Raw genomic sequence first — 112,257 nt, 5'->3', positions numbered from 1 at the left:
AAGAACATCATCATCGCGACCGGCTCGTCCGTGACCCCGCTCCCCGGTGTGGAGATCGACAACGAGGGCGGCATCATCGTCGACAGCACGGGCGGCCTCGCGCTCGACCGCGTGCCGGAGAACATGGTCGTCATCGGTGGCGGCGTCATCGGCCTGGAGCTGGGCAGCGTATGGCGCAGGCTTGGTGCGAAGGTCACGGTCATCGAATATCTCGATACGCTGTTGCCCGGCATGGACGCGGATATCCGCAAGGAAGCGGGCAAGATCTTCAAGAAGCAGGGCATGGAGCTGAAGCTCAAGACCAAGGTCACCGGCGTCGAGGTAAAGGGCAAGACCGCCACGCTCACCATGGGAGCCGGCCAGCGGCGGCGATGCCGAAACGCTCGAGGCCGATTGCGTGCTCGTCGCGATCGGGCGGCGGCCGAACACGGACGGCCTCAATCTGGGCGCCATCGGCCTTGAGCCGAACGAGCGCGGCCAGATCGTGCCCGACCATGATTTCCGCACCAAGGTCGACAGCGTGTGGGCCATCGGGGACGTGATCCCCGGACCGATGCTCGCGCACAAGGCCGAGGACGAGGGCATCGCCGTGGCCGAAAACATCGCGGGCGAGCAGGGCATCGTCAATCACGCGATCATTCCCAACGTGGTCTACACCATGCCCGAGATCGCAGGCGTCGGCATGACCGAGGCCGAGGCGAAGGCAGACGGCCACGAGGTGAAGGTCGGCAATTTCCCGATGATGGCCAACAGCCGCGCGAAGACCAACCGCGAACCCGATGGTTTTGTGAAGATCATCGCCGATGCGAAAAACGATCGCGTGCTGGGCGCGTGGTGCATCGCGTCGCTTGCCGGCACGATGATCGCACAGATTGCGCAGGCGATGGAGTTCGGCGCGACGAGCGAGGACATCGCCTATACCTGCCACGCGCATCCGACCCATTCGGAGGCGATCAAGGAAGCGGCCATGGCCGTGCGCGGCAAGCCCATCCACATCTGATCCGGCCGGTCCCATGGACGGCCCCGCCCTGCCGCCGTTGCTCGACCTTGCGGGCACGGCGGTCTTTGCGCTGACCGGGGCGCTGCTCGCCGCGCGACTGCGGCAAAGCTTCGTGACGGTGTGTTTCTTTGCGCTGGTCACTGGGGTCGGCGGCGGGACGGTGCGCGATCTCCTCATCGATGTGCCGGCGTTCTGGATCCGGTCGGAGCAGGTGGCGCCGGTGGTGTTCGCCGTCGCGCTGATCGCGTGGTTTACGCCGTCGCGATGGTGGGAGGGCCGCTTGCTGGAATGGGCGGATGCCGCGGGGCTGGCCGCGTTTGCGGTGCTGGGTACGGCGAAGGCGATGGCCTATGACGTGGCGCTGTTGCCGGCGATCGTCCTGGGCGTGGTGTCGGGATGCGTCGGCGGGATTATCCGCGATGTCCTGGCGGGCGTGCCGTCGATCCTGATGCGGCCCGAGCTATATGTGACCGCGGCGGCGCTTGCCGCGTCCGGCTGTGCCATACTGACGATGATGGGTCTGCCGCAGGGGATTGCCTGGAGCGTGTCCGCGCTGGCCGGTTTCGCATTGCGGGGGGCGGCGCTTGTCTGGCGCATCGAGCTTCCGGCCTATTCGCGCGACGATTGAGGCAGGAAACGCGCCCGGGCGAGATCGACCCGCCGGGCGCGCCATGGCTTAACGCAGGCCGCGAATATTGTCGAAATCGAGGTAATTCACGCGGCCACGATCGGTTCGGCATTCGAAGCGTCCCGAATCCCAGCCCCGCATATCGTTGCGATAGCCGCGATAATCGCCGCCCCAGCCATTGCCGTAACGTCCGCCGCGATAGCCGGTGTCGACGGCGATGCGCCCCTTCACCCGGTAACCGTCGCGGCGACGGTCGACATCGCGAATGTCGGTCACGTCCACCCGGCGGAACCCGCGGCGATAGGCTTCGCGCTCAGCCTGGCGAATGCAACGTTCGACGGCATCGCGCGCCGAACCGCCTCGGTAATAGGAATTGCGATTGTCGTAACGGCGATCGTAGCGCCGGTCATAACGGTCGTCGTAACGGTCGCGATAACGATCGTTGCGCCCGCCCGAGGTCGCGATCGCCGCGATCCCGCCCAGGATCAGGGCCCCTGCGATAATGTCGCCAGTATCGATGCCACGGTCGCGCCGGTCGGCATAGGCAGGCGAAATACCGGTCGCCAGCATCGTGCCGGCGGCGGCAGTACCGACGATGGCCTTCATCACGGGCGATTTCATTACAGGGGTCATGGGCGGTTCCTTCCTTTGGCAGGGGTCGGGGCGGGATTGCCCGTCAGGAACCGGTATAGCCGGGGGTCAATGTGCCCCGACTGAACCCCGCGGATATGTTTCGTTCATATTCGCGGGGTTCATCCTTAATTTTACTGATCGTCGCTCGGCGTAAAGCCTGTCCAGTGGGCGAGGAAGCCCATGATGTCCGAAAACTCTTCGATGATCTTCGCAACGGGTTTGCCGCTGCCGTGCCCGGCATTGGTTTCGATGCGAATGATGCGGGGCCGTTCGCCGAGTTCCGCATCCTGAAGCGCGGCGGCATATTTGAAGCTGTGCCCCGGAACCACGCGGTCGTCGGTATCCGCCGTGGTGGTCAGGATGGCGGGATAATCGGTGCCGGACCGGATATTGTGGTACGGCGAATAGCTGCGCAGGATACGCCAGTCGTCCTCGCGATCGGGGTAGCCGTAATCATCGACCCAGTACCGCCCGGCGGTCCAGCGATCGAAGCGCAGCATGTCCATCACACCCACAGCGGCATGCACCGCGTCGAACAAATCGGGCCGTTGATTCGTGACGGCCCCCATCAGGAGCCCGCCATTCGACCGCCCCTCGATCGCGAGCTGATTTTCGCCCGTGACATCGTTCGCCTTCAGCCATTCGCCCGCGGCGATGAAATCGTCGAAGACGTTCTGCTTGTTCGCGCGGCGGCCGGCATCGTGCCACGCATCGCCATATTCGCCGCCGCCGCGCAGGTTCGCCATCGCGTAGACGCCGCCCCCCTGGAGCCAGGCCATGCGCGTCGCGCTATAGGACGGGGTCAGCGAGATGTTGAACCCGCCATAGCCGTAGAGCATCGTCGGCGCGGGGCCGGTCACGTCCTTGCGCTTGACGATGAACATCGGGATCTCGGTCCCGTCCTTCGAGGGGTAGAACACCTGCTCCACGCTGTAATCATCCGGATCGAAGGTCAGGTCGACCGTCGCGAAATCGCGCGTGGCGCCGGTATCGGGGTCGAGCTTCATGATCGTGCCGGGCGTCGTGAAGGACGAGAAACCGAACCAGGCATCGTCGTCGCCGGGCTCTCCGCTGATCCCGCCGACGGAGCCGATGCCGGCCAGGTCCACTGTCCCCGCGCTCTCTCCGCCGAGCGTATAGCGGCGCAGCTGTGATGCCGCGTCGACGAGGTAGCTTGCCACGATGCGGTCGCCGACGATTGCCGCGCCTTCGAGGTTCTGCTCCGCCTCGGCCACCACGTCGGTGAATTGCGGCGTGTCGCCCGACAGGTCGACCATAGTGATCTTCTTGAGCGGTGCGTCCTTGCTCGATACGAACCAGAGCCGGTCACCGATCCCCTCGATCAGGTCCCACTGCGCCTCGGGCTCCGCGATGAGCGTCATCGGCGTCCAGTCGCCGCGCCCCACCGGGATCAGATGCACGCGCGAGGTCGGGTCGGTGCCCTCCGTGCTGTTGATCACGACCCAGCGACCATCACTCGTCGTGCTGGCCACATGGCCCAGCTTTGGCATGTCGGGGGTCGCATAGACCGGGCGGTCTTCGGACTGCGGCGTGCCGATCTTGTGATAATACACCGCCTGGTTGTAATTCAGCGCCTGAAAATCCTGTCCCGCTTCGGGTTCGGGAAAGCGGGAATAGAGGATGGCGTCATCCCCGAGCCAGGTCAGGCCGGTGAATTTCGCCCATTCGATGCTGTCCTCGAGCGGTTCCCCGGTGGCGGTATCGACGAAACGGACGGTGCGCCAGTCGCTTCCCCCCTCCTGCACCAGATAGGCGAGGAGCCGTCCGCTCTTGGACGTCTTCCACCCGGCAAGGGCGGTCGTGCCATCATCCGACCACGCGTTGGGATCGAGCAGGACGCGCGCGCTCCCGTCGATGGTCTCGGCATCGGCGTCGGCGATCATCAGGACGTTCTGATTCTGAAGCCCGGTGTTGTGTTCGTAGAGAAGCGCACCCCCGGCCTTCACCGGCGTGCCGAAGCGCTCGTAGTCGAGCAGCTGCGAAAGCTTCTTTTCGAAGAACGCGCGCTCGGGCAATTGCTTGAGATAATCGTCTGCATAGGTGCTTTGCCGCGCAACCCAGTCGGCCACCTGGGCGTCGTTGCGCACGTCCGCCTCAAGCCAGCGATAGGGGTCGGCGACCTGTTCGCCGAAGAATGTCTCGACGACATCGCCGCGCTTCGTTTCGGGATAGTCGGGGCGGGTCGGTTCGTCGGTCTTCACGGCGGAGGGCGCTCCCTGAGCCGAAACCTGCGCGGGCACAACCGCGATCGCGGCAAGCGATACGGCACCCAGCAGGCCGGCCATGCGTTTGGCTGAAATCATGCAATCATTCCCTCTTCGATCTGTTCTGCGCAACAGATGCGCAATCCGCACCGCGAATACAAGATTTCAGATGAAACGAGGATGAAGCCCATGAAAAAGGCGCCGCGGAACCATTGTCCCGCGACGCCCTTCGTCATTCGTTTCGTGACGCGATCAGGCGTCTTCGAATTCGTCCTCGGTCTGCACCGGACCCGAATCCTGACCCTTGGCATCGACATCGCGGTCGACGAGTTCGATGATCGCGATCGGGGCGGCGTCCGATGCGCGGAAGCCGGCCTTCACGATGCGCGTGTAACCACCTTCACGATCCGCGTAGCGCGACGCCAGCGTATCGAACAGCTTCACCAGCTGCGTATCGTCCATGAGACGCGCCTGCGCGAGGCGGCGATTGGACAGGCCGCCCTTCTTCGCCAGCGTGATCAGCTTTTCGATATAGGGGCGCAGTTCGCGCGCCTTGGGCGTGGTGGTCTTGATCTGCTCGTGCTTGATCAGGGCGGCGGCCATGTTGCGCAGGAGGGCCTTGCGGTGGCCCGTCTTGCGCTGCAGCTTGCGGCCGGACATTTTATGACGCATTTCAATCTTCCTGGTTCGTAAGGGGGCCGTGCGAGGTACCCCGGTACAGGCTGTGATACGGGCAGCCTTCTAACCCGTGTTGCCCCGGACGATGCCGGGGCGCGAGCGCGATCAGCCGAGCAGTTCCTGCTCCAGCTTCTTCGCCATTTCCTCGATATTCTCGGGCGGCCAGCCCGGAATATCCATCCCGAGACGCAAACCCATGCTGGAGAGCACTTCCTTGATCTCGTTCAGCGACTTGCGGCCGAAGTTCGGGGTGCGGAGCATTTCCGCCTCCGTCTTCTGCACCAGATCGCCGATGTAGATGATGTTGTCGTTCTTGAGGCAGTTGGCCGAACGCACCGACAGTTCCAGCTCGTCGACCTTCTTGAGCAGGTAACGGTTGAGCTGATTGGCGTCCGATTCCTCGGGCTGTGCGGCGACGCCGGCGGTCTGCTGCGCACCCTGCGGAATGCCATCCTCGAAGTGCACGAACAGCGTGAGCTGATCCTGCAGAATGCGCGCGGCATAGGCGACGGCATCCTCGGGCGTGACGGTTCCGTCGGTCTCGATCGTCAGGTTGAGCTTGTCGTAGTCGAGTTCCTGCCCGACGCGGGCGTTCTCGACCTTGTAGGACACCTGACGCACCGGCGAATAGAGCGCGTCGATCGGGATGAGGCCGATCGGCGCATCGGCCGGACGGTTCTGCGCCGCGGGAACATAGCCCTTCCCGCTCTCTGCGGTCAGTTCCATGTTCAGCGTCGCACCCTCGTCGAGGTGGCAGATGATGAGATCCTTGTTCATCACCTCGATATCGCCGGTCACGGCAATATCGCCCGCCTTCACTTCGGCAGGGCCGGTGACGGACAGGTTCAGACGCTTTGCGCCCTCGCCTTCCATCTTGAGCGCGACTTGCTTGATGTTGAGCACGATGTCGGTGATGTCCTCGCGCACGCCGGCGAGGGATGAGAATTCGTGAAGGACGTTGTCGATCTTGATCGACGTGATCGCTGCGCCCTGCAGCGACGACAAAAGCACACGGCGCAGCGCATTGCCGAGCGTCAGGCCAAAGCCGCGTTCCAGCGGTTCGGCGACGAAGGTCGCGCGACGCTTGGCATCGCCACCGCTCTTGATCTCGAGGCTGTTGGGCTTTTTCAGTTCCTGCCAGTTCTTGTTATTGACGGACATGGACTTCCCCTAGGGTTTTAACATGAATTGCGGCGCCATCCGGATGACGGCCGCCAGGCAGATGATCCGAAGGACGGACCGGGGATCCTTCCGGCCCGTCCTCGCGCGTTCGAATCAGACGCGGCGGCGCTTGGACGGACGCACGCCATTGTGCGGGATGGGGGTCACGTCGCGGATCGAGGTGATGGTGAAACCCACCGCCTGGAGAGCGCGCAGCGCGCTTTCACGGCCCGAACCGGGGCCCTTGACCTCGACCTCGAGCGTGCGGACACCATGCTCCGCTGCCTTCTTGCCGGCATCGTCGGCGGCAACCTGCGCGGCATAGGGCGTCGACTTGCGGCTGCCCTTGAAGCCCATCATGCCGGCAGACGACCAGCTGATCGCATTGCCCTGCGCATCGGTGATGGTGATCATGGTGTTGTTGAAGCTGGCGTTCACATGCGCGACGCCGCTGGAGATATTCTTGCGCTCGCGCCGCTTAATGCGCTGGGGTTCGCGTGCCATAATGGAAATTCCTGTCGTAGAACTGGGAAGGGAAAGCTGGGCCTAGGCCCGCTTACTTCTTCTTGCCGGCAATCGGCTTTGCCTTGCCCTTGCGGGTGCGCGCATTGGTGTGCGTACGCTGGCCGCGAACGGGAAGGCCCCTACGATGGCGAAGACCGCGATAGCAGGCCAGATCCATCAGGCGCTTGATGTTCATTGCGGTTTCACGGCGAAGGTCGCCCTCGACCGTGTAGTCGCTGTCGATCGTTTCGCGAATCTGCACGACTTCCTGGTCGGTCAGATCCTGCACCCGGCGGGTGTGATCGATGGCGAGCTTGTCGGCGATGTCCTTGGCGGACTGCGGGCCGATACCGTGAATATAGGTCAGCGCGATAATCAGGCGCTTGTTGGTGGGGATATTTACCCCGGCAATACGAGCCACTTTTTTCTCCTGCTCCACAGGGCCGTTGCCGATGCTTCGGTTATGACCGAAGGCAGTCCGGCGACTCCCCATCTCATAGCGTTGATGCCCGCACGAATGGCGGATGGGCCGGAAACCCCGTCGATACGGGAAACCGGACAAAATCCGAATTCATGGCGAGCGAAGGGCGCGCTTACGCAGATTCGCAGTCGCTGTCAACGCCCTGCGGACGGCACCGCGACTGCCCCCGGCGCGGTGCCGGGCGGCGCTCAGGAAAGGATGGCCTCGATCCGATCGGTCACGGCCTCGATATCGGCCATGCCGTCCACGCGCGACACGATGCCCTGCGCATCATAGATGGGAAGGATCGGCGCGGTCTTCGCCCGATATTCCGCCATGCGCGTGCGCACGGTTTCCTCATTGTCGTCGGGGCGGCGCTTGAACTCCGTCGCGCCGCAGACGTCGCAGACACCTTCGACTTTCGGGCGTTCGAAGATATCGTGATACCCCTTGCCGCAATTGGCGCACGAAAACCGTCCGACGATCCGCTCGACGAGCGCATCCTCGTTGACCTCGAGTTCGATGACGTGATCGAGGTTGCGACCGTGTTTGGCCAGGATCTCGTCCAGCGCGGCGGCCTGCACCGCCGTCCGGGGATAGCCGTCGAAGATCGCCCCCGTATCTTCATCCATCGCTTCGAGTTCTACCGAAATCAGCGCCGACACGATCTCGTCCGAGACGAGCTCCCCTGCATCCATCACCGCTTTCGCGCGCTGCCCGATCGGCGTCTGCGCCTTCACCGCGGCACGAAGCATGTCGCCGGTCGAAAGCTGGCGCATGCCGCGCCGGTCGACGAGCCGCTGGGACTGGGTGCCTTTGCCTGCACCGGGCGGGCCGAGAAGGATGATGTTCATGCGAGGTTTCCCCAAACCGTCCGGCTGAGCCGGTTATCGCAGGCGGCCTTTCAGCTTCGCCTTCTTTATGAGATCGCCGTATTGATGCGCAAGCAGATGGCTTTGAATCTGTGCGATCGTATCGACGGTGACGTTGACCACGATCAACAGGCTGGTGCCGCCGAGAAAGAAAGGCAAGCCCGTTAGCGCAATCACATATTCCGGAAGGACGCAGACGAGCGTCAGATAGGCCGCGCCAATGACCGTGATGCGCGTCAGCACGTAGTCCAGATAGTTCGCCGTGTTCCGCCCCGGACGGATGCCAGGAATGAAGCCGCCGTTCTTCTTGAGGTTCTCCGCCGTTTCTTCGGGATTGAAAACCACCGCGGTGTAGAAGAAGGTGAAGAAGATGATCCCCGCCGCATAGAGCAGCATGTAGAGCGGCGCGCCGTGCTGGAGATACTGGTTGAGCGTCACAAGGACCCCGCCCATCGTGCTGTCGGGCGTCACCGAACTGCCGGCGAACTGCGTGATGGTGAGCGGCAGCAGCAGCAGCGAGCTTGCGAAGATCGGCGGAATGACGCCGGCGGTGTTCAGCTTGAGCGGCAGATGGCTGCGATCCGCCTGCATCATGCCGCGCTGACCCGCGCGCTTGGGATATTGAATGAGCAGACGCCGGTTCGCACGCTCCATGAAACAGATGAACAGCACGAGCCCGACGATGACGATGATGAGCGCCACGATCAGGAACGGCGAGATGGAGCCGGAACGCCCGCCCTCGAAAAGCTGGGCAGTGATCGTCGGGAACTGCGCGATGATGCCCGCCATGATGATCAGCGAAACGCCGTTGCCGATACCGCGGGAGGTGATCTGCTCACCCAGCCAGAGCAGGAACATGGTCCCGCCGACGAGGCTGATGACCGCGCCGATGCGGAACATCAGGCCGGGATCGACCACAGCCTGCAACCCGCTCGCCGCGGAATAGCTTTCAAGGCCGACCGCGAGGAAATAGCCCTGCACCGCAGTCAACCCGACCGTGCCGTAGCGCGTATACTGATTGAGCTTCTTCCGCCCGCTCTCGCCCTCTTTCTTGAGGGCGGCGAGCGCGGGGTGAAGCGAGGCGGCAAGCTGCACGACGATGGAGGCGGTGATGTAGGGCATGACGCCGAGCGCGATGAGGCTCATGCGCTCGAGGCTACCGCCCGAAAACGTATTGAAAAGATCGAGCACGCCGCCGCGCGTCTGCGCATAGAGATCCTGAAGGATCAGCGGATTGACGCCGGGAAGCGGAACGAAGCTCAGGAAACGGAACACGATCAGCGCGCCGATCGTGAACCAGATCCGGTTCTTCAGCTCCGTCGCCTTCGAAAAATTGGCGAGGCTCAGATTGCTTGCAAGATTGTCGGCTCGTGATGCCATGATCGCTCAAATGCCTTGTTGGGGCGAAAGAATGCTCCTGCGTCGCGGCGAACGGAGATCGGCCGACAACGACGCATGAACGAACCGGCCCGGGTGCGTGTGCGCCCGGACCGGTTGCAGGACCTTACTTGGCCGCTTCGGGCGTCTCGACCGAGCCGCCCAGCTTCTCGACCGCTTCACGCGCGCCCTTCGACGCGCCTGCGACCTTGAACTGCGCCTTCGCGGTCAGCTCACCCTTGGCAAGGAGGCGGACGCCGTCCTTGCCGCCGCGTGCGAGACCGGCGGCCTTCAGCGCAGCATGATCGATCACGCCACCCGCATCGAGCTTGCCGGCGTCGATGAACTTCTGAATCATGCCCAGGTTCACTTCGGCATAATCCTTGCCGAACGGGTTGTTGAACCCGCGCTTCGGCAGACGCATGTGGAGCGGCATCTGACCGCCTTCGAAGCCCTTGACGGCGACGCCCGAACGGCTCTTCTGGCCCTTCTGGCCACGACCGCTGGTCTTGCCCTTGCCGGAGCCGATACCGCGGCCCACGCGCATGCGGGATTTGCGGGCACCGTCGTTGTCACGAATTTCATTCAATTTCATAATCTGCACTCGCTTTCGCTTTGATTCGCGCTGTCGGCCCCCGAAGGAACCGTCGGAAGTGGGCGCCTTAGCCATAGCGCGGGGAAATGTCACCCCCCGCACCGAAGGATTGTCGCCATTACGAAAAAGGCCGGGCAGCGCGTGCCCGGCCTTTCAATCGTTACGTCTGGCGTCGATCAATCGACGATCTTCACCAGATGCGGGATCTTCGCGATCGCGCCGCGAACCTCGGGCGTGTCCTGACGCTCGACAATGCGATGCATCTTGCCCAGCCCCAGACCGATAAGGATCTTCTGCTGCGATTCGGGACGGCGGATCGGCGAACCGGTCTGCTTGATCTTGATGGTGTTGGCCATGCTCGCTTACTCCACGACTGCCGCGGCTTCGGCTTCCGCCTCGGCCTCGGTCGATCCGCCACGGCCCAGCAGGTCGGCGACCTTCTTGCCGCGACGCTGCGCCACCGATTTCGGCGACGACTGGTTCGTCAGCGCCGAAAATGTCGCGCGGATCATGTTGTAGGGATTGGACGTGCCGACCGACTTGGTCACGACGTCGGCAACGCCCAGGCTTTCGAACACGGCGCGCATCGGACCGCCCGCGATGATGCCCGTACCGGCCGGGGCCGTGCGGACATTGACCTTGCCCGCACCGAAACGGCCCTTGCCGTCATGGTGAAGCGTGCGGCCTTCCTTGAGCGGAACGCGAACCATCGTCTTCTTTGCCGCGGCGGTCGCCTTGTTGATCGCCTCGGGAACTTCGCGGGCCTTGCCCTTGCCGAACCCGACGCGGCCCTTGCCGTCGCCGACCACGACCAGTGCCGCAAAACCGAAGCGCTTGCCGCCCTTCACCGTCTTGGACACGCGGTTGATGTGGACGAGCTTTTCGATCAGCTCCTCCCCATCGTCGTTGTTGCCACGACCGCCACGACGGTCGTCACGTCCGCCGCGACCGCGACCGCGGCCACCGCCACGCTCGTTGCCGCCGCGATCGTTGCGTCCGCCGCGACCACGCTGTTCACGCGGCTGCGAGGGATCGCCGGCTGCGGGCGACTGATTGTCGGCCGCCTCGGTGCTTGCCGTCGTCGGCGTGGGCGTGCTGCCCGCGTTGTCGACCGTGGTCGCTTCGTTGTTGTTTTCGTCAGCCATCATCAGAACTCCAGCCCGCCTTCGCGTGCGGCGTCGGCCAGCGCCTTGACGCGGCCATGGAAAAGGAAACCGCCACGGTCGAACACCACGGACGTCACGCCCGCCTTCTTGGCGGCGGCGGCAATATCCTTGCCCACCTGAGCGGCGGCATCGGCCGTTGCGCCGGTCGACTTGCCGTTGAGCGTCGATGCCGCGGCCAGGGTCCGGCCCTGCGCATCATCGATGACCTGGGCGTAGATGTGGCGCCCGGTGCGGTGCACCGAGAGACGCGGGCGGCCATTGCCACGCTCGCGCAGCGCGGTGCGGACCCGGCGGCGGCGACGTTCGAAAAGGGAAAGCTTTGCCATCTTACTTCTTCTTCCCTTCCTTGCGGAAGACATACTCGCCGCGATATTTGATGCCCTTGCCCTTGTAGGGTTCGGGCTTGCGCCAGCGGCGAATCTCGGCGGCGAACTGGCCGACGGCCTGCTTGTCGATGCCGCTGATCTCGATCGTGGTCTGATCGGGCGTCTTCACCTCGACACCCTCCGGCACATCGAGATCGACGTCGTGGCTGAAACCGAGCTGCAGCTTGAGCTTGCGCCCCGAAGCCTGTGCACGATAGCCAACGCCGTTGATCTCGAGCACCTTGGTGTAACCCTCGGTGACACCTTCGACGAGGTTGGAAACCAGCGTACGCTGCATGCCCCAGAAAGCCCGTGCTTCCTTGGAATCGTTCGCAGGCTGCACGGAGATTTCGCCGTCACGCACTTCGTAGGAAATGTTGTCGGCCAGTCCGAGGGTCAGCGTGCCCTTGGGCCCCTTCACCGTCAGCACGTCATCGGCGATCTTCGCCTCGACATTGCTGGGCATGGGGACGGCGCGTTTACCGATGCGGCTCATCAGAACACCTCCGCAAGCACTTCGCCGCCGACGTTCTCGTTGCGCGCTTCGGCATCCGAAAGCACGCCACGCGGCGTCGAGACGATGGTGATACCAAGACCGCCACGCACGCTGGGAAGCTCCTTGCTGCCCGAGTAGATGCGGCGGCCCGGCTTGGACACGCGGGCGACATGCTTGATCGCAGGTTCGCCTTCGAAATATTTCAGTTCGATCCGCAGCGCCTTGTGCTTGCCGGTCTCGTCTTCGCTATAGCCACGGATGTAGCCTTCGCGTTCCAGAACCGAGAGAACATTCGCGCGCAGCTTGGACGCGGGCGAAAGGACGGAATCCTTCTTCGCCTGCTGGCCGTTGCGGATACGGGTGAGCATATCACCCAGGGGATCGGTCATTGCCATCGTTCAGATCCTCACCAGCTCGACTTGGTTACGCCCGGGATCATGCCCTTGTTGGCAAGATCGCGCAGTTCGATACGGTTGAGACCGAACTTGCGGTAATAACCACGCGGGCGACCGGTGGTCGTGCAGCGGTTGCGGATGCGCGTCGGGTTACCGTTGCGCGGGATTTCGGCCATCTGAAGCCGCGCGATCCAACGCTCCGATTCCTCGAGCGATTCGTCGTCCGCGATAGCTTTCAGCTTCGCGTATTTCGCAGCATATTTCAGAGCGAGCTTCTTGCGACGCTCGTTCTTGTTGATGGAACTCAGTTTCGCCATGGACTTAAGCTCTCTTTCCGGGGCGGCTCACGCCGCCTCCTTCTTGTCCTGCTCTTCTGCAGGGAACGGGAAACCGAACAGGCGCAGCAGCTCGTGCGCTTCCTCGTCGGTCTTGGCAGTGGTGGTGACGATGATGTCCATCCCACGCACCGTTTCGATCTGGTCGTAGCTGATCTCGGGGAAGATGATCTGCTCCTTGATGCCCATCGCGTAATTGCCGCGCCCGTCGAAGCTCTTCGGGTTCAGCCCGCGAAAATCGCGGATGCGCGGCATCGCAATGGTGACCAGACGGTCGAGAAATTCGTACATGCGTTCGCGGCGCAGGGTGACCTTGCAACCGATCGGCATGTCTTCGCGCAGCTTGAACTGTGCGATCGACTTCTTCGCCTTGGTGATGACGGGCTTCTGCCCGGCAATCAGCTCCATCTCGGCAGCGGCGGTCTGGACCTTCTTCTTGTCCTGGCTCGCCTCGCCGACGCCCATGTTGAGCGTGATCTTCTCGACCCGGGGAACTTCGAAGCCGTTCTTGTAGCCGAACTTCTCGGTCATCGCCTTGACGATCTCTTCGTCGTACTTGGCGCGGAAACGGGGGGTATAATCAGCCATCGATCTTCTCTCCGGACTTGACGGCGACGCGCACCTTCTTGCCGTCCTGCTCTTCAAAGCGGACGCGGGTGGGCTTGCCATCCTTCGGGTCGGCTACGGCAACCTTGGAGATCGCCATCGGCGCAGGATTGCGGTCGATGCCGCCCTGCGGGTTCGCCTGCGTCGGCTTGCGGTGGCGGGTGGCGACATTCACGCCATCCACGAGCACCTTGCCGTCCTTCGGCATGACCTGCAGCACGGTGCCGGTCTGGCCCTTGTCCTTGCCGGACAGGACGACGACGCTGTCACCCTTCTTGATCTTTGCAGAAGCCATTACAGCACCTCCGGAGCCAGGCTGACGATCTTCATGAACCCGCGTCCGCGCAGTTCGCGCACGACGGGGCCAAAGATACGCGTGCCGATCGGCTCTTCGTTCTTGTTCACCAGCACGGCGGCGTTGCCGTCGAAACGAATGACGCTGCCGTCGGGACGGCGCACATCCTTGCGGGTGCGGACGATCACGGCACGGTGCACGTCGCCCTTCTTCACCTTGGCCCGCGGCTGCGCTTCCTTCACGGAGACGACGATGACGTCGCCAACGCTCGCGGTGCGCCGCTTCGAGCCGCCCAGCACCTTGATGCACTGGACGCGCTTGGCGCCGCTGTTGTCAGCGACATCCAAGTTGGATTGCATCTGGATCATGGATCCGGTTCCTTCTCAATTGGCTTGCCGGAACAAAATGTCCGGCAGTTCCACAAACTTGTCTAACGCCTCAGGCGCTTTCGGAGAGATCCGCCTCGACGGCCTCACCCTTGCCGGCGACGATGCGGTCGATGACGCGCCATGTCTTCAGCTTGGACATGGGCTTGGTCTCTTCGATCCGCACGACTTCGCCGGGCTTGTAGGCGTTCTCTTCGTCGTGTGCATGATATTTCTTCGAACGACGGATGATCTTCCCGTAAAGGGGATGCTTCACCTTGCGCTCGACATTGACCACGACGGTCTTGTCGGTCTTGTCGGACACCACGGTGCCGGTCAGGATACGTTTGGGCATCGGTGTTTCCTCAAGCCTGCGCTTCGGCCGAACGCGTGCGTTCGGTCTGAAGCGTCTTGATGCGGGCGATATCGCGGCGAACTTCCTTGATCCGCGCCGGACGCTCGATCTGGTTGGTCGCAGCCTGGAAACGGAGGTTGAACGCCTCACGCTTCAGCTCAGCGAGATCGGACGAAAGCTGGTCGTCGGTCTTCCCGCGAAGATCTTCAATCTTTGCCATATTCTCGACTTCCCTACTTATTCGCCGCCAAGGTGCGAGCTGTCGCCGAGGCGGGCAACGACCTTGGTCTTGATCGGCAGCTTCATTGCGGCGCGTTCGAACGCTTCGGCCGCGAGCGGACCGGCAACGCCGTCCAGCTCGAACAGGATGCGGCCCGGCTTCACGCGAGCGGCCCAGTATTCCACCGAACCCTTGCCCTTGCCCTGACGGACTTCGGCAGGCTTCTTCGACACCGGAACGTCCGGGAACACGCGGATCCACAGACGGCCCTGACGCTTGATGTGGCGCGTGATCGCGCGGCGGGCCGCCTCGATCTGGCGTGCGGTAATCCGCTCGGGTTCCATCGCCTTCAGGCCATAGGACCCGAAGTTCAGCGTGGTGCCGCCCTTGGCCGTGCCATGGATCTTGCCCTTGAACGCCTTGCGGAACTTGGTCTTTTTCGGTTGCAGCATGTTATCTACTCAGCTCCCAAGCTCTCAGCGTGCCGGACGGACGCCGGAAGTCTGGGCTTCCATCATCAGGCGGTCCTGCGCCATCGGATCGTGGCCGAGGATCTCGCCTTTGAAGATCCAGCACTTGATACCGATGATGCCATAGGCGGTCAGCGCCTCGGCATCGGCGTAATCGACGTTCGCGCGCAGCGTGTGCAGCGGAACCCGACCTTCGCGATACCATTCGACGCGGGCGATCTCGGCACCGCCAAGACGGCCGCCGCAGGTGATCTTGATGCCCTCGGCGCCGAGACGCAGCGCGGACTGCACCGCGCGCTTCATCGCCCGGCGGAACGCGACGCGGCGAACCAGCTGATCGGCGATGCCCTGCGCGACGAGCTTGGCGTCGATTTCCGGCTTGCGGATCTCGACGATGTTCAGCTTGACCTCGCTCGACGTCATCTTCGACAGCTTCGAGCGCAGCTTCTCGATGTCCGCGCCCTTCTTGCCGATGATGACACCGGGGCGGGCGGCGTAGATCGAGATGCGGCACAGCTTGGCCGGACGCTCGATCACGACCTTCGAAATGGCGGCCTGCGGAAGCGTATCGACGATATACTTGCGGATCTCGATGTCTTCCTTGAGCAGCTGACGGTAATCGCCGCCTTCGGCGTACCACCGGCTGTCCCAGGTGCGGTTGATCTGCAGGCGCAGGCCGATCGGATTGCTTTTCTGGCCCATCTTACGCCTCTTCTTCCTGCTCGCGAACCACGATGCGCAACCGGCTGAACGGCTTCAGGATGCGGGTGCTCTTGCCCCGACCGCGCGTGTGGAAACGCTTCATGGTGATCGACTTGCCGACACTGGCCTCGGCGACGACGAGAGCGTCGACGTCGAGATTGTGGTTGTTCTCGGCATTGGCGATGGCCGATGCGAGAACCTTCTGCGCGTCGCGCGCCATCGCCTTGTTCGAAAAGGAGAGGATGTTCAACGCATCCTCGGCCTTCTTGCCGCGGATCAGGCCGGCAACGAGGTTCAGCTTCTGCGCGGAACCACGAATGGTGGTGCCCACGGCCAGAGCCTCGTTGTCGCCTACGCGGCGGGGAGCGGATTGCTTGCCCATCAGCGCTTGCCCTTCTTGTCAGCGGCGTGGCCCGGGAAGCTGCGCGTGGGCGCGAATTCACCGAGCTTGTGCCCAACCATGTCCTCACTGACGGACACGGGAATAAACTTGTGGCCGTTATAGACGCTGAACGTCAGACCGACGAACTGCGGCAGGATCGTCGAACGACGCGACCAGGTCTTGATCGCACCCCGGGTTGCGCCGTCCTGCGCAGCCTCGGCCTTCTTGAGAAGGTGAAGATCGACGAAGGGGCCTTTCCAGACGGAACGTGCCATGGCTTACCTCTTCTTCTTCGCGTGGCGAGAACGGATAATCATCTTGTCCGTCTGCTTGTTCTTGCGGGTACGAGCACCCTTGGTCGGCTTGCCCCACGGGGTCACCGGATGACGACCGCCGGAGGTCCGGCCTTCACCACCGCCGTGCGGGTGGTCGACCGGGTTCTTGGCCACACCACGCGTCAGCGGGCGACGACCCATCCAGCGCTTCCGACCGGCCTTCGCCAGGGTCTGGTTCGAATTGTCTGGGTTCGAAACGGCCCCGACCGTGCCCATGCAATCGCCGCGCAGGTAACGCTGCTCGCCCGAGTTCAGGCGGACGATGACGAGACCGCGGTCACGACCCACGACCTGTGCGTAGGTGCCTGCCGAACGGGCGATCTGCCCGCCCTTGCCCGGCTTCATCTCCAGGTTGTGGCAGATGGTGCCGACCGGCATGGTGGACAAAAGCATGGCATTGCCGGGCTTCGTGTCCGCCTTCTCCGATGCGACGACCGTGTCGCCAACGGCGAGACGCTGCGGCGCGAGGATATAGGCCTGTTCGCCGTCTTCGTACTTCACCAGCGCGATGAACGCCGTGCGGTTGGGGTCGTATTCGAGGCGTTCGACCGTGGCCGGCATGTCCCACTTGCGACGCTTGAAGTCGATATAGCGGTACTTCTGCTTGTGACCGCCGGCGATACCGCGCGAGGTCACGTGCCCCTTGTTGTTGCGGCCGCCGGTCTTGCGCTTGCCTTCGGTCAGACCCTTGACAGGGCGACCTTTCCAGAGCGCCGACTTGTCGACGAGGACGAGGCCGCGGCGTGCCGGGCTCGTCGGTTTATAGTTCTTGAGTGCCATGTTCCGCGCCTCAGATCCCGCTGGTGACGTCGATGGACTGGCCTTCGGCCAGCGTCACGATCGCCTTCTTCATGTCGGTGCGCTTGTAGGGCTTGCCCTTCCAGCGCTTCGTCTTGCCCTTCTGGACGACGGTGTTCACATTCGTGACCTTCACGTCGAACAGAGCCTCGACGGCCGCCTTGATCTCGGGCTTCGTCGAAGAATCCGCGACCTTGAACACCACGGCGTTATGCTCCGACAACAGCGTCGATTTCTCGGTAATGTGCGGCGCGACGATCACGTCGTAATGCCGCACGTCGATGTCCTGCTGCTTAGCCATTGAACCGCGCCTCCAGCTTTTCGACAGCGGACTTCGTCAGCACCAGCGTGTCGTGGTTCAGAATGTCATAGACATTGGCGCCGATCGCGGGGAGCACGTCCACCCCGATCAGGTTGCCCGATGCCTTGCGGAAGCCTTCATCGACGCTTTCGCCATCGATGACGAGCACCTTGCGGCCAAAGCCCAGCTTCTCGAAATTCGACAGCAGGACCTTCGTCTTGGCGTCCTTCATCTCGAGGCTGTCGAGAACGACGATATTGTCGTTCTGCGCCTTGGACGAAAGCGCCATCTTCAGGCCGAGCGCACGGATCTTCTTCGGAAGCGAGACATCGAAATCCCGCTTCCGAGCGCCGTGCGCCTTGCCGCCGCCGATGAAGATCGGCGCCTTGCGATCGCCGTGACGTGCGGTACCGCCGCCCTTCTGATTGCCGTACTTCTTGCCGGTGCGCGCAACGTCCGAACGCTCACGCGTGGGACGGGCGGTGCCGCGGCGGTTTTCAAGCTGCCAGGTCACGACGCGGTGCAGGATGTCTGCGCGCGGCTCAACACCGAACACGGCATCCGACAGCTCGACGTCGCCATTGGCCTTGCCCTCGAGGGTCTTAACATTGACCTTCACGATCAGGACTCCTTGGCTGCACCGTCGGACGTGCCGGCGGTGGTGTCATTGCTCAGCGTATCGGCGCCGGCTTCCTGCTCGTTCAGCAGCTTTGCCTGCTGCTCGGCATCGACCTCGGGAACGACAGCGTGCTCGGCGGCCGTCTCGACCATGCCGGCATCGGCCTCCTGGTGATCGGGATGCGTGGCCTTCTTCTCCAGCAGCGCGCCGGGGAACGGAACGCCTTCGGGAAGCGGAAGCTTCACCGCGTCCTGCACGATCAGCCAGCCATTCTTCGCGCCCGGGACCGAACCCTTTACGAAAAGCAGCCCGCGGTCGGCGTCGGTACGCACGATTTCGAGATTTTGCTGCGTGCGCTGACGGTCGCCCATGTGGTAGGCCATCTTCTTGTTCTTGAAGACGCGGCCCGGATCCTGGCGGTTACCCGTCGAACCGTGCGAACGGTGCGAGACGGAAACGCCGTGCGTCGCGCGCAGACCTCCGAAGCCCCAGCGCTTCATCGCGCCGGCAAAGCCCTTGCCCTGCGTGTGCCCGGTGATGTCAACCTTCTGCCCGGCAATGAAATGCTCGGCAGAGATCGACGCGCCAACGGGCAGCAGGCCGTCTTCGCCTTCGAGACGGAACTCGGCGAGCTTCATCTTGAGGCCGACCTCGGCCTTCGCGAAATGCTCGCGCTGCGGCTTGGCAACGTTCTTCTGCTTCGCCGGCACCGAGCTGCACCGCGACATAGCCGTCGCGGTCGAGGGTGCGGTGCGAAACAACCTGACAATCTTCCAACGCCAGGACCGTCACCGGAACATGTCGGCCGTCCTCTTGGAAAAGGCGGGTCATCCCCACCTTTTTGGCGATCACGCCAGTGCGCATGATCAAATCTCCTTACAGAGGCCTGCCGGACCATCCAGCAGGCTTGATCGGCCCAATCTGTCATGCGTCGCCCCGTCCGGGCCGATGTGCTTCACGAATGAAGCGAGACGGGGGACGCAGCCCGAGCGATTGCCCGGCGGTATCCCAAAGTCTTCGCCCCCGGTTGAACCGGGGACCGGAAAATCAAGCGAGCTTGATTTCCACATTCACGCCAGCGGCCAGGTCGAGCTTCATCAGAGCATCGACGGTCGAGGCATTCGGCTGCACGATGTCGAGCAGACGCTTGTAGGTGCGAACCTCGAACTGCTCCCGCGACTTCTTGTCGATGTGCGGGCCGCGGTTCACGGTAAACTTCTCAATACGCGTCGGCAGCGGAATGGGGCCACGAATGAGGGCGCCGGTACGACGCGCGGTTTCTGCGATTTCGCCAGTTGCCTGGTCGAGAACGCGGTGATCGAACGCCTTGAGGCGAATACGAATATTCTGAGCTTCCATTTCCAACTACCGATGCGAAAGAGCCGGGAATGACAAATGCCATTCCATAACAAAGAAAGAACCGCCCCACCTCTCCATCGTCATACCCCGAAGGTTTCTGACGTGGGAAGGGGCGGCCCTTCCGAAAATCCCGATCGACCGAATCTGTTAAGACCCGGTCGATGGAGTGCCTATATTACTTCGTGATCGTGCTGACAACCCCCGAACCGACGGTCCGGCCACCTTCGCGGATTGCGAAGCGGAGACCTTCGTCCATGGCGATCGGAGCAATCAGCTTGACCGAGATGGTCACGTTATCGCCCGGCATCACCATTTCGGTGCCCTCGGGAAGGATCACTTCGCCGGTGACGTCGGTGGTGCGGAAGTAGAACTGCGGACGATAGTTCGCGAAGAACGGCGTGTGACGGCCGCCCTCGTCCTTCGACAGGACGTAGACTTCGGCGCTGAACTCGGTGTGCGGCGTGATCGAGCCGGGCTTGCAGAGAACCTGCCCACGCTCCACGTCGTCACGGGCGACGCCGCGAACCAGAGCACCGATGTTGTCGCCGGCTTCACCCTGGTCGAGCAGCTTGCGGAACATTTCGACGCCGGTCACGGTCGTCTTCGCGGTGTCCTTGAGGCCGACGATCTCGACTTCCTCACCGACCTTCACGATGCCGGTCTCGACGCGGCCGGTCACGACCGTACCACGACCCGAGATCGAGAACACGTCCTCGACCGGCATCAGGAATGCCTGGTCGACCGGGCGCGCCGGCTGCGGGATGTAGTCGTCGACAGCCTTCATCAGCTCAAGGATCTTTTCCTTGCCGATGTTGTCGTCGCGGCCTTCGAGCGCGGCGAGAGCCGAACCGGCAACGATCGGAATATCGTCGCCCGGGAAGTCGTAGCTGGACAGCAGCTCACGGATTTCGAGTTCGACGAGCTCGAGCAGCTCTTCGTCGTCGACCTGATCGACCTTGTTCATGAACACGACGAGAGCCGGAACACCGACCTGACGTGCGAGCAGGATGTGCTCGCGGGTCTGCGGCATCGGGCCGTCGGCAGCGTTCACGACGAGGATCGCGCCGTCCATCTGCGCCGCACCGGTGATCATGTTCTTCACATAGTCGGCGTGGCCGGGGCAATCGACGTGCGCGTAGTGGCGCGCTTCGGTTTCATATTCGACGTGTGCGGTCGAAATGGTGATGCCGCGCTCGCGCTCTTCGGGCGCCTTGTCGATGTTCGCGAAATCGACGGCGGTGCCGCCCGACGTTTCAGCGAGCACCTTGGTGATCGCAGCGGTCAGCGTGGTCTTGCCGTGGTCGACGTGACCGATGGTGCCGATGTTGCAGTGCGGCTTGTTCCGCTCAAATTTAGCTTTCGCCATGATGTAAAACCTCTGTTCGTCTGATTTAAATTGACTGCGGGAAAGACGGCACCCGCTGAATCAGGCGCCGCCCCTAGACCGAACCTGCCTCTTAGGCAAGCTTCTCCTTCACCTCGGCCGCGACATTTGCCGGAACTTCGTCGTAGTGCGAGAACTGCATCGAGTACTGCGCACGCCCCTGCGTGAAGGAACGAAGCTCGTTGACGTAGCCGAACATGTTCGCCAGCGGCACGAAGGCGTCGACCGCCTGCGCGATACCGCGGGTGTCGGTGCCCTGGATCTGGCCGCGACGCGAATTGAGATCGCCGATCACGTCACCAAGGTAATCCTCGGGGGTGATGACCTCGACCTTCATGATGGGCTCCAGCAGCTTGATGCCTGCCTTCTGCGCCACATCGCGCATTGCGCCGCGACCCGCGATTTCGAACGCCACGGTGGACGAGTCGACATCGTGATACGCGCCGTCGATCAGCTTGATCGTGAAGTCGATGATCGGGAAGCCGACGAGATAGCCGCTCTCGGCCTGCTCGCGGAAACCCTTTTCAACGGACGGGATATATTCGCGCGGAATATTGCCGCCCTTGATCTCGTCGCTGAAAACGACGCCCTGGCCGCGTTCACCGGGGGTGACGACGACCTTGACGCGGCCGAACTGACCGGAGCCGCCCGACTGCTTCTTGTGGGTGTAGTCGACTTCGACTTCCTTGGCGAGCGACTCGCGATACGCCACCTGCGGTGCGCCGACGTTCGCCTCGACCTTGAACTCGCGCTTCATGCGATCGACGAGGATGTCGAGGTGAAGCTCGCCCATGCCCTTGATGATCGTCTGACCCGATTCGTGATCAGTCGTCACGCGGAACGAGGGATCCTCGGCAGCCAGACGATTGAGCGCGACGCCCATCTTTTCCTGGTCGGCCTTGGTCTTGGGTTCCACCGACAGCTCGATGACGGGTTCGGGAAATTCCATCCGCTCGAGGATGATGGGCGCGGACGATGCGCACAGCGTGTCGCCCGTCGTCGTTTCCTTCAGACCCGCAATCGCGACGATATCGCCCGCAAACGCCTCATCGATGTCTTCGCGGTTGTTGGAATGCATCAGCAGCATGCGGCCGATCTTTTCCTTCTTGTCCTTCACCGAGTTCAGCACCGAACCCTTGGCCAGCTGGCCAGAGTAGATGCGCGTGAAGGTGAGCGTGCCCACGAACGGATCGTTCATGATCTTGAACGCGAGCGCCGAGAACGGTGCATCGTCGCTCGACGGACGGGTTTCTTCCTTGTCGCTGTCGGGGAGCACGCCGCGAATGGCGGGCACGTCGACCGGGGAGGGCATGTAATCGACGACGGCGTCGAGCAGGGGCTGCACGCCCTTGTTCTTGAACGCCGAGCCGCAGATCACGGGCACGAACGCCTGCGCCAGCGTACCCTTGCGGATCAGGCGCTTGAGCGTCGCCGCATCGGGCTCCTGCCCTTCGAGATAGGCTTCCATCACGTCATCGTCCTGCTCCACGGCAGTTTCGATGAGCTTCTCGCGATATTCGGCAGCCTTGTCGGCGAGGTCGGCCGGGATGTCGACATAGTTGAACGTCGCGCCCAGACCGTCATTTTCCCAGACGATGCCGCGATTGTTCACGAGATCGACAACACCCTGCAAGTCAGCCTCTGCACCGATCGGGAGATACAGAACAAGCGGGGTCGCGCCGAGACGTTCGACGATAGAATTGACACAGTAATAGAAGTCGGCGCCGGTGCGGTCCAACTTGTTGATGAAGCACATCCGCGGGACCTTGTACTTGTCCGCCTGGCGCCACACGGTTTCCGACTGCGGCTCAACGCCGGCAACGCCGTCGAATACTGCGACCGCGCCGTCGAGCACGCGGAGCGAACGCTCGACCTCAATCGTGAAGTCGACGTGGCCGGGCGTGTCGATGATGTTGATGCGGTGCTTCGGGCCTTCGCCGTCTTAGGCCGACCAGAAGGTCGTCGTCGCGGCGGAGGTAATCGTGATGCCGCGCTCCTGCTCCTGCTCCATCCAGTCCATGGTCGCGGCGCCGTCGTGGACTTCGCCGATCTTGTAGGACTTGCCGGTGTAGTAGAGGATGCGTTCGGTCGTCGTGGTCTTGCCGGCGTCAATATGCGCCATGATGCCGATATTGCGATAGCGTTCCAGCGGATATTCGCGGGCCATGAGAGTTTCCTCGGGTGCAATGGGTGGGCGGCCTGCGGTGGCCGGACCTGCCCCATATAGTTATGAATGTGACCGGCGGAAGACACGGCGGAGACCATCCGCCATGCCTATCCACCGTTTCGCCTTATCGGCGCGTGTTACCAGCGGTAATGGCTGAACGCGCGGTTGGCGTCGGCCATGCGGTGCGTGTCTTCGCGCTTCTTCACCGCGTTGCCGCGATTGTTCGACGCGTCCATCAGCTCGCCCGAAAGGCGGGCGGCCATGGTCGTTTCGGGGCGGTTGCGCGCCGCGGTGATGAGCCAGCGAATGGCCAGCGCCTGCGCACGCTCGGGACGAACCTCGACCGGGACCTGGTAGGTGGCACCGCCGACGCGGCGGCTGCGGACCTCGATCTGCGGCATGATGTTGTTCAGCGCATCGTGGAACAGCTGCACCGGGTCGGTCTTGGCGCGGGTCTCGACGGTTTCGAGCGCGCCATAGACGATCGATTCGGCGGTCGACTTCTTGCCGTCGTACATGAGGTTGTTCATGAACTTCGACAGGATCTGATCACCGAACTTGGGATCGGGCAGGATGACGCGCTTTTCGGGGCGACGACGACGTGACATGTTTCAATAACTCCTGAAAAGAGCAGCCGGGGGCGCGGACACTGCGGCCCGCACCCGCCAAGGGCTTACTTCGGACGCTTGGCGCCGTATTTCGAACGGGACTGCTTGCGATCCTTCACGCCCTGCGTGTCGAGAACGCCGCGCAGCACGTGGTAGCGCACGCCGGGAAGGTCGCGGACACGGCCGCCGCGGATCAGCACGACGGAGTGTTCCTGAAGGTTGTGGCCTTCGCCCGGGATGTAGGTGATGACTTCGCGGCCATTGGTCAGGCGCACCTTGGCCACCTTGCGAAGCGCGGAGTTCGGCTTCTTCGGGGTCGTGGTGTAGACACGGGTGCAAACGCCGCGCTTCTGCGGGTTGGCTTCCATGGCCGGAACCTTGGACTTCGCCTTTTGCGGCACGCGGCCCTTGCGGACCAGCTGGTTGATCGTCGGCATAATCTCTTCCTCGTTTCCGACGGGAGGTTTCCCGCCGGTTTAAGCCCTCCCCCGCGCGTTTCGGCGGATGGGAAAGGGCAATTTCCTTACCTGTTGCGCGCCGCCCGCCAAGGGGGACGATGCGCCGCAATCCTTTGCCTGCATGGCAAGGCATGCGCGGTATGCGGAGATGTTGGTTTCGGTGGTTCACGTCACGCGCGCAAACGGCGGTGTATGAAATACGCCGCCCGACGCCGTTCGGTGAGCCGAAAAACACTCCACCCCGGCACAAGGCCCGCAGGGTTACTTTGACGGATATTCGCGCAGCTGCGCGCCTCACCGGCAATGTTCAGCTCTATGACTGTTGGACGAATCCAACGTTTCGTGCGCCGCGCCTAGGGGAGAATGCGGGCGGGGTCAAGGGGTTGGGGTGTGCGACGCGGCGGCGTTTTTGTCGCATGGTCGCGCGAATGCCGCTTGCCGAACGGTGTGCGTTGGATCAATGGGCGAATCCGAAACGGGTCGAGGATTTCCATACATGCGTTCAATTGTTGCATTGGTGTCGATTGCATTGAGCGCGGCACCCGCGATGGCCGACGAGCCGATCGTGCTGACCTCATCCACCGCATGGCAACTCGATTATGCCGAGAACAAATGCCGGCTTAGCCGCGTTTTTGGCGAGGATGGTAACAGGTCGGTCTTTATCATCGACAAGGATTCGCCCGGCAAGCTGCTGTCATGGATAGTGGCGAGCCCTTTGCTCGTGCCTTTCCGGCAGGACCGGGAAAGCGCAAGCCGATTCGGCCCCAATTTCGAGCCCGTCGTTCGAAAGGCGACGCCGTTGCTTTTCAAAGGGTATGGCCAAGCCTTCATGAGCGAGGGGTACAGGCCCATGAAGGATCATGCGGCTATGACGTCGTCCGGCCTTGCGAAGACGGAAGCCCCCGAAACGCTTGGCGAGATCGGGAAGCAGATCGAATGGTTCCAGATTTCGCAGGGGAAACGAGCGGTCCGGTTCGATCTCGGCGGCATGGGCGCCCCCTTTGCGGCCCTTGCCACCTGCGCCGACGATTTGATGATCAGCTGGGGGCTTGACCCCAAGGAACTGGAAGCCGTTCATACGCTTACCAAGATGGTGAACATGGAAGAGTTCGCCCAGAAGGTTCAGCGTCGTTATCCGGCGACGGCGGGCGACCGCGGACTGGGCGCGATTTTCAATATGAAAATCGTGGTCGACGAACAAGGCAACATTGTGTGGTGCAAGATGTTCGCACAAACCAAGGCCGAAGGTTTCGACGACGCCGCCTGTGCGATCGCGATGGAAGATCTGATCCTCGAACCGGCACGAGACAAGGATGGCAAGCCGGTGAAATCGCTCTTGAATAGTAAGATAACCTATTTCACGAAGTGAGATCCCGAGACGTCGCCCGCAGCTTTTATTTTCCTACAACCCTGCCCCGCGCCTAACCCCGCTCCCCCTCATCAACGGCGGAGCGTGTCATGGTCGATCTTTCCTTTACCCCGGCGGTGCAGAAAAAGCGGCGCAAGCTCGATGCCGGGACGCAGCGGAAATTCATTGCGGCACTCGCCCGGTGCGGGTTCGTCGGCGATGCCGCGGCCGAGATCGGCGTGAGCGTGGCGGCGCTGCACAAGCTGCGATACCGCGACGGGGCGGAGGAGTTTCGCGCGGCGTGGGACCGGGCGCGGCTGTGCGATACGGCGCGTGACGCACGGCGGGCGCGGCGGCGGGGGATCGTTCGCGTGCGTGATGGCGGGGACGGTGGTTCGGCAGGTTATCGCGTGATCGGCGGCGCGGAGCGGGACGAACCGCTGCATTGCCGGTCGGCGCGGCCTTCGCGGCGGACGAGCCATGTCGCCTTTACCACCGAAGAGCCGGAGCCGGGCGATCCGCTGCTCGATTTCGCGCCGTTCGTGCATCCCCGTCCCCGGCGAAACTCGATCACCCCGGACCGCCAGCGCCGCTTTATCGCCGTGCTTGCCGCCACGGGCAGCATCACGCAGGCCGCGCGCCGCATCGGGGCGAGTGTCGAGGCGCTTTATACGTTACGCGCGCGCAAAGGCGCGGAGGGGTTTGCCGCCGCGTGGGAGCGCGCGGTCGATTGCGGGATTGCGAGGCTGGAAGACACCGCGCTTACTCGCGCGATCGAGGGGGAGGCGCGGCCCATCGTGTCGGGCGGCGCGATCATTGGCGAGTGGCGGCGACATAACGAGGCGCTGGTCATGTTCATGCTGCGTCATCGCCGCGCGCATCGCTATGGCGAGGCCGCGATGCCGCGTCCCGGGGACCCGGTTTACGAAACGCTCAAACAGCAATGGCGCGCGGAGACGTTCGGCGACGAGGACGCGGTGCGCGCGCGGATCAATGCGAAGCTCGACCTCATGCGCGAGAGGATGGAGGCGGGGCGGCATCTGCTCTCCCTCCGCCGGCGCAGGGACGGTGAGGCGCACGGTCTATCCCGCGCGGAGGGCGAGCGCCTTTTCCTCCAGCCGGATGCGGTGGGCGAGCAGCATCGCGTTGAGCACCGACCACACCAGCGCCACCCATGGCGCGCCGAGCAGCAGCGGCAGCAGCGCGATCTCCGCCACCACCACCGCGTAATTGGGATGCGGGAAAAAGCGGTAGGGACCGCGCCGCACCCGGGGGAAATGGGGCGCGGAAATGATGCGGGTCGTCCACCAGCGCCCGATGGAATGCAGGACCCAGTAGCGCGCCGCCTGGCTGAATGCGAAGAGCGCGGCGAGCGCGTAGGACGGTTCGGGCGCGGGCCGCGCGAAGAGCAGGATGGCAAGCAGCCACGAGCCGTGCAGCACGATGAACAGCGGGTAGTGGCCGGGGTAATGCTCGGTCCCGCCCTCGGCCAGCAGGCGGCGCGTATTGCGGCGGGCATAGGCGAGTTCGCCAAGGCGCGAGGCGACGACATAGGCGAGCACGGCCCATGCCCACGCTGGCCAGTCCCATGCCGGCCAGTCCCACGCTGGCCAGTCCCACGCCGGCGAGGCCGCCCATTGCGCCATCACAGATGCACCAGCGCGGCGGTGCCGGTAAAGCCGGGGCCGAGCGCGGTGACAAGCACCGGCTCTCCCCCCCGCGCGCGGCGGGACAGCAGGCGGTCGAGGATGAAGAGCACGGTCGGGCTGCTCATATTGCCATAATCGCGCAGCACGGCGGCAGTGGCGGGCAGGTCGCGCCCGAACATCGCGGCGAGCGCCTCCACCACGCGGCCGCCGCCGGGGTGGCACGCGGGTTCGGCAAGGTCTGCGCGGGAAAGCGATTGCGACGCCAGAAATGCGTCGCAGAACGGGGCGAAATCCTTTTCGACGAAGCGCGGAATATCGCGCGACAGCACGAGGTCGAAGCCGGTGTCGCCGATCTCCCACCCCATCATGGGGATCGTGTCGGGCCAGCAATGTTGCGCGAACGGGCCGAGCCGGTTGGGGCCGTCGCCCGGCGCAATGACGGCGGCGGCGCATCCGTCGGAAAACAGGGCGAGCGCGACGAGATCCTTCTTCTCCATCGAGGAATGGTCGTAGGCGAGGCTGCACAATTCGACGCAGACGAGGAGCAGCGCGCCCTCCCCCCGCCCCGCATCGGCGAGCGTCGCGGCCAGCGACAGGCCCAGCCCGCCGCCCGCGCAGCCCCAGCCGAATACCGGCACCGTGCGCGTGGTCGGCGCAAAACCCATGCGTTGCAGCGCGCGGCTCGGGATGGAGGGGGTGAGCGTGCCGGTCGTGCAGACGGTGACGATGGTGCCGATCTCCGCCGGCGCCAGGCCCGCGCGGTCGAGCGCGTCCTGCGCGGCCTGCTCCCACAATGCGGTGGCGACCCGTTCGAAGGTCGCCGCCCGTTCGCTCGCCCGCCGGGGGCGGAAGTAATAGCCGATGTCCTCTGCGATGTGCCGCTGCGCAATGCCGGTATTGGTGAGGATGGAGGCGAGGCGCGGCGGCGGTGCGTGGCCCAGCGCATCAGTCAGTATGGGTACGACGTCGCTCTGCGGCAGGATGTGCGGCGGCACGGCGGTGCCGATCGAAAGGATATGGGCCATGGTTCTCCCGACCCGGCCGGAGGGGCGGGCATGGTGACAACGCCGCGTGCCCCTCCCGCGTTCCGGGCGCGGGGGCGCCCTACTCCGGCGCGGCGGTGAGGTAGTCGACAAGCGCCTTCATCTTGCGCTGCCGCCATTGCGGGCGCGGCGCGACGAGCCAGTAGGTGGCGCGCGTCTCCTCCGGTTCGCCCACGGCGACGAGGCTGCCATCGCCCAGCGCGCTTTCAACGAGTTGCAGCGGCAGCAGGGCACGGCCCATCCCGCCCAGCGCGGCGGACAGCGCCTGTCCCGTGGCGCCGACCTGCAATCCCGGCTCCACCCCGTCGGGCGCGGGGTGGCCGGGCCATGCGATCCACGCATCGTCGGCGCCCGGCGCGGCAACCGCGATGCGGCGCCCCGGGGAGAGCGGCACCCCTTCGAGTTCGCCCGGCCCTTCGACGAGGCGCACCGCGAAATCGAGGTTGGCCTCGGTAAAATCGGTGTTCTGCCCGCCCGCCATGAGGAAGCGCGTCTCGGGATTTTCGGCGCGATAGGCGGCGAGTCGGCCGGCCAGCCACGCGCCGAAAAAATCGCGCGGCGCGGCAAAGGTGAAGAAATGGCTCGACTGGCCCGATTGCATCGCCTGCACCGATTCCTCGAAACGCAGGAACCCTTCGCGCAGGGGGTCGAGCCCGGCGCGCGCCTCGTCCGTGAGTTCGAGCCCCTTGGGCGTGCGGCGGAACAGGACGACGCCGAGCAGGTCTTCCAACGCGCGGATCTGTTGCCCCACCGCGGCCGGCGTCACGGCAAGCTCGTCCGCCGCGCGGGTAAAGGACAGGTGCCGCGCCGCCGCATCCAGCACGCGCAACCCGTTCAATGGCAGGTGAGTCCGTTTCAATATGCCCTCGTCTCGCGGCGCGTTCGTCTGCGCCGTCCTTAGGCGGCGGCGGGCCCGCGGCGCAAGGGGCGCCTGTATCCGGCCTCCCGCACCATGATCGTCAGCGGATCGCCGTCGGCGCGTCGAGCGGGAAGAACGGGATCGCCGCCTCGAACAGCGTGCCGTCGTCGCGGCGGAAGGTATAATGCCCCTCCATCGTGCCATGCGGCGTTTCGAGCGGGCATCCCGACACGTAATCATGCGTCTGGCCGGGGTCGAGAAACGGCTGTTCCCCGACGACGCCATCGCCATCGACGCGCGAGACCCGCCCGTTCGCATCGGTGATGCGCCAGTGCCGGGTCAGCAATTGCGCCGGTTCGTCGCCGTGGTTTTCGATGCGTACGTGATAGGACCAGAACCAGCGGCCCGCCGTCACCCGCGATTGTTCGGGCAGGAAATTGGCCGCGACCCGCACCGTGATGCCATGCGAATGGGCGACATGATTGAAGAACCGGTCCATCATATGCCTGCATGAATAGCCGAATTGTCGCCGCGACACAACGCCGGGGCACGATGCGGGGACGCCGCGGCGCGGCACGACAAGGCGCGCCGCAATCCGGCCGGTGTCAGTGCGCCGCCACCGCGTCGAGCGGACAGGTCAGGCGCCAGCACAATCCCTCCGGCGTGTAGTCGAGCACCGCTTCGCCGCCGAACGTCGCGGCGGGGACGTCGCGGATCACGGCGGAGCCGAAGCCCTTGAAATCCGGGGTCGTGACCGGCGGACCGCCCGCCTCGTTCCAGCGCATGGTGAAATTGCCGTCCTTCACCTCCCACGCGACGCGCACCTCGCCCGCCTCATCGGTCAGCGCCCCGTGTTTCAGCGCATTCGTGGCCAGCTCGTGCAGCGCAAGGCCAAGCGTTTCGGCACTGCGCGCACTCAGCAGCAGGTCCGGCCCGTCGCAGCGCAGGCGGTCCCCGACCCGGCCGCGAACGAAGCCCAGCTGCGCATCGACCAGCTCGCCGACCGGCACCTCGCCCCAGCGCCGGTCGATCAGCAGATCCTGATTGATGGTCAGCGCCTCGATCCGGCGGACGAAACGCTTGACGAAATCGTCATTCCCGGGGGCGGACCGGCGGGCGAGAACCTGGATCGTGGCCAGCGTGTTCTTGACCCTGTGGTTCACCTCGGTGAGCAGTTTTTCGATCGCGGCGGCCTGATCGCGCTGATTGGTGATGTCGGTATTGGTGCCGAACCAGCTCATCAGCCGGCCTTTCGCGTCATAGACCGGCTTCGCGCGCGACAGGAACCAGCGATATTCCCCGTCCGCGCCGCGCAGGGGGAACGTATCCTCCCAATAGGTGCCGGCCGCGATGGATGCGCGAAAATCCCGCGTGACCCGTTCGACATGGTCGGGATGGTGCACCGCGATCCAGCCCCAGCTAGCCATGTCCTCCTCGCTCGTGCCCGTATATTCGTACCAGCGCCGGTTGTACCAGTGGATGGCGCCATCCGGCTCCGCGATCCAGGCCAGCTGCGCGATATTGTCCGCCAGCATGTGAAAGCGCCGCTCGCTGCGCGCGAGCGCATCCTGCGCCGCATGCCAGGACCCGGAATCGCGGATGATCTTGCTCGCCCCGACGATCGTGCCACTGGCGTCACGGACGGGAGAGGTCGTGAGCGACACGTGCAGGGGCCGCCCGTCCTTCGCCAGCCGGATCGTCTGCAGCGAGGTCAGCGATTCGCCCGCGGTGAGGCGCGCGATGATGCCCGCCTCCTCCTCCATGCGGTCCTCGGGGATGAGCACGTCGATCGACTGCCCGATCATCTCCTCCGCGCGATAGCCGAACAGCCGTTCCGCCGCCCGGTTCCACGACAGCACCCGCCCGTCGAGCCGGCGCGAAATGATCGCATCGTCCGCCCCTTCGACGATGGCGGACAGGAGCGAATCGGCGGGAAGCCCGCCATCCGCATCCCATCGTTCGCCGTCGTGGAGCGATGCGGTCACAGACCGGCCCGGTCGAACGCCCGGTCGAGATCGGCGATGATGTCGTCTGCATCCTCGAGCCCGACATTGAAGCGGATCATGCCCTCGTCCACGCCCATCTCGGCGCGTGTCTCCGCACTCAGCCCCGCATGGGTGGTGGAGGCGGGATGGCACATCAGCGAGCGCGAATCGCCGATATTGTTCGATATGTCGATCAGCTCCAGCCCGTCGAGCACGGCATGCGCCTGCGCCCGCCCGCCGTCGAGCACGAAGGAGAAGATGCAGCCGGTCATGTCCATCTGCTCCATCGCGAGCGCGTGGCGCGGATGGCTGGCAAGACCGGGGTGCAGGATGCGGGGCACGCGGCTCTCGACGAATTCCCCGACGCGCAGCGCATTGGCGCATTGCTGCCGCGCGCGCAGTTCCAGCGTTTCGAGCCCCTTCATCACCACCCAGGCATTGAACGGCGACAGGTTCGGGCCGGTGTTGCGCTGAAACGGGAGGAGCGTTTCGTTGATGAATTCCTCGGTCCCGCAGACCGCGCCTGCGAGGACGCGGCCCTGCCCCTCCATCAGCTTCGTCGCGCTATAGGCGACGACGTCCGCGCCCCATTCGATGGGCCGCTGCATGATGGGCGTGCAGAACGCATTGTCGACGACGGTGGTGATGCCATGCGCCTTCGCAATGGCGCACACCGCGCGCAGGTCCACGATGTCGAGCGTGGGATTGGCCGGGGTTTCGAAGAAGAACACCTTCGTATTGGGGCGGATCGCGCGTTCCCATGCGTCATTGTCGGTGGAATCGATGGTCGTGCTCTCGATCCCGAAACGCGGGCACAGCGAATCGACCAGCCAGCGGCACGAGCCGAACGCCGCGCGGGCCGCGACGATGTGATCGCCCGCCGACAATTGCGAGAGCAGCGCCGCGGTCATCGCCGCCATGCCCGACGCCTGCGTACGGCAGGCCTCGGCCCCCTCCATCACCGCGATGCGTTCCTCCAGCATGGCGACCGTCGGGTTCTGCAACCGCGAATAGGTCATCCCCGCCGCCTCGCCCGCGAAACGGGCCGCAGGGGTCGCCGCATCGTCGTAGCTGTAGCCGGAGGTCAGGTACAACGCCTCCGACGTTTCGCCGTGTTCGGAGCGCGATGTACCCGCGCGCACGGCACGTGTTGCGGGTTTCCAGCTTTGCGTGATCGAGCGATCGGTGCCAGTGTGACGTTTCATAAGTTCGGGCCGGTAGCGGGCAGAAGGAGGCGATGCAACAAGCGCATTGCCGCGCGCCACATGCCCCTCTACCCATTCGGGCCATGAATCGTTCCCGCCCACGGGGTGAAAATCGCGACCCCATCGGCGCGGCCATCGCGATCACCGCCGTGTTCGGCGCGCTGGCCGCGTGGCAGGTCGCGCTTATCGCGGCGCCCATATTCGACGAGATTCATTATCTTCCCGCCGCGCGCGACTGGATCGCGGGCGACACGCTGCGCAATGCGGAACATCCGCTGCTGGGCAAGCAATTGCTCGCGCTTTTCATGGCCGCGTTCGGCGACGATGCGTTCGGCTGGCGGATCGGGTCGGTGCTGTTCGGGATGATCACGCTGTTTTCCGCGATGCGCGCGGTGTGGCACGTGTCGCACCGCGCATTCGCGACGCTGGCGACAGGCGTGCTCATCGCGACCGATTTTACCCTGCTGGTGCAGGCGCGGATCGCGATGCTCGACATCTACATGCTGGGGCTGGGCGCGGCGGGGGTGTGGGCGTGCGCGGCGGCGCTGGATTCCGGGCGCGTGGGGGCGGCGCGCGTGCGGCTTGCGGCAGGCGGGGTGTTGATGGGGCTGGCGGTGGCGGCGAAATGGAATGCGGCGCCGCTGCCCGCCTTTGCCGGGCTGGCCTTTGCGTGGGCGCGGTGGCGGGCCTTGCTGCGGGACAGGCGCGGGGCTTTGCGCGTTCTGACCGCGCGCGATGCAGGGCCGGTGCGCGGCGTGTCGTTGATCGAGGCGGGGTGGTGGCTCGGCGTGGTGCCGGTGGCGGTTTACCTGCTGCATTTCATGACGATTGCGCTGCTGTCCGATCCGCCGCCGCAATGGCACGATCCGGTGTCGTGGCAGGCGCATATGCTATCGCTGCAACAGGGGGTGACGACGCCGCACACCTATATGTCGCGGTGGTGGCAATGGGCGGCGAACACGCGGGCGATCTGGTATTTTTATGAGGTCTATGCAGGGGCGCAGCGCGGGATCCTGCTCGTCGGCAATCCGCTGACCATGCTCGCCGCGCTGCCGGCGCTGGGCTATGGGCTGTATTGCGGGGCGCGGCATGGGCGGCGCGACATGGCGCTGGCGAGCTGGGGGTGGATCGCGGCGATGGCGATGTGGATCGCGGCGCCAAAGCCCGTGCAGTTCTATTACCATTACCTGCTGCCGTCGCTGTTCGTGATGGCGGCGCTTGCGTTCATGCTCGACCGGGCGGTGTGGGAGACGCGGTTTCGCACATGGGCGATCCCGTTCCTCGCCGCGTCGGTGTCGCTGTTCATCTGGTTCCTGCCGGTGCTGACCGGACAGGCGCTCGCCGGGCGGGACAGCTTTCTCGACTATGCCTGGATCGAGGGGTGGCGGTAGCTCATTCGACGGGAATCGCGATGCGCACGACCAGCCCGTCCGCCTCCCAATCCTGTTTCATGGTGGCGTTGATATTGCTCAGCACGCCGAGCATGATGCGCGAGCCCGAACCCGACTGCCCCGGCGGATCGGCGTCGAGCGCCGGACCGCCGGTTTCGCGCCAGATCAGCACCAGCTTGCCATCCTCCTGCGTCCAGTCGACCGAAACCGCCCCGTCCGCCGTCGACAACGCCCCGTATTTCAGCGCATTGGTCGCCAGTTCGTGCAGAACGAGGCCGAGCGGCGTCACCTGTTTCTTGTCCAGTGTGACCGTGTCGCCGATCACCGCGATACGGTCCCGCGCGCCATCTTCGTAGGGCAGCAGGATCGCGTCGATCAGCTCGCGCAGGTCCGCCTCGTGCACATGACCGTCGGTGCGCGAGGATACCGAGTGCGCGCGCGACAGGGCGATCACACGCTCCGACAGCTTGTCCGCGAGATCGTACTTGTCCTCCGCCGATTTGACGGAGAGGCGGATCATCGCATTGATCACGCCGAACAGGTTGCGGCTGCGATGCTCCATCTCCTGATTGAGGCGGGTCGCGATCGCCATGCGGTCGCGCTCCTCCAGCAATTCGGTCACGTCCCATTGCGAGCCGTAGAAATGGGTCAGCTGCCCGTCCCTGTCGAAGATCGGCCCGATATGGAGCGAGTTCCAGAACGGCGTTCCATCCTTGCGGTAATTGCGCAGGATGGTGACGCGCACACGTTCGTCGTCGAGCCCGTCGCGCACGCGGGCGACGGTTTCGGGATCGGTATCCGGCCCCTGAAGAAAGCGGCAGTTCCGGTCGAGGACATCCTCCCGCTCATATCCGGTGAGATGCAGGAACGCCTGATTCGCGAAAACGATGGGCATGTCGGGCGCGCGGGCGTCCGAAATGCAGATCGCCATGCGCGTCTGTTCGGCGGCCTGCTGAAACATGCGGGCGAGATCGTTCGACATGGCATCGAAATCGGCGGCGCTGCTTCGTGCAGTCGAAGGCTCGAATTCCTGTCCGGCCTGACTGCCCCCGTCCTGATGTCGAATGTCCGCCAAATTCCGCCGCCAGCCCCGTTAATCCATGTTGCCAAAGGCTTAATACACGAAGGCGGAATTGTTTCCAGCAAGAACAAATCAAAAACGTCCCCAGACGAAGCGACTCGACAGCGCAAAGTTCCAGACCGAGCCGACGACGATCCCCGCCAGCGCCGCGGTGAGCCAGTGGAACCCCCGCCCGGCCATCGCCTCGGCGACGGCGACATTGGCGCCGGCCCCGATCGCGCATGTCCCGGCAAAACGCGCCCACCCCGCGAGCATCGCCCGAACGCCCGAAAGCCGTTGATCCGCGTAGGTCAGCGCGTTGTTGAGCACGAAATTGAAGGTCAGCGCCCCTGTGACGGCCGCGATCTGTCCGGTGAGGAAATCCGTGCCCGCGCCTTTGTGGAACAACCACAATATCGCCAGATGCACGGCCACCCCCACCGCGCCAATGGTCCCGAACAGGGCGAAGCGCGTCGGCAGCACCCTGCCGATCGTGCGGTCGTACACGCCGATGAGAAAATCGAACGCGATGGCCCGGTCGAGCTTCGATTCGCCGGCGGTCCGTGCCGCGAAGTCCATCGGGAATTCGCGCAGCCGCAACGGCGCAGGCGCGGTGGCGAGGATGTCGAGCAGGATCTTGAACCCGATGCCCGACAGGCGCGGGGCGAGCGTGCGCAGCAGGTCGGCGCGGATCATGAAGAACCCGCTCATCGGGTCGGTCGCCGCGATTCCGGTCATGGCGCGCGCGATGCGGTTGGCGATGTGGGAGCGGGCCTCCCGTTCGGGCGCGGCCCAGCCTTGCGTGCTCGCGCCCGGGGCGAACCGGCTGGCGATGCACAGGTCGAGGTCGCCGCCTTCCATCGCGCGCAGCATGGGGAGTAGCAACGCGGGGTCGTGCTGATGATCGGCGTCCATCACCGCGACATACGGCGCGGCGGTCGCCAGCATCCCCTCGATCGCGGCGCTGGCGAGACCGCGGCGGCCGATCCGCTGTATCACTCGGATGCGCATGTCCTCTCGGGCGAGCATCCGCGCGGCATCGGCGGTGCCGTCGCCGCTGTCGTCGTCGACCACGATCACCTCCCATCCCGCGGGGCCGAGCGCGTCGGCCAGCCGCGCAATGAACGAGGCGATATTCGCCGCCTCGTTCAGCGTGGGAAGAATGATCGCGAGGTCGAGCATGTTACCAGTCGTCGCCCCGCACCGCCGCCCCGCCGCCTGACGGGCGGCACGGGGCGGCGCCACCCCGCGCGCCTATCGGAACCGGTCGAAACGGCTCTTTAACCGGTCGAAAAATGGCAGATTGCCCGATTTGCACCATGGCGCGACGGGTGCGCTCATCAACAAGCCCATCGTTACGGCGGCATAGACGATCACGACGAACGCGCGCAGCAGGACATCCGGCGCGCCGATCGCCATATCGAACTTGAAAGCCAGCGAGCACAGGATTCCGACGCAAATTATCGCATAAATCAGGATCATAACGAGCCGCGCCAGATTCAGCCGCAGCCGGGTGACCGCGAGAATGCCGATGAAATTGGCCAGCAGATATGCGACCATAAAGGAATAGGTCTGCGGCGCGGACACCAGCATGCAAACCAGCGTGAACAGCACCGCCCCGATTTCGAGCGCCGCGAACGCGAACGGCCGACGGCGGTCGTACAGTCGTGGCATGCGGCGGGGCGGGGTCATCCAGGGGTCCTGTCATCGCGGCCTTTCGATTCCGTTCATCATGAATAAGCGGAACCACCCGGTCAGACGCCGCATCCGCGACCAAGCCCCCTTTCAACGCAGGACGCCGTAAAAACGTTGCCATATGTTAAATCCGCATGCGGACCCGTCGCCGCCTGCGCCCGGTTGCCAGGTCAAAGCCGCGCGATCACCGCATCGCCGATTTCCGCCGTGGTGGCCGTCCCGCCGAGATCGCGGCCCAGCACGCCATCGGACAATGTCGCGGCGACGGCGCGCTCGACCCGCTCCGCCTGCGCCGCCTCACCCAGCGAATGGCGCAGCAGATCCGCCGCCGACAAAATCGTGGCCAGCGGATTGGCGATGCCCTGCCCGGCGATGTCGGGCGCGCTGCCGTGGATGGGTTCGTAAAGGCCGAAGGTGCCGTGCTGCGTCCGCCGCTCACCCAGAGAGGCCGAGGCGAGAAGCCCGATGGAGCCGACGCACATCGACGCCTGATCCGACAATATGTCGCCGAACAGATTGCCGGTCACGATCACGTCGAACTGCCCCGGATTGCGCACCAACTGCATCGCGGCATTGTCGACATACATGTGGGTGAGTTCGACATCGGCGTAATCGCGCGCAACCTCGATCACCACGTCGCGCCACAGCTGGCTGGTTTCCAGCACGTTGGCCTTGTCCACGCTGCACAATTTGCCGCGACGCTTGCGCGCGGCCTCGAACCCGGTGACGGCGATGCGGCGCACCTCGCCTTCGTCGTAGGACATGATGTCATACCCCTCGCGAAGGCCCGCGTCGGTCGTGCGCATGCCTTTCTCGCCGAAATACACATCGCCGTTCAATTCGCGCACGATGAGCAGGTCGATGGCCGAGGCGATCTCGGGTTTCAGCCCGCTGGCATCCTCCATGCCGGGAAACATCTTTGCCGGGCGCAGATTGGCGAACAGGCCGAGTTCGCGGCGCAGGCCCAGCACCGCCTGTTCCGGCCGCAGATGCCGGTCCAGCGTGTCGCAGGACGGGTCGCCGACCGCGCCGAACAGCACGGCATCCGCCTCCCGCGCGGCGACCAGCGTTTCGTCCGGCAGGGGATGCCCGTGCAGCCGGTAGGCCGCGCCGCCGACGTCGCCGGTGATGAGCGAGAGCGGCAGCGGCAGTTCCTTGAGCACGCGCACCGCCTGCTCCGTCACCTCCGACCCGATGCCGTCGCCTGCGAAAACCGCTATCTTCATGATTCCCCCGTGATCCGTGTGAGCCGCGCCATCAGCAGCGTGCGCGCCGCCATAACATCGCCGCGCCGCTCCGCAAGCAGGCGCGTGGCAATCGTGCGGCCCTGCGCCTCCAGCGCGGCGAGCGTCGCGTCCCAATCCCGTCCATCGGTGTCCCCTGCCCCGCCATAACCCATTTCGCGCAGGAGCAGCGTTTCGTAGCGCAGCAGCGCCACCGCCCAGCCGCGCGCCGAGGGCGCATGGCAGATCGCGTCGAGCAGCGGGCCGAGCGCATCGTGCACCGCCGGGTAGGGATGGCGTTCGGGCAGGCAGCTCGCGGTGAGCGCCGTCGCCCATTGTATCGCCGCGGCGGGCAGCGGCTCCGTCATCCAGGGCGCCCGGCTTTGCAGCAGTTCCAGCTTCATGAAAGGCAGCTGGCTCGCCGCGCGGGCCGCGATGTCGGCCGCAACGGCATTGCCGGGGATGAGCACGGGACGCAGCACCCGCCCCTCCCCCCGCGACATAGCCGGCGACGAGGCCATGGTCGCGCGTCAGCACGCGGGCGATGGCCGCGGTTTCGCCGTGCGGGCGCGAGGCGCAGAGGATGGCGGCGGCGCGAAGATGCATGGCCGGGGGGATGGAACGGATCGGCGCGCGCGGCAAGTCCGGCGCGGCGGGTCAACACATGTTTATATCGTCAGAAGCGATTGAACACGGGCGGAATTACCGCGCAACCTTTACCCCTGCCGACAGTTGGGTGCGGGTAAGGTTAACGCAAGCGAGAAGGCTGCACCCCATCATGAAAGATTTCGAACTGTCCGAAGGTGGCGCCAACCATCAGAAGCCGAAGGGCAAGGACGACGTCATGACGACGGCGCAGGGCGCCCCCATCGCCGATGATCAGAACTGGCTCACCGCCGGGCCGCGCGGTCCGCAATTGCTGGAGGATCAGATCGCGCGCGAGAAGATCTTTCACTTCGACCATGAACGTATTCCCGAACGCGTGGTCCATGCCCGCGGCTATGGCGTGCATGGCGAGTTCGAACTGACCGATCCGATCCCTGAATTCACCCGCGCCGGCGTGCTGTCGGGTGAAAAGGGGAAGAAGACGCCCGTATTCACCCGCTTCTCGACCGTGGCGGGGAACAAGGGTTCGCCCGATCTCGCCCGCGACGTGCGCGGTTTCGCGGTGAAATTCTACACCGACGAAGGCAACTGGGATCTCGTCGGCAACAATATCCCGGTGTTCTTCATTCAGGACGCGATCAAGTTTCCCGACCTCATCCACTCGGTAAAACCCGCACCCGACCGCGGCTTTCCCCAGGCGCAGAGCGCGCATGATAATTTCTGGGACTTTGCATCGCTGTCGCCCGAATCCATGCACATGGTCATGTGGCAGATGTCGGACCGCACCATTCCGCGCTCGCTCCGCTTCATGGAAGGGTTCGGAGTCCACACCTTCCGCCTCGTCAATGCAGACGGCAAATCGCATTTCGTGAAGTTCCACTGGAAGCCGAAGCAGGGGATGCAGTCGGTCATCTGGAACGAGGCGTTGAAGATCAACGGGGCCGATCCCGATTTCCATCGCCGCGACATGTGGAACGCGATCGACGCGGGCGATTATCCGCAATGGGATCTCGGCGTGCAGATTTTCGACGAGGAATTCGCCGAGAATTTCGAATTCGACGTGCTGGACGCGACGAAGCTCATCCCGGAGGAGCAGGTGCCCGTCCGCATCATCGGCACGATGACGCTGAACAACAATGTCGACAATTTCTTTGCCGAGACCGAGCAGGTCGCGTTCTGCACCTCCAACCTGGTGCCGGGCATCGACCATTCGGACGATCCGCTGCTCCAGGGGCGCAATTTCAGCTATCTCGACACGCAGCTGAAGCGGCTTGGCGGGCCGAATTTCACCCATATCCCGATCAACGCGCCCAAATGCCCCGTCCGCCATTTTCAGCAGGACGGCCACATGGCGATGCACAACCCCAAGGGCCGCGCCAATTACGAGCCCAACAGCTGGGGCGACGGCACGGGCGAGGAACGCGGCCCGCGCGCCGATCCGACCATCGGTTTCACCAGCTACGAAGCGCCGGTGACGGGCCCCAAGGTGCGCGTGCGCAGCGAAACCTTCGCCGACCATTATAGCCAGGCGCGGCAATTCTACATCTCGCAAACGGAGATCGAGCAGGGGCACATTGCCAATGCGCTGACCTTCGAATTGTCGAAGGTGGAACGCATGGACATTCGCAAGCGGATGATCGGGCACCTGCGCCATATCGACAGCGGCCTTGCGCAGGCGGTGTGCGACGGCATCGGCCTTCCCGAATTGCCCGAAAAGGTGCCCTTGGCGCGCGAGCCGATCACCGATCTGCCGCCGTCCGACGCGCTCTCCATCCTCAAGAACGGGCCGAAGAGCTTCAAGGGGCGCAAGCTCGGCATCTATGTCGCCAAGGGCGGCGATGCGGCCATTGTCGAGGCGCTCAAGACCGCGGCGATGGACGCCGGCGCCATGGTCGAGATCATCGCCCCGCATATCGCCGGGGCCGAACTGTCCGACGGCAAGATGATCGAGGCGTCGGATAAGATCGATGGCGGGCCGTCGGTCGTCTATGACGCGGTGGCATTGGTGATGGGCGAGGATGCGGCAAAGAATTACGCCGATGACAAGCCCAGCATCGATTTCGTGAACGACGCCTTCGCCCACGCGAAATTCATCGCCTACGTGCCCGAAACCATGGCCTTGCTCAAGGGTGCGGGCGTTGCCGAAAAGATTGATGACGGTTTCGTCAAGATCACGGGCGCCGGCGATGCCAAGGGCTTTATCGAGGCATGCGGCAAGCTGCGCTATTGGGACCGGATGGCGGTCAAGCAGGACTGATCCTCATACACCGAAAACGCGAAACGGCGGGCGGGAGAGATCCCGTCCGCCGTTTTCGTTTCGGCCCGATGGTTCCGGCGCGTCAGGCGATCACGGGCGCGGCCTTCTCCTCCGCGACCAGCGCGTTTTCCGCCCGGCCCATCGTCCAGTTGCGATCCATGCGGACCGAGGGATTGGGCGCGCACCAGATCTCGCCGGTCGCGTCGATCGCCGTGACCCAGATCAGGTTATGTTCCTGTCCATAGTCGATCATGCCGATGGCATAACCATGCCCCTTGCCGAGCACGTGGACCGGAATGGTCGGGTTAAGTTGCGTAAACATCGGGATTTTTTCCTCGCCATGGGGGCAAGGATCAACCGCCGGACGCGTGGCCCGGTTCCCGTGTCGGTCCGATGACGGATGCGATTGCGAGGGACCTGTACCCCGCGTGCAGGAACAGGCCCGTATGCCGGATCAGCGCGCCAGAACCGGCGGGCTGGCGTCAGAGTCCGGTATAATCGTCGGGCTGTTTGGGGGTGGCGTCGCTTTCCGCGGTATCGTCGCCCTGCCCGGCGTGTTTCGCCTCCAGCCTGGCGATGCGGGCGGCGAGCGCGTCATTCTGCGTGCGGGCAGCGGCGGCCATCTGCTTCACCGCCTCGAACTCCTCGCGGCTGACGAAGTCGAGCCCGCCCATCGCCTCTTTCAAACGTTCGCGCGCGGCCTCCGACGCTTCGCGCCCCATGCCGGCAAAGGTGCCGGCCGCGGCGGTGATCATGCGGGTGAGGTCGGAGATCCGGGGGTTGTCGCTTTGCATGAGGCGAATGTGGTCCTTTTCCGCGTTCAGTTCAACTGCCAGATTTGCAGGTTCAGGATTGCCGCGAACGACACCCAGGCGAGATAGGGCACGAGCAGCGCGGCGGCGAGCCGGCTGACCTTTGCAAAAATCGCCATCGTCGTGATGATCAGCACCAGCATGAGCAGGATCCAGAAGAACGCCAGCCCGATGAGATGCGCGCCGAAAAAGATCGGCGACCAGGCCAGATTCACCGCAAGCTGAATGAGGAACACCGCGACCGCGGAGCCTTTATACGCGCGCCGGTCGCTCGCCACCACCAGCGCGAGGGCAAACCCCATCAGCGCATAAAGGATCGTCCACACCGCGCCGAACAGCCAGCCGGGCGGATAGATGTCCGGCTTTACCAGCGAAGCGAACCAGGGATCGCTCTCCCCCGACCCCGAAAGCTGCCCGACGACCAGCCCCGCGGCGACCACCGCCGGCACGAGCAGCAGCGCCCACCAGAGAAGCGATTTCTGCCGATGGGCAGGAACATGCTCCGGTTTCGCCTCCGCCGCATCCGTCGTGACGGGGGTGGCCGTTTCCGCGCCCTCCCCGCCATGATGAACCCCGTCGCCATCGCGGCCGTCATGGTCCCCGACGCGCGCCGATACCGGCGTGGTCGGGGCGCTTTCGCGGGGGGCGTGGGGATCGTCGGGGCGTTGGTTCGGGTCTGTCATGGCATCAAAACGCAGGCGCAGGCCGCTCCGTTCCCTCAGCGCTCTGCCCAGATCAGGAATTCGACATTCCCCTCCGGCCCGGTGATCGGGCTTTGCGTCAGGCCGCGCACGCTCCAGCCGATGCCGGTGAGCCATTCGCGCACCTCCTGCGTGACGCGGTCGTGCAGGGCGGGATCGCGCACCACCCCGCCCTTGCCGACCTCGCCGCGGCCCACTTCGAACTGCGGCTTGATCAGCGCGACGAGCGTCGCGTGTGGTGCGGCGAGCGCGAGTGGCACCTCCAGCACCTTGGCCAGGCCGATGAAGCTCGCATCGCACACGACCCAGTTGCAGCCTTGCGTGATATGATCCGGCGTAAGGATGCGCGCGCTGGTCTGTTCCAACACGGTGACGCGCTCGTCCTGCCGCAATTTCCATGCGAGCTGATTCGTGCCCGAATCGACCGCGAACACATGCGCGGCGCCATTTTGAAGCAGCACGTCGGTGAACCCGCCGGTGGAGCTGCCGATGTCCATGGCAACGGCCCCTGTGGGATCGAGCGCGAAGGTTTCGAGCGCGTGGGCAAGCTTGATCCCCCCGCGCGACACCCAGGGATGGTCCCGCCCGCGCACGTCGAGCGCGGCATCGGCGCGGATCTGCTGTCCCGGCTTCGCGATCTTCGTCTCGCCCGCAAACACCAGCCCCGCCATCACGAGCGCCTGCGCCCGCGTGCGGCTTTCGGCGAGGCCGCGATCGACCAGCAATTGATCGACGCGGGTTTTGGCGGGCTTTGCAGGTGCGGGCATGATGCGTGGCTATCCGAAATGTTCGACGCGCGAAATCGCGGGGGCGGACCGGTTCGACGTTTGCCGCTTGTGCCGGGCGCGTCCTCTTCGCATAAGCGCGCCATGACGCCAAGCCATGACGATACGCCCGAAATGCACACCCGCCGGAAACAGGCCGCGCGCGCCATGCGCCGATGCTGGACCATGACGGGGGCGGCGGTGCTGCTCACCGGGCTGGGGCTGGCCGCCTGCGCGCCGACGGTGCGCGAACCGGCCCCGACGACGCCGGCGCCCGCACCATCGCCCGTTCCCGCCCCGCTGCCGCCGGTCGCGGTGCCGGACGACTGGCGCGATGCGCCGATCTCGGCGGGCGAGTGGACCTATCGCGCCGATGCCAATGCGACCCGCGCGCTGTTCGGGTCCGACGTGGCGGATTTCGTGATGGCGTGCGAGCCGGGCAACCGGCAGATCAAGCTATGGCGCATGACCCCCGATGCGCGGGCGACGACCATGACGATCACCACCACCTCGCAGACGAAGATGCTCACCGCGCAGCCTGCGGCGAATGGGCAGGTGGTGGCGACGCTGGCGCCGCACGATCCGATCATCGACGCGATGATCTTTTCGCGCGGGCGTTTTGCGGTCGCGGCGCCGGGGACACGCACGCTCTATATGCCGACATGGGCCGAAATCGCCCGCGTTGCCGAGGATTGCCGGTAAAGCCAGCGATTCGCCGGGGATAAGCATCCGGCGCGTGTCGCGGCCCGGTGGCGGGCGATGGGCGGCATGGGTCGGGGAGGCGCAAATTCGGGCGTCGCATGGGCCGTCGCCGCACGCGAAGGCTCCGATAATGACAGCGAAATTTTCGATTTCAAGTCTTGCCTGAATGCCGCGGCGGACGCAGATTGCGGCGCAGGAAAGGGGCACTGCGCACCGCATGCCCCGGACCGGCCGTCCGCAAGGCAACGCGGGACCTTGCGCCGCACGGCAACCCTGAATCCCGTCGCGAAAGGAGGTGATCCGATGTCTCATGGTCCAGCACAGAGGTCGGAAAATGTCCGGGGAGCATTATCGCCGAACGTCTGAGGCGATAAAGGCACCCAAGGGCGGCACTTCCATTCGCTGACCATGCGAAAGCCCGAAGCGGGGATACCTGCTTCGGGCTTTCTCTGTATCCGGCACCACGAAAAAGGCCGGGATCGTGCGACCCCGGCCCCCGTGTGGCGTATCAATAAACGCGCTTTTTCGGTTCGATATATTTGATGTCGTCGGTGAGCGTGAAATCATGCACCGGGCGATAGTCGATCTTGACCCCGCCGCCCTTGCCGCCCCAGCCGTCGAACCACGCCGCGGTGTGCTTCATCCAGTTGGCATCGTCGCGATCGGGATAATCCTCGTGCGCATGGGCGCCGCGGCTTTCCTTGCGATTGGCGGCGGAATGCATCGTGACGGCGGCCTGCCCGATGAGATTGTCGAGCTCCAGCGTCTCGATCAGGTCGCTGTTCCAGATGAGCGAACGGTCGGTGACGTGGATGTCCTCCATCCGGCGATAGACCTGCTCCAGCTTGGCCTTGCCTTCCTGCATCAGCTCGTCCGTGCGGAACACGGCGGCGTGGCCCGACATGGTGCGCTGCATCTCGCCGCGGATCTGCGCCGTGGGCGAGCCGCCCTTCGCATGGCGGAAATGGTCCAGCCGCGAGAGCGCGAAATCGGCGCTGTCAGACGGCAGGCCGTCATGCGACGTTCCGGGCTTCACCAGCTCCTTCAACCGGTGGCCCGTCGCGCTGCCGAACACCACGAGATCGATCAGCGAGTTGGAGCCGAGCCGGTTCGCCCCGTGGACGGACACGCAGGCCGCCTCGCCCACCGCGAACAGGCCGGGGACCACGGTTTCGGGGTCGCCGTCCGGGCCGATGGTCATCACCTCGCCGTGATAGTTCGTGGGGATGCCGCCCATGTTGTAATGGACGGTCGGCACCACCGGCAAAGGCTGCCGCGTGAGGTCGACGCCGGCAAAGATCTTGCCGCTCTCGGTAATGCCGGGAAGCCGTTCGGCCAGCACCTTGGGATCGATGTGATCGAGGTGCAGGAAGATATGGTCGCTTTCCGCGCCGACGCCGCGCCCTTCGCGGATTTCGAGCGCCATGGAGCGCGACACCACGTCGCGGCTGGCCAGATCCTTGGCCGAGGGGGCGTAGCGTTCCATGAACCGCTCACCCTCGGAATTGGTGAGGTAACCGCCCTCGCCGCGCGCGCCCTCGGTGATGAGCACGCCCGCGCCGTAGATGCCGGTCGGGTGGAACTGCACGAATTCCATGTCCTGAAGCGGGAGGCCGGCGCGCAGCACCATGGCATTGCCGTCGCCGGTGCAGGTGTGCGCCGACGTGGCGGTGAAATAGGACCGGCCATAGCCGCCCGTCGCCAGCACGACCGCATGGCCGCGGAACCGGTGGATCGAGCCATCGTCCATGCACATGGCGATGACGCCCTTGCACTGGCCATTGACCATGATGAGGTCGATCGCGAAATATTCGATGAAGAAGTCCGCGTCATATTTCAGCGATTGCTGATAAAGGGCGTGGAGCATCGCGTGGCCGGTGCGGTCGGCGGCGGCGCAGGTACGCTGCACCGGGGGGCCTTCGCCCATGTTCTGCATGTGGCCGCCGAAGGGACGCTGATAAATGGTGCCTTCGGGATTGCGCGAAAACGGCACGCCGGCGTGTTCGAGTTCGTACACCGCCTGCGGTGCCTCGCGCACGAGATATTCGATCGCGTCCTGGTCGCCGAGCCAGTCGGACCCCTTCACCGTGTCGTACATGTGCCACGACCAGTGATCGGGCGTGTTATTGCCGAGCGATGCGGCGATGCCGCCCTGTGCCGCGACGGTGTGCGAACGGGTCGGAAACACCTTGGTGATGCAGGCGGTCTTCAGGCCCGCTTCCGCGCTGCCCATGGTGGCGCGCAGGCCGGAACCGCCCGCACCCACGACGATCGTGTCGTAGGTGTGGTCGATGATCTGATAGGCGGGCTGAGTCGAAGCGTCGGCCATCTTATGCGCCTCCCAGCGCGATGCGGATCACGGACACGATGCCGAACACACCGCCCGCGACAAAGAACAGGTTCAACAGCACGATGGCGGCGAAACGGTTCGCGCCATGCACGTAATCCTCGATCATGACCTGCATGCCGAGCCGCGCGTGCCAGAAGGTGGAGAGGATGAGCAGGACCATCGCCGTCGCCGCAAGCGGGCTGGACAGCCACGAGGCCATCGTCAGATAGCCGTAATCCGGCAGCGTCAGCAGGCTGAACACCAGCCAGAGCACGAGCACGAGATTGCCGATAGCGGTAAAGCGTTGCAGCAGCCAGTGGTGCGCGCCTTCGTGCGCGGAGCCGAGCCCGCGAACGCGGCCGATCCTGGTTCCGTTACCCATGGTTCGTATCCCCTTTCGTCAGGCCAGCAGCACCACCGCCCAGAAGGCGACGGTGAGAAGAATGCCGATCAGGATGGAAATCGTGGACCAGCGATTGTTGCGATCGACTTCGTAGCCCGCACCCACGTCGAGGACGAGGTGGCGGATGCCCGAAGCCATGTGGTTGAAGAACGACCAGGAAATGCCGATCAGCACGATGATCCCGATCCAGCTTCCCATGACGGCGGCGAAATCGGCATAGGCGTCCGGCCCGGCGGCAATCGCGCCGACCATCCACAACAGGATGAGCAGGCCGACCGTTGCCATCGCATTGCCCGACACGCGGTGCAGGATGGACACGGCCATCGCCGGTCCCCATTTCCAGATCGAGAGATGCGGCGAAAGCGGACGCGGTTTCGCCAGGCGGTTTCCGCCCCTTGCATCGGCCATAGGTTCTTCCCCTGCGCTTGCCATGGCCGCGCGAGGCACGCGCGGCCATATTTGGTGTTGCGACCGCGAATGGCACCATGGCGCGAAGAGGGCAAGGGCGAATTGGCATGAACTCGCCCTTTGGCGGGGGGATGGCGGGCACGGGCCCTCTCCCCCGCCGTGCTTGCGCTGTCCCCTTGTCGTGCGCGGCATGCGCCCCTAACCAGAGGCGATGGACGATCAAGAGACGAACCCCGCCGCCCCGACCGCGCTCGTCACCGGGAGCACGCGCGGCATTGGCAAGGCCATTGCCGATATGTTGCGGCAGCGCGGCGTGCATGTGCTCACCCACGGGAGCGGCGACGGACCCACAGGGCGCGCGCAGCTTTCCGCCGATCTCGACGATCCCGCCGCACCGGCGCAGCTGTGGGCCGATGCGCTGGCCGCCGTGCGCGCGGCGGGGCGGACGCGCATCGACATCCTCATCAACAATGCCGGATTGTTCGACGCCGCACCCATCGACCTGTCCGACATCGCATGGCTCGACGCGTGGGACCGCACGCTGCGCATCAACCTGTCGAGCGCGGCGCAATTGTCGAGGCTCGCCGTGCGGCACTGGCAGGAGGGCGGCAACGCGGGCGGAAGGCTCGTCAATATCGCCAGCCGCGCGGCCTATCGCGGCGATTCGCCCGATCACTGGCACTATGCCGCGGCGAAATCCGGGCTGGTCGCCATGGGCAAGACCATTGCGCGCCATTATGCGGGCGACGGCATCCTCGCCTATACCGTGTGCCCCGGCTTCGTCGATACGGCGATGGTCGGCGATGGTGCCAACGCCAGCGACGCCGCCGATCTGGCCCGCGACATTCCGCTCGGCCGCGTGGCGCGACCGGAGGAAATTGCCCGCATCGCCGCGTTCTGCGCGCTGGATGCGCCCGAAAGCATGACCGGCGCGGTGATCGACGCCAATGGCGCGAGCTTCGTGCGATGACGAGCTGGATCATCACGGCCTTCGCCCCGCGCGACATGGTGCATGACGCGCTGCTCAGGCAGGAGGACATCGCCGACTGGGACGAGGACATCGTCGTCACCGGGTGCGAGATCGAAGAGCAGAAGCCGCTCGAATGGCGGCTCGTTGCGTATCTGCCGCGCCGCCCGACCAAGGCGGACCGGACCGCCATCGCCGCCCTGTTCGACGCGCCGCCGCCGCTCACGGTCGAAAAGCTGCCCGAGGAGGACTGGGTCACGTTGAGCCAGCAGGGGGTCGAGCCGATCACCGCGGGCCGTTTCCACGTCCACACCCCCGACCATCCGGCCAGCGATGCGCCCGGCATCAGGAGCTTCGTCATTCCGGCGAGCCAGGCCTTCGGCACCGGGCAGCATCGGACGACGGCGGGTTGCCTCGAAATGCTGGACGCGATGCGGGCGCAGGGCGCCGTCGTGCGCAATATCGCCGACATCGGGACGGGCACGGGGCTGCTCGCCTTTGCCGCGATGCATCTGTGGCCGCGCGCGCTCGCCACGGCGAGCGACATCGACGCGGTATGCCACGATGTCGTGATCGACAACGCGGCCGCGAATGGCATTCCCGTCGGCAGCGGACCGGGGCAATTGGCGATGACCATCGCGGCGGGGATGGATTCGCCGATCCTGCAATCGCGCGGGCCTTACGATCTGCTGATCGCGAATATCCTCGCCGGGCCGCTGGTCGAACTGGCGCCCGATTTCGGGCGGGCGGTGGTGCCGGGCGGGCATCTGCTGCTCGCCGGATTGCTGGAGACGCAGGAGCGCGACGTGCGCCGCGCGGCCTTTCGCGCCGGGTTCCGGCTCGCACGGCGGGCGGTGCGGGGCGACTGGTCGATCCTGTGGCTGCGCAAGCGCGCCGGGCGATAGGGCTGCGCGGGCCGCTGCGGAGCCTGGCGCGCAAAGGGGCGCGCTGGCTCGCGGTGGCGGTGGCGGCGGTGCTTGCCCTGCTCGCGCTCTATGCGGTGGCGGGGTGGGTCGGCTCCTCACTTCCCGCCCATCGCGGGTGGGAAGAGGCGCGCGGGCCGGACGCGGTCGAGATCATGATCGGCAGCAATGGCGTCCACACCGAAATCGTGATGCCGCGCGTCAATGCGGACATGGACTGGACCCGGCTGTTTCCGGCGGGCGATCTCGCCGTCAATCCGGGCGGGCGGATCGCGGCGCCCTACACCCACGTGGCCATCGGCTGGGGCGAGCGGGAGGTGTTTCTCGGCACGCCGACATGGGCGGATCTTTCCCCCGTCACCGTGGCGCGGATCGTGGCGACGGGCGGCGAGGGTCTGCTGCACGTGTCGCACTATGTCCGGCCGGCGCCGTCGACCGATTATCGCCCGCTGCGCATCAGCCGGGCGGAATATCGCGCGCTGGTGACGGAGATCTTGCAAAGCGTGCGGACAGGCGGCGGGCGCCGGGCGGTCTATCCGGGCTATCTCCCGCAGGACGTATTCTATGACGCGGAGGGCACCTATACGGTGTTCACCACGTGCAACGAATGGACGGGCGGCGTGCTGCGCCGGGCGGGCATTGCGACGGGGGCATGGACGCCGTTTGCCGGCGGGGTGATGAAATGGGTGCCGATGCCGTGACGGGACTCGCCGTAAAGGGCCGCGCCGTGATCGGGCGCCTCAGCGGTCCGAGAATTCCCGCTCGATCCGGGACTGCCAGTCCGGGGACAGGATGATGCGGTCGAGTGCGGCTCGGAAATCGCCCTGCTCCGTCACGCGGAACACCGGCATCACGACCGAACCGCTCGTGCGCTGCACCTCCCGGTCGTCGGCCATTTCGCGGGCCTGCTGGTACGGGGCGGCGACCGCGTCGATCTCCTCCTCGTCATAGGCGGCGAGCGCGGCGTCCATCGTGGGAAATTCGCGCAAGGCATCGGCGCCGCGCAGATCCTCGCCCGCGATCGTGCCATCGGCGACATAGCCCACCGCAAGGCCCGACACCGCCTCGGTCAGCGCGGTCCTGCCGCCCCGCGCCCCGGTCAGCGAGATGATATAGGCGGTCAGGATCGCGGTGAGCGCCATGGAAAACAGCATCCAGATCATCGCGACCACCCGGCCCCAGGTCGTTTTCGGCACCAGGTCGCCATAGCCGATGGTGGTCGCCGTCACCCCGGCCCACCAGAAGCCGTGCCCGATGCCATGCATGCGCCCGTCGTCGGCATGAAGCCCTTCGTTCGTCTTGCGCTCCACGAAATAGAAGATCGCCCCCACCACCAGCAACACCGCCGACACGATCGCCACCACGCGCAGGAAGCTGGTATTGAGCAGCCCCGCGAGCCCGGCGAGGAACCCGCCCCCCGGCGATCGCCCGATCAGCCCGACCGAATCGACATGGAACGGCAGGCTGCGCCGCGCATCGTTTGCCAGCGACGCGGTGGCGTACACGGGAAAGGCGACGGCGGCATCGCTGCGCCCGATGGCGTCGGGCGATGTCGGAACCAGCGTATAGTCGAGCCCGCTCTCCTCCGCCGCGGCGCGGAACAGGTCGAGCGCCGGACCGGTCCAGCGGCCATCCGCATTCCGGATGGCATAGGGCGCAACCTCCGCCACGGCGACCTGCACCGGACCCGAACCGCGCGTCGTCGGCATGTAGGCGGGCGAGGCCGGGCGCGGCGGCAAAGGCTCCTCGCTTGCCGCCTCCTCCGGGCCGGGGTCGGACGCGGGCGTCGATGGCGTTTCGGGCGTGCGCTGCGAAGCCGTCGCGGCGGCCACGGTGTCGTCCTGCGCATGGGCGTCCTGCGCAGGGGCGGGCGGCGCGGCCATCAGCCAACAGGCGGTGGCAAATGCGGCGAACAAGCGTTTGAAATCACAGAACATGACGCACACGTAGCGGCCATGACCGCGCTGACAACCCGGCAGGCGGAGTGAAGCCCCGGAAAATTCAGTCCGCTTGTGCCACCATTTGCGCCCACGTCGCCTCGTCGATGACCTCGATGCCGAGGTCCGCCGCCTTCTTGAGCTTGGACCCTGCGCCCGGCCCTGCGACGATCAGGTCGGTTTTGGCCGACACGCTGCCCGATGCCTTCGCGCCCAGCCGCTCGGCCTGCGCCTTGGCCTCGTCCCGGCTCATCGTTTCGAGCTTGCCGGTGAACACGATCGTCTTGCCGGAAACGGGGCTGTCGCGCGTTTCGACGATGTATTCGGGGGGCGAGAGTTCAGACAGCAGATCCTCGAACACCGCGCGGTTGTGATCCTCGTGAAAGAAATCGCCGAGCGCCTCGACCACGACGGGACCGACGCCGTCGATGCTGGCGATTTCGGCGGCGGCGTCCGCATCGCCCGCCCGTGCCCGCTCCGCCGCATCGCGAAGCGCGGGCAACGTGCCGAAATGCTTCATCAGATCGCGCGCCGTCACCGTGCCGACATGCCGGATGCCGAGGCCGAAAAGCAGGCGCGCGGCATCGGGCGTGCGCCGGTTTTCCACCGCAGCCAACAGATTGTCCACAGACTTGTCCTGCCACCCGTCCAATGCGGCGATCTCCGCCCGGCGGTCGCGCAGGCGGAAAATGTCGGCCGGGCTTTCCAGCCAGCCGCGTGCAAAGAAATCCGCAATGGTGCGCGTGCCAAGGCCATCGATGTCGAGTGCGCCCCGGCTCACGAAATGTTCGAGCCGCTGCGTCCGCTGCGCCGGGCAGATCAGCCCGCCGGTGCACCGCACGTCGACCTCGCCCTCCTCGGCGACGGCCTCGCTGCCGCAACGCGGGCAATGGTCGGGAAAGACATAGGGATCGCGCGCCGCGTCCGGCGTCAGGTTCGCGACCACCTGCGGGATGACGTCGCCGGCGCGCTGTATCTGCACGCGGTCGCCGGGCCGCACGCCGAGCCGGGCGATCTCGTCCCGGTTGTGCAGCGTGACATTGGTCACCGTCACCCCGCCGACCACAACCGGCGCCAACCGCCCCACCGGCGTCAGCTTGCCGGTGCGGCCCACCTGTATGTCGATGGATTCAAGCGTGGTTTCCGCCTGCTCCGCCGGGAATTTATGCGCCATGGCCCAGCGCGGCGCCTTCGCCACGAAGCCCAGCCGTTGTTGCCAGTCGAGCCGGTCCACCTTGTAGACGACTCCGTCGATCTCGTAATCCATCGCGGCCCGGCCCGTGCCGATCTTCGCATAATGGGCGAGCATCGCGGGCACGTCGTCGATCCGGGTGAGCAGCGGCGAGATGGGCACGCCCCATTCCTCTATCCGCTTCATCATCGCGAATTGCGTGTCGCACGGCACATCCGATGCCGCGCCCCAGCCATGGGCGTAGAAGCGAAGAGGCCGCCGCGCGGTCACGCCCGCGTCCTTCTGCCGGAGGGAGCCTGCCGCCGCGTTGCGCGGATTGGCGAAAAGCTTGGCCCCCGCTTCCTCCTGCGCCGCGTTCAGCGCGGCGAAATCCGCCTTTCCCATGAACACCTCGCCGCGAATTTCGAACAATTCCGGCACATCGCCGGTGAGGGTCTGCGGGATGTCGGCGATATGCGCGACATTCGGGGTCACATCCTCGCCCACCTGCCCGTCGCCGCGGGTGGCCGCGCGGACCAGCGTGCCGTGTTCGTAGCGCAGCGAACAGGACAGGCCGTCGATCTTGTCCTCCGCCGTGACGCAGACCGGCGCATCGGGGTCCAGCGACAGGAACCTCCGCACGCGGGCGAGAAACTCGGCGACTTCCTCGTCGGAAAACGCGTTGTCGAGGCTCATCATCCGCACGTCGTGCCGCACCTTGGCCAGCGGGGACGCGGCGATGTCGTGGCCGACCGACTGCGACGGGCTGTCGGCGCGGACGAGATGGGGGAACGCGGTCTCAAGCTCCGTATTGCGGCGGACGAGCGCGTCATATTCGGCGTCGGTGATCTCCGGCGCATCCTCGGCATGGTAAAGCCGGTTGGCGCGCGCGATTTTCCGCGACAGCCGCATCAGCTCGTTCGCGGCCTCCACCTCGTCCGCCGCACTTGCCCCGCTCTTGCCTGCACCGCCGTCATCCGCCACGCGCCATTCCCTCGCCAATCGTCATGGGTCGCAGATAGCGTCGCCCGGCCCGGCGAGAAAGAGGGGTGCGCATGAAAAGGGCGGCCCGTCGCCGGACCGCCCCATTCCTGTCGCGCGGCGCGCAGGGTGTCAGTATTGCACGCGCTTGGTATAGCCGCCGTCGACGACGATATTGGCGCCGGTCATCGCCCGGCACGCGGGCGACGCGGTGAACGCAATGGTATTGGCCAGCTCCTCGCCCGTGGTGAGGCGCCCGATCGGGATCTGCGCGAGCGTCGCGTCGTAGAAATCCTTCATATTGTCGCGGATATGCGCCCAGGGGCCATCGTCGGTCATGACCGGGCCGGGGGTGATGGTGTTCACGCGAATGCCGTCGGCGGCGAAATTCTGCGCCATGGCGCTGGCATAGTTGATGACCGCGGCCTTCAGCGCGTTATACGGCTGCACGCCCATGAATTCCTCGGTCGCGCCGGTGCTCGACAGGCAGACGATGGCCGCGGCATCCGATTTTTCGAGATAGGGTTTCGCCGCCTCGACCCCGCGGCGAATCGACAGGACGTCGGTTTCGAGAATGGTTTCCCACGCCGCGTCCGTATCCTCGCCCGGATTGGCGGAGGTGAAGCTGATGAAGATGTCACACCCGCCGAGTGCGCCCGCCGCCTTTTCGACAAAGGCCGGGACCGCGCCCTTGTCCGTCACGTCGAGCGTGTCGGCAAAAACGGTGACGCCGGAGCCGTCCAGCTCGCCCTTGATCTTGTCGACCTTGCCCTGGCTGCGGCCGCACACCGCGACGTGGCATCCCTCGGCGGCGAGGACATGCGCGACCTTGCGCCCGATGCCGCCATTCGCGCCGATCAATATCGCCTTGCGGCCCTTCAATCCCAGATCCATGCGTCGATCTCCCGATATGTGTGTGCTTGGGTTACGGGCGCGACCTTAACGGGTGCGCGGGTCAAGGTCACTGTCACAAGGGATGGGTTGGCAGGGGGATGGGTTGGCAGGGGGATCGGTCGGCAGGGGGATGGAGGGACAGGGCTGTTGGCCGGACGGGGCGGCGCGGGCTCAGCTATCCTCGAGCAGGCGTTCGGCCTGGGCGCGGGCCTCGGGCGTGACTTCCGCGCCGGACAGCATGCGGGCGATCTCCTCCTGCCGCTCCGCATCGGACAGGCTGACGACGCTGGTGCGGGTGACGGTGCCCTCGCTGCTTTTCGCGATCATGTAATGGGTGTTGCCGCGCGCCGCGACCTGCGGGCTGTGCGTGACGGCCAGCAATTGCCCCCCGCTCGCCAGCCGGGCGAGCCGGTCGCCGATCGCGCTCGCCACCGCGCCGCCGACGCCGCGGTCGATTTCGTCAAAGATGATGACCGCCGCCCCGCCCTGTTCGGCGAGTGCAACCTTCAAGGCGAGGATGAAGCGCGACAATTCGCCGCCGCTGGCAATCTTGGCGAGCGGTGCGAACGGCGCGCCGGGGTTCGTCGCGATCAGGAATTCGACCGCATCCATCCCGTGCGGACCCCAGCGCTCCTCCTCCAGCCGGGTGATGCCGGTGCGGAATTTCGCCGCATCGAGTTTCAGCGGCGCCAGTTCGGCGGCGACCGCGGCGTCGAGCCTTTGCGCCGCCTCGATGCGGCACGCGCTCAGGCTTTCGGCGGCGGCGCGATAGGCGGCGCCGGTTGCGGACGCGGTTTCGACGAGCGCCTTGATCCGTGCCTCGCCGCCTTCGATCGCGTCGAGCCGGTCGCGCAATTCGGTCATCTTGGCGGGGAGTTCATCGACCGTGCAATCCTGTTTGCGGGCGGCGGCGCGCAGGTCGAATAGCCGCTTTTCCGTGGCGTCGAGCCGTTCGGGATCGTGGGACAGCGCCTCTGCCGCGCGGGCGATATGCTCCTCCGCCTCGGTCCCCTCCACGATGCAGCGGTCGAGCGCGGCGAGCGCCGAGGCCAGCAGGTCATGTTCCGGCGCGATCCGGTCGAGCCGCCGCGCCGCGCTCCGCAATTGGGCCAGCGCGCTGTCCGAACCGGCCCACAAATGGCGCAATTCCTCCAGATCGCCGGAAAGCCGCTCGCCCTTCTGCATGTCGGCGCGGGCGAGCGCGAGCTCCTCCTCCTCCCCCTCCACCGGGGCGAGCGCGTTCAGCTCTTCGAGATGGGCGAGGATGAGATCCTGCTCCGCCGCGGCATTGTCCGCCTGTTCGCGCGCGGCGGCCAGCGCATCCTCCGCCCGGCGCCAGTCGCGCCACGCGGCGGCAACCGCCCCTTCGTCCGCATCGGCGTAGCGGGTGAGCAGCGCCCGGTGCCCCCGCGCATTGACGAGGCCGCGATCGTCATGCTGTCCATGCAATTCGACGAGCGAAGGGGCCAGCGCGCGCAGCGCCGCGACGCCGACCGGCTGTCCGTTGACGAAGGCCTTGCTGCCCCCGTCGGCCTTCAATTGGCGGCGCAGGATGAGCGGTTCGCCCGGCTCCATCTCCACCCCCGCATCGTCGAGCGCGTCGGCGAGCGCAGGCGGCAGCGGTTCGAATTCGAACGTGGCGGTGACGCTGGCCTTGTCCTCGCCGGCGCGGACAAGGCCGCTATCGGCGCGATTGCCGAGCACGAGGCCCAGCGCGTCGAGCAGGATCGACTTGCCCGCGCCGGTTTCACCCGTCAGCACGCCCAGACCCCGCGCAAAAGCGAGGTCGAGCGCGTCGATCAGCACGATATTGCGGATGGCAAGAGAGGTCAGCATCGCAGCCCCACTTGTCGCGCAGCAACTCCGCTTGCGCCAGCACGCGCCGCCCGCCACGGCATCATCGGCGCGGCTTTTCCACAGCTTTGTCCGCAGGGCGCGGCGGACAGCGAGCCTCGGCAGGCGCGATCAGACGTAATCGGGCGCCTTGTCCTGCATCAGCTCGAACGCCTTTTCGTACCAGTCGGAACCGGGATAGTTCGCGCCGAGCACGGCGGCGGCCTTCTTCGCCTCCTCCGGGATGCCGAGCGCGAGATAGCTTTCGGTCAGGCGATAGAGCGCCTCGGGCGTGTGGCTCGTGGTCTGGTAATCGTCGACGACTTCGCGAAAGCGCAGGGTCGAGGCCAGCCATTTGCCGGTCCGCTGGTAAAAGCGGCCAATAGTCATCTGCTTGCCCGCGAGGTGATCGTTGACGAGATCGAGTTTCAGCCGCGCATCATTGGCATAGGCGGTGTCGGGATAGCGGCGCACGACCTCGGTCAATGCCTGCCGCGCCTGCCCGGTGATCTGCTGATCGCGGGTGACGTCGCTGATCTGCTCGTAATAGGACAGCGCGATGAGATAGAACGCGTAAGGCGCGTCCTTGTTGCCGGGGTGAATGGCGAGGAACCGCTGCGCCGATTGAATCGCGGTGTTGTAATCGCGCGCCGCGTAATAGGAAAACGCGCTCATCAACTGCGCCCGGCGCGCCCACGGCGAATAGGGATGCTGGCGCTCCACCTCGTCGAAAAGGGCGGCGGCCTGCTTGATCTGTCCCCGGTCGAGTCGGTCCTTCGCCGCGAAATAGAGCGATTCGACATCGCGCGCGACATAGGCGGTGTCGGTCTTCGTGCCCGCGCCCGCCCCGCATGCGGAGGTCAGCGCCATGGCGGCGGTGGCCATCACGATGGATGCTGTGCGAAAACGGCGGCGGGGTGCGGCAGGTGCGGTCATGAAATCGCCTATAGCCAGCGACCCGGTGAACGCCAAGTGAAGCTTTTGCCGATCCGATGCCGCGCACCCGCCATTCACCACACGAGATGCAGCTCGGTCAGCGCGCCGACATTGCCCGCACGCATCTTCGTCGGACGGTCGGGGTCGATCCGGAACGGCGGAATGCCGGCCAGCCATTCCTCGATGAAGACCATCGCCTCCATCCGCGCGAGCCCCGCCCCGACGCAGCGATGCGCCCCCACCCCCATCGTCGTGTGCCGCACGGGCGAAAGGCCGCGATCGAAATCCACCTGTTCCGGCTTGTCGAAACAGGCCGGATCGAGATTGTGCAGCACGCTGGGGAGATAGAGCAGGTCGCCCGCCTTCATCGTGACCCCGTCCATCACGATGTCGCGCACGAGATTGCGCGTGACCGAAACGGTGGGATAGCGGCGCATGAGTTCGTCCGTGGCGGCGGGAATGCGGGCGGCATCCTCACGCAGCGTGTCCTGATCCCCGGCAAAGCGGGCGAGATGCGCCGCGATATTGCCGAACATCGCGACCACGGTATCCAGCCCGCCGAACAGCAGGTTGCGGCACATGCGCTGCGCCTCCCCGAACGTCCAGGCGCGGCCTTCGATGGGCACGGAAAGAATGCGGCTGAACAGATCGTCGCCGGGATGCTTCAGCCGTTCCTCGACATAGGGGCGCAGGTAATCGTCCGCCGCGTCGCGCAGTTCGACCACGCTCATGCTGCCGTCGGGCCGGGTGAGCTGTTGTCCCAGCGGGCGCAATTTTGCCCGGTCCTCCACCGGCACCCCGATGAGCGAGAGGAAGATATGCAGCGGCACCACCTCGGCAAAGGCGGTCATGAATTCGCACCCGCCGCGTGGGCGCACATCGGCGATGAGGTCGCGCGATACGTCCCGCACCATCGGCGTCATCGCGACGACGTGTTGATTGGCGAAACCGCGCATCACGGCATTGCGGAACGGTTTGTGTTCGGGCGGATCGAGTTGCAGCGGGATGAAGTCCATCACCGCGCCAAGGCCGGGCGTCACGGCGAGCGCGGCGTTCGACAGGCGCTCGCTATCGCCCCACAATTCGCGGATCAGATCCCCCTGCGTCGCGATCCAGTGCCCGTGATTGCGCCCCGTCCACACCAGCCCCGGCCCACCCTGCAACGTTTTCCAGGCCGCGAAATAATCACGCTCCCCGCCCGGCGGCGCGAAAATGTCGAAGTCGACGACGCGGGCTTCGGGAACATGATCGGGGCGAACCGCCGGGGCAATGCTGGCCATGATGATCGGGCATCCTCTTATTGTTTTCGGGGCTCAGCCTATCCCCCGCACTTTGCCGGCGCACCTAGCCAAACGGCGCGGGGCACGGCAGAACCGCGCCATTCAACTGGCCCTGCATCGAAGGATTGCCGATCATGACCACTCGCCGCTTCGGCTCCGCGTTCCCGCTCCTGTGCGGGGCGGCGCTCGCCTCTCTCGCCGTTCCTGCCGCTGCCGCCCCGGCGGACGATCTCACCGCCTTGATGGACGATATCTATGCCGCGCGGCTGGAGGCCAGCCCGGTGAGCGCGTCGGCCGCCGGGGTCGAGGATTACGACAGCGACCTCGGCGATTATTCGGTCGCGGCGATGGACCGCTGGGCCGCTAAGGATGCGGCGTTCCTCGCCCGTTTGAACGCCATCGACGCGTCCGTCCTGCCCCCGCTGCGGCAGGCGGATTATGCGATCACGCGCCGCCTGCTCGCCGAATCGATCGACGGCAACCGCTTCGGGCAGAGGCTCATCGCGTTTTCGAGCTATTCCTCGCCATGGCAGAGCTGGGCCGGGATCGGCGATTCGATGCAATTCGCATCGGGACAGGATTACAGGGAATATCTCGACCGGCTGCATGCCATTCCCGCCGCCAGCGCGCAGGTCATCGCCAATACGCGCGCCGGGATCGCGGGGGGCTACGTCCTGCCTTGCGTCACATTGGGCGGATTGGAAGGGTCGGTGCGCGGCGCGGTTGCGGCGGCGCCCGAAGACACCCGGTTCTACACCCCGTTCACACGCGCCCGCCCCGCCGATGTGAGCGAGGCGGAATGGACGGCGTTGAAGGAAAGCGCCCGCGCCATCATCGCCGATGTCGTCGCGAAAACCTATCGCGAGGCCGCCGACATGCTGCGCGACGAATATGTCCCCGCCTGCACGAAGACGGTCGGCATTTCGGCGCAGACGGACGGGCCCGCATTTTATCAGTATCGCGTCGGCGCCAGCACCACGACCGATTACACGGCGCAGCAGATCCACGACATCGGCATGGCGGAGGTCGCGCGGATTTCGGCGGAAATGGACCGTGTGGCCGCCGACGCAGGCTATCCCGACCGTGCCGCCTTTGTCGAGAAGCTGCGCACCGATCCCGCCTATTACGCGGCGACGCCGGACGAGCTGATGGCCGCCGCGGCCGCGCAGGCGAAGGCGATCGACGGGATGATGCCCGATTATTTCCACCTGTTGCCGCGCCTGCCCTACGGCATCCGGGCGATCCCCGCAGAAACCGCGGAGGGCACGACGACCGCCTATTACCAGCCGGGCAGCCCGGCGAACGGCACGGCGGGATATTATTACGTGAACACGTCGAAGCTGGATCAGCGGCCGCTTTGGGAATTGCCCGCGCTCACCGCGCATGAGGCGGTGCCCGGCCATCATCATCAGATCGCCCTGCAACAGGAGCTGGACCTGCACCCGCTGCGCCGCGAATTCGGCTATTTCACCGCCTTTACCGAAGGGTGGGGCCTTTATGCCGAACGGCTTGGCATCGACATGGGGCTCTACGACACGCCCGAAAAGGATTACGGGCGACTGTCGTATGAGATGTGGCGGGCGTGCCGGCTGGTGGTGGATACCGGCATCCATGCGCTGGGCTGGACGAAGGGCCAGGCCGTCGATTTCATGACCGAGCATACCGCGCTTTCGGCGGCGAATATCGATGCGGAGGTCAATCGCTACATCAGCTGGCCGGGGCAGGCGCTCGGCTACAAGATGGGCGAGTTGAAAATCCGCGAATTGCGCGCGCGGGCGGAGGAACGGCTGGGCGCGCGGTTCGATTTGGCCGCGTTCAACGATGCGGTGATCGCGCAGGGGCCGGTGCCGCTGGACGTGCTCGACGCGCAGATCGAACGCTGGATGGCAGAGGTCGAAGCCGGGTAAGCCGATGCGGGAGGGGAAGCGGGCGCTACTCCTCCCCCATCTTCAGCGCGGCGATGAACGCTTCCTGCGGGATCGACACATTGCCGTATTCGCGCATCTTCGCCTTGCCCTTCTTCTGTTTCTCGAGGAGCTTCTTTTTCCGGCTGATGTCGCCGCCGTAACATTTGGCGGTCACGTCCTTGCGCATGGCGGAAATGGTTTCGCGGGCGATGACCTTGCCGCCGATCGCCGCCTGGATCGGGATTTTGAACAGGTGCCGGGGGATGAGATCCTTCAGCCGTTCGCACATGTGGCGGCCGCGTTCCTCCGCGACACCGCGATGCACGATCATCGACAGCGCATCGACCGGATCGCCGTTCACCATGATGCTCATCTTGACCAGGTCGCCTTCGCGCAGGCCGATCTGTTCATAGTCGAAGCTGGCGTAGCCGCGGCTGATCGATTTCAGCCGGTCGTAGAAATCGAACACCACCTCGTTCAACGGCAATTCGTAGCTTACCTGCGCCCGCCCGCCGACATAGGTCAGGTCGCGCTGAATCCCCCGGCGGTCCTGACACAGTTTCAGAATCGAGCCGAGATATTCGTCGGGGGTGTAGATCACCGCCTTGATCCACGGCTCCTCGATCGTCTCGATCCGCGAGGGATCGGGATAGTCGGCGGGATTGTGGAGGTAGATCTCCTCCGCATCGTCGGTCCGCGACTTGCCGAGCTGAATGCGATAGACGACCGACGGCGCGGTGGTGATGAGGTCGAGATCATATTCGCGGGTCAGCCGCTCCTGAATGATCTCCAGATGAAGCAGCCCCAGGAACCCGGCACGAAAGCCGAAGCCGAGCGCCGCGCTCGATTCCATCTCGAAGGTAAAGCTCGCATCGTTCAGGCGCAGTTTCCCGATCGATTCGCGCAGCTTGTCGAAATCGGCGGCATCCACGGGGAACAGGCCGCAGAACACGACCGGCTGCACTTCCTTGTATCCCGGCAGCGCCTTGTCCGCGCCGTTCTTCACCGTGGTGATGGTGTCGCCGACCTTGGCCTGTTCGACTTCCTTGATCTGCGCCGTGATGAAACCGATTTCGCCGGGGCCGAGTTCGGGCAATTGCTCGATCTTGGGGCGCATGCAGCCCACGCGATCGACCAGATGCTCGGTCTCGCCCTGCATGAACTTGATGTTCAGCCCTTTTTTGAGCACGCCCTGCATGACGCGCACAAGGATCACGACACCGAGATAGGGATCGTACCAGCTATCGACGAGCATCGCCTTCAACGGCGCGTCACGGTCGCCTGTGGGCGGCGGAATGCGGCGCACGACGGCTTCCAGCACTTCCTCGATGCCGAGGCCGGATTTCGCGCTGGTGAGCACGGCGTCCGATGCGTCGATGCCGATGATGTCCTCGATCTCGGCCTTGACCTTTTCGGGTTCGGCGGCGGGCAGGTCGATCTTGTTGATGACGGGCACGATCTCATGGTCGTGTTCGATCGACTGGTACACGTTGGCGAGCGTCTGCGCCTCGACCCCCTGTGCCGCGTCGACGACGAGCAGCGCACCTTCGCACGCGGCGAGGCTGCGGCTGACTTCATAGGCGAAATCGACGTGGCCGGGCGTGTCCATCAGGTTGAGCTGATAGGTCTTGCCATCGCTGGCGGTGTAATCGAGGCGCACGGTCTGCGCCTTGATCGTGATGCCGCGCTCCCGCTCGATATCCATGTTGTCCAGCACCTGCTGGCTCATTTCGCGTTCGGTCAGCCCGCCGGTCAGCTGAATCAGGCGGTCGGCCAGGGTCGATTTGCCGTGGTCGATATGGGCGATGATGCTGAAATTGCGGATAAGCGATAGATCGGTCATGCGCGCCCCTTAGCCCGCCTGTACGGCGCTGTCAGCAACTAGTGCTGTGCCTGTGCGCGATCGGATGATAAGGCGCGGACATGAAATTTGACAATTCCCGCATCGAGGCGGGCCGCCGCACCCTGAACGTCGCAACGAGCGTGGACGGTACGCGCGCCATGCCGCCGCTGCTGCTGCTCAACGGAATCGGGTTCAACATCGCCCTGCTCGAAGGGCTGGCGTCCGGTTTTGCCGGGCGGCGCATCGTCATCCCCGACATGCCGGGATGCGGCGGATCGCCCGATCCGGCCATGCCCTATGCGATGGCGTGCATCGCCCGCGACATGACCGCGATGATGGACACGCTTTATCCCGGTGAGGCGTTCGACTGCCTCGGCTTTTCCTGGGGCGGCGCGCTGGCGCAGCAGATCGCGGTACAGGCGCAGAATCACGTGCGGCGGCTCGTGCTGGTGTCGACGACATCGGGCATGCCGCTCCCGCTCGGCGATGCGGAGATGATCGCGCGGCTGATGGATCCGCGCGAATATGCCGATCCGCGCCGGATGAGCCGGAACCTGTCGGCCATGTTGAAGGAAGGCGGCGCGGGCGCAGGGCTTCTCACCCGCCTCGCCGCGCCGACGCCTGCCGGGGTGACGGGACAGCTGTTCGCGCTTGCGGGGTGGAGCGTGCTGCCGCTGTTGCCGTTCGTGCGGGTGCCGGTGCTCATCGTGGGGACGGACGACGATATAGTCGTGCCGGTCGCGCATAATCAGTTCCTGCGCTGCGCCCTGCCCTCTGCCGAAACGTTCGAGTTGAAGAGCGGCGGCCATCTGGCGCCGCTCGCCTCGCCCGAACGGGTGTTGCCGCGGCTGAAACGGTTTCTGGCCGCGGAGGGGGATGAACGCGCGGCCCCGCGCGCGTCGCACATCGGCGCCGCAGCGGGCGCCGGGCGGCAGGCGGCCTGAACCGCTTTTCTTTTCGCGGGGCTTCGATACCATCGCGCCGGAAAACCATCGGCCCCGCCTGCGAAGGCGCGCGGCCATGACGGGAAGGAAAGCGCCATGCGTCACATCGCCATCATCGGGTCTGGGCCCGCCGGCTACTACACCGCCGAAGCCGCGCTGAAGCAATGGGGCGACGATGTGCGCGTCGACGTGTTCGACCGGCTTCCCGTGCCCTATGGCCTTATCCGCACCGGCGTCGCGCCCGATCACCAGACGATCAAGAAGGTCGCGATGCGCTATGAAAAGACCGCGCTGACCGAAAACGTGCGCTTTGTCGGCAATATCTCCATCGGCACCGATATTTCCATCGCGCAGCTGCAATCGCTTTACGATGCGGTGGTGCTGGCGACCGGCGCGCCGCGGGACCGCGCGCTCGGCATCGCGGGCGAGGAGCTGACGGGCGTGCACGGGAGCGCCGAGTTCGTCGGCTGGTACAATGGGCATCCGCAATTTGCCGGGCTGGCGCCGGACCTCGCCGCCGAAACCGCGGTCGTCATCGGCAATGGCAATGTGGCGCTCGACATCGCGCGGATCCTCGCCAAGACCGCCCGCGAATTCGCGGGGTCGGACATCGTTGCCCATGCGCTCGACGGGTTGAACGCGTCGCGGCTGCGGCGGATCGTGGTGCTGGGGCGGCGCGGCCCGCATCAGATCGCGATGACGCCCAAGGAGCTGGGCGAGCTGGGCGAGCTGGAGCGGGCGGTGCCGATCGTGGCGCCGGACGATCTTCCGCCCGAGAGCGAGGATGAGGCGCTGGACCCCGGACAGCGCAAGTCGGTCGCCCTGCTGCGCCAGTTCGCGCGGAACCGCGCCGGCGACAAGCCGCTCGCCATCGAATTCGACTTCTTCGCCTCGCCCGTGCGCATCGTGGGCGAGGATCGCGTCGCCGCCGTCACGGTGGAGCGGACGCGGCTGGACGATGGCCGCCCGGTCGGCACGGGGGAGACCTACGACATTCCGTGCGGCCTGGTGGTGAGCGCGATCGGCTATCGCAGCGTGCCGATCCCCGGCGTGCCTTTTGATGAAAAACAGGGGCGCATCGCCAATGACGACGGGCGCGTGGGAGACGGGCTGTATTGCGTGGGCTGGGCCCGGCGCGGGCCGACCGGCACCATCGGCACGAACAAGCCCGACGGCTTTGCCATCATCGACAAGATCGCCGCCGACATGGCCGAACCCGCGGGCAAGCAGGGCCGCGAAGGTTTCGACGCATTGGCGGCAGAGCGCGGGCTCGACATCGTGACCTTCCGCGACTGGAAACGGATCGAGGAGGCGGAAACCGGCGCCGCCCGCGACGGCGCCCCGCGGGAAAAGTTCACCGATATCGAGGCGATGATCCGCGCGCGGGGCTGACGCCTGGACAGCAGACGGGCGCGGGCTTAGAAACCCGCGCCGCGCCGCTTACTGACAGGCGAGACACTCGTCGTAATCGGTCGTCGGCAGTTCGTATTTCGCAGGATCGATGGTGTTGTCCGCCTCCACCCCGCCGGCGAAGCCTGCCCGCTGCACCGATTTGGAGCGCAGGTAGTAGAGCGACTTGATCCCCATCTCCCACGCCCGGAAATGCAGCATGGCCAGATCCCACTTGTCGACATCGGCCGGGATGAACAGGTTCAGCGACTGCGCCTGGTCGATATAGGGCGTCCGGTCGCCCGCGAATTCGAGCAGCCAGCGCTGATCGATTTCGAAGCTCGTCTTGAACACCGCCTTTTCCTCGGGCGAGAGGAAGTCGAGATGCTGCACCGATCCGCCGCGTTCGAGGATCGAGTTCCACACATTGGCGGAATCCTTCGATTTTTCGCGCAGGATCTTTTCCAGATACGGGTTCTTCACGATGAAGCTGCCCGACAATGTCTTGTGCGTGTAGATATTGGCCGGGATCGGCTCGATGCACGCGCTCGTCCCGCCGCAGATGATGGAGATCGACGCGGTCGGCGCAATCGCCATCTTGCAGCTGAAACGTTCCATCGCGCCCTGATCCGCGGCGTCGGGGCACGGGCCGCGCTCCTTGGCCAGCATCATCGACGCCTCGTTCGCGCGGGCATTGATATGCTGGAACATTTTCAGGTTCCAGGCCTTTGCCATCGCGGTTTCGAACCCGATGTTCTTCTTCTGCAGGAACGAGTGGAAGCCCATGACCCCCATGCCGACGCTGCGCTCGCGCTCCGCCGAATATTTCGCGCGGGCCATTTCGTCGGGCGCACGGTCGATATAATCCTGCAGCACGTTGTCGAGGAAGCGCATCACGTCCTCGATGAACATCTCGTCCTTGTGCCATTCGTCCCAGGTTTCAAGATTGAGCGAGGAGAGACAGCACACCGCCGTGCGGTCGTTGCCGAGATGGTCGCGGCCCGTGGGCAGCGTGATCTCGCTGCACAGGTTCGACGTGCTGACCTTGAGGCCCAGATCGCGGTGATGTTTCGGCATCATGCGGTTCACCGTGTCGGAGAACACGATATAGGGCTCGCCCGTCTGCAGCCGGGTTTCGACGAGCTTCTGAAACAGGGAGCGCGCATCGACGGTGGCGCGGGCGCTGCCGTCGCGGGGGGAGCGCAGCTGAAACTCGTCACCGTTGCGGACCGCTTCCATGAATTCGTCGGTCAGCAACACGCCGTGATGCAGGTTCAGCGCCTTGCGGTTGAAATCGCCCGAGGGTTTACGGATTTCGAGGAACTCCTCGATCTCCGGGTGCGACACGTCGAGATAGCACGCCGCCGATCCGCGGCGCAGCGAACCCTGCGAAATGGCGAGGGTCAGGCTGTCCATCACGCGGACGAAGGGGATGATGCCGCTCGTCTTGCCGTTGAGGCCCACCGGCTCGCCAATGCCGCGCACGCTGCCCCAATATGTGCCGATGCCGCCGCCCCGGCTCGCCAGCCAGACATTCTCGTTCCAGGTGTTGACGATCCCCTCGAGGCTGTCCTCCACCGAATTGAGATAGCACGAAATCGGCAGGCCGCGCCCGGTGCCGCCATTGGACAGCACCGGCGTCGCGGGCATGAACCACAGCCGCGAGATATAGTCGTAGAGCCGCTGCGCATGCGGCTCGTCATCGGCATAGGCGTCGGCGACGCGCGCGAACAGATCCTGATAGCTTTCGTCGGGCAGCAGATACCGGTCGTTCAGCGTTTCCCTGCCGAAATCGGTCAGCAGCGCATCGCGGCTGTCATCGGTGGTAATGGCAAAGCGGCGCTCGGCAATGTCGCGCGAGGACAGCGGTTTTGCAGCGGCGGCCTTGGCGACCTCGCTCACCATGTTGGCCATGGCCGACGCGGTCGCGGTCTCCACCGTTTCGGTTTCTGCTGCGGGCGTTTTTTCAGGCGCGGCGGTGCGGGCCTTCTTCGCCGGCTTTTCCTTCTGTTCCACCGTGTCGGCGAACATGTCGATATCCCCAGCTGTCGAAGTCACCTGCGCGTCGTCTCCGTCCTTGAAATCCATGGATTTGCCCACCTGCCGAACCTGCGGTCGCAGCACCGCAGCGCCCGGAAACATAGCCCCGGAACGATTGCAGCGATAACGACCAAAAAAAGCCAGAACACCGATATGTAGCGTTTTGCCGCCCAGATCGTGTCGATGGGTGGTATGTCTCTATAAAAGCAGGCCCGGTGTCAATACGCATGCCGCCACCCGTTGCGATGGCCGGACCGCCCGAACGGGCCGCGACGCGCGGGCAAAGCTGGCGCGCACGCGATGCAAGCGAAATCTTGCGATTTTTTCTTTTTTTCCACGGCCAAAATTCGCATGCCGCCCATCCCCGCCGGGAGGGTTTGCATCCTGCGTTGTGCGAACCTATCCCATCCTTCGTGTTCAAGGCGTTTGCCGGAAAGGATCCTACCCCATGCTCAACATCATCGGCGCCATCGTATCGGGCGCGATCATCGGCGTCCTGGCGCGTTTCTTCTTTCCCGGCGAGGTGGACATGGGGTTCTTCGCCACCATCGCGCTCGGCGTTGGCGGCTCGCTGCTCGCCGGGCTGGTGACGAGCCGGGGGCGCTCCGATTTTCACCGGGCGGGCTGCCTCGCCTCCATCCTGGGCGGGATGGCGCTCATCCTGATCGGGCGGCTGTTCTTCTAGGTCGCGGCGCGCGTCACGGTACGATCACCGTGTCGCGCGCCACCTCGTCGGTCAGCGGATAGTCGGCATTGAAATGCAGCCCGCGGCTTTCCTTGCGGCGCCGGGCGCTGCGCACGATGAGATCGGCGGTCTGCAACAGGTTGCGCAATTCGATCAAATCCTGCGTCACGCGGAAATTGCCGTAATATTCCTGCACCTCGTCATTGAGCAGGCGAATGCGGTTGGCGGCGCGCTCCATGCGTTTATCCGTGCGCACGATGCCGACGTAATTCCACATGAAGCGGCGGATCTCGGTCCAGTTCTGCTTGATCACCACCTCCTCGTCGGCGGCGCTGACCCGGCTTTCGTCCCATGGGCGGACCGGCGGCGGCGGCGGCAGATCGTCCATCCGCGCCAGGATGTCGCGCGCCGAGGCATCGCCGAACACGAAACATTCGAGCAGCGAATTCGACGCGAGGCGATTCGCCCCGTGCAGGCCGGTGTCCGAACATTCGCCGATCGCGTATAATCCGGGCAGGTCCGCGCGCCCGGCCATGTCGACCCGCACCCCGCCGCAGGTGTAATGCTGTGCCGGGACGACGGGGATCGGCTGCACCGTCATGTCGATGCCGAGTTTCAGCAGCCGTTCGTGGATCGTCGGGAAATGTTCGCGCACGAATTCCGGTTCGCGGTGGCTGATGTCGAGATGCACGTAATCGAGGCCGAGCCGCTTGATTTCATGGTCGATCGCGCGGGCCACGATGTCGCGCGGGGCGAGTTCGAGCCGCTCGTCGAAATCGGGCATGAAGCGGCGGCCCGCCTCGGCCCCGGCCTCGGGCGGGAGCGTCAATATGCCGCCCTCGCCGCGCACGGCCTCGGTGATGAGGAAATTCTTCACGTCGAGATTGTAGAGGCAGGTCGGGTGGAACTGCATGAATTCCATGTTCGACACGCGGCACCCGGCGCGCCACGCCATCGCGATGCCGTCGCCGGTCGCCCCGCGTGGCGCCGTGCTGAACAGGTAGGTGCGCCCCGCCCCGCCGGTGGCGAGGATGGTGGCGCGCGCGGTCAATGCCTCGACCCGGCCGTTCTGCCCCGCCTCCTTCGCCGTGTCGAGCGCGTAGACGCCCCAGATCTTCTGCCCGCCCTCCGGCTCCGTGCGGTGGCGGTCGCCGATGAGGTCGATGGCCACCATGTTGGGCCGCATGGTGATGTTGGGATGCGCATCGGCGGCACGCAGCAACGCATCCTGCACCGCCCAGCCGGTCGCGTCGTCGACATGCACGATGCGCCGATGCGAATGCCCCCCTTCGCGTGTGAGGTGGAGCGATTGCCCGTCGGTATTGAACGGCACGCCGAGGTCGATCAGCCGCTGAATCGCCCTGGGCGCCTGTTCGATGACATATTCGACCGCCTCGCGCCGGTTGAGCCCCGCGCCCGCCACCATGGTATCGCGGATGTGATCCTCGAACGTGTCGCCCGCGTCCAACACGGCGGCAATGCCCCCCTGCGCCCACGCGGTGGAACCGGCATCGAGCGCGCCCTTGGCCAGCACCAGCACCCGCGCCCGTTCGGCCAGCACCAGCGCCGCCGACAATCCCGCCGCGCCCGATCCCACGATGATGACGTCATAATCGCTCATCCGGAAAAACCCGGGCTGCACGGGGCGATGGTGGGCATGCGGTGGTGTCCTCGTTTACGGTCGTCGTGACGCGGCCATGCCATTCGATTCGTACCCGTGGCAAGCGCGCGTTTTCGCGGGCGCTGTCCGCCCCTCGCCCTCTCCAATCGGGCAGGTCGGCGCCTACCGCTGGCATTCGGGGCGAAATTTGCCTAACCCCCATGTCAAATTCACCATTGGAGAACCCGACCATGAAGGACATCTACGTTGTTTCCGCCGCACGCACCGCCATCGGCACGTTCGGCGGCGCCTTCAAGGAAGCGAAGCCCGGCAATCTTGGCGGGAAGGTCATTGCCGCCGCTCTCGAACGCGCGGGGCTGTCGCCCGAGATGGTCGGCCACGTGGTGATGGGCAATGTCGTGCCGTGCGAGCCGAGCGACGCCTATGTCAGCCGCATCGCCGCGGTCGAGGCCGGCATCCCCACGAGGCGCCCGCCATGACCGTCAACCGGCTGTGCGGGTCGGGGCTTCAGGCGATCGTGTCGGCGGCGCAGATGATCGCGCTCGGCGATTGCGAGATCGCGGTCGGCGGCGGGTGCGAGGTGATGAGCCGGGCGCCCTATTTCATGACCGGCGCGCGCTGGGGCCTGAAAATGGGTGACGCCACGGTGCAGGACGGCATGCTGGGCGCGTTGCACGATCCCTTCCACGAATATCACATGGGCATGACGGCGGAGAACGTGGCCGACAAATACGGCATCACGCGCGAGATGCAGGACGAACTCGCCGCAGAGAGCCAGCGCCGCGCCGCCCACGCGATCGAGCAGGGCTGGTTCAAGGACGAGATCGTGCCCATCGAGGTGCGCCAGGGCCGCAATGTCGCGACCTTCGACACCGACGAACATGTGAAGGCGGGCACGAGTGCGGACAAGCTCGCCGGCCTGCGCACCGTGTTCAAGAAGGAAGGCGGCACCGTGACCGCGGGCAACGCATCGGGCATCAACGACGGCGCCTCCGCCGTGATTCTCGCCAGCGAGGCCGCGGTGAAGGAGCACAACCTCACCCCGATGATGCGGCTCGTCGCCTATGGCCACGCAGGCGTCGACCCGCAATACATGGGCATCGGCCCGGTCCCGGCGACGAAGGCCGCGCTGAAGCGTGCGGGCATCGACAAGGACGCGCTCGACGTGATCGAATCGAACGAGGCTTTCGCCGCGCAGGCCTGCGCCGTGGTCAACGAGATGGCGTTCGACAATGCGAAGGTGAACCCCAACGGCAGCGGCATCTCGCTCGGCCATCCGATCGGCGCGACGGGCGCGATCCTGACGACGAAGCTCGCCTATGAAATGCGCCGTCAGAAGGCGAAGATGGGCCTCACCACCATGTGCATCGGCGGCGGTCAGGGCATCGCCGCGATCTGGGAAAACGTGAGCTAGGCCGCGCATTCACGATGGAAACGAGAAGGGCGGCACCTGTCACCGGGTGCCGCCCTTTTTCATGCGCTTTTTTGAGACGCGCCGCGATCAGGCGAAGATGTCGCTATCGGCGGATTTCTGAATCGGGTTGGGCACGGGGAGCTGGCTGTCCTTGCAGGCGCGGTCGATCTCCGGCTCCGCCTCGGGGCGGTATTCGCCGCTGCCCATCATGCGCGCCATCATGGTGATCGGCCACATCCACATTTCCATCCATGCCGCCAGCATCGGCATGCCCATGTCGGTCGGCATCTGTGGAAAAGGGGTCTGCGTATCGCGTTTGTCGGCCATGTCTCGCTCCCACGGCCCCGGTTGCTTGGATCGGGTCTGGATCGATGGGGCCATCTTGGCAAAGCGTGAACGGCAAAACGGTTCCGGTCAATGCGCGCGGCTTGCCTCGTACCACAGGCAATGGTTGACGACCGGGCAGCGCTCGCAAAGCGGGCTGCGTGCGCGGCAGATGCGCTTCCCGAACTGGATGAGCCAGAAATGCCCGTCCTGCATGGCCCAGTCGGGCGCGCGCTCCTCCAGCTCTGCCGCGGTGCGGTCGGCGGTCTTCGCATCGGTCAGGCCGATCCGGTTGCAGACGCGGTGCACATGGGTGTCGACCGCGATCACCGCGCGCCCGAAGGTGAAGGACAGCACGATATCGGCGCATTTCCGCCCGATGCCGGGCAATGCCATCAACCCCGCGCGCGTGTCGGGCACGGTGCCGCTGTGCCGGTCGAGCAGGGCCGCGCAAAAGGCACGGATATTGCGCGTCTTCATGTTGTAGAGGCCGCACGGGCGGATCGCATCGGCGATGGCTGCGTCGTCGCGCCGGAGCATCGCCTCGGGCGTGGCGGCCAGGGCGAACAGCGCGCGCGCCGCAGCCGCCGTATTCCGGTCGAGCGATTGCGCCGACAGCATGCAGGAAATGCAGGAGCGGAACGCGTCGGGCTGTCCCTTCGGTCCCTTCGCATCGAGGGTGCGGCCCGGCATCGCATCGGCCAGCCGGCGAAATACGGTTGCGACCTCTGCTTCGGGGATCAGTGCCATCGCACCGTCAATGGTCGGCGGCGGGGTGGGTTCCGCGCTTCGCTATCGCTCGCGAGTGACGCTGCCGCCATGACGCCCCGCGTCATGACGTGTCTGGCGTCACTCCCACTCGATCGTGCCGGGGGGCTTGGAGGTGTAGTCGTAGACCACCCGGTTGATGCCTTGAACCTCGTTCACGATGCGCGTGGCGGTCGCGGACAGGAACGCGCTGTCGAAGGGGTACACATCCGCCGTCATGCCGTCGGTGCTCGTCACCGCGCGCAGGGCGCACACGCTGTCATAGGTGCGGCTGTCGCCCATCACGCCGACGGTCCGCACGGGGAGCAGCACGGCGAACGCCTGCCAGATTGCATCGTACAGCCCGGCATTGCGGATTTCCTCGAGGTAGATCGCGTCCGCCTTGCGCAATATGTCGCAACGTTCGCGCGTAACCTCGCCCGGAATGCGGATGGCGAGGCCCGGTCCGGGGAACGGATGGCGCCCGACGAACACATCGGGCAAGCCGAGCTCGCGGCCAAGGTCGCGCACCTCGTCCTTGAACAATTCGCGCAAGGGTTCGACCAGTTGCATGTTCATGCGTTCGGGCAGGCCGCCGACATTGTGGTGGCTCTTGATCGTGACGCTCGGCCCGCCGGTGAACGACACGCTTTCGATGACGTCGGGATAGAGCGTGCCCTGGGCGAGGAAATCGGCGCCGCCGATCTTCTTCGCCTCGTCTTCGAACACGTCGATGAAGGTCTTGCCGATGAACTTGCGCTTGGCCTCCGGATCGGTGACGCCCTTCAATCCGTTCAGAAACAGGGCCGACACGTCGCGGTGCACCAGCGGGATGTTATATGCCCCGCGGAAGAGCGAGACGACCTGCTCCGCCTCCCCCATGCGCATCAGGCCATGGTCGACAAACACGCAGGTCAGCTGATCGCCGATCGCCTCGTGAATGAGCACGGCGGCGACGGTAAGATCGACCCCGCCCGACAAGCCGCAGATCACCTTGCCGTCGCCGACCTGTTCGCGGATTTCGGCGATCTTCGTGCGCCGGAACTCCGCCATGGTCCAGTCGCCGGCACAGCCGCAGACATGGCGCACGAAATTGGCGATCAGCCGGCCGCCATCGGGCGTGTGAATGACCTCGGGATGGAATTGCGTGCCGTAGAAACGCCGGCTTTCATCCGCGATCACGGCGAAGGGGGCGCCATCGCTGGTCGCGACGATTTCGAAACCGGGGGCGAACTCGGTCACCTTGTCGCCGTGGCTCATCCAGACCTGATGCCGTTCACCGACCTGCCAGAGCCCGTCGAACAAAGCGCATTTTTCCGTCACGGTAAGGAACGCGCGCCCGAATTCGCCACCCTCGCCGGTTTCGTGGCCGGGCCGCACCTCGCCGCCCAGCTGCTTCGTCATCACCTGCTGCCCGTAACAGATGCCGAGGATGGGGATGCCCGCCTCGAACATTTCCTGCGGCGCGCGGGGGCTGCCTTCGCCCGGCACGCTGGCGGGGCTGCCCGACAGGATGATGCCCTTCGGCTTCATCCGGGCGAACGCCTCTGCGGCCTGCGTAAAGGGGGCGATTTCGGAATAGACGCCCGCCTCGCGCACGCGGCGCGCGATGAGCTGCGTCACCTGGCTTCCGAAATCGACGATCAGGATGGTGTCGTCGGTGGTCGAATCTGTCAAAGTATCGGGCATGGGCGCGCGATAGAAAGCCCTCCCGCATCTGTCCAGCGCGCGCTGCGTCCGGCGATCGGGACGCAGAACGATTGCGAAAGTTGCAAGCAATAATGTTACTTTCGCATTTGCGATTGTAACCGCGCCGCCATAAATGCCCCCTTGTCGGGCGGCGGCGCCCTGTTCTCCCCAGTCCCCCACGGGGCACGCACCGGGAAGACCCCCAAGTTCCCGGTCCCGCCGCCCTTCACCTTTTTGGGAAACGGATGCGCTGAAGGCTTTCATGCCAACAGGAGACATTCCATGCGAAACATCGCACTCAACCTTGCCGGTCCGCTTTGCGGCGTGATCGTTGCGGCTTCGGCCAGCGGGCTGTTCTTTACCGCCACGCTGATCTGACCGTTTCAAAAACCTGCCGCCTCGCCCCCGGATCGCCGGGACGCGGGCGGCGGGTTTTTGCCTATCCCCCTATATTGCCCAGCACCAGCGCGAGGATAAGCCCGAGCGCGGTCGCGACCCCGGCCAGATGCTTGTCATCCTGATAGGCCTGTGGGAACACCTCCGTCGCAAGGCTGGCGACCACCGCGCCCGCCGCGAAACAGCGGATGAAGGCCAGCACCCCCTCCCCCACCGTGTCGAGCAGCAGATTGCCCGCGAGCGCGGCCAGCGACAACAGCCCCGCCGTCGCCGCCCAGATGCCCAGGATGCGCAGTTTGGAGCGCCCGCCATGCGCCGCCATGTCGCGCGCGCTGCCCGCGGCCTCCGGCAGGTTGGACAGGAAGATCGACCCGGCGAGCGCCGCCACCTCCCCCGCGCCCGCACCGATCAGCGCCACGCCAAGCGCCAGGTTTTCGGGTATCCCGTCGAGCGTGATCGCGGCCAGCAGACCGCCGCCCGAATCCGGCCCCCAATATTCGTCGATGAGGTAATCGACCGCGGCGAATACCACCGCGCCCGCGGCCACGCCGATCATCGCCATGGCGAGCGAGCTTCGCTCCACCGACGGCTCGACCAGTTCGGTCACCAGCGACAGCACCAGCGCCCCGCCCGCCAGCGCCACCAGGAATGCGCGGGTGGTATCGCCCATGTGGCCGTAAATGCCCCATGCCGCGCCCGCGATGAGCGCGGCCGATACCGCCACCACCACAAGAAGCGTCATCATCATCGCGTCTCTCCTGCGCCCGCCTGCCCTGCGAATGTCGTGCCCGGCTGTGGAAAACAAGGGGTTTTGCTTGGGGAATCGGGCGCGCGGGGCTATATGATGACGATGGCAGAAAACACCAATGAAGACACCGGCGCGCCCATCGGCGAAACGCCGGAAACGGCGCCCGAAAATTCCGGATCGGCGATTGCCGCCGACGCCGCCACCCCGCGGCAGGTGCAGCGCGGCGAATATGGCGCGGAATCGATCAAGGTGCTGAAAGGGCTCGACGCGGTGCGCAAGCGGCCGGGCATGTATATCGGCGATACCGACGACGGCTCGGGCCTGCACCACATGGTGTTCGAAGTGTCGGACAACGCCATTGACGAGGCGCTCGCCGGGCATTGCGACCGCGTGCTGATCGAGCTGCACCCCGATGGCAGCGTGTCGGTCGACGACAATGGCCGCGGCATCCCCACCGACATCCACCGCGGCGAAGGCGTGTCGGCGGCCGAGGTCATCATGACCCAGCTCCACGCTGGCGGCAAGTTCGAGAACACGACCGACGACAACGCCTACAAGGTGTCGGGCGGTCTGCACGGCGTCGGCGTGTCGGTGGTGAACGCGCTGTCCGAATGGCTGGAGCTGACCATCTGGCGCGACGGCAAGGAACACTGGATGCGGTTCGAGCATGGCAACACGGTCGAACCGTTGAAGATCGTGGGCGATGCGCCGCTCAACGACGCGGGCGAGCCGCGCAAGGGCACGCGCGTCACCTTCAAGGCCAGTGACGAGACGTTCAAGAACGTGCTCGAATATGATTTCGACCGGCTGGAGCATCGCTATCGCGAGCTGGCGTTCCTCAATTCCGGCGTGCGCATCATCCTGCGCGACCGGCGGCACGAGGACGTGGCCGAGCACGATCTGTATTACGATGGCGGCATCGGCGCCTTCGTCAAATATCTCGACCGGAACAAGGCCGCGCTCATCCCCGAACCCATCGCGATTTCGGCGGATCGCGACAGCATCGGGATCGAGGTCGCGCTCGAATGGAACGATTCCTATTACGAGAACGTGCTGTGCTTCACGAACAACATTCCGCAGCGTGACGGCGGCACCCATCTTGCCGCGTTCCGCGCCGCGCTGACCCGCACGTTGAACGGCTATGCCGACCGGTCGGGGCTGATGAAGAAGGAAAAGGTTTCGCTCACCGGCGAGGACATGCGCGAGGGGCTGACCGCGATCGTGTCGGTGAAGCTGCCCGATCCCAAATTCGGCTCGCAGACGAAGGACAAGCTCGTCTCCTCCGAGGTGCGTCAGCCGCTGGAAAGCCTGATGGCGGACAAGATGAGCGACTGGCTGGAAGAAAATCCCGCCAATGCCAAGACCATCGTGCAGAAGATCGTCGATGCCGCCGCCGCGCGCGAGGCCGCGAAAAAGGCGCGCGAGCTGACCCGGCGCAAGGGCGCGATGGACATTGCCAGCCTGCCCGGCAAGCTCGCCGATTGCCAGGAACGCGATCCCACGAAATGCGAGCTTTTCCTGGTCGAGGGCGATTCCGCAGGCGGTTCGGCGAAGCAGGGCCGCGACCGCAAGATTCAGGCGATCCTGCCCTTGAAGGGCAAGATCCTCAACGTGGAACGCGCGCGGTTCGACCGGATCATCTCGTCAAAGGAGGTCGGCACGCTGATCCAGGCGATGGGCACTGGCCTGCGCGACGAATTCAACCTTGAAAAGCTGCGCTATCACAAGATCGTCATCATGACCGACGCCGATGTCGACGGCGCGCATATCCGTACGCTCCTGCTCACCTTCTTTCAGCGGCAGATGCCGGAGATCGTCAAGGAAGGCCATCTCTACATCGCGCAGCCGCCGCTGTATAAGGTCGCGAAGGGCAAGTCGGAGGTCTATCTCAAGGACAACGACGCGCTCGACCGCTATCTGATCGAGGCGGCGCTCAATGGCCGCGTGCTCGAAACGCGGGGCGGTGCGCGCAGCGGCGCCGACCTCGCCACCATCGTGGAGCAGGCGCGCCGGTTCAAGAGCACGCTGGCCTTCGCGCCCAACCGCTATGACCCGACCATCGTGGAGGCGCTCGCGCTTTCGGGTGCGTTGACGCCGGGGCTGGACCCGGCGGCGCGCGGGGCGGCGCTCGACGCGACGGCAGCCTGGATGCAGAGCCTCGACCCCGAGGCGAAATGGTCCGCCTACCAGACCGACGAAGGCTATGCCGTGGACCGCGTGTGGCGCGGCGTCACCGATCACCACCCGATCGACGGCAAGTTCCTCGACAGTGCGGAGGCGCGCAAGCTGGCCTCGCTCGCCACGCTTCAGAAAGAGATCTACGAAGCCGGCGCGCAGCTGGTGAAGGCAGGGACCGACGGCGAGGATGACGACAGCGCCGCATCGAAGGGCGCGCATATCAACCGCCCGACGCAGCTGCTCGAACAGATCTTCGCCATCGGACGCAAGGGCCTGTCGATCCAGCGGTACAAGGGGTTGGGAGAAATGAACGCGGATCAGCTTTGGGAAACCACGCTCGATCCCGACAATCGCGCCCTGTTGCAGGTGAAGGTGGAGGACGCCGACGTCACCGACGAGATCTTCACCCGGTTGATGGGCGATATCGTCGAACCGCGCCGCGAATTCATTCAGGACAATGCGCTGAACGTCGCGAATCTCGATATCTGATCGGTCTGCCCGTTCCGCTGCCCGCCTCGTGGCGGATGGCGGAACGAGCGGCGGTTTCCTCGGTTGTGTGGGTAAACCCCAATCGAAGGAAAACGAGTATGACGACCAACACGGCAACCGCACAGTACAAGGGCCTCGGCAAGGACGGACTCGGCCATGTCGCTACGAAGAGCGGATCGGTCGATGCGCCCTATGGCTTCAACACGCGGTTCGAGGACAAGCCCGGCACCAACCCCGAGGAAATGATCGCCGCCGCCCATGCGTCGTGCTTCACCATGGCCACCAGCTTCGCCCTTGCGAAGGCGGGATATGAGGATGGCCAGCTCGACACCGAATGCACCGTCACGCTGGAAAAGGATGGCGACGGGTTCAAGGTGTCGAAATCCGCGCTGTCGCTGACGGCAAAGGTTGAGGGGCTTGCGCAGGACAAGTTCGAGGAAATCACCGACGGCACCAAGGTCGGCTGCCCCATTTCCAAGCTGCTCAATTGCGAGATCACGCTGGAGCGGACGCTTCAATCTTGAGCCAGCGCCCCAAGGTTCTTTTCGTCTGCCTCGGCAACATATGTCGCTCTCCGCTCGCGGAGGCGGCATTCCGCGCCGAGGCGGAACGCGCCGGGCTCGACGCGGAGGCGGATTCGGCGGGCACCGGCAACTGGCACGTCGGCGACCCGCCCGATCCCCGCGCGATCGAGCAGGCCAGGACGCAGGATATCGACATCCGCGCGTACAAGGGGCGTCAGGTGACGGAGGACGATTTCCGTCAGTTCACCCATGTCTTCGCCCTCGACGAAGCCAATCTCGAAGTGCTGGAATCCATCCGCCCCGCCGATGGCACCGCAAAACTCAGCCTGTTGATGGACGTGGTGCCGGACAAGCGCGGACAGCCGGTGGCGGATCCCTATTTCGGCGGACCCGACGGGTTCGTGACGACATGGGACGACGTGCACGAAGCGGCCCGCGCCCTGGTCGCGCAATTGCAGGGATGAACAAGCCCGAACAGGCGGTCACACGCCTGCTGGGCCAGACGCCCGGGGCCGTGCGCCCGCTTTCGGGCGGCGATCTGTCGGCGGTATTCTGCGTGACGATGCCGGATGGCGCGTCTTTCGTGGCGAAACAGGCCGGAAATGTCGCGGCAGAAGCGGACATGCTGCGCCGCATGAACAGGACCGGCGTGCGCGTGCCCGATGTGGTCGCGTGCGAGGGCGAATGGATGATCCTCTCGCACGAGGATGGCACGGGGCGGCTCGACGGCGGGGCGTGGGACGACCTTGCCGCGCAATTGTCGCTGCTGCACCGGCCGGTGGATGAGCGCTATGGCTGGGACCGGGACCATGCGTTCGGCGCGGTCGGTATTGCCAATGCGCGCTGCGATGACTGGCCGCAATTCTGGGCGGAGCGGCGGCTTCGGCCGCATCTCTCCCATGTGGACGCGGCCCTTGGCGACAGGATCGCGGGGCTATGCCGGCGGATCGGCGACATCCTGCCCGCGCGACCCGATGCGGCTTTGCTGCACGGCGATCTTTGGGGCGGCAATGTCATGGTGGGCGGCGGCGGGGCGTGCACGCTGATCGATCCGGCCTGTTATTTCGGCCATCGCGAGGTGGACTGGGCCATGCTCACGCTGTTCAATGCGCCGCCGGACCGGTTTTTCGACGCGATGGAACCGGAGCCGGGCTGGCGCGCGCGGCTGGGCTGTTACCGGCTCTGGCCGCTGCTGGTTCATCTGCGCCTGTTCGGGGCGTCCTATCGCGCCGGAGTGGAACGGGAATTGTCCGACCTGGGCGCGTGATCGTCATTGCACGGTCAGATTGCCGCGCTAAACCCGGCGGCATGACACGCATTCTCCTCGCCACGACCGCCGCGCTTGCCCTGTCCGCCTGTGCGACGGTGCCGCAATCCTCGCCCGCCACGTCCGCCGCCGCCATGTCCGCCGCGCCGGTGACGGTGCGCATCGTCGGGCTCAACGATTTTCACGGCAATCTGGAGCCCCAGCCCCGCCCGCTCGTCGTGACGACGCCCGACGGCCAGGAACGCAGCCTGCCCGCAGGGGGCGCCGCCTATCTCGCCAGCGCGGTCCATGCGCTGCGCGCGCAGGACGATTACAGCCTCGTCATTTCGGCCGGCGACCTCATCAGCGCGAGCCCGCTTGCCTCCTCGCTCTTCCTTGACGAACCGACGATCGGCGCGATGAACCGTATCGGGCTCGACTTCAACGCGGTCGGCAATCACGAATTCGACCGCGGCGCCGACGAATTGCGCCGCATGGCGGATGGCGGGTGCGCGGTGCACACGCTGCGCACGCCCTGCGCGGTGGAACCCGATTTCGCGGGCGCCGATTTCGGTTTCCTCGCCGCGAATGTCGCGACGGCGGACGGGGGCACTCTGTTCCCCGCCTATGCCATCCGGCGGTTCGGCAGCGGCGCGGATGAAATCGCCATTGCCGTCATCGGCCTCACGCTCGAGGGGACGCCCTCGCTCGTCAGTCCGGGCGGTGTTGCGGGCCTCACCTTTCGCGACGAGGCGGAAACGATCAACGCGCTCGTCCCGGGAATCGAGGCGGAGGGCGCCGACGCGATCATCGTGTCCATCCACCAGGGGCTGGTCAATTCCGAAGGGTTCGACGACGGAAAGTGCGGCGCCTTGTCGGGCGATCTTCGCGGCATATTGGACAGGCTCGACCCGCGCGTCGACCTCGTTCTGTCGGGGCATACGCACAATGCCTATGTCTGCGATTATGCGAAGGTCGATCCGGCGCGTCCGTTCTGGGTGACGAGCGCGGGTTCGCGCGGGACGATGCTCACCGATATTGCGCTGTCCATCGACGCGGCGAACGGCACCGCCCATGTGACCGATGCGCATAATATCGTGGTGCAGAATGCCGATGGCGACGGGCGGGATGCCGCCCTGCCCGCCTTTGCCGCCGATGCGGGGATCGCGGCCTATGTCGCGCGCTATGTCGATGCGGCGCGCTCCGCTTCGGAACGGGTTGTGGGGCGGCTTTCGGGTGCGCTCGACACCCGGATGCTGGGCCTCGTCATCGCCGATGCGCAGCTTGCGGCGACGCGCGATAGCGGGGCGGAAATCGCGTTCATGAATGCCGGCGGGGTACGCGCGCCGATCACACCGGGGGCGGACGGCGCGGTGACCTTCGGCGATATCTACACGAGCCAGCCATTCGGCAACACGCTCGTCACGAAGACATTCACCGGGGCGCAATTGCTCGCCATTCTGGAGCAGCAGTTCCGCGGCGACCGGGCCGAACTGCTGTCGGTATCGCAAGGGTTCACCTATGGCTTCGATCGCGCGGCACCCGAAGGACGGCGCATCGTCGATCCGATGCTGAACGGGCGGGCGATCGCCCCCGATGTCTCCTATCGCGTCACGATGAACAGCTTCCTCGCAGGGGGCGGCGACGGATTTACCACGTTCGAGGCAGGCCGCGACACGTTGATCGGCCCGATCGACGTCGATGCGCTGGAACGCTGGATCGGTGCGACAGACGCGGCCATGCCCGTGCGCGAAAGGGTGCGCGACCTCACCCGGCGATAGGCTGCCACGGGCCGCCCCTCTCCCAGACCCGTTTTACGAAAATCGGAACGATAAACCTTTCTGTTCGCTTAACCATTATGCGCAGACAGCTCTGCGTGGCAAACAGGAGGACACACCATGGCGGAAATTCCGGTCGAGAAAAAATCATCGAAATCGTGGCTCTGGCTTTTGCTGGCCCTGATTCTGGGTGCCCTTATCCTGTGGTGGATTCTGGCGGATGACGATGACGACGCCGAAATGCTGACGACCGATACCGAGGTTTCGGAAACGGCCGACATGGGTGATGCGAACGCAACGCCGACGATGGCATCCGACATGACCATCGCCGCCATCGCCGCCAATCCGCAAGCCTATATCGGGCAGGAATTTACAGGCGAAGCCGACGTCGGCGGTCCGCTGACCGATCGCGGTTTCTGGATCGAGAACGATGGCGCGCGTATCTTTGCGATCATCATCGACGAACCGCGCGAAGTCCCGCTCGACATCAATCCCGGCCAGCGGCTCAGCATTACGGGTGGCACCATCCGCGAAGCCGGCGAAATGACCGATGTGGAGGGCGTTCCCCTCGACGAAGACACGCGCAACGTGCTGGCCGACCAGGAGATCTTCCTGATCGTCGACGAGGCGAACATCGACATCATCGATGAAGCCTGAACGCCGCACACACGCGCAACCAAAGGATAAGCACCATGCATAACAACGACCGTTTCGGAGAGCTGGAGGAATTGAGTTCCTGGCAGCTCGTCCATGACAAGCAGGACATTCGCGGCCACGATGTCGTCGACCCCGCCGGGCTAAGCTATGGCAAGATCGAGGATATGCTGGTCGACAAAACCCATGAACATGTCGCCGCCGTCCGGCTCGAGGATGGGCGCATCGTGTCCGTCGACAGCCTGGAAATCACCGACGATGCCGTGATCTACCACGATGGCGGCGCCGCATCGCGCGCCGATTATGCGAAGGTGCGCCGTCCGGGCTGAACCGGGACGGACGGGCCATCGCGCCTCATGAAAAGGGCCGGGACCGCAGCCCATGCGGTCCCGGCCCTTTCTGCGTGGCGGCGGTGCGCGGCGCGGTCAGGCCGCCGTGTCGTTGTCCGCACGGTGGAGCGACAGCGGCTCCTTGAACGTGTTGGTGACGTAGGGGAACGGGATCTCGATCCCGGCGTCATCCAGCCCGCGCTTGATCGCCATGACGACGTGATGCTTCACCTCGCGCATGTCGCGCGGCTTGGATTCGCTCCACCACTGCACCTGAAAATCGATGGAGCTGGAATTGAATTCGCGCGCGAAGATCAGGATCGGCTTGTCCGTGATGATCCCCTCGATCCCCTCGAACGCCTTGCGGATGACGGCCTCCGACTGTTCGAGGTCGCTGTCGTAGGACACGCCGACGATAAGTTCGTCCCGGCGCATTTCCGCATCGGTCAGGATTTTTACCGCGTTCTTGAAGATCATCGAATTGGGCATGATCGTGAGTTCGTTGCTGAGCTGGCGGATATGGGTTTCGCGCAAGGTGATGTGCTCCACCCGGCCGAGCACGCCCTCGACCTCGATGATGTCGCCCATGCGCATCTTCTCGCGCAGCATGATGAGCACGCCGGCGAGGAAATTCTCGAAAATATCCTGAAATGCGAAGCCCACGGCGAGAGCGCCCACGCCCAGCCCCGCGACCAGCCCCGCCGGATCCAGCCCGGGCAGCATGATGGTCATCGCGATCATGAACCCGACGAGCCAGATCGCCAGCCGCACCAGCGTCTCGACCAGGTTCTGAAGGCTGGGCCGCAAATGGGTCCGCCCCGTCAGCCTGTCGGCGATGCGCACGGCAAACCGCGCCACGATCCACGTGATCGCCAGCACGATCAGCGCCACGGCAATATTCGGCAGCGCGGCCACCACGCCGCGCACCATGCCGTTCACCTGTTCCTGCAAGGTTTGCACATAATTCATCGGCGCGCCGTCCTGTCCTGTTCACGAAATATGCGTGTCTGTTAGCCGTAGCGGTCAAACGATGGCAACCCATCAGCATCGCGGCCAGCGCCGTGATAAAGCACAGGACACACGAAAGAGGGCCGGGACGCAAAGCCCCGGCCCTCCATCACTGTCCAATCGGACGCAGGGTTTACCAGGCCATCTGGAACCCGGCGCGCCCGCCGACTTCGCCGCTGTCGAAGCCGACGCCAACGCCTGCCGAAACGGCCGTGTTAAAGCCGACGCGCGCCGCAAACGCCGCCGAACCGGCCACGCGCTCCTGGAAATAGCCGAGGCCGCCCGACACGCCGAAATTGGTGCCCGCCATCAGGATCGGCGATTCCATGGCCAGCGCCATGGCAACGCCTTCGTTCGCCTTGCGAATGTCGCGGCGGTTGACCTCGTTCAGGTCGAACAATTGCGAGGTCTGCCCCTGCAACTGCGTGATCGAGGCGGTGTTCGCGCCGATCGCCGCGGTGTTGGACCCGATCGCCGCCATGTTCGCCTGAACGTCGGAGAAGCTGGCGAGATTGCTCATCCCCGCCGGCGAAACGCTTGTCCCCAGCGTGCCGTTGGCATCGGCGGTCACGAAGGCCAGCGGTCCGACCTGCGACGCGGTGCTGTTGCCGAGCGAGGCGACGACGACCTGGCCGGCGTTGGTCGCGCTCGCGCCATTGCCGATCGCGACCGAGTTTTCGCCCGATGCGACAGCCTCGTTACCCATGGCGATGGCCCCGGCGCCGCTCGCCGTCGCAGCCTCGCCGACTGCGACGGAGCGCACGCCGTTCGCTTCGGCGAGATGGCCGAGCGCGGTGGCCCGTTCGGCACCCGCCGACGACTGCCAGCCATAGGCGGTTGCGCCCGGACCCGTGGCCACGCTTTCCCCGCCCACCGCGGTGGTGGAGTTCCCGTTCGCCGCGGCGGTGTCGCCGATGGCCAGGGCATCCGTGCCGTTCGCGATCGCCTCGTTCCCGATCGCGGTGGCGAAGTCGGTCTGCGCATCGGCGTTTTCACCGATCGCCGTCGAACGCACGCCCTGCGCCGTGGCGAGATGGCCCAGCGCGGTGGCGCGTTCGGACGTCGCCTCGGCACGCCAGCCATAGGCGGTTGCGCCCGGACCTGCTGCGGTCGCCTGCCCGCCAACCGCCGTCGTGGACGGTCCGGTCGCGGTCGTCGCCATGCCCGCATCGCCATCGCGATTGCCGCCGATGGCAATGGCATCGCCCCCGTCGGCCACGGCCGTATTGCCGATGGCGATGCTGTTGGTGCCCGATGCGACGGCATCCTCTGCGGCGGCAAAGCTTTGCGCGCCGGATGCGGTCGTCTGATGCCCCACGGCGGTCGCCATCATGCCGGTCGCCTGCGACTGCCAGCCCAGAGCGGTTGCCCCCGGCGTCGTCGCATCGCTTTCGCCGCCGATGGCAACGGTGCTCGGCCCGGTGGCGGTGGCAGGGTTCGTGCCGGCGTCGTCGCTGCCGATGGCGACGGCATCCGTGCCGGTCGCGATCGCGCCATTGCCCACCGCGGTGGCACCCTGCGCCGTGCCGGTCGTGGCCTGCGTTCCGCATTCGGTGCTTTGCGACCCGGCCTCGTTACACGCCGGAGTAGCATCGGCATACGCCATGGCGGAAAGCCCCATCGTGGCGCTTCCGGCCATGAATGCGACGGTCAGTTTGCGGGAGACGGAAGATTTCATGATTATTCCTCAATTCGCGGCGGTTCGCTCCAACGGGCGAACACGAAGTGCATGACCTGAAGAAACCGAATATTTTCGGTCCCGCCCCAACAATCGTCGCAATACGACAAACGGTCGCGGCAGCATCGAAACACCATTCGATTTACTCCATTTGACGCGGATCTTTTCGACCTGCTGAAGGAGTTACGATTTGAGCGCTGAAAAGATGCATGTATTTGAGAAATATTATTATATCATTTGATATTTCGTTATCATAAAAAATTACAATAACGTTCAACTGCCCGGCAATTCGTGTGTTAGGCGAACTCGTATCGGGGGAACAGTTTGCCAATCCCGCGCATTGAATTGGCGAGTCATACCAATGACGCTCATGACAACAGGGACACAGCCGATGAAATCAATCACACTCGCTCTTCTTGCCGGAACCGCCTTCGCCATGGGAGGCTGCGCGACATTGAACGAGGCCGCGGACGACATGGGCCTGTCCGACGAAACCGCGACCGCGACATTGCGCACCGCCGATGGCACCGATGTCGGAACGGTCACGACCATGCCCATGGGCGGCGGCATTCATGTCATGGTGAACGCATACAACATGCCGGCCGGCACCCATGGCGCGCATATTCACACTACGGGACGTTGCGACGCGCCCGATTTTTCGAGCGCGGGCGGCCATTGGAACCCGACCGACGTTCCGCACGGCACGATGAACGATGACGGCGTCGCCCATGCCGGCGACCTGCCCAATCTGGTGATCGGCGCCAATGGCAGCGGCTCGATCGACGCAATGGCACCGGCTGGCACGTTCGATGCGATGCTCGCCGGCGACGGTTCGGCATTCGTCATCCACGCCAATGCCGACGACGGCGTCAGCCAGCCGAGCGGCGATGCCGGATCGCGCATCGCGTGCGGCGTGCTGCGCCGGACCGACGCGATCTGAACCATAAGCCGGGGCGTTTGACGCACCCCATGGCCCGCTTCGCGCTATTCGGCGCGGAGCGGGCCTTTTGCATTGGCGAGCACCGATGTCGCCGCGACCCACGCGGCGACATTCTGCCGCAGCTGTGCGGGATCGACCTTGTCCAGCGTATCGTCGGCAGTGTGATGCAGTTCGAAATAGCGTGTGCCATCCTGTTGCAGGTCGATGACCGCCATGTCGGTCTCGGCGATGATCGCGCCGATGTCGGCACCGCCGCCCGCCTCGCCCGAACCACGCGCCACGCCCAGCGGCGCGACCAGCCCGGCAATCCGGTCGGCGAGCGCAGGATTCAGCCGCGCCGTATCCATCCGCCAGATACGGTCCGCGCCGAAATCGCTTTCATAGGCGACGCCGTGCAGCTCGTCCCCGTGCGCCGCGGCATAGGCCTTGCCGCCCCACACGCCGACTTCCTCCGCGCCGGCAAACAGCACGCGAATGGTGCGCAGCGGCTGCCCCTGCGCCGCAACGCCCTTCGCGGCGGCGGCGGCAATGCCGCAGCCCGACGCATCGTCGATGGCCCCGGTGCCCAGATCCCAGCTGTCGAGATGACAGGCCAGCAACACCATCGGCAATGACGGATCACGGCCCGGAATTTCCGCGATCACATTGCCCGAACGCGTTTCGCCGAGCTGCTGCGGCGTCAATGTCATGCGCAGCACGAGAGGCGTTCCGGCGGCATCGGCGCGGCGGGCCATGCGTTCCAGGTTTTCGGCATCGGGCACCGACAGCGCGGCGGCGGGGATCGGATCCTGCCCCTCGGCAAAGCCGGTGTTGCCGGTGTGCGGCATGCGGTGCGTGTCGGTGCCGACCGATTTGATCACGGCCGCAATCGCCCCCTTGCGCGCGGCGAGCGCCCGGTCCAGCGTGCGGCCCGGCAAAACCATAGCTCGACCCGTCCTGCGCCGGCCGCATTTCGTGACCGATATAGGCGATCTTGCCGGCAAGGCTGCCATCGGGCGCGGCGGTGAGTGCGGCGTAATTCTCGAACGCAACGATCTCCGCCTCCAGTCCGTCCGCCCCGGTCGATCCGCTATTGCCGAGCGCGGTCAGGCGCAGCGGCTGTGCGAACGGAGACACGATTTCGGCCGTTTCCGACCCGCGCACCCATGTCGGCATCATGTAGGGTTCGTCGCGCACGTTGGAAAACCCGTTCCCACGCAGCCAGCGGACCGCCCATTCGCGCCCGCGCGCCTCCGCCGGCGCGCCGGCCTGGCGGGGCCGACCTCGGTCGTGATGCCTTCGACGAAATCCATCGCGATACCATCGCCCTCCATCGCGGCGTCGCGCGCGGCGGCAATCGCCGCATCGGCGCCGTCGGGCGCGGCGGCGGGCACGAAGATTTGCGCGGTGGCGGTGGCGGGGGCGATGCCGGCAAGGGCAAGCGGGGCGATGGCGGCGAGCGTTGTCCTGTTCATGGTTGCAAGCGATACCGCCGCCGCCGCCGCTTGCCAAGCGGCTTGGCGCGCCATGATGCGGGCCTTGCCCTTCCCCGTGCATGGGCTTATCTGCGGCCCAGCACGATTTCCTATAAGACCGCTATTTCCCCAAAGGACGACTGATGGCCGCCCAATACGCATTCGTCATGAAGAGCATGACCAAGACCTTTCCCGGCGCGCAGAAGCCTGTGCTGTCGGATATCAACCTGCAATTCTACCAGGGTGCGAAGATCGGCATCGTCGGCCCCAACGGCGTCGGCAAGTCGACCCTGATGAAGATCATGGCCGGCATCGACACCGATTACACGGGCGAGGCATGGCCGGGCGAGAATATCACCGTCGGCTACCTGCCGCAGGAACCGCATCTCGATGAAAGCAAGACCGTCCTTGAAAACGTGAAGGATGGCGCGCGCGAAACCGCCGACATGGTGGACCGTTTCAACGCCATTTCGGCCGAGATGGGCGACCCCACCGACGACACCGATTTCGATGCCCTGATGGAAGAGATGGGCACGTTGCAGGAAAAGATCGACGCCGTCGATGGCTGGACCCTCGACAATCAGCTCGAAATCGCGATGGAAGCGTTGCGCTGTCCGCCGGGCGACTGGTCGGTGGAAAGCCTTTCGGGCGGTGAGAAGCGGCGCGTGGCATTGACCCGCCTGCTTATTCAGAAACCGTCGATCCTGCTGCTCGACGAGCCGACCAACCACCTCGATGCCGAAAGCGTCGAATGGCTCGAAAACCACCTCAAGGAATATGAGGGCGCCGTGCTGATGATCACGCACGATCGCTACTTCCTCGACAATGTGGTGGAATGGATCCTCGAACTCGATCGCGGAAAATATTTCCCGTACGAAGGCAATTATTCCACCTATCTGGAGAAAAAGGCCAAGCGCCTCGGTCAGGAAGAGCGCGAGGAAAGCGGGCGGCAGAAGGCCCTTTCCCGCGAACTCGAATGGATCCGGCAGACCCCCGCCGCGCGCCAGACCAAGTCCAAGGCACGTATCCGCAAGTTCGAACAGCTTCAGGAATCGCAGGGCGACCGCAAGCCCGGCAAGGCGCAGATCGTCATTCAGGTGCCCGAGCGTCTCGGCTCCAAGGTGATCGAGGCGAACAACATCACCAAGGCCTATGGCGACAAGCTGCTCTTTGAAAACCTGTCCTTCACCCTGCCGCCGGGCGGGATCGTCGGCGTGATCGGCCCCAACGGTGCGGGTAAATCGACGCTGTTCAAGATCCTCACCGGCAAGGAAACGCCCGACGAAGGCACGGTCGAGATCGGCGACACCGTGCACATGGGCTATGTCGATCAGAGCCGCGACCATCTCGATCCCAAGCACAATGTCTGGGAGGAGATTTCCGACGGGCTCGACTATATGCAGGTCAACGGGCACGACACCTCCACCCGCGCCTATGTCGGGGCGTTCAATTTCAAGGGCGCGGATCAGCAGAAGAACGTCGGCAAGCTGTCGGGTGGTGAGCGCAATCGCGTCCACATGGCGAAGATGCTGAAGCAGGGCGGCAACGTGCTCCTGCTTGACGAGCCGACCAACGATCTCGACGTGGAAACGCTGGGCGCATTGGAAGAGGCGATCGAGAATTTCGCCGGTTGCGCCGTGGTCATCTCGCACGACCGCTTCTTCCTCGACCGGCTGGCGACACATATCCTCGCGTTCGAGGGCGACAGCCATGTCGAATGGTTCGAAGGCAATTTCGAAAGCTACGAAGAGGACAAGCGCCGCCGTCTGGGCGATGCGGCGGACCGTCCGACCCGGCTGGCGTATAAGAAGCTCAGCCGCGACTGACGCCATTGCCTGCGATGCAAAAACACCGCGCTTCCCATGTGGGGGGCGCGGCGTTTTTCATGGGGGCTGCGCGGATCAGCCCGCCGGTTTCGCCGCGCCGTCTGTCTCCGCAGGCGGCATGAAATCCTCCGCCAGCGCGTGATAGAGCCGCTTGCGACACACGAGCGACCCGGCCCAGTCGGCAAACAAGGCCGCAGCGAACAGCGGCAGGATCAGCCCGATATTCCCCGTCGTCTCGGTCAGGATGATCACCGCAGTCAACGGCGCGCGCACGACGCCGGTGAAATAGGAGACCATGCCCAGCATCACGATGGCGCCGATCGCGCTATCGGGGAACAGCAGCGACAGCCATTGCCCGAAGCCCGCCCCCACCGCGAGCGAGGGCGCAAAGATGCCGCCGGGAATGCCGCTCAGGCTGGTGAACAGGGTCGCGGCGAATTTCGCAGGGCCGAGCCAGGGGCTGGCCTCCGTCCCCATGAGCAGCAGGCGCGCCGGCTCGTACCCTGTGCCCCATGTCGCCCCGCCCGTCGCAATGCCGAGCGCCGCCACCACGATCCCGCAGCCGAGCGCCAACAGAACCGGCCGCCGTCCCAGCGCACCCGCCCGCACCCGCGCCCGCAGGGACAGCAGGAGCCGGGAAAACCCCCCACCCAGCGCCCCGCCGATCAGCCCCGCCAGCGGCGCGGCGATCAATACCGTATGCAGCGGCAGCGACGCGTCCAGCGCACCGAAATAGACGTAATTGCCCGCCAGCCCCTGCGCCGTGATGCCCGCGATGATGACCGCCCCCATGACGAGCGCGGCCATGCGCTGTTCGTAGGCGACGGCGAGTTCCTCGATCGCGAAGGCAATCCCGGCGAGTGGCGTGTTGAACGCCGCCGACACGCCCGCCGCGCCCCCGGAAATCAGCACGCCGCGCCGCATCGCCGCCCCGGTCAGCCGGTGCGTGCCGGTCATGATCGCGGCGCCAAGCTGCACCGTCGGCCCCTCGCGCCCGACCGATGCGCCGCCGAACAGGGCGAGCACGGTCAGGCCGATCTTGGCCAGCGCGGTCTTGATCGAGAACAGCTGATCGGCGCGGGCATCGTCGCGGCGGATCGCGGCCAGCACCTGCGGGATGCCCGACCCGCCCGTTTCCGGCGCGAACCGCCATGTCAGCCACGCGCACAAAGCAAAGATCGCCGGGGTCAGCACCATCGGCGCCCAGGGCCAGCGCGCGGCCAGCGTTTCGAACCGGTGCAGCGCGAGATCGCCCGCCCATGCAAAGCCCAGCGCGACGAGGCCAATCGCCACCGCGCCCGCCAAGGTGGCGATCCGGCGCCGCCAGTCGCCCGTCTCGACCGCCGAGACGCGGCGGGCAAGCGCGGGAGGGATCAGCCGGGGCAGCATCGCATCCGCCTAGCGGGCGATAGGCGCGAGGTCCAGCCAGCTTCGCGCCCCTGCTGTGCCGAGCGCGGCGCGGCCCGCGATCACGCGGTTCGGCAGGCCTCCATCGCCTCGGCGGCGAGCGCGGCGAGACGGGGGAAATCCTTCGCGCGTTCCTGCGCCTGCGCGCTGGCCGCGGTGCCGCGGATGACGCGCCCCTTGATCCCGTGAAAGATCGCGGCGAGGCGAAAGAAATTGAACGCGATGTAGAAATCCCAGTTCGGTATCCGCTCGCGCCCGACCCGCTTGCAATAGGCCGCGACATACTCCGCCTCGCTCGGGATGTTGAGCGCGGCGAGATTGGCGCCTTTCAACCCTGCGACAATGTCGGGCGGCATCCGGTACATCATCGCATTATAGGCAAAATCGGCGAGCGGATGGCCCAGCGTCGACAATTCCCAGTCGAGCACGGCCAGCACGCGCGGTTCGCTGGGATGAAAGATCATGTTGTCACAGCGCAGGTCGCCATGGACTATGGCGGTTTCGTCGCCGGGCGGAATGTTGGCGGGCAGCCATTCGACGAGCCGGTCCATGTTGGCGTCCCGACCCGCCTTTTCGTCCGCCAGATATTGTTTCGACCAGCGCGCGATCTGCCGCTCGAAATAATTGCCGGGTAGGCCATAATCGCCAAGGCCCACGGCGGCGTAGTCTACCTTGTGCAGATCGGCGAGGACGCCGTTCATCGCATCGAAATAGGCGGGCCGTTCATCCCGCCCGACATCGGGGAACGTCGCGTCCCAGAATATGCGCCCCTCGACCATTTCCATGACGAAGAACGCGGTACCCAGCACGGCATCGTCCTCGCACAGGCCGTAGATATGCGGCACCGGAAAATCCGCCTTGCCGAGGCCAGTCATCACCGCGGCCTCCCGTTCCACCGCGTGCGCGCCCTTGAGCAGCTTGCCCGGTGGCTTGCGGCGCAGGACGTAATCGCGCGAGGGCGTGGACAGGCGGTAGGTCGGGTTCGACTGTCCGCCCTTGAACTGTGCGACCTGCAACGGCCCGGCAAAGGCGTCGACATGCGCCTCCATCCAGGCGGTCAGCGCGTCGCGGTCAAGCTCGTAGCCTTCGCGCACGGCGGTGGTGCCGGTGTTCTGCTGTGCGACATCGGTCATCGGGGCATCCTCAATGCGCGAGCGTCTGCTCTCTGGCGGCGCGGTGCGCTTTCTTGATCTTCTTGGCGAGCGACCATTTGTGCACCTCGGTCGGACCGTCATAGATGCGGAAGGCGCGGATTTCGCGGAACACCTGCTCCACGATGGTCTTGTCCGTGACGCCGGTGCCGCCCATCACCTGTACGCAATTGTCGGCGATGCGCATCAATGCCTCGGACACGGCGACCTTGGCCATGCTGCTCTCGGTGGTGCCGAGATCGCCGGTGTCGAGCACGCTCGCGCACCAGTAGATCATGAGCTCGGCCTGCTTGATGTCGATCTGGTTCTGGGCGAGCATGAAGCCGACCCCCTCGTGATCGACGAGCGGCTTGCCGAACGCCTGACGCTCGCACGCATATTCGCTGGCGATCTCGTGGCTGCGGATGCACGCACCGAGCCAGCGCATGCAATGCGACAGCCGCGCCGGGGACAGCCGGACCTGCGCATATTTAAAGCCTTCGCCCGCCTCGCCCAGCATCTGTTCTCCCGGCACGCGCAAATTGTCGATGACGACGGTCGCGTGGCCGCCGGGCATGGAGCTGTCGATGGTGTTGGGCACGTGGTCGATGCGGATCGCGTCGTTGGGCAGATCGACGAGGAACATGCACGCGCCGCCCTCGCTGTCGGCGTCGGTGGATTTCGCCATGACGATGCCGACCTTCGCGCCATCGGCCCCGGTGATGAACACCTTGCGCCCGTTCACGACCCATGCGTTGCCGTCCTTGCGGCAGGTGGTCTTCATCATCGACGGATCGGAACCGGCCCCGCCCCACTCGGCAGGCTCGGTCATGAAGAACGCGGAGCGCGCCTCGCCGGTCTTCAACTGCTTGAGAAAGCGGTCTTTCAAAAAATCGCTGCCGACATGGCCGAGCAGATACATGTTCCCCTCATCCGGCGCGCAGGTGTTGAGCGCCAGCGGGCCGAGCGGGGACAGCCCCGACCGGATCAGCACATAGGCCGTCTCCACCTGCGAAAGATGCGAGCCGTCCTCCATGATATGCGGCGTCATGAGGCCGGCCTCGCGCGCCCTGGACCGCATTTCGGAGACCAGCTCCTCGGTCGGGGCGCCGTGATGGTCGCGCCGCGGATCGTGTTCGTAAGGAGCGATCGTCTCGCGCACGAAGGTTTCGACGCGCGCGCCGATGTCCTTTGCCCGTTCGGATATGGAAAAGAGCGGATTGTCGTCCAGCGTGTCGGTCATCAATTTGCGGCTTTATGTTTGGCCTCGGCCGCGGCGGTAAGCGTCGTCGGATCGAAATAATAGGGCTTGATCTCGCTCACCTTGCCGTCGCGTATGGTGAAACGTTCGCACAATTCGGCGGGTTTCAGCCCCGGCTGCGCGAAATGCATGCGGGCGATGTTGATGACATATTCGCCCCCGACCGTCTGCCCCAGCTGTTCCAGCTCGGCAATGTCGAGGTTCGTGAACACGTCAGTGTAAAGCTCCTGCAGCGCTTTCCTGCCGTGGTAATTCCCCGCCATGGGCACGCAATCGGCCTCGTAAATGACCAGATCGTCGGTCAGCATCGATTCCGCCTTGTCCCAGTCGCCCGCCGCGGTGGCGGCGAAAAGGTCGCTGATGAGCTGGCTCGCGCCTTCGTCGGTCATGGTCTCTCCTTGCGTGTTATCGTCGTTCGGCGCGATTGTCGGCCATGGGGCGAGCGAGCGTCAGCTATCGGAATGGATAGCCTGCTGCACGGCTGCGCCGCCGCTATGACGGGAGGCCAAGGGAGAGAAAAATGATCGCAGCCATGGCGCCATCGCCGATCCGGCAAATCGCGTATTTCTGCGCCGACGTCCGGCAGAGCGCGGCCCGCCACCATGCCCGTTTCGGGTCCGGGCCGTATTTCGTGGCCGACAACATCCCCCTGCGCCTCAGCCGCCATCGCGGCGCCGATGCCCCGCTCGATCACAGCTCCGCCTATGGGCAGTGGGGCGACGTCATGGTCGAGTTCGTGCAGCAGAACAACGATGGCCCTTCCGCCTTTCACGACATGTATCCGCGCAACAGCGGGCGTTTCGGCCTCCATCACGTCGCGATCTTCGTCGACGACCTCGCCGCCGCGATGGACGCCTGGCGCGCCGAGGGCAGCGAGACTGCGTTCTATGGCGAGATGAACGATGGTTTCGGCTTTGCCTTCGTCGATACGCGCGACGTTTACGGTCACATGACGGAGCTTTACGAAGGGCGCGAACAACTGACCGATTTTTACGATTTCGTGCGCCGCAGCGCGCAGGACTGGGATGGGAGCGACCCTGTTCGCACCATCCGTTTCGAATAGGCCGACAGGAATTATCGCATGAGCCACAGCTGGCACGATCTGATTGCAGAAGACGAATTTCCCGAGGATGGAAAGCTGGCGACGAAAATCGCCGGCTGGTACGTGCTCGCCGCGAAAACCGATGACGGGTATAGCGCGGTCAACGACCGCTGCACGCATCAGGCGGCGCTGCTTTCGGGCGGGCGCATTCGCCGCGGGGCGATCATGTGCCCCCTGCACGGCGCGCGTTTCGAGGTGGAGACGGGCCGCTGCATCGGCGGGGCCTATCCCGATCTCCGCACGTTCGAGACGCGGGTGACCGATGGCACGATCGAGGTGTGCATCCCCGATGAAAAGCCCGGCATGGAAGAATTGCCCGTCTCGACCAAGTAATCCGCGAAACGCGCTGCATCCTGCCCATTGAGGCAGGTTCGCAGCGCGGCATGCGCGGCTTACCTTCCCTTCCGAGTGCGAGCCGTTCCGGCCGCGCCGACCATTGGGAGAGACCATCCATGCCATTTACCGGACCGCTCGAAGATCGCATCGCCATTCGCGAGCTGATCGACACCTATGCCGACGCCGTCACGCAGCGTGACCCCGAACTCTGGGGCTCCACCTGGGCCGAGGACGCGCACTGGACCATGCCCGACTACCCCGAATTTCCGGCGCAGACGGGCCGCGAGAACATCGTGAAGCTGTGGACCGAGGCGATGGCGCAATATCCCGGCATCATCTTCGAAGCCTATTGCGGCAGCATCGAGGTCGACGGCGATACGGCCAAGGTCCGCGCCTATACCTCCGAAGTGTACGACCAGGACGGCGTGACGAAGCGCGATCGCGGCGAATATGACGACGAATGCGTGAAGATCGACGGCCGCTGGTATTTCCAGCGCCGCGCATTTCGCAACATCCACCGCCAGGGCTGAGCCCCTTTTCTATCGCGGCATGAAAAAAGGGCGGTCTCTTCGCAATGAAGAGACCGCCCGAGTTGTTTGTGATCGGGAGATCAGAAACGTGTCGTGAGCTCCACCTGCACCGTGCGGGGCAGGTTGCCGAAGCCGAGCTGATCCGCGGGGAAGCCGCCGGGCGTGCCGGTGCCGCCGCCGGTCGACGGGCCGTCGACGACGCCGGTGACGAAGAACTCGTTCGTCAGGTTCTTGCCCAGCACGGCGATCTGCCACCGGTCGTTCGCCGCGCCGAAGCGTACCCCGGCATCGAGCGTGACATAGCTGTCCTGCCGGCTGAGCGGATTGCCGAAGCCCGACGGGTTGTAGCTGCCCGAATATTTGGCATCGACGTTGAAGCCCAGCTTGTAATCGACGCCGAGATCGCGGTCGTAGGTGAGGCCGAGATTGCCGGTCCAGTCGGGCGCGACCGACAGCTCGGTCCCGGTCAGATCCTGACGCGCGGCAATCGCGCTGATCGGGGTGCAGTAGGCGGCCGGGGTCTGTCCGGCGTAGCACGGCGCCTGCGGGAAATCGGTGTATTCCGCATCGGTATAGTTCACCGAGCCATACACGTTCAGCCCTTCCACCGCATAGGGCGCATATTCGAACTCGACCTCGACGCCGCGGGTGCGCGCGTCGGCGGTGAGCGTTTGAAACGCGAAGATCGGCGAGTTGAAGAAATCGACCTGCAGATCGCTGTAATCATAGGTGAAGGCGATCACGTTCAGGCGGAGCTGATTGTCGAGGATCGTCGATTTCACGCCGACTTCGAAACCCTCAGCGGTCTCCGGCTCGAACGTGAGGTCATCCTGCGGATTGGGCGAGAATTGCGAGTTGATGCCGCCGTTCGAAAAACCGCCCGATTTATACGCGGTCTTGTATGCGCCGAACACGAGCAGGTCGCGGCTCGGCTGCCAGGTAAGCGAGGCTTCGGGCGAGACATCCTCGAAATGCTGCTGCGCGGTGATCACGCCCAGCCCGTCCGCCGCGTCCGAGGGGCGGAAGATGCCGGTCAGCGCGGGATTGTTGTAGGGCTGCGTAAAGAAGCTGTCCTTCGTTTCGTCGGTGTAGCGTGCACCGCCCGCCAGTTCGAGCGTGTCGGTGAGCTGAAAGGTGAGCTGTCCGAACACGGCGAAGGTTTCGCCATCGGTAAAGCTGGTCTTCGACGTGCCGACATATTCGAATCCCGGCGGTGCGTCGCTGTTCCGGATATTGCCCAGGATGATATACTGGTCGAAATCGCGGGTCGTGTTCTGATACAGGCCGCCGACCATGAGGTTGAGCGGGCCGTCGAGCTGCGTGAGGAAGCGAAGCTCCTGCGACCAGGCATCCCAGCTGGAATCCTCCGTCGCCCAGTTCGAACCCGGTCCCGACTGAAAATCGCAGGCGCAGGCCCATTTGTTGTTCGTCCACTGGTAATTGGACACCGAGGTGATCTGAAGCACGTCGGCATCATAGACGATGTTGAGCGTGCCGGCGGCCGATTCGTACCGGTTGAACAGGCTGCCATCCGGCTTCGCCACCGGGAAATTCGCGGCGATCTCGCTCGGGAAATTGTTCTGGTAATTGACGAAATCCTCGGCGCACGGCTCGCCCGTCAATTGCGACAACCCGCTTTCCAGGCCGCAGCGATAGGCGACGTAGTTCCACGAATTGTTCTTCGCATTGTTGATGTCGTAGCTGCCCTTGAACGTGAAGGTCAGCCGGTCGGTCGGCTCGAACTTCACCGTGGCCCGGCCGAGGAATTCCTCCTCCTGCGGCTGTTCGCGCGGGGCGGGCTGTGCCGTGAAAGTCAGCGGATCGCCGTCGCCGCCTGCGGCGAGATCGGCGAAATCGACCGTGGTGTACCCGAACGGTTCGGCCTTGTTCGTGTAATAGCCGCCCTGCTGATTGGTGTAGCGCCCGGCGAGGCGGATACCCAGGGTATCGGACAGCGGATAGGACGCGATGGCCGACAGCCTGTATTGCTCGGCCTGGAACTCATACGATCCGCGCACGATGAATTCGGGCACCGGGCCGGGATCGTTGGTGGTGATGGAAATGACGCCCGCGGTCGCGTTCTTGCCGAAGAACAGCGCCTGCGGCCCCTTGAGCACCTCGACCCGTTGCAGATCGAAGAACCCTTCGTTGATGATGCGGCCCTGCCCGTAATAGGCACCGTCGACGACGACCGCGACCGATTGCTCGATCCCGATGGAGGTCGAGGACGAGCCGATCCCGCGCAGGGTCAGCTGCGCGCCCGAACCGTTGGAGGCGCGGCCCACGTTGAACTGCGGCGCGATGGCGGCGATCTTCTCGACGCTGGTGATGTCGCGGTTCTGAATGACTTCTTCGGAAATCGCGGTGACGGCCACGGGCACGTCCTGCACGCTTTCCTCGCGCTTGCGGGCCGTGACGACGATTTCGGAAAGGCCGCCGCGGGCCTGTTCGCCCGTCGCCTGGTAATCGGTTTCACTCTCGGCAAGCTGTGCGAAGGCCGGCGTCGCGCAGAACGCCGCACCGGCGCAGCCCAGCATGAGGACGGATTTGACCGTTGGGGTCATCGTCGTTTCTCTCCCTTTGATCTGGCGCCGGACTTGGGTGTCCGACCGCCTCTTTATTGCCGGTCGACCTTACGAAAAACGGGGGCGATTTCGCCCTCACGTTTGGCATAGCTATCGAAACGAACAGGTGCATCGGCCCGCGTCCCCTCGCACCCATGACGCAAAAGAAAGGATGCCAATGACCGAGAATCGCTTCTGGAGACTGGACCGCCATCCCGAAGGGGACGATTTCGCCGCCGCGCTCTCGCTGCAGAGCGAGACGCTTCCCCCGATCGGGGAGGGGCAGATCCGGCTGAAAAACGAATATCTGTCGATGGACGCCGGCACGCGCATGTGGATGGGCGAGCGCGAGGATGGTTATCAGCCGCCGCTGCCGCTGGGCTCGCCGATGTCGGGGCAATCCATCGGGCGCGTGGTGGAATCGCGCGACGACCGGTTCGCGGTCGGCTCGCTCGTGCGGGTGTTCGGCCAATGGGCGGAATATTCGACCGTCGTTCCGGACGAGGCATGGGCCGTCACGCTCGACGACGACGTGCCCGACATCCGTCAGCATTTCGGCGTGCTCGGGCTGAACGGCTGGACCGCGCTTTACGGCGTGCGGGACATCATCGGGCTGGTCGAGGGCGACGTGCTGGTCGTTTCGGCGGCCGCCGGGGCGACGGGATCGCTTGCCTGCCAGATCGGCAGGAACCTCGGCGCGAAGGTCATCGGCATTGCCGGCGGCCCCGAAAAATGCGCAATCCTGACCGACCGTTTCGGGGTCGACATGGCCATCGATTACAAGAACGAGGACGTGGCCGAACGCATCGTCGCATTCGGCGAAGCGCCGACCGCCTATTTCGAGAATGTCGGCGGCGCGATCCTCGATGCGGTGATGCCGAACATGGCGCTCAAGGGGCGGATCGGCGTGTGCGGCCTCATCGCCGGATACGACCGCGACGAACCCATGCCCGGCCCGAAACATTTCGACCAGGTGTTGATGAAACGCCTCCGGATCGAGGGGATCTTCCTCCCCGACGTGCCGGAAAAGGGGCCGGAACTCTACGAACGCCTGCTGGGCTGGCTCCGCGAGGACAAGATCGACCTGCCCTTCGACATCACCGAGGGTATCGAGAACACGCTCGTCGCCTACGGCCGCATGATGACGGGCAAGAACGTCGGCAAGACGCTGCTCAAGCTATAGCCGGACCGCGCCGGGACACGAGAACACAAACAATACGGGAGAGTTTATGACAGACAAGCAGACCGCGATCGTCACCGGCGCCGCATCGGCGGCGGGGCTCGGCTTCGCGACCGCGCGGCTCCTCGCCGGCAAAGGCATGACCGTCTACATCACCGACCTCGACGAGGACGCGATATCGCGGCGCGTCGACGAATTGTCGAAGGAAGGCTGCACCGCGGTCGGCCTGCGCCAGGACGTGACCAAGAAGGAGGAATGGACCGCCCTCGTCGCGAAGGTGAAGGCCGAGACCGGGCGCATCGACGCGCTGGTGAACAATGCGGGGATCGCCACGCTGGGCATGCTGCCGGAGGTGAGCGAGGACACCTGGGACAGGCAGATCGACGTCAACATGAAGAGCGTCTTTCTCGGCTGTCAGGCGGTTCTACCGGTGATGCGCGAGCAGGAAAGCGGTTCCATCGTGAACCTGTCCTCGATCGCCGGGCTGGTGGGGATTCCCGGCTGCACGGCCTATTCCGCGAGCAAGGCCGGCGTCCGCCTGATGACGAAGAGCATCGCGCTGGAGGCCGCGGCGCAGAACATTCGCGTCAATTCGGTGCACCCCGGCATGATCTGGACCGACATGCAGAAGGTCGCATTGAAGGACAATCCCGAGCAATACGACATCATCAACGAGAGCATTCCCATGAAACGCATGGGCAAGCCCGAAGACATCGCGAACATGATCGGGTTCCTCGTATCCGACCAGTCGACCTATATCACCGGCTGCGAATTCGTGGTCGATGGCGGTCTCACCGCGCAATAGGGCACGCGGCCTATAATTGTCGGGCCAAAGAAAAGGGGCGCGCATCGATTGCGATGCGCGCCCCTTTTTCATGAGCCGTCGGTCATGTCACCGGCGATCAGAAATCGATCCCCAGCGTCAGGCCATACGTGCGCGGCTCGCGGGCCGAGGCGAAGGAGAACAGCCCCGCCACGGTGAACGCCGCCGTCGTGCCCCGGTCATCGAGCAGGTTGCGGCCGAATGCGCTGATATAGGCTTCGGTATTGCCCATCATGAAATTCGCGGTCAGCGTCGCGTCGAGCAGGTTCTGCGTATCGGTGCGCACGCGCGGGTCGTTGCCGTTGACGATGACCGGCCCGTTGACGAGATCGCCGGTGAGCGGGCCGAGCGAGATCTGCTGATCGTACTTGCCGATATAGCGGTAGCCGAGCGTGCCGACCAGCTCGCCGAAGGAGACAGGCTGCATGTATTGCGCGCCGATCGAGGCGGTGACATCCGGGCTGTAGATCGGGTCGTTCGCGGTATAGTCGAAGGGCAGCAGCAGCCCGCCCACCACGTTGCCCGCGGTGAAATCGTCGAACTGCGCGTCGAGCACGCCCAGCGTCGCATTCAGGCGCAGATTGGTGACCGGACGCCATGTCGCATCGGCCTCGATCCCCTTGATCGTGGCGGAGCCGACATTGTTGGTGATGGTCTGGTTGCCGGTCGGCCCGCCCGGAATGGTCGTGTTCTGCTGCAGCCCGTCATATTTCGAGAGGAAGCCCGCGACATTGAATTGCAGCATGCCGCCCAAGAGGTCGAGCTTCGAGCCGACTTCGTAGCTGTCCACGACCTCGGGATCGTACGGGGTGCCTGCCGTTTCCGCCGTGGCGGCACGCGGGCTGAACCCGCCGGAGCGGAACCCGCGCGACCAGCTGGCATAGAGCAGCGTGTCGGGATTGGGGCGCCAGTCGACGCCGACCTTGGGCGTGAACTTGCTGAAACTCGCATCGCCTTCGCCGACGAGGCCGAGTTGCGCAAAGCTGTTGCGCAGGGTCTTTTCATCGCGGGTCCAGCGCCCGCCGAAGGACAGGCGCAGGTTTTCCGCAAAGGCCCAGTTGAAATCGCCGAACACCGCATAGCTTTGCGTCGTGCCGACGACGTTCTGCGGATTGGCATCGAATTCGCGCGGGGGGACATCGGGCGCAAAGCCGAAGACGCGGGTGAATTGCAGCAGGTCGAAATCGGAATTGAAGTAGAACCCGCCCACGACATAGTCGAACCCGTCGAAAAGATCGCCCGCGGCGCGCAATTCCTGGCTGAATTGCTGATATTTCTGAAGACGCTGCGTGTAGTAGAGGTCGACCGGGGTGGAATCGAAATCCTGCGTCTGGTTCTCGCTGGTCTTGCGCCAGCCGGTGACCGAGGTCAGCCGGACCGGCCCTGTATCCCAGTTCATTTCGGCAGTTAGCGCCGGCGCGCTATACGTCCCGCTCGCCGGCTGTCCGAACACGGTGTACAGGTCGGTCGTGGTGTTGCGGTTGCACAATTCGGGTGCAGCAAAACCGCAGAAAAGCTCGCCATCGTTGGTGATGACGGAGTTGACGACGTCGAAATCCTGCTCCTGCTTTTCCACGGTCAGCAGGAGGTCGAAATCGGTGGACGGTTCGACCGCGATGGCCACGCCGTAATTCTTGTTCTCGGACCCGCCGCGCCGCTCGCCCGTGGCGCCGTCGCGATAGAAGCCGTCGCTTTCGTTATAGAAGAAGAACGGCTTGATCCCGATGACATCGCCAATGCCGAAATTGGCGACGGCCCGACCGCTATAGGTGCCGAAACGCGCCGCCGAAATTTCCGCCTTCAGCCCGGTTTCGAAGGTCGGACGCGAACGGCGGATGTTGATGACGCCGCCGATGGTGTTGCGCCCGAACAAGGTGCCCTGCGGCCCGCGCAGCACCTCGATCTGCTCGATATCGAAGAAGTCGAGCAGCTGTCCGGTATTGGTGCCGAGGAACACGCCGTCGATGACGACGCCGACGGTCGGCTCCTGCGATTTTTCGACGTCGGCGTAGGTGAGGCCGCGGATGGAGAGGTTTGCGGCCGCCGCGCCCGAATTCTGCTGCGTGATGAGAAGGTTGGGCGCCTCGCCCTGAAGATCGCCGATGTTGAGCGAATTCTTGTTCTCCAGCATCGCGGCATTGATGGCCGTGATCGCGATCGGCGTATTCTGCAACGATTCCTCGCGGCGGCGGGCGGTCACGATGATCTGGTTGGCATTGGTGGATTGCGTCACGGGGCCGGCGGCAGGCGTCGGCCCTTCGGGATCGGGAACGATGTCCGTATCCTCGTTCGATACCTGCGCATGGGCGGCCTGTGCGATGAACATGGCGGAACCGGCAAGTGCCGCGGCGGCGAGCGCGCGCGAATAGGCTTTTTTCAAGGTCTTCCTCCCCAGGAAATTTGGTCCAGGCTTTCTTTCTCATGAAGCCTTGGCCGCACTACTTTGCGCACGAAGATTAGAATTGCGTTACTGCTCTTTTTATCAGGTGTGTCCGCCGCACCAATTTCCGACATTCCTGCACAATAGGGAGTTGATGCATGACCGAAAATCGCCGTTTCCTGCTCCGCCGCCGGCCCGATGGCGACCCGGTGCGCGATGATTTCGAACTGGTGAGCGCGCCGGTGCCCTCCCCTCCCCCCGGCGGTTTCGTCATGCGCAACCATTATTGCAGCATCGACCCCGCCATGCGCGGATGGATGGACGACGAGCCGAGCTACATGCCGCCCATCGCCCTCGACGATCCGGTGCGCGCGACGACGGTCGGCGTGGTCCACGCCTCCGACAATGACGATTACGCGGTCGGCCAATGGGTGATGGGTCTCAACGCGATCGAGGAATATTCCGTCGTCACGCCCGGCCATTTCACCGCGCCTGTCGATGTCGAGGCGGTGGATTCGCCCACCCGTTTCCTGACCGCGATGGGGGCGGTATCGCTCACCGCCTATTTCGGCATGACCGACGTGGCAAAGCCGAAGGCGGGCGAGACATTGTGCGTGACAGGCGCCGCAGGGGCGGTCGGCTCCGTCGTCGGGCAGATCGGCAAGATCCACGGATGCCGCGTGATCGGAATCGCCGGGGGTGCGGAAAAATGCCGCCGCCTGACCGAGGATTACAGCTTCGACGTCGCGATCGACTATCGCGGAAAAGACATCGAGGAATTGCGCGCCGAAATCGCGCAGGCCGCACCCGATGGCCTCGACATGGTGTTCGAGAATGTCGGCAGCCCCATCATGGAGGCCGAGGTCTTCAACCTCGCCACCCATGCCCGCATCGTGCTTTGCGGATTGATCAGCGAATATAACGCGGAGGAACGCGTCGGCCTGCGCAATCTGTGGCAACTCATCGTGCATCAGGCTACGATCCACGGCTTTCTCATCGCCGATTACGCGCCCCGCTTTCCCGAAGGGGGCGCAAAGATCATGGAATGGGTCCGCGAAGGAAAGCTGCGCATCGACGAGGATGTGCAGGAGGGGATCGAGAACAGCTACGACACCTTCATGCGCCTGTTCAGCGGCGCGAACGAAGGCAAGCAGATCCTGAAACTCCCATGACGCAGACGCAGCGCCTGCACGGTCGCCGCGCGATCGTTACCGGCGCGGGGTCGGGCATCGGCGCCGCGGTCGCGGCCCGCCTGCGCCGTGACGGGGCGGCGGTTTTTACCGCCGATCGTGCCGGCGATGTCGACCGGACCGGCGACCTCACCGAAGAGGGCGCGAACACAGCGCTCGTGCGCGACGCGGCGGAGCGGCTGGGCGGGATCGACATACTGGTGCCATGCGCGGGGATTTCGGCGTTCTGCCCGCTCGACGGACATGACGACGATTATTTCCGCGCGGTATTCGAGGTGAACGTGATGGCGGTCTTTCGCCTCATTCGCGATGCGCTGCCCTTCCTCAAACAATCGCGTGCGGGGCGTATCGTGACCATCGGGTCCACCACCTCGACCTTCGGGGACGAGGGGCTGGCCGCCTATGCCGCGTCGAAACACGCGGTCCTGGGGCTGACGAAATCGGTCGCGGCGGAGCTTGGCCCCCACGGCATCACCGCCAATTGCGTGCAGCCCGGCGCCATCGACACGCCGATGACGGCGCCGGCCTTTACGGACATGCCGGAATATCGCACCTTCTGGGAAAACAAGGCACCGCTGCGCTAGCTCGGACAGCCCGAGGACATCGCCGATGTCGTGGCGTTCCTGTGCAGCGACGACGCCCGCTTCATGACCGGCCACGGCCATTTCGTCGACGGCGGCGCCATGGTGCGGCATTGAAACGCTGCGCATGGAAATGGGAACCCGCGCGAACGAACGACAATAATAACAACGACGAGGGATGACGATGCCGAGATTACAGGGAAAACGCGCGCTGATCCTCGGCGCGAGCAGCACCGGCAACATGGGGCAGGTCATGGCCCGCCGCTTCATGGAGGAGGGAGCAAGCGTGCTCGTCTCCGGGCGCAAGGAGGAGCCGTTACGCCAATTCGCGCAGGAAACCGGCTGCGATTACGCCACCTGCGACCTGACGCAGGAGGACAGCGTCAATGCCCTTGCCGATACGGCGGCAGAGGCGATGGGCGGCATCGACATCGCGATCAACGCGACCGGATGGGGCCTGCTCACCCCGTTCCTCGACAATACGCGGCAGCAGCTGGAGGACATGGCTGCGCTGCAATTCACCGGCCCGTTTCAGTTTTACCAGGCGATGCTGCGCAAGATGGCGAAATCGCACGGCGGATCGGGCGGCTCGATCATTCAGATCAGCTCCGCCACGGCCAGCATCATGCTGTGGGATCATTCGGCCTACATGGGCACCAAGGCCGCCACGGATCAGGTCATCCGGTGCATCGCCAATGAATTCGGGCACGACGGCATCCGCGCCAATTCCATCGCCCCCGGCCTGACCGAAACCCCGATGACGTCCGGCGCCGCCGAGGTTCCGGGCATTTACGAGGCATTCGTGCCGGGCTACCCGCTCGGCCGTTACGGGACGAGCGAGGACATCGCCGCCGCCGCCGTGTTCCTCGCCAGCGACGAATGCTTCATGACAGGCGAGGTGTTGCAGGTGAACGGCGGCCTGCGCCTGCGCGGAAATCCGTCAAAGGCGGATATCGCGGCCAGCATCAAGCGGCACGCCGGCGATTGATCGCGGCCGCTCAGCGCGGGGCGATATAGCCAAGCTGCGTCGCCTTGAACAAGGCCTGCCCCCGGTTCACGGCGTCGAGCTTGTCGCTCGCGTTCTTCATGTGAAAGCGCACCGTGGCGCGGCTGCGTTCGAGGATCATGCCGATTTCGGTATCGGTCTTGCCGATCGCGGCCCAGTGCAGGCATTCCACCTCCCGCTTGGTCAGTTGCGGGGCGATGGGCACCTCGCGGCTGTCGCACATGGCGTGGACATAGCCGACCATGAACAGCCGCGCGAGCAGGCCGAGCACGGTGCCGTTGCGCGCGAAATCCTCCGACAGGTCGAGCTTCGTCCGGTCATGCGGGATGAAGCTTGCCGCGCCGATCTGCCCGAACGGCATGTGGGTCGGCACCACGATCGCCGCCGGGGTCAGCCCGCGCTTCACGAAATCCCGGCAATCGAGCGAGGCCAGCATCGGGTTGGGCACGATGGTCCGGAACCCTTCCTCGTTGCACCAGAACGGCTCGCTTTCATACCGGCACGCGGTCGGCAATGGCGAATCCAGCGCAAGTTGCGGCGTGCGCCACCAGCGGTCCTGATCATCGTCGGTCCATCCGAACACATCGGTGGCAAGGCACCGGCCCTCGGCATCGTTCATCTGTTCGCGGATGGCGATATTGTGGCAGACGGCGACCCGGTATTCGCCCAGCTCATGCGAAATATCGCGCAGGTTTTCGGCCGCGCCGCGCACATCGGCGGGTTCACGAATCGTGACCTTTTCCAGAAACTTGTCGAAACGTGCCATGGGTTTTCATCCTCTCGCGCGCGTTCAACGCGTCATCGAGAGCAATAGCCTCAACTGCCTGGCTTTCGTCAACCTTTGTCCGCCGTGCCACCGCGGCATGCGGCAGTTATGCGTTCAGCTTTCAAGCTTTTCGCGAATATCGGCGCGCAGCATGTCCTTGCGGATCTTGCCACTGGCCGTGCGCGGATAATCCTCGACGAATTCGAAGCGTTCGGGGGTTTTCTGTTTCGCAAGGCCGCTGGCCTGCACATGGCGGCAGAGCGCCTCGACACTGGCGGGGGCTCCTGCGGAAATGATATAGGCGCACACCCCCTCGCCCAGCCGTTCGTGCGGCATGGCAACGACGCTCGCATCGCGGACCTGCGGATGGGTGCGCAACACGTCCTCGATCTCCACCGCGCTGATATTCTCGCCGCCGCGGATGATGAGGTCCTTCTTGCGCCCGGTTATGGTGATCGCGCCGTTGGGTGCAAGATTGCCGAGGTCGCCGGTCTGAAAATATCCGTCGCGGGTGATGGCCGCCGCGGTCTGGTCCGCATCGGCATAGCCCAGCATCATCGACGCGCCCCGCGCGAGGATTTCACCCTCGGTCCCCGGCGCCACGTCATTGCCGGCCTCGTCCACGACGCGCACCTCATAGGTCACGACCTGCCCGTCGGTCGTCGCGGCGAGCGTCTCGTCCTGCGGCCAGCCATAGGTGACGAGCGGAACCTCCGATGCGCCGAACACGCGAAACGCATTGAGATTGGAAAAGGCCTCGTGCGCGGAGGGGATAAGATCGGGCGGCACCGCCGCACCGCCGCATGCGAACCATCGCATCGTCGGCAGGCGGGTGCCGGCATCGCGCGCCGCATCGGCCAGCTCCACGAGGAAAGGCGTCGCCGCAACGGTGCCGGTGACGCCATGCTCCTCGATGAGCGAAAGCGCGTGGGCAGCGTCCCATGCCTCCATCAATATGACACAGGTGCCCGACACCAGCGGACTTTCCAGCCCGTTGGCATAGCCCGATATATGCGTGACCGGCGATGGCATGATGATCGCATCGCCCACCGCCACGCCCCAATGCTCGTAACTCGTGCGCAGGATATGCTCGACCGTGTTGTGGCTGTGCAGGACACCCTTGGGCAGGCCGGTGGTGCCGGAGGTGTAGAGCACCATCTTCACCCCGTTCGGATCGACGGGCGCGCGTTCCTGCGGCATGGCGCGCCCTTCGTCGAGCAGCGTCGCATAATCGTCGGCCCCGGCCCCGCGCATGGTGAAGGCGAAATCCAGGTCCGGCAATTCGTCGCGCAGGCGCAGCGCCATCTGCGCAAAATCGAAGCGGCGAAACTCAGTGCAGGTAAAGATCGCGCGCGCGCCGCAATCGCGCAGCATCTGCCGCACCTCCGCATCGCGGTAGATCGGCACGATCGGGTTCACGACAAACCCCGCGATCGCGCAGGCGAGGTTGAGCACGCCCGCCTCGTGCCAGTTGGGCACCTGGAACGCGACGACGTCGCCCGCCCGCAACCCGCGCGCGCGCATCGCGGCGGCGAGCGCATGCGCATCGGCCAGCCATTCGCGCCGGGTCAGCGCGCGCATATCGTCGATCAGCGCCGCGAATTCGGGGTCCTCGCCCGCGCGCTGCTCGGCCAGATCGGCGATGGTGAGGCCGCGCCACGCATCGGCAAAGGGGCGCAGATGTTCGGGCGGCACCTGCATCCAGTCCCACGGTTTCCCGCTCGCCTGCGCCTCGCCCGCGGGTCGTGCGGCAATGGCCGGCTGTCTCGTGTCGCTCGTCTTCATCCGCGTCTCTCCCGGTGCGGCGCATGGTTGCCGCGGCGTCTTCGCTGCGTGATCTGCCATGCCCGGCACCCTTGTTCCATTGACGAAAAGGCGAGGCACCTGTGACCTTTCGCAGTTATTGCAAGGCCCGCGATCTGGTAGGTTAACCGCAAAACAAGCACATCATAAGACGCGGCAACGCATGCGGAGAGGCGCAGCACATGGAATATATCGATCGCAAGAAGAAGCTGGGCGAAGTGGTAAGCATCATGATGGATTACGTCGAGAACAAGAAGACCCATCAGACCGAAAAGACGATGACCGTCCCCACCCGCTCCTATACCGACCCGGCACAGTTCGAGGCGGAGATGGAGCGCATTTTCACGAAGGTCCCGCTCATGCTGGCCTTCACCGCCGAATTGCCGAACAACGGCGATTACAAGGCCATGGAAGCGGTCGGCATGCCGATCCTCATCAATCGGGACAAGAAGGGGCAGGTCCGCGCGTTCCTCAACGTGTGTTCGCACCGCGGCGCGCCGGTGGCGGAGGAAGGGCACGGCAATTGCCCGGTCTTCGTGTGCAAGTATCACGCATGGTCGTTCGGACAGGACGGCCGCCTCATGGGCGTCGCCGAGCAAAGCACCTTTGGCAAGGTCGACAAGGCCGAGCGCGGCCTGAAGCAGCTGCCGTGCGAGGAACGCGGCGGCATGATTTTCGTCTGCCTCGATCCCGAGGGCGCGATCGACCTCGACGAATATTTTCAAGGCTATCTCGGCGATTTCGAGGATCTGGATTTCGCGGACTGGCATTATGTCGGGAGCCGCACCATCCATGGCGCAAACTGGAAAATCGCGTTCGACGGCTATCTCGAGGGGTATCATTTCTCCTCGCTCCACCCCGAAACGATCCACCCGCGCACGCCGTCCAACTGCATGCATTACGAAGGGTTCGGGCCGAGCATGCGGATCGGTTTCCCGCAGCATGAGATCAAGAACCTGCTCAAGGACGTACCGAAGGAAGAATGGGGCACGCGCGAGAATTACGGCTATGATTTCGTGCGCATCCTGTTTCCCAACGTGTCCATCTTCGTCGCCCCGGAAATCACGCAGGTGGCACAGCTTTTCCCCGGACCGACGCCGGACAAGAACCGTACCGTATTGAACTACCTGCGCCGCGACCCGCCCAGGGACGAGGAAGATGCACAGGCGCTGGAGCAATTTTGCGATTTCTTCCGCAACGTAACGTACGAAGAGGATTACGTGATCGGCATGGAGATTCAGAAAGGCCTCGAAAGCGGCGCGCACGAGGCGCTGATCTTCGGCAAGAACGAGCGCGGGAACCAGTATTTCCACGAATGGCTGAACTGGTACGTCGCGGGCGACGACACCGCGCCCAAGCCGGAGATGTAAGCGGCCATGGCCATCACCCTGATGTCGATCTTCCGGCGCCGGGCGGGCATGAGCCACGCCGCATTCGTCGATTATTACGAAACGGTCCACCGGCTGATCGGCGAGGAGGTGCTCGCCGGATATGCTACGCGCTATGTCCGGCGCTTCACCACCCCGCTCGACGGGGAGGAGCGCGGCGACGAGGTCGATGTCGTGCTGGAAATCGACTTTCCCACGCAGGAGAGGATGGATGCGTTCTTCGCCTCGGTGCAGGATCCGAAGATCGCCGCCATGATCGCGGACGATGAGAAGAACCTCTTCGATTCCCCCACCATGCGCAGCTATCTGCTCGACGAACGCAAATCCGACATGCCGCCCGTGCCATAGCCCCTGCGACGGGCGAAATGCAGCGGGCGGCACATCGGGCGCGTCGGCCTATGCCGTGTCCGACGCCATGTGCATCACGCGATAGGTGCGACGGGTAAAGACCCATCGCCCGTCGATCCGCGCCATCTCGTCATCGTAACGGCCGCGCACGCGCACGTCCCGCCCGCTTTCGGGATCCTGGAATATTTCCGAGGTGAAGCTGTGGCCGCGCGCCATGTCGCCATCGACGGTGATGCTGCCGGGCGTGGTGACGTAGATCATCGGTTTGGTGCAATTGTCGAGGCCGTAGATGTCCATCGATTTCACCCACGCCTCCACGATTGCATCGCGCCCATCGAACCCGTCGAGATCGGGAAACTCCGGCAGCGCCCAATACGCATCCTCGGCCCAGCATGCGCCCCAGCTTTGCGCGTCCTTCTCCATCACGCCGTTCGAATAGGTTTCAAGCAGTTCGCGAATGGCGAGCCTGTCCTCGACCGGTCCTGTGAATGCCATGTGCGTGTCGTCCCCTACCAGGCGTGCTTTTCGCCGTTCCATTTGAAGAATTCGCCGCTGTCTTCCATGGACAGCCCGTCGGCGAGCGCCACGATACCGGATGCGCTTTCCTCGACCGTGATCTCGGCCTGCTCCCCGCCCATGTCGGTCTGAACCCAGCCGGGATGCAGCAGGGCGATGATGATGCCCTTGTCCTTCACGTCCTTCGCCACGCCGCGCATCACGCCATTCAATGCCGACTTGCACGCGACATAGGCATACATGCCGCCCATCGGCCAGGTCGACGCGGCGAGCTGGCTTGAGAACGGCACGACTTTCGTGCCTTCGTGCATGCGGGGCAGGAACGCCTTGAATATGGCGAGCGGCCCCTTGACCATGATGTCGATCGCGCTGTCCCACCCGTCCCAGTCGATCGGCGTGGCGAGTTCGGCATTGAGCGGCCCCGTCACCCCCGCCACGATATAAAGGAGGTCCACCGACCCGTCCCCGGTCGCGGCCACGGCGCCGTCGATCCGGTCGAGATCGCCCGCATCCAGTTCGTGCAGCGACACATTGTCATGCGCGTCCGCCAACGCAGCGAGCGCATCCTGCGTCCCGATATTGCGGTTCATGGCAAAGACCGTGTCCCCGCGTTCCGCATGGCGGCGCACGAGTTCCAGCCCGATCCCGCGCGAGCAGCCGGCGATATAGACATTGGCCATTACGGTTTCCTCCCCTCGATCCAGTCATTGAGCACTTCGTGAAAAAAGCGGACGCGCGTTTCCTGATCGGACAGATAGGCGTCGTCATATCCGCGCGAATGCATGCCGGCCTGCATGTTCTCGGCCAGTTCCATATCCTGATAAACGATCTGCCCGGCGAGTTCGGGGACGCCCTTGCCGCGGTCGAATTCGCGATGTTCGCATGTCATCGCCTCGCGCAGCGGCTTTGGCCCCGCCATGATCGATTCCACCTCGTCCTGCCCCTCCACCGGAAAGGCCATGCACCACAGGTCGAACCAGCATTTTTCGGGCTCGTCCTTCACAGGTTCGGAGCGGAAGAAAATCAGATTGTCGGGCAGGAAGCTGATGGTGACATTGGGGAAGATCACCGTGTGCGGACTGTCGGTAATCTCCTCGTCGTTCATCTTTTCATAATGGACGTAGCCCCGCTCCTTCCAGAGCGCCTGCTTCGCCGCTTTGAGATCCTTCCACCCCTTGAGCGCAAAATGCTCGTAGCTGTCGTATGCGTCGGGATCGATGTCCCACGCCGACAGGATATGGCGGAACATGTGATCCACGCCTTCGGGCGGACGGTCGGACAGCGACGGGCGCATCGGCTGCACCGTGCGGCCATGGCCCGCCGGCCACATTTCGTGCCGCCCGCTGTCGACGTCCTGATCGATCCACGGCGGCACCTGCGGATGGGCGGTGCGGGTGTGGTAGCTTTCACTGAAATTATCGGTCACGAATTTCCAGTTGGCATCGACCTTGATCCGGTACCACGCCACGCGCACGGCGGTCTCCATCGGGTAATTGCGATAGAGCGCGGGCATCGGCGCCAGATAATCGCGCAAGCTCGGCCCATCGTCGTCCATCGTATACCACACGAACCCGCCCCATTGGTCGCAGCGCAGCTCCTTTAACGACAACGCGCCGCACGGATTGCCTTGCGAGAAATCGACCTCGGCATCCTGCGCCGACTGAAGCACCCCGTCCTTCCCCCAGCGCCAGCCGTGATACGGGCAGGTGATCGCCTCCATCGAGGAGGTTTCATCGACCATGCGCATCCCGCGATGGCCGCAGGAATTGTAGAATGCGCGCACTGCGCCATCGTCCTGACGGATGCAGATGACGCTCTCGTGCAGGAAATTATGGACGAGGAAATCGCCCGGCTCGGGAATTTCGGCGAGGCGTCCGGCCACGTGCCAGATCTTCGTCCACAAGCCGTCCCATTCCTTCTGCGCGAACGCGCGCGAAAAATAACGATCGCCCGTAATCTTGTCGCCGCGCAGGTTGGACGGATCGCGGCCGTCCATCGGCGGCGGGACATGCGCCTGCTCAGTCATCGGAGGTTCCTCTCGCTCATTTTATCGGCGCAGTGTCGCAAAGCGGGCGAGGCTGTGAAACTATCCCTTCTCACAGTAAATCCGGCAGCTCTGCCTGTTTTCCGCGCAGGCCGCCGTGCACGCGCCGCACGATCTCGATGAGCAGGGCGCGCTGCTCGCGGGTGCGCGCCTCGCCCACGACCGGTTCGTGGAGCAACATGCCGAGACAGGCCGATTGCACGATGTCGTTGGTCAACCGCATCTGTTCATGAATGTGCGACCAGTTGGGAAAGCTGTGCACCATCTCGTCATTCCAGATCGCGTCGAACCGCTTTGCCGCGGGAATGAACACCGAACGCAGCGCGGTGTCGCTACGCGCCGCGAGCGCAAGTTCGAGATAGGCGGCATATTCGTCGCTCTGCACGCTGCGCCAGTACAGCTCGGTCGCGATGGCCAGCGCGCTTTCCTTGGGCAGGGCGGCGATATCGCGCAGATATTCATCGAGAAAATGGCGCATCCGGCGATAGAGGACATGATCGACAAGCGCAGCGATCAATTCGTCCCGATTGGCGAAATGATGGTGCATGGCCCCGCGTGAAATGCCCGCGTCCTGCGTGATCCGCACCGTGGTGAGCCGGGCATAGCCGCCCTCCACCAGAATCATCATCGCCGCGTCGAGAATACCCTGCCGCGTCTGCGAACTCTTCACCTGTTGCCAGCGCTGCGCATCCTGCGTGCCCGCGCCGGGCCGGATGGAATCGAGAAGCTGTTTGCGGCGCGCGGCCATGATCGGTCTCCGCCAGGGGTGGGGCGGATCGCGCCCGCCTATTCAAAACCCCAGTATGAAGCGCGGCGCCTCGCTGTCTACAAAAACCGGCAGTATGGACGGTTTCCTTAAAAGCCGCCGCAATTTGTCGAGATTCGGGCGCGGCCCCGCGCCCGGCGGGAGAGAGAGATGAGCTGTATGTCGAACATGGCCCGGCCGGCATGCGTCCCGCCGCGCCGCCGCGCGGGAACGGACGGGCGGCTGGCGTGAGCATGCAGGCGCACGATGCCTCCACACTGATCGCGCGGGCTGAAATCGGCAATGCGCTGGCCCTGCATTCGCGCGGGGTGGACCGGGCGGATGCGGCCTTGATCGCGGCGTCCTATCACGATGACGCGACGGTCGATTACGGCTTCTTCGACGGCGCGGCGGTCGATCTTGCCCGCATTCTCGCCGATGCGCAGAAGGACACGCCGCCCACCATGCACCGGACCGGGCACTGCTGGATCGCGGTGGACGGCGACCGGGCGGTGTCGGAAAGCTATGTCGTCGCCTATGCGGAGGACGCGGTGCAGCGGCTCATTTTCGGGCGCTATCTCGACCGGCACGAACGGCGGGATGGGCAATGGCGGATCGCGCATCGCCGCTATGTGATGGCGGGCAACATGAACGCCCCCTCCACCGTTTCGCGCCCCGACGCCATGCCCGATCTCGCCGGTTTCGGCGCCCATGGGGCCAAGCGCGCATCGGACCCGGGGCGCGCCATTCTCAACCATTTTGCCGGCACGATGCGGCGCGAAGGACAGGCCATGACCAACGGCGACACCGACCAACACGATGCGCGGCTCGACGCGGCGCTGTCGCGGGCGGAAATCTACGATCTCAGCATGGCCTATTGCCGCGGGGTGGACCGGGCGGACGAGGATCTCATCAATTCGATCTTCCTTCCCGGCGCAACTGTGTCGCTCCAGATCACCAATGGCACGGCGCAGCAATTTGCCGAGGATGTGTGCGCCCTGGTCAAGAACGGCCCCGAGGTCGTGTTCCATTCGATTGCCAACGAATGGGTGGAGGTCGCAGGCGACCACGGCGTCGGCGAGCTTTACGTCATTGCCGCGATGATCGTCGACGGTCAGGAAATGCTGACCGGCGGGCGCTATCTCGACCGGTACGAACGGCGCGAGGGGCGCTGGTACATTGCGGAGCGGGCGTTCGTCACCGACTGGAACTCCGCCCGGCCCACCACGATGGAGCGCGACGGGCTTTACGAATCCCTGCCGCTCGACGGGCGGACGGATCGTTCGGACCCGGTCTATGCGCTTTGGGCCTCGCTGGAGGAGGGGCGATGAGCGACGCCCGGCACGAGGGCGGATGCCTGTGCGGGGCGGTGCGCTATTCCGTGGCGTGGCCGCTGATGCAGGCGGTCACGTGTTCCTGCGTCAATTGTCAGAAACAGTCGGGCGCGCCGCTCTCGCTCGTCGGGGTGACGGGCCGCGACGACCTGCATCTGACCGGTGAATTGAAGACCTATGTCGATACCGCGCAAAGCGGCAATGCGGTGCGGCGGCTGTTCTGTCCCACCTGCGGCTCGCCCGTGCTGACCGATACGGATGCGGCGGAGGATGCGGGTATCATCTTCATCAAGGGC

At 64.9% G+C, this 112,257-nt stretch carries 109 protein-coding genes and 7 pseudogenes (2 of these 116 only partly in view); 35 read left to right on the top strand and 81 right to left on the bottom strand.

Annotated features, from left to right (window positions below):
• Nucleotides 1-1,000 (top strand): annotated as a pseudogene (gene lpdA / locus JD971_RS11930) (dihydrolipoyl dehydrogenase) (it extends 405 nt beyond the left edge of the window).
• Between the two features lie 13 nt (nucleotides 1,001-1,013).
• Nucleotides 1,014-1,628, top strand: a complete 615-nt coding sequence (locus tag JD971_RS11925) for a trimeric intracellular cation channel family protein (RefSeq protein ID WP_202083679.1) — start codon at nucleotides 1,014-1,016, stop codon at nucleotides 1,626-1,628.
• A 48-nt stretch (nucleotides 1,629-1,676) separates the two neighbouring features.
• Here the strand turns inward: JD971_RS11925 and JD971_RS11920 are convergent, their stop codons facing one another.
• The 33 genes and pseudogenes from JD971_RS11920 to rpsL form a co-directional block, all read right to left on the bottom strand.
• The gene (locus tag JD971_RS11920) at nucleotides 1,677-2,261 is read right to left on the bottom strand and encodes a hypothetical protein (RefSeq protein WP_236672073.1); all 585 of its coding nucleotides are present in this window, start codon (nucleotides 2,259-2,261) and stop codon (nucleotides 1,677-1,679) included.
• A gap of 131 nt (nucleotides 2,262-2,392) precedes the next feature.
• Nucleotides 2,393-4,585, bottom strand: a complete 2,193-nt coding sequence (locus JD971_RS11915; RefSeq protein ID WP_202083678.1) for a prolyl oligopeptidase family protein — start codon at nucleotides 4,583-4,585, stop codon at nucleotides 2,393-2,395.
• Between the two features lie 153 nt (nucleotides 4,586-4,738).
• A complete protein-coding gene (gene rplQ, locus JD971_RS11910; RefSeq protein ID WP_202083676.1) occupies nucleotides 4,739-5,158 on the bottom strand; it encodes a 50S ribosomal protein L17 in 420 nt (139 codons plus the stop codon).
• 111 nt (nucleotides 5,159-5,269) lie between these two features.
• Nucleotides 5,270-6,325, bottom strand: a complete 1,056-nt coding sequence (locus tag JD971_RS11905) for a DNA-directed RNA polymerase subunit alpha (RefSeq protein WP_202083674.1) — start codon at nucleotides 6,323-6,325, stop codon at nucleotides 5,270-5,272.
• Nucleotides 6,326-6,439: 114 nt separating this feature from the next.
• The gene (gene rpsK / locus JD971_RS11900; RefSeq protein WP_057884041.1) at nucleotides 6,440-6,829 is read right to left on the bottom strand and encodes a 30S ribosomal protein S11; all 390 of its coding nucleotides are present in this window, start codon (nucleotides 6,827-6,829) and stop codon (nucleotides 6,440-6,442) included.
• A gap of 52 nt (nucleotides 6,830-6,881) precedes the next feature.
• A complete protein-coding gene (gene rpsM, locus JD971_RS11895; RefSeq protein WP_202087632.1) occupies nucleotides 6,882-7,250 on the bottom strand; it encodes a 30S ribosomal protein S13 in 369 nt (122 codons plus the stop codon).
• A gap of 248 nt (nucleotides 7,251-7,498) precedes the next feature.
• Nucleotides 7,499-8,143: an adenylate kinase gene (locus tag JD971_RS11890; protein WP_202083672.1), complete on the bottom strand. Its 645-nt coding sequence runs from the start codon at nucleotides 8,141-8,143 to the stop codon at nucleotides 7,499-7,501.
• 33 nt (nucleotides 8,144-8,176) lie between these two features.
• Nucleotides 8,177-9,541: a preprotein translocase subunit SecY gene (gene secY / locus JD971_RS11885; protein WP_202083669.1), complete on the bottom strand. Its 1,365-nt coding sequence runs from the start codon at nucleotides 9,539-9,541 to the stop codon at nucleotides 8,177-8,179.
• Between the two features lie 124 nt (nucleotides 9,542-9,665).
• Nucleotides 9,666-10,133, bottom strand: a complete 468-nt coding sequence (gene rplO / locus JD971_RS11880) for a 50S ribosomal protein L15 (RefSeq protein ID WP_202087622.1) — start codon at nucleotides 10,131-10,133, stop codon at nucleotides 9,666-9,668.
• 176 nt (nucleotides 10,134-10,309) lie between these two features.
• Nucleotides 10,310-10,489, bottom strand: coding sequence for a 50S ribosomal protein L30 (gene rpmD / locus JD971_RS11875; RefSeq protein ID WP_202083667.1), 180 nt, complete (start codon nucleotides 10,487-10,489; stop codon nucleotides 10,310-10,312).
• A 6-nt stretch (nucleotides 10,490-10,495) separates the two neighbouring features.
• Nucleotides 10,496-11,278 (bottom strand): 30S ribosomal protein S5, encoded by a 783-nt coding sequence (gene rpsE / locus JD971_RS11870; protein ID WP_371809752.1) that lies wholly within the window; start codon nucleotides 11,276-11,278, stop codon nucleotides 10,496-10,498.
• Nucleotides 11,279-11,280: 2 nt separating this feature from the next.
• Nucleotides 11,281-11,625: a 50S ribosomal protein L18 gene (rplR, locus tag JD971_RS11865; protein ID WP_202083665.1), complete on the bottom strand. Its 345-nt coding sequence runs from the start codon at nucleotides 11,623-11,625 to the stop codon at nucleotides 11,281-11,283.
• A 1-nt stretch (nucleotide 11,626) separates the two neighbouring features.
• Entirely contained in the window at nucleotides 11,627-12,160 is a 534-nt protein-coding gene (gene rplF, locus JD971_RS11860) for a 50S ribosomal protein L6 (protein ID WP_202083663.1), read from the bottom strand.
• On the bottom strand, nucleotides 12,160-12,555 hold the full coding sequence (gene rpsH, locus JD971_RS11855; RefSeq protein WP_202083661.1) for a 30S ribosomal protein S8: 396 nt from the start codon (nucleotides 12,553-12,555) through the stop codon (nucleotides 12,160-12,162). Before rpsH ends, rplF begins: the two co-directional genes overlap by 1 nt.
• Nucleotides 12,556-12,566: 11 nt before the next feature.
• On the bottom strand, nucleotides 12,567-12,872 hold the full coding sequence (rpsN, locus tag JD971_RS11850) for a 30S ribosomal protein S14 (RefSeq protein WP_202083659.1): 306 nt from the start codon (nucleotides 12,870-12,872) through the stop codon (nucleotides 12,567-12,569).
• A gap of 27 nt (nucleotides 12,873-12,899) precedes the next feature.
• Nucleotides 12,900-13,478, bottom strand: a complete 579-nt coding sequence (gene rplE / locus JD971_RS11845) for a 50S ribosomal protein L5 (protein WP_202083657.1) — start codon at nucleotides 13,476-13,478, stop codon at nucleotides 12,900-12,902.
• Nucleotides 13,471-13,791, bottom strand: a complete 321-nt coding sequence (rplX, locus tag JD971_RS11840) for a 50S ribosomal protein L24 (protein ID WP_202083655.1) — start codon at nucleotides 13,789-13,791, stop codon at nucleotides 13,471-13,473. The genes rplE and rplX overlap by 8 nt, the downstream gene beginning before the upstream one ends.
• Entirely contained in the window at nucleotides 13,791-14,159 is a 369-nt protein-coding gene (rplN, locus tag JD971_RS11835; RefSeq protein ID WP_202083652.1) for a 50S ribosomal protein L14, read from the bottom strand. Before rplN ends, rplX begins: the two co-directional genes overlap by 1 nt.
• A 70-nt stretch (nucleotides 14,160-14,229) precedes the next feature.
• Nucleotides 14,230-14,511 carry a 30S ribosomal protein S17 gene (gene rpsQ / locus JD971_RS11830; RefSeq protein ID WP_202083650.1) on the bottom strand — a complete coding sequence of 94 codons (282 nt, stop codon included), beginning with the start codon at nucleotides 14,509-14,511 and terminating at the stop codon, nucleotides 14,230-14,232.
• A gap of 10 nt (nucleotides 14,512-14,521) precedes the next feature.
• Complete coding sequence (gene rpmC / locus JD971_RS11825; protein WP_202083647.1) at nucleotides 14,522-14,731, bottom strand: 50S ribosomal protein L29; 210 nt, start codon at nucleotides 14,729-14,731, stop codon at nucleotides 14,522-14,524.
• A 17-nt stretch (nucleotides 14,732-14,748) separates the two neighbouring features.
• Nucleotides 14,749-15,183, bottom strand: a complete 435-nt coding sequence (rplP, locus tag JD971_RS11820; protein WP_202083645.1) for a 50S ribosomal protein L16 — start codon at nucleotides 15,181-15,183, stop codon at nucleotides 14,749-14,751.
• A 24-nt stretch (nucleotides 15,184-15,207) separates the two neighbouring features.
• Entirely contained in the window at nucleotides 15,208-15,903 is a 696-nt protein-coding gene (gene rpsC, locus JD971_RS11815; RefSeq protein WP_202083643.1) for a 30S ribosomal protein S3, read from the bottom strand.
• Nucleotide 15,904: 1 nt separating this feature from the next.
• The gene (gene rplV, locus JD971_RS11810; protein WP_202083641.1) at nucleotides 15,905-16,285 is read right to left on the bottom strand and encodes a 50S ribosomal protein L22; all 381 of its coding nucleotides are present in this window, start codon (nucleotides 16,283-16,285) and stop codon (nucleotides 15,905-15,907) included.
• The gene (gene rpsS / locus JD971_RS11805) at nucleotides 16,285-16,560 is read right to left on the bottom strand and encodes a 30S ribosomal protein S19 (RefSeq protein WP_202083631.1); all 276 of its coding nucleotides are present in this window, start codon (nucleotides 16,558-16,560) and stop codon (nucleotides 16,285-16,287) included. Before rpsS ends, rplV begins: the two co-directional genes overlap by 1 nt.
• Nucleotides 16,561-16,563: 3 nt before the next feature.
• A complete protein-coding gene (gene rplB, locus JD971_RS11800) occupies nucleotides 16,564-17,400 on the bottom strand; it encodes a 50S ribosomal protein L2 (protein ID WP_202083629.1) in 837 nt (278 codons plus the stop codon).
• Between the two features lie 10 nt (nucleotides 17,401-17,410).
• Nucleotides 17,411-17,719: a 50S ribosomal protein L23 gene (locus JD971_RS11795; protein ID WP_202083627.1), complete on the bottom strand. Its 309-nt coding sequence runs from the start codon at nucleotides 17,717-17,719 to the stop codon at nucleotides 17,411-17,413.
• On the bottom strand, nucleotides 17,712-18,338 hold the full coding sequence (gene rplD / locus JD971_RS11790; protein ID WP_202083625.1) for a 50S ribosomal protein L4: 627 nt from the start codon (nucleotides 18,336-18,338) through the stop codon (nucleotides 17,712-17,714). Before rplD ends, JD971_RS11795 begins: the two co-directional genes overlap by 8 nt.
• Nucleotides 18,339-18,340: 2 nt before the next feature.
• Nucleotides 18,341-19,202 (bottom strand): annotated as a pseudogene (rplC, locus tag JD971_RS11785) (50S ribosomal protein L3).
• Between the two features lie 183 nt (nucleotides 19,203-19,385).
• Nucleotides 19,386-19,697, bottom strand: coding sequence for a 30S ribosomal protein S10 (gene rpsJ / locus JD971_RS11780; RefSeq protein ID WP_202083623.1), 312 nt, complete (start codon nucleotides 19,695-19,697; stop codon nucleotides 19,386-19,388).
• Between the two features lie 175 nt (nucleotides 19,698-19,872).
• Nucleotides 19,873-21,063 carry an elongation factor Tu gene (gene tuf / locus JD971_RS11775; RefSeq protein ID WP_202083621.1) on the bottom strand — a complete coding sequence of 397 codons (1,191 nt, stop codon included), beginning with the start codon at nucleotides 21,061-21,063 and terminating at the stop codon, nucleotides 19,873-19,875.
• Between the two features lie 91 nt (nucleotides 21,064-21,154).
• Nucleotides 21,155-23,248: pseudogene (gene fusA, locus JD971_RS11770) on the bottom strand (elongation factor G).
• Between the two features lie 137 nt (nucleotides 23,249-23,385).
• Nucleotides 23,386-23,856 (bottom strand): 30S ribosomal protein S7, encoded by a 471-nt coding sequence (rpsG, locus tag JD971_RS11765; RefSeq protein WP_202083619.1) that lies wholly within the window; start codon nucleotides 23,854-23,856, stop codon nucleotides 23,386-23,388.
• Nucleotides 23,857-23,921: 65 nt separating this feature from the next.
• Entirely contained in the window at nucleotides 23,922-24,293 is a 372-nt protein-coding gene (gene rpsL / locus JD971_RS11760) for a 30S ribosomal protein S12 (protein ID WP_127611038.1), read from the bottom strand.
• Between the two features lie 481 nt (nucleotides 24,294-24,774).
• Between rpsL and JD971_RS11755 the strand changes: the two genes are divergently transcribed.
• Nucleotides 24,775-25,683: an energy transducer TonB gene (locus tag JD971_RS11755; protein WP_202083612.1), complete on the top strand. Its 909-nt coding sequence runs from the start codon at nucleotides 24,775-24,777 to the stop codon at nucleotides 25,681-25,683.
• A 71-nt stretch (nucleotides 25,684-25,754) separates the two neighbouring features.
• Here the strand turns inward: JD971_RS11755 and JD971_RS11750 are convergent, their stop codons facing one another.
• From JD971_RS11750 to JD971_RS11715, 8 genes are all read right to left on the bottom strand, one after another.
• Nucleotides 25,755-26,108 carry a hypothetical protein gene (locus JD971_RS11750; RefSeq protein ID WP_202083610.1) on the bottom strand — a complete coding sequence of 118 codons (354 nt, stop codon included), beginning with the start codon at nucleotides 26,106-26,108 and terminating at the stop codon, nucleotides 25,755-25,757.
• A 228-nt stretch (nucleotides 26,109-26,336) separates the two neighbouring features.
• A complete protein-coding gene (locus JD971_RS11745; protein ID WP_202083608.1) occupies nucleotides 26,337-26,702 on the bottom strand; it encodes a hypothetical protein in 366 nt (121 codons plus the stop codon).
• Between the two features lie 42 nt (nucleotides 26,703-26,744).
• Nucleotides 26,745-27,308, bottom strand: coding sequence for an isoprenylcysteine carboxyl methyltransferase family protein (locus JD971_RS11740; protein ID WP_202083606.1), 564 nt, complete (start codon nucleotides 27,306-27,308; stop codon nucleotides 26,745-26,747).
• Nucleotides 27,308-28,336 (bottom strand): type III polyketide synthase, encoded by a 1,029-nt coding sequence (locus JD971_RS11735; RefSeq protein ID WP_202083604.1) that lies wholly within the window; start codon nucleotides 28,334-28,336, stop codon nucleotides 27,308-27,310. The genes JD971_RS11740 and JD971_RS11735 overlap by 1 nt, the downstream gene beginning before the upstream one ends.
• Nucleotides 28,337-28,415: 79 nt before the next feature.
• On the bottom strand, nucleotides 28,416-29,213 hold the full coding sequence (locus JD971_RS11730) for a LysR family transcriptional regulator (RefSeq protein ID WP_202083602.1): 798 nt from the start codon (nucleotides 29,211-29,213) through the stop codon (nucleotides 28,416-28,418).
• 100 nt (nucleotides 29,214-29,313) lie between these two features.
• Nucleotides 29,314-29,712, bottom strand: a complete 399-nt coding sequence (apaG, locus tag JD971_RS11725; protein WP_202087618.1) for a Co2+/Mg2+ efflux protein ApaG — start codon at nucleotides 29,710-29,712, stop codon at nucleotides 29,314-29,316.
• A 106-nt stretch (nucleotides 29,713-29,818) separates the two neighbouring features.
• Nucleotides 29,819-31,198: a sensor histidine kinase gene (locus JD971_RS11720; protein WP_236672071.1), complete on the bottom strand. Its 1,380-nt coding sequence runs from the start codon at nucleotides 31,196-31,198 to the stop codon at nucleotides 29,819-29,821.
• The gene (locus JD971_RS11715) at nucleotides 31,195-32,403 is read right to left on the bottom strand and encodes a PLP-dependent aspartate aminotransferase family protein (protein WP_202083600.1); all 1,209 of its coding nucleotides are present in this window, start codon (nucleotides 32,401-32,403) and stop codon (nucleotides 31,195-31,197) included. The genes JD971_RS11720 and JD971_RS11715 overlap by 4 nt, the downstream gene beginning before the upstream one ends.
• 83 nt (nucleotides 32,404-32,486) lie before the next feature.
• Here JD971_RS11715 and JD971_RS11710 point away from each other — a divergent pair, with 83 nt between their 5' ends.
• Complete coding sequence (locus JD971_RS11710) at nucleotides 32,487-33,794, top strand: phospholipid carrier-dependent glycosyltransferase (protein ID WP_202083598.1); 1,308 nt, start codon at nucleotides 32,487-32,489, stop codon at nucleotides 33,792-33,794.
• A 1-nt stretch (nucleotide 33,795) separates the two neighbouring features.
• Here JD971_RS11710 and JD971_RS11705 read toward each other — a convergent pair whose 3' ends face one another.
• The 5 genes and pseudogenes from JD971_RS11705 to JD971_RS11685 all read right to left on the bottom strand — a co-directional run bounded on the left by JD971_RS11705 (nucleotide 33,796) and on the right by JD971_RS11685 (nucleotide 38,378).
• Nucleotides 33,796-34,869 (bottom strand): PAS domain-containing protein, encoded by a 1,074-nt coding sequence (locus tag JD971_RS11705; protein WP_202083596.1) that lies wholly within the window; start codon nucleotides 34,867-34,869, stop codon nucleotides 33,796-33,798.
• A 78-nt stretch (nucleotides 34,870-34,947) separates the two neighbouring features.
• Nucleotides 34,948-36,036, bottom strand: coding sequence for a glycosyltransferase family 2 protein (locus tag JD971_RS11700; RefSeq protein WP_202087614.1), 1,089 nt, complete (start codon nucleotides 36,034-36,036; stop codon nucleotides 34,948-34,950).
• A gap of 72 nt (nucleotides 36,037-36,108) precedes the next feature.
• A complete protein-coding gene (locus JD971_RS11695) occupies nucleotides 36,109-36,546 on the bottom strand; it encodes a hypothetical protein (RefSeq protein WP_202083594.1) in 438 nt (145 codons plus the stop codon).
• A 173-nt stretch (nucleotides 36,547-36,719) separates the two neighbouring features.
• Nucleotides 36,720-37,775: a 3-isopropylmalate dehydrogenase gene (gene leuB / locus JD971_RS11690; RefSeq protein ID WP_202083592.1), complete on the bottom strand. Its 1,056-nt coding sequence runs from the start codon at nucleotides 37,773-37,775 to the stop codon at nucleotides 36,720-36,722.
• A pseudogene (locus JD971_RS11685) lies at nucleotides 37,772-38,378 on the bottom strand (DNA repair protein RecO). Before JD971_RS11685 ends, leuB begins: the two are co-directional and overlap by 4 nt.
• A 172-nt stretch (nucleotides 38,379-38,550) precedes the next feature.
• Between JD971_RS11685 and JD971_RS11680 the strand changes: the two are divergent.
• On the top strand, nucleotides 38,551-40,635 hold the full coding sequence (locus JD971_RS11680) for a catalase (RefSeq protein ID WP_202083590.1): 2,085 nt from the start codon (nucleotides 38,551-38,553) through the stop codon (nucleotides 40,633-40,635).
• Between the two features lie 82 nt (nucleotides 40,636-40,717).
• On the opposite strand, the gene JD971_RS11675 is transcribed toward JD971_RS11680, so the two are convergent.
• The 4 genes from JD971_RS11675 to JD971_RS11660 all read right to left on the bottom strand — a co-directional run bounded on the left by JD971_RS11675 (nucleotide 40,718) and on the right by JD971_RS11660 (nucleotide 42,915).
• Nucleotides 40,718-40,957: a hypothetical protein gene (locus tag JD971_RS11675; protein ID WP_202083588.1), complete on the bottom strand. Its 240-nt coding sequence runs from the start codon at nucleotides 40,955-40,957 to the stop codon at nucleotides 40,718-40,720.
• A 160-nt stretch (nucleotides 40,958-41,117) separates the two neighbouring features.
• Nucleotides 41,118-41,429 carry an accessory factor UbiK family protein gene (locus JD971_RS11670; RefSeq protein WP_202083585.1) on the bottom strand — a complete coding sequence of 104 codons (312 nt, stop codon included), beginning with the start codon at nucleotides 41,427-41,429 and terminating at the stop codon, nucleotides 41,118-41,120.
• A gap of 26 nt (nucleotides 41,430-41,455) precedes the next feature.
• Nucleotides 41,456-42,130, bottom strand: coding sequence for a TspO/MBR family protein (locus tag JD971_RS11665; RefSeq protein ID WP_202083581.1), 675 nt, complete (start codon nucleotides 42,128-42,130; stop codon nucleotides 41,456-41,458).
• A 35-nt stretch (nucleotides 42,131-42,165) separates the two neighbouring features.
• Nucleotides 42,166-42,915 (bottom strand): TlyA family RNA methyltransferase, encoded by a 750-nt coding sequence (locus tag JD971_RS11660; RefSeq protein ID WP_202083579.1) that lies wholly within the window; start codon nucleotides 42,913-42,915, stop codon nucleotides 42,166-42,168.
• Nucleotides 42,916-43,017: 102 nt separating this feature from the next.
• On the opposite strand from JD971_RS11660, the gene JD971_RS11655 reads away from it, so the two are divergent.
• Complete coding sequence (locus JD971_RS11655) at nucleotides 43,018-43,614, top strand: hypothetical protein (protein WP_202083577.1); 597 nt, start codon at nucleotides 43,018-43,020, stop codon at nucleotides 43,612-43,614.
• Nucleotides 43,615-44,122: 508 nt separating this feature from the next.
• Here the strand turns inward: JD971_RS11655 and sdhA are convergent.
• The 3 genes from sdhA to sdhC are packed head-to-tail and all read right to left on the bottom strand — an operon-like array spanning nucleotide 44,123 to nucleotide 46,754.
• Nucleotides 44,123-45,943: a succinate dehydrogenase flavoprotein subunit gene (gene sdhA, locus JD971_RS11650; protein ID WP_202083576.1), complete on the bottom strand. Its 1,821-nt coding sequence runs from the start codon at nucleotides 45,941-45,943 to the stop codon at nucleotides 44,123-44,125.
• Nucleotide 45,944: 1 nt separating this feature from the next.
• Nucleotides 45,945-46,325 (bottom strand): succinate dehydrogenase, hydrophobic membrane anchor protein, encoded by a 381-nt coding sequence (gene sdhD / locus JD971_RS11645; RefSeq protein ID WP_202083575.1) that lies wholly within the window; start codon nucleotides 46,323-46,325, stop codon nucleotides 45,945-45,947.
• Between the two features lie 18 nt (nucleotides 46,326-46,343).
• The gene (gene sdhC, locus JD971_RS11640) at nucleotides 46,344-46,754 is read right to left on the bottom strand and encodes a succinate dehydrogenase, cytochrome b556 subunit (protein ID WP_202083574.1); all 411 of its coding nucleotides are present in this window, start codon (nucleotides 46,752-46,754) and stop codon (nucleotides 46,344-46,346) included.
• Between the two features lie 211 nt (nucleotides 46,755-46,965).
• Between sdhC and JD971_RS11635 the strand changes: the two genes are divergently transcribed.
• The 3 genes from JD971_RS11635 to JD971_RS11625 are packed head-to-tail and all read left to right on the top strand — an operon-like array spanning nucleotide 46,966 to nucleotide 49,345.
• Nucleotides 46,966-47,724: an SDR family NAD(P)-dependent oxidoreductase gene (locus tag JD971_RS11635; RefSeq protein WP_202083573.1), complete on the top strand. Its 759-nt coding sequence runs from the start codon at nucleotides 46,966-46,968 to the stop codon at nucleotides 47,722-47,724.
• Nucleotides 47,721-48,626 carry a 50S ribosomal protein L11 methyltransferase gene (locus tag JD971_RS11630; protein ID WP_202083572.1) on the top strand — a complete coding sequence of 302 codons (906 nt, stop codon included), beginning with the start codon at nucleotides 47,721-47,723 and terminating at the stop codon, nucleotides 48,624-48,626. Before JD971_RS11635 ends, JD971_RS11630 begins: the two co-directional genes overlap by 4 nt.
• The gene (locus tag JD971_RS11625; RefSeq protein ID WP_236672070.1) at nucleotides 48,599-49,345 is read left to right on the top strand and encodes a DUF2459 domain-containing protein; all 747 of its coding nucleotides are present in this window, start codon (nucleotides 48,599-48,601) and stop codon (nucleotides 49,343-49,345) included. Before JD971_RS11630 ends, JD971_RS11625 begins: the two co-directional genes overlap by 28 nt.
• Nucleotides 49,346-49,384: 39 nt before the next feature.
• Here the strand turns inward: JD971_RS11625 and JD971_RS11620 are convergent, their stop codons facing one another.
• The 6 genes from JD971_RS11620 to JD971_RS11595 form a co-directional block, all read right to left on the bottom strand.
• The gene (locus JD971_RS11620) at nucleotides 49,385-50,527 is read right to left on the bottom strand and encodes an ion channel (protein ID WP_202083570.1); all 1,143 of its coding nucleotides are present in this window, start codon (nucleotides 50,525-50,527) and stop codon (nucleotides 49,385-49,387) included.
• Nucleotides 50,528-50,645: 118 nt separating this feature from the next.
• Entirely contained in the window at nucleotides 50,646-52,664 is a 2,019-nt protein-coding gene (gene ligA / locus JD971_RS11615) for an NAD-dependent DNA ligase LigA (RefSeq protein ID WP_202087610.1), read from the bottom strand.
• A 201-nt stretch (nucleotides 52,665-52,865) separates the two neighbouring features.
• The gene (locus JD971_RS11610) at nucleotides 52,866-53,627 is read right to left on the bottom strand and encodes an SDR family NAD(P)-dependent oxidoreductase (RefSeq protein WP_202083568.1); all 762 of its coding nucleotides are present in this window, start codon (nucleotides 53,625-53,627) and stop codon (nucleotides 52,866-52,868) included.
• Nucleotides 53,628-53,798: 171 nt separating this feature from the next.
• Complete coding sequence (gene recN, locus JD971_RS11605) at nucleotides 53,799-55,463, bottom strand: DNA repair protein RecN (protein WP_202083566.1); 1,665 nt, start codon at nucleotides 55,461-55,463, stop codon at nucleotides 53,799-53,801.
• 129 nt (nucleotides 55,464-55,592) lie between these two features.
• Nucleotides 55,593-56,396, bottom strand: coding sequence for an outer membrane protein assembly factor BamD (locus JD971_RS11600; protein ID WP_202083564.1), 804 nt, complete (start codon nucleotides 56,394-56,396; stop codon nucleotides 55,593-55,595).
• 74 nt (nucleotides 56,397-56,470) lie between these two features.
• Complete coding sequence (locus tag JD971_RS11595) at nucleotides 56,471-57,676, bottom strand: cytochrome P450 (RefSeq protein ID WP_202083561.1); 1,206 nt, start codon at nucleotides 57,674-57,676, stop codon at nucleotides 56,471-56,473.
• Between the two features lie 134 nt (nucleotides 57,677-57,810).
• On the opposite strand from JD971_RS11595, the gene JD971_RS11590 reads away from it, so the two are divergent.
• Entirely contained in the window at nucleotides 57,811-59,583 is a 1,773-nt protein-coding gene (locus tag JD971_RS11590; protein ID WP_202083559.1) for a DUF885 family protein, read from the top strand.
• A gap of 25 nt (nucleotides 59,584-59,608) precedes the next feature.
• Here the strand turns inward: JD971_RS11590 and lepA are convergent, their stop codons facing one another.
• A complete protein-coding gene (gene lepA, locus JD971_RS11585; RefSeq protein ID WP_202083557.1) occupies nucleotides 59,609-61,426 on the bottom strand; it encodes a translation elongation factor 4 in 1,818 nt (605 codons plus the stop codon).
• Between the two features lie 80 nt (nucleotides 61,427-61,506).
• On the opposite strand from lepA, the gene JD971_RS11580 reads away from it, so the two are divergent.
• On the top strand, nucleotides 61,507-62,370 hold the full coding sequence (locus JD971_RS11580; RefSeq protein WP_202083555.1) for an alpha/beta fold hydrolase: 864 nt from the start codon (nucleotides 61,507-61,509) through the stop codon (nucleotides 62,368-62,370).
• Between the two features lie 96 nt (nucleotides 62,371-62,466).
• Complete coding sequence (locus JD971_RS11575; RefSeq protein ID WP_202083553.1) at nucleotides 62,467-63,762, top strand: FAD-dependent oxidoreductase; 1,296 nt, start codon at nucleotides 62,467-62,469, stop codon at nucleotides 63,760-63,762.
• A gap of 48 nt (nucleotides 63,763-63,810) precedes the next feature.
• On the opposite strand, the gene JD971_RS11570 is transcribed toward JD971_RS11575, so the two are convergent.
• On the bottom strand, nucleotides 63,811-65,664 hold the full coding sequence (locus tag JD971_RS11570; protein WP_371809751.1) for a ribonucleoside-diphosphate reductase subunit alpha: 1,854 nt from the start codon (nucleotides 65,662-65,664) through the stop codon (nucleotides 63,811-63,813).
• Nucleotides 65,665-66,247: 583 nt separating this feature from the next.
• Between JD971_RS11570 and JD971_RS11565 the strand changes: the two genes are divergently transcribed.
• A complete protein-coding gene (locus JD971_RS11565) occupies nucleotides 66,248-66,484 on the top strand; it encodes a GlsB/YeaQ/YmgE family stress response membrane protein (protein WP_202083550.1) in 237 nt (78 codons plus the stop codon).
• 13 nt (nucleotides 66,485-66,497) lie between these two features.
• On the opposite strand, the gene nadB is transcribed toward JD971_RS11565, so the two are convergent.
• On the bottom strand, nucleotides 66,498-68,105 hold the full coding sequence (nadB, locus tag JD971_RS11560) for an L-aspartate oxidase (protein WP_202083548.1): 1,608 nt from the start codon (nucleotides 68,103-68,105) through the stop codon (nucleotides 66,498-66,500).
• A 230-nt stretch (nucleotides 68,106-68,335) separates the two neighbouring features.
• On the opposite strand from nadB, the pseudogene bktB reads away from it, so the two are divergent.
• Nucleotides 68,336-69,519, top strand: a pseudogene (gene bktB, locus JD971_RS11555) (beta-ketothiolase BktB).
• An 87-nt stretch (nucleotides 69,520-69,606) separates the two neighbouring features.
• On the opposite strand, the gene JD971_RS11550 reads toward bktB, so the two are convergent.
• From JD971_RS11550 to JD971_RS11535, 4 genes are all read right to left on the bottom strand, one after another.
• Nucleotides 69,607-69,846, bottom strand: coding sequence for a hypothetical protein (locus JD971_RS11550; protein ID WP_202083546.1), 240 nt, complete (start codon nucleotides 69,844-69,846; stop codon nucleotides 69,607-69,609).
• 87 nt (nucleotides 69,847-69,933) lie between these two features.
• On the bottom strand, nucleotides 69,934-70,593 hold the full coding sequence (nth, locus tag JD971_RS11545) for an endonuclease III (protein WP_202083544.1): 660 nt from the start codon (nucleotides 70,591-70,593) through the stop codon (nucleotides 69,934-69,936).
• Between the two features lie 99 nt (nucleotides 70,594-70,692).
• The gene (gene guaA / locus JD971_RS11540) at nucleotides 70,693-72,279 is read right to left on the bottom strand and encodes a glutamine-hydrolyzing GMP synthase (RefSeq protein WP_202083542.1); all 1,587 of its coding nucleotides are present in this window, start codon (nucleotides 72,277-72,279) and stop codon (nucleotides 70,693-70,695) included.
• Nucleotides 72,280-72,718: 439 nt separating this feature from the next.
• Nucleotides 72,719-73,423, bottom strand: a complete 705-nt coding sequence (locus JD971_RS11535; RefSeq protein WP_202083540.1) for a ZIP family metal transporter — start codon at nucleotides 73,421-73,423, stop codon at nucleotides 72,719-72,721.
• A 102-nt stretch (nucleotides 73,424-73,525) separates the two neighbouring features.
• On the opposite strand from JD971_RS11535, the gene gyrB reads away from it, so the two are divergent.
• From gyrB to JD971_RS11500, 7 genes are all read left to right on the top strand, one after another.
• Complete coding sequence (gene gyrB, locus JD971_RS11530) at nucleotides 73,526-76,090, top strand: DNA topoisomerase (ATP-hydrolyzing) subunit B (protein WP_202083537.1); 2,565 nt, start codon at nucleotides 73,526-73,528, stop codon at nucleotides 76,088-76,090.
• A gap of 98 nt (nucleotides 76,091-76,188) precedes the next feature.
• The gene (locus JD971_RS11525) at nucleotides 76,189-76,614 is read left to right on the top strand and encodes an OsmC family protein (protein ID WP_202083535.1); all 426 of its coding nucleotides are present in this window, start codon (nucleotides 76,189-76,191) and stop codon (nucleotides 76,612-76,614) included.
• The gene (locus tag JD971_RS11520; protein ID WP_202083533.1) at nucleotides 76,611-77,078 is read left to right on the top strand and encodes a low molecular weight protein-tyrosine-phosphatase; all 468 of its coding nucleotides are present in this window, start codon (nucleotides 76,611-76,613) and stop codon (nucleotides 77,076-77,078) included. The genes JD971_RS11525 and JD971_RS11520 overlap by 4 nt, the downstream gene beginning before the upstream one ends.
• The gene (locus JD971_RS11515) at nucleotides 77,075-77,881 is read left to right on the top strand and encodes a fructosamine kinase family protein (RefSeq protein ID WP_202083531.1); all 807 of its coding nucleotides are present in this window, start codon (nucleotides 77,075-77,077) and stop codon (nucleotides 77,879-77,881) included. The genes JD971_RS11520 and JD971_RS11515 overlap by 4 nt, the downstream gene beginning before the upstream one ends.
• Before the next feature lie 41 nt (nucleotides 77,882-77,922).
• Nucleotides 77,923-79,641 (top strand): bifunctional UDP-sugar hydrolase/5'-nucleotidase, encoded by a 1,719-nt coding sequence (locus JD971_RS11510; RefSeq protein ID WP_202083529.1) that lies wholly within the window; start codon nucleotides 77,923-77,925, stop codon nucleotides 79,639-79,641.
• Between the two features lie 117 nt (nucleotides 79,642-79,758).
• Nucleotides 79,759-80,295, top strand: coding sequence for a hypothetical protein (locus tag JD971_RS11505; RefSeq protein WP_202083528.1), 537 nt, complete (start codon nucleotides 79,759-79,761; stop codon nucleotides 80,293-80,295).
• A gap of 35 nt (nucleotides 80,296-80,330) precedes the next feature.
• Nucleotides 80,331-80,621: a PRC-barrel domain-containing protein gene (locus JD971_RS11500; RefSeq protein ID WP_202083527.1), complete on the top strand. Its 291-nt coding sequence runs from the start codon at nucleotides 80,331-80,333 to the stop codon at nucleotides 80,619-80,621.
• Between the two features lie 96 nt (nucleotides 80,622-80,717).
• On the opposite strand, the gene JD971_RS11495 is transcribed toward JD971_RS11500, so the two are convergent.
• Nucleotides 80,718-81,590, bottom strand: a complete 873-nt coding sequence (locus tag JD971_RS11495; protein ID WP_202083526.1) for a mechanosensitive ion channel family protein — start codon at nucleotides 81,588-81,590, stop codon at nucleotides 80,718-80,720.
• A gap of 172 nt (nucleotides 81,591-81,762) precedes the next feature.
• The gene (locus JD971_RS11490; protein WP_202083525.1) at nucleotides 81,763-83,307 is read right to left on the bottom strand and encodes a hypothetical protein; all 1,545 of its coding nucleotides are present in this window, start codon (nucleotides 83,305-83,307) and stop codon (nucleotides 81,763-81,765) included.
• A gap of 391 nt (nucleotides 83,308-83,698) precedes the next feature.
• Between JD971_RS11490 and JD971_RS11485 the strand changes: the two genes are divergently transcribed.
• Nucleotides 83,699-84,247 carry a superoxide dismutase family protein gene (locus JD971_RS11485; RefSeq protein WP_202083524.1) on the top strand — a complete coding sequence of 183 codons (549 nt, stop codon included), beginning with the start codon at nucleotides 83,699-83,701 and terminating at the stop codon, nucleotides 84,245-84,247.
• 44 nt (nucleotides 84,248-84,291) lie between these two features.
• On the opposite strand, the pseudogene JD971_RS11480 reads toward JD971_RS11485, so the two are convergent.
• Nucleotides 84,292-85,701, bottom strand: a pseudogene (locus tag JD971_RS11480) (M28 family peptidase).
• A 143-nt stretch (nucleotides 85,702-85,844) separates the two neighbouring features.
• Between JD971_RS11480 and ettA the strand changes: the two are divergent.
• Entirely contained in the window at nucleotides 85,845-87,527 is a 1,683-nt protein-coding gene (ettA, locus tag JD971_RS11475; protein WP_202083523.1) for an energy-dependent translational throttle protein EttA, read from the top strand.
• 75 nt (nucleotides 87,528-87,602) lie between these two features.
• Here ettA and JD971_RS11470 read toward each other — a convergent pair whose 3' ends face one another.
• The 4 genes from JD971_RS11470 to JD971_RS11455 all read right to left on the bottom strand — a co-directional run bounded on the left by JD971_RS11470 (nucleotide 87,603) and on the right by JD971_RS11455 (nucleotide 91,714).
• Nucleotides 87,603-88,916 (bottom strand): chloride channel protein, encoded by a 1,314-nt coding sequence (locus JD971_RS11470; protein WP_202083521.1) that lies wholly within the window; start codon nucleotides 88,914-88,916, stop codon nucleotides 87,603-87,605.
• An 80-nt stretch (nucleotides 88,917-88,996) separates the two neighbouring features.
• On the bottom strand, nucleotides 88,997-90,067 hold the full coding sequence (locus JD971_RS11465) for a phosphotransferase (protein ID WP_202083519.1): 1,071 nt from the start codon (nucleotides 90,065-90,067) through the stop codon (nucleotides 88,997-88,999).
• A gap of 10 nt (nucleotides 90,068-90,077) precedes the next feature.
• Nucleotides 90,078-91,307: an acyl-CoA dehydrogenase family protein gene (locus JD971_RS11460; protein WP_202083517.1), complete on the bottom strand. Its 1,230-nt coding sequence runs from the start codon at nucleotides 91,305-91,307 to the stop codon at nucleotides 90,078-90,080.
• Complete coding sequence (locus JD971_RS11455; RefSeq protein WP_202083516.1) at nucleotides 91,307-91,714, bottom strand: nuclear transport factor 2 family protein; 408 nt, start codon at nucleotides 91,712-91,714, stop codon at nucleotides 91,307-91,309. The genes JD971_RS11460 and JD971_RS11455 overlap by 1 nt, the downstream gene beginning before the upstream one ends.
• Before the next feature lie 131 nt (nucleotides 91,715-91,845).
• Between JD971_RS11455 and JD971_RS11450 the strand changes: the two genes are divergently transcribed.
• The 3 genes from JD971_RS11450 (at nucleotide 91,846) to JD971_RS11440 (ending at nucleotide 93,293) form a co-directional block, all read left to right on the top strand.
• A complete protein-coding gene (locus JD971_RS11450) occupies nucleotides 91,846-92,388 on the top strand; it encodes a VOC family protein (protein WP_236672069.1) in 543 nt (180 codons plus the stop codon).
• A gap of 18 nt (nucleotides 92,389-92,406) precedes the next feature.
• Complete coding sequence (locus JD971_RS11445; RefSeq protein WP_202083515.1) at nucleotides 92,407-92,760, top strand: Rieske (2Fe-2S) protein; 354 nt, start codon at nucleotides 92,407-92,409, stop codon at nucleotides 92,758-92,760.
• Nucleotides 92,761-92,879: 119 nt separating this feature from the next.
• Entirely contained in the window at nucleotides 92,880-93,293 is a 414-nt protein-coding gene (locus tag JD971_RS11440; protein ID WP_202083514.1) for a nuclear transport factor 2 family protein, read from the top strand.
• An 80-nt stretch (nucleotides 93,294-93,373) separates the two neighbouring features.
• Here the strand turns inward: JD971_RS11440 and JD971_RS11435 are convergent, their stop codons facing one another.
• The gene (locus JD971_RS11435; RefSeq protein WP_202083513.1) at nucleotides 93,374-95,857 is read right to left on the bottom strand and encodes a TonB-dependent receptor; all 2,484 of its coding nucleotides are present in this window, start codon (nucleotides 95,855-95,857) and stop codon (nucleotides 93,374-93,376) included.
• A gap of 178 nt (nucleotides 95,858-96,035) precedes the next feature.
• Between JD971_RS11435 and JD971_RS11430 the strand changes: the two genes are divergently transcribed.
• Both JD971_RS11430 and JD971_RS11425 read left to right on the top strand, forming a co-directional pair.
• Nucleotides 96,036-97,040, top strand: coding sequence for an NADP-dependent oxidoreductase (locus JD971_RS11430; protein WP_202083511.1), 1,005 nt, complete (start codon nucleotides 96,036-96,038; stop codon nucleotides 97,038-97,040).
• A 46-nt stretch (nucleotides 97,041-97,086) separates the two neighbouring features.
• Nucleotides 97,087-97,842 carry an SDR family NAD(P)-dependent oxidoreductase gene (locus JD971_RS11425; RefSeq protein WP_202083509.1) on the top strand — a complete coding sequence of 252 codons (756 nt, stop codon included), beginning with the start codon at nucleotides 97,087-97,089 and terminating at the stop codon, nucleotides 97,840-97,842.
• Nucleotides 97,843-97,939: 97 nt separating this feature from the next.
• Here JD971_RS11425 and JD971_RS11420 read toward each other — a convergent pair whose 3' ends face one another.
• Nucleotides 97,940-100,240: a TonB-dependent receptor gene (locus JD971_RS11420; RefSeq protein ID WP_371809641.1), complete on the bottom strand. Its 2,301-nt coding sequence runs from the start codon at nucleotides 100,238-100,240 to the stop codon at nucleotides 97,940-97,942.
• 158 nt (nucleotides 100,241-100,398) lie between these two features.
• Here JD971_RS11420 and JD971_RS11415 point away from each other — a divergent pair, with 158 nt between their 5' ends.
• The 3 genes and pseudogenes from JD971_RS11415 (at nucleotide 100,399) to JD971_RS11405 (ending at nucleotide 102,999) form a co-directional block, all read left to right on the top strand.
• Nucleotides 100,399-101,412, top strand: a complete 1,014-nt coding sequence (locus JD971_RS11415) for an NADP-dependent oxidoreductase (RefSeq protein WP_202083507.1) — start codon at nucleotides 100,399-100,401, stop codon at nucleotides 101,410-101,412.
• Nucleotides 101,409-102,128 (top strand): annotated as a pseudogene (locus JD971_RS11410) (SDR family NAD(P)-dependent oxidoreductase). The gene JD971_RS11415 and the pseudogene JD971_RS11410 overlap by 4 nt, the downstream one beginning before the upstream one ends.
• A gap of 67 nt (nucleotides 102,129-102,195) precedes the next feature.
• Nucleotides 102,196-102,999 (top strand): SDR family NAD(P)-dependent oxidoreductase, encoded by an 804-nt coding sequence (locus tag JD971_RS11405; protein WP_202083505.1) that lies wholly within the window; start codon nucleotides 102,196-102,198, stop codon nucleotides 102,997-102,999.
• A 10-nt stretch (nucleotides 103,000-103,009) separates the two neighbouring features.
• On the opposite strand, the gene JD971_RS11400 is transcribed toward JD971_RS11405, so the two are convergent.
• Entirely contained in the window at nucleotides 103,010-103,783 is a 774-nt protein-coding gene (locus JD971_RS11400; RefSeq protein WP_202083501.1) for a LuxR C-terminal-related transcriptional regulator, read from the bottom strand.
• 114 nt (nucleotides 103,784-103,897) lie between these two features.
• Entirely contained in the window at nucleotides 103,898-105,628 is a 1,731-nt protein-coding gene (locus tag JD971_RS11395) for an AMP-binding protein (RefSeq protein ID WP_236672068.1), read from the bottom strand.
• A gap of 140 nt (nucleotides 105,629-105,768) precedes the next feature.
• Here JD971_RS11395 and JD971_RS11390 point away from each other — a divergent pair, with 140 nt between their 5' ends.
• Nucleotides 105,769-106,956, top strand: coding sequence for an aromatic ring-hydroxylating dioxygenase subunit alpha (locus JD971_RS11390; protein WP_202083499.1), 1,188 nt, complete (start codon nucleotides 105,769-105,771; stop codon nucleotides 106,954-106,956).
• A 6-nt stretch (nucleotides 106,957-106,962) separates the two neighbouring features.
• Nucleotides 106,963-107,322 carry an EthD domain-containing protein gene (locus JD971_RS11385; protein WP_202083497.1) on the top strand — a complete coding sequence of 120 codons (360 nt, stop codon included), beginning with the start codon at nucleotides 106,963-106,965 and terminating at the stop codon, nucleotides 107,320-107,322.
• A gap of 48 nt (nucleotides 107,323-107,370) precedes the next feature.
• Here the strand turns inward: JD971_RS11385 and JD971_RS11380 are convergent, their stop codons facing one another.
• From JD971_RS11380 to JD971_RS11365, 4 genes are all read right to left on the bottom strand, one after another.
• The gene (locus tag JD971_RS11380; protein ID WP_202083495.1) at nucleotides 107,371-107,817 is read right to left on the bottom strand and encodes a nuclear transport factor 2 family protein; all 447 of its coding nucleotides are present in this window, start codon (nucleotides 107,815-107,817) and stop codon (nucleotides 107,371-107,373) included.
• A gap of 14 nt (nucleotides 107,818-107,831) precedes the next feature.
• Nucleotides 107,832-108,518 carry an SDR family NAD(P)-dependent oxidoreductase gene (locus JD971_RS11375; protein WP_202083493.1) on the bottom strand — a complete coding sequence of 229 codons (687 nt, stop codon included), beginning with the start codon at nucleotides 108,516-108,518 and terminating at the stop codon, nucleotides 107,832-107,834.
• Complete coding sequence (locus JD971_RS11370; protein ID WP_202083491.1) at nucleotides 108,518-109,864, bottom strand: SRPBCC family protein; 1,347 nt, start codon at nucleotides 109,862-109,864, stop codon at nucleotides 108,518-108,520. Before JD971_RS11370 ends, JD971_RS11375 begins: the two co-directional genes overlap by 1 nt.
• A 70-nt stretch (nucleotides 109,865-109,934) precedes the next feature.
• Entirely contained in the window at nucleotides 109,935-110,630 is a 696-nt protein-coding gene (locus JD971_RS11365) for a TetR/AcrR family transcriptional regulator (RefSeq protein ID WP_202083489.1), read from the bottom strand.
• A gap of 251 nt (nucleotides 110,631-110,881) precedes the next feature.
• On the opposite strand from JD971_RS11365, the gene JD971_RS11360 reads away from it, so the two are divergent.
• Nucleotides 110,882-111,958, top strand: coding sequence for a nuclear transport factor 2 family protein (locus tag JD971_RS11360; protein ID WP_202087605.1), 1,077 nt, complete (start codon nucleotides 110,882-110,884; stop codon nucleotides 111,956-111,958).
• Nucleotides 111,955-112,257 carry the 5' portion of a GFA family protein gene (locus tag JD971_RS11355; protein ID WP_202083487.1) on the top strand. 120 nt of this gene lie beyond the right edge of the window, so the window shows 303 of its 423 coding nt (coding positions 1-303); it begins with the start codon at nucleotides 111,955-111,957; its stop codon lies off the right edge, out of view. Before JD971_RS11360 ends, JD971_RS11355 begins: the two co-directional genes overlap by 4 nt.

It is taken from the genome of Croceicoccus sp. YJ47 (genome assembly GCF_016745095.1).
Classification (GTDB): Bacteria; Pseudomonadota; Alphaproteobacteria; order Sphingomonadales; family Sphingomonadaceae; genus Croceicoccus.
The sequence above is the reverse complement of the archived record's forward strand: the minus strand, read 5'-3'. Positions and strand labels throughout refer to the sequence as shown.

Coding starts and splice junctions, on each gene's coding strand:
- JD971_RS11925 (WP_202083679.1), top strand. CDS start 1,014: ATGGACGGCCCCGCCCTGCCGCCGTTGCTCGACCTTGCGGGCACGGCG.
- JD971_RS11920 (WP_236672073.1), bottom strand. CDS start 2,261: ATGACCCCTGTAATGAAATCGCCCGTGATGAAGGCCATCGTCGGTACT.
- JD971_RS11915 (WP_202083678.1), bottom strand. CDS start 4,585: ATGATTTCAGCCAAACGCATGGCCGGCCTGCTGGGTGCCGTATCGCTT.
- rplQ (WP_202083676.1), bottom strand. CDS start 5,158: ATGCGTCATAAAATGTCCGGCCGCAAGCTGCAGCGCAAGACGGGCCAC.
- JD971_RS11905 (WP_202083674.1), bottom strand. CDS start 6,325: ATGTCCGTCAATAACAAGAACTGGCAGGAACTGAAAAAGCCCAACAGC.
- rpsK (WP_057884041.1), bottom strand. CDS start 6,829: ATGGCACGCGAACCCCAGCGCATTAAGCGGCGCGAGCGCAAGAATATC.
- JD971_RS11890 (WP_202083672.1), bottom strand. CDS start 8,143: ATGAACATCATCCTTCTCGGCCCGCCCGGTGCAGGCAAAGGCACCCAG.
- secY (WP_202083669.1), bottom strand. CDS start 9,541: ATGGCATCACGAGCCGACAATCTTGCAAGCAATCTGAGCCTCGCCAAT.
- rplO (WP_202087622.1), bottom strand. CDS start 10,133: ATGAAATTGAATGAAATTCGTGACAACGACGGTGCCCGCAAATCCCGC.
- rpmD (WP_202083667.1), bottom strand. CDS start 10,489: ATGGCCAACACCATCAAGATCAAGCAGACCGGTTCGCCGATCCGCCGT.
- rpsE (WP_371809752.1), bottom strand. CDS start 11,278: ATGGCTGACGAAAACAACAACGAAGCGACCACGGTCGACAACGCGGGC.
- rplR (WP_202083665.1), bottom strand. CDS start 11,625: ATGGCAAAGCTTTCCCTTTTCGAACGTCGCCGCCGCCGGGTCCGCACC.
- rplF (WP_202083663.1), bottom strand. CDS start 12,160: ATGAGCCGCATCGGTAAACGCGCCGTCCCCATGCCCAGCAATGTCGAG.
- rpsH (WP_202083661.1), bottom strand. CDS start 12,555: ATGGCAATGACCGATCCCCTGGGTGATATGCTCACCCGTATCCGCAAC.
- rpsN (WP_202083659.1), bottom strand. CDS start 12,872: ATGGCGAAACTGAGTTCCATCAACAAGAACGAGCGTCGCAAGAAGCTC.
- rplE (WP_202083657.1), bottom strand. CDS start 13,478: ATGGCTGATTATACCCCCCGTTTCCGCGCCAAGTACGACGAAGAGATC.
- rplX (WP_202083655.1), bottom strand. CDS start 13,791: ATGGCTTCTGCAAAGATCAAGAAGGGTGACAGCGTCGTCGTCCTGTCC.
- rplN (WP_202083652.1), bottom strand. CDS start 14,159: ATGATCCAGATGCAATCCAACTTGGATGTCGCTGACAACAGCGGCGCC.
- rpsQ (WP_202083650.1), bottom strand. CDS start 14,511: ATGCCCAAACGTATCCTGACCGGCACCGTGGTGTCCGACAAGACCGAC.
- rpmC (WP_202083647.1), bottom strand. CDS start 14,731: ATGGCAAAGATTGAAGATCTTCGCGGGAAGACCGACGACCAGCTTTCG.
- rplP (WP_202083645.1), bottom strand. CDS start 15,183: ATGCTGCAACCGAAAAAGACCAAGTTCCGCAAGGCGTTCAAGGGCAAG.
- rpsC (WP_202083643.1), bottom strand. CDS start 15,903: ATGGGCCAGAAAAGCAATCCGATCGGCCTGCGCCTGCAGATCAACCGC.
- rplV (WP_202083641.1), bottom strand. CDS start 16,285: ATGGGCAAGCAATCCGCTCCCCGCCGCGTAGGCGACAACGAGGCTCTG.
- rpsS (WP_202083631.1), bottom strand. CDS start 16,560: ATGGCACGTTCCGTCTGGAAAGGCCCCTTCGTCGATCTTCACCTTCTC.
- rplB (WP_202083629.1), bottom strand. CDS start 17,400: ATGGCACTCAAGAACTATAAACCGACGAGCCCGGCACGCCGCGGCCTC.
- JD971_RS11795 (WP_202083627.1), bottom strand. CDS start 17,719: ATGGCTAAGCAGCAGGACATCGACGTGCGGCATTACGACGTGATCGTC.
- rpsJ (WP_202083623.1), bottom strand. CDS start 19,697: ATGGAAGCTCAGAATATTCGTATTCGCCTCAAGGCGTTCGATCACCGC.
- tuf (WP_202083621.1), bottom strand. CDS start 21,063: ATGGCGAAAGCTAAATTTGAGCGGAACAAGCCGCACTGCAACATCGGC.
- rpsG (WP_202083619.1), bottom strand. CDS start 23,856: ATGTCACGTCGTCGTCGCCCCGAAAAGCGCGTCATCCTGCCCGATCCC.
- rpsL (WP_127611038.1), bottom strand. CDS start 24,293: ATGCCGACGATCAACCAGCTGGTCCGCAAGGGCCGCGTGCCGCAAAAG.
- JD971_RS11755 (WP_202083612.1), top strand. CDS start 24,775: ATGGGCGAATCCGAAACGGGTCGAGGATTTCCATACATGCGTTCAATT.
- JD971_RS11750 (WP_202083610.1), bottom strand. CDS start 26,108: ATGCAGCGGTTCGTCCCGCTCCGCGCCGCCGATCACGCGATAACCTGC.
- JD971_RS11745 (WP_202083608.1), bottom strand. CDS start 26,702: ATGCCGCCCCGCCTCCATCCTCTCGCGCATGAGGTCGAGCTTCGCATT.
- JD971_RS11740 (WP_202083606.1), bottom strand. CDS start 27,308: ATGGCGCAATGGGCGGCCTCGCCGGCGTGGGACTGGCCAGCGTGGGAC.
- JD971_RS11735 (WP_202083604.1), bottom strand. CDS start 28,336: ATGGCCCATATCCTTTCGATCGGCACCGCCGTGCCGCCGCACATCCTG.
- apaG (WP_202087618.1), bottom strand. CDS start 29,712: ATGGACCGGTTCTTCAATCATGTCGCCCATTCGCATGGCATCACGGTG.
- JD971_RS11715 (WP_202083600.1), bottom strand. CDS start 32,403: ATGAAACGTCACACTGGCACCGATCGCTCGATCACGCAAAGCTGGAAA.
- JD971_RS11710 (WP_202083598.1), top strand. CDS start 32,487: ATGAATCGTTCCCGCCCACGGGGTGAAAATCGCGACCCCATCGGCGCG.
- JD971_RS11700 (WP_202087614.1), bottom strand. CDS start 36,036: ATGCTCGACCTCGCGATCATTCTTCCCACGCTGAACGAGGCGGCGAAT.
- JD971_RS11695 (WP_202083594.1), bottom strand. CDS start 36,546: ATGACCCCGCCCCGCCGCATGCCACGACTGTACGACCGCCGTCGGCCG.
- leuB (WP_202083592.1), bottom strand. CDS start 37,775: ATGAAGATAGCGGTTTTCGCAGGCGACGGCATCGGGTCGGAGGTGACG.
- JD971_RS11680 (WP_202083590.1), top strand. CDS start 38,551: ATGAAAGATTTCGAACTGTCCGAAGGTGGCGCCAACCATCAGAAGCCG.
- JD971_RS11675 (WP_202083588.1), bottom strand. CDS start 40,957: ATGTTTACGCAACTTAACCCGACCATTCCGGTCCACGTGCTCGGCAAG.
- JD971_RS11670 (WP_202083585.1), bottom strand. CDS start 41,429: ATGCAAAGCGACAACCCCCGGATCTCCGACCTCACCCGCATGATCACC.
- JD971_RS11665 (WP_202083581.1), bottom strand. CDS start 42,130: ATGACAGACCCGAACCAACGCCCCGACGATCCCCACGCCCCCCGCGAA.
- JD971_RS11660 (WP_202083579.1), bottom strand. CDS start 42,915: ATGCCCGCACCTGCAAAGCCCGCCAAAACCCGCGTCGATCAATTGCTG.
- JD971_RS11655 (WP_202083577.1), top strand. CDS start 43,018: ATGACGCCAAGCCATGACGATACGCCCGAAATGCACACCCGCCGGAAA.
- sdhA (WP_202083576.1), bottom strand. CDS start 45,943: ATGGCCGACGCTTCGACTCAGCCCGCCTATCAGATCATCGACCACACC.
- sdhD (WP_202083575.1), bottom strand. CDS start 46,325: ATGGGTAACGGAACCAGGATCGGCCGCGTTCGCGGGCTCGGCTCCGCG.
- sdhC (WP_202083574.1), bottom strand. CDS start 46,754: ATGGCCGATGCAAGGGGCGGAAACCGCCTGGCGAAACCGCGTCCGCTT.
- JD971_RS11635 (WP_202083573.1), top strand. CDS start 46,966: ATGGACGATCAAGAGACGAACCCCGCCGCCCCGACCGCGCTCGTCACC.
- JD971_RS11630 (WP_202083572.1), top strand. CDS start 47,721: ATGACGAGCTGGATCATCACGGCCTTCGCCCCGCGCGACATGGTGCAT.
- JD971_RS11620 (WP_202083570.1), bottom strand. CDS start 50,527: ATGGCCGCGCCGCCCGCCCCTGCGCAGGACGCCCATGCGCAGGACGAC.
- ligA (WP_202087610.1), bottom strand. CDS start 52,664: ATGCGGCTGTCGCGGAAAATCGCGCGCGCCAACCGGCTTTACCATGCC.
- JD971_RS11610 (WP_202083568.1), bottom strand. CDS start 53,627: ATGGATCTGGGATTGAAGGGCCGCAAGGCGATATTGATCGGCGCGAAT.
- recN (WP_202083566.1), bottom strand. CDS start 55,463: ATGCTGACCTCTCTTGCCATCCGCAATATCGTGCTGATCGACGCGCTC.
- JD971_RS11600 (WP_202083564.1), bottom strand. CDS start 56,396: ATGACCGCACCTGCCGCACCCCGCCGCCGTTTTCGCACAGCATCCATC.
- JD971_RS11595 (WP_202083561.1), bottom strand. CDS start 57,676: ATGGCCAGCATTGCCCCGGCGGTTCGCCCCGATCATGTTCCCGAAGCC.
- JD971_RS11590 (WP_202083559.1), top strand. CDS start 57,811: ATGACCACTCGCCGCTTCGGCTCCGCGTTCCCGCTCCTGTGCGGGGCG.
- lepA (WP_202083557.1), bottom strand. CDS start 61,426: ATGACCGATCTATCGCTTATCCGCAATTTCAGCATCATCGCCCATATC.
- JD971_RS11580 (WP_202083555.1), top strand. CDS start 61,507: ATGAAATTTGACAATTCCCGCATCGAGGCGGGCCGCCGCACCCTGAAC.
- JD971_RS11575 (WP_202083553.1), top strand. CDS start 62,467: ATGCGTCACATCGCCATCATCGGGTCTGGGCCCGCCGGCTACTACACC.
- JD971_RS11570 (WP_371809751.1), bottom strand. CDS start 65,664: ATGGTGAGCGAGGTCGCCAAGGCCGCCGCTGCAAAACCGCTGTCCTCG.
- JD971_RS11565 (WP_202083550.1), top strand. CDS start 66,248: ATGCTCAACATCATCGGCGCCATCGTATCGGGCGCGATCATCGGCGTC.
- nadB (WP_202083548.1), bottom strand. CDS start 68,105: ATGAGCGATTATGACGTCATCATCGTGGGATCGGGCGCGGCGGGATTG.
- JD971_RS11550 (WP_202083546.1), bottom strand. CDS start 69,846: ATGGCCGACAAACGCGATACGCAGACCCCTTTTCCACAGATGCCGACC.
- nth (WP_202083544.1), bottom strand. CDS start 70,593: ATGGCACTGATCCCCGAAGCAGAGGTCGCAACCGTATTTCGCCGGCTG.
- guaA (WP_202083542.1), bottom strand. CDS start 72,279: ATGCCCGATACTTTGACAGATTCGACCACCGACGACACCATCCTGATC.
- JD971_RS11535 (WP_202083540.1), bottom strand. CDS start 73,423: ATGATGATGACGCTTCTTGTGGTGGTGGCGGTATCGGCCGCGCTCATC.
- gyrB (WP_202083537.1), top strand. CDS start 73,526: ATGGCAGAAAACACCAATGAAGACACCGGCGCGCCCATCGGCGAAACG.
- JD971_RS11525 (WP_202083535.1), top strand. CDS start 76,189: ATGACGACCAACACGGCAACCGCACAGTACAAGGGCCTCGGCAAGGAC.
- JD971_RS11515 (WP_202083531.1), top strand. CDS start 77,075: ATGAACAAGCCCGAACAGGCGGTCACACGCCTGCTGGGCCAGACGCCC.
- JD971_RS11510 (WP_202083529.1), top strand. CDS start 77,923: ATGACACGCATTCTCCTCGCCACGACCGCCGCGCTTGCCCTGTCCGCC.
- JD971_RS11505 (WP_202083528.1), top strand. CDS start 79,759: ATGGCGGAAATTCCGGTCGAGAAAAAATCATCGAAATCGTGGCTCTGG.
- JD971_RS11500 (WP_202083527.1), top strand. CDS start 80,331: ATGCATAACAACGACCGTTTCGGAGAGCTGGAGGAATTGAGTTCCTGG.
- JD971_RS11495 (WP_202083526.1), bottom strand. CDS start 81,590: ATGAATTATGTGCAAACCTTGCAGGAACAGGTGAACGGCATGGTGCGC.
- JD971_RS11490 (WP_202083525.1), bottom strand. CDS start 83,307: ATGAAATCTTCCGTCTCCCGCAAACTGACCGTCGCATTCATGGCCGGA.
- JD971_RS11485 (WP_202083524.1), top strand. CDS start 83,699: ATGAAATCAATCACACTCGCTCTTCTTGCCGGAACCGCCTTCGCCATG.
- ettA (WP_202083523.1), top strand. CDS start 85,845: ATGGCCGCCCAATACGCATTCGTCATGAAGAGCATGACCAAGACCTTT.
- JD971_RS11470 (WP_202083521.1), bottom strand. CDS start 88,916: ATGCTGCCCCGGCTGATCCCTCCCGCGCTTGCCCGCCGCGTCTCGGCG.
- JD971_RS11465 (WP_202083519.1), bottom strand. CDS start 90,067: ATGACCGATGTCGCACAGCAGAACACCGGCACCACCGCCGTGCGCGAA.
- JD971_RS11460 (WP_202083517.1), bottom strand. CDS start 91,307: ATGACCGACACGCTGGACGACAATCCGCTCTTTTCCATATCCGAACGG.
- JD971_RS11455 (WP_202083516.1), bottom strand. CDS start 91,714: ATGACCGACGAAGGCGCGAGCCAGCTCATCAGCGACCTTTTCGCCGCC.
- JD971_RS11450 (WP_236672069.1), top strand. CDS start 91,846: ATGATCGCAGCCATGGCGCCATCGCCGATCCGGCAAATCGCGTATTTC.
- JD971_RS11445 (WP_202083515.1), top strand. CDS start 92,407: ATGAGCCACAGCTGGCACGATCTGATTGCAGAAGACGAATTTCCCGAG.
- JD971_RS11440 (WP_202083514.1), top strand. CDS start 92,880: ATGCCATTTACCGGACCGCTCGAAGATCGCATCGCCATTCGCGAGCTG.
- JD971_RS11435 (WP_202083513.1), bottom strand. CDS start 95,857: ATGACCCCAACGGTCAAATCCGTCCTCATGCTGGGCTGCGCCGGTGCG.
- JD971_RS11430 (WP_202083511.1), top strand. CDS start 96,036: ATGACCGAGAATCGCTTCTGGAGACTGGACCGCCATCCCGAAGGGGAC.
- JD971_RS11425 (WP_202083509.1), top strand. CDS start 97,087: ATGACAGACAAGCAGACCGCGATCGTCACCGGCGCCGCATCGGCGGCG.
- JD971_RS11415 (WP_202083507.1), top strand. CDS start 100,399: ATGACCGAAAATCGCCGTTTCCTGCTCCGCCGCCGGCCCGATGGCGAC.
- JD971_RS11405 (WP_202083505.1), top strand. CDS start 102,196: ATGCCGAGATTACAGGGAAAACGCGCGCTGATCCTCGGCGCGAGCAGC.
- JD971_RS11400 (WP_202083501.1), bottom strand. CDS start 103,783: ATGGCACGTTTCGACAAGTTTCTGGAAAAGGTCACGATTCGTGAACCC.
- JD971_RS11395 (WP_236672068.1), bottom strand. CDS start 105,628: ATGGCAGATCACGCAGCGAAGACGCCGCGGCAACCATGCGCCGCACCG.
- JD971_RS11390 (WP_202083499.1), top strand. CDS start 105,769: ATGGAATATATCGATCGCAAGAAGAAGCTGGGCGAAGTGGTAAGCATC.
- JD971_RS11385 (WP_202083497.1), top strand. CDS start 106,963: ATGGCCATCACCCTGATGTCGATCTTCCGGCGCCGGGCGGGCATGAGC.
- JD971_RS11380 (WP_202083495.1), bottom strand. CDS start 107,817: ATGGCATTCACAGGACCGGTCGAGGACAGGCTCGCCATTCGCGAACTG.
- JD971_RS11375 (WP_202083493.1), bottom strand. CDS start 108,518: ATGGCCAATGTCTATATCGCCGGCTGCTCGCGCGGGATCGGGCTGGAA.
- JD971_RS11370 (WP_202083491.1), bottom strand. CDS start 109,864: ATGACTGAGCAGGCGCATGTCCCGCCGCCGATGGACGGCCGCGATCCG.
- JD971_RS11365 (WP_202083489.1), bottom strand. CDS start 110,630: ATGGCCGCGCGCCGCAAACAGCTTCTCGATTCCATCCGGCCCGGCGCG.
- JD971_RS11360 (WP_202087605.1), top strand. CDS start 110,882: ATGCAGGCGCACGATGCCTCCACACTGATCGCGCGGGCTGAAATCGGC.